110 protein-coding genes, 1 tRNA gene, 2 pseudogenes and 2 riboswitches are annotated in these 109,301 nt (G+C 65.6%); of the genes and pseudogenes, 75 read left to right on the top strand and 38 right to left on the bottom strand.

All coding sequences use genetic code 11. The features are described from left to right. On the top strand, nt 1–246 hold a 246-nt coding region (locus tag KMAL_RS17430; RefSeq protein ID WP_219811421.1), incomplete at its 5' end, for a hypothetical protein. Between the two features lie 260 nt (nt 247–506). On the opposite strand, the gene KMAL_RS04070 is transcribed toward KMAL_RS17430, so the two are convergent. The 6 genes from KMAL_RS04070 to KMAL_RS04045 all read right to left on the bottom strand — a co-directional run bounded on the left by KMAL_RS04070 (nt 507) and on the right by KMAL_RS04045 (nt 5,035). Then, on the bottom strand, nt 507–1,133 hold the full coding sequence (locus KMAL_RS04070; RefSeq protein ID WP_110094484.1) for a hypothetical protein: 627 nt from the start codon (nt 1,131–1,133) through the stop codon (nt 507–509). A gap of 535 nt (nt 1,134–1,668) precedes the next feature. Then, nucleotides 1,669–2,349: a hypothetical protein gene (locus tag KMAL_RS04065; RefSeq protein ID WP_146044153.1), complete on the bottom strand. Its 681-nt coding sequence runs from the start codon at nt 2,347–2,349 to the stop codon at nt 1,669–1,671. 176 nt (nt 2,350–2,525) lie between these two features. Continuing rightward, nucleotides 2,526–3,017, bottom strand: a complete 492-nt coding sequence (locus tag KMAL_RS04060) for a hypothetical protein (RefSeq protein ID WP_110094482.1) — start codon at nt 3,015–3,017, stop codon at nt 2,526–2,528. A gap of 324 nt (nt 3,018–3,341) precedes the next feature. Next, nucleotides 3,342–3,842, bottom strand: coding sequence for a hypothetical protein (locus tag KMAL_RS04055; protein WP_146044152.1), 501 nt, complete (start codon nt 3,840–3,842; stop codon nt 3,342–3,344). A gap of 12 nt (nt 3,843–3,854) precedes the next feature. Next, complete coding sequence (locus KMAL_RS04050) at nt 3,855–4,688, bottom strand: DUF1376 domain-containing protein (RefSeq protein WP_110094480.1); 834 nt, start codon at nt 4,686–4,688, stop codon at nt 3,855–3,857. Then, nucleotides 4,685–5,035, bottom strand: coding sequence for a helix-turn-helix domain-containing protein (locus KMAL_RS04045; protein WP_239019928.1), 351 nt, complete (start codon nt 5,033–5,035; stop codon nt 4,685–4,687). The genes KMAL_RS04050 and KMAL_RS04045 overlap by 4 nt, the downstream gene beginning before the upstream one ends. A 556-nt stretch (nt 5,036–5,591) precedes the next feature. On the opposite strand from KMAL_RS04045, the gene KMAL_RS04040 reads away from it, so the two are divergent. Then, a complete protein-coding gene (locus KMAL_RS04040; RefSeq protein ID WP_110094478.1) occupies nt 5,592–5,903 on the top strand; it encodes a hypothetical protein in 312 nt (103 codons plus the stop codon). A 78-nt stretch (nt 5,904–5,981) separates the two neighbouring features. Here the strand turns inward: KMAL_RS04040 and KMAL_RS04035 are convergent, their stop codons facing one another. Further along, the gene (locus KMAL_RS04035; protein WP_110094477.1) at nt 5,982–6,551 is read right to left on the bottom strand and encodes a TetR/AcrR family transcriptional regulator; all 570 of its coding nucleotides are present in this window, start codon (nt 6,549–6,551) and stop codon (nt 5,982–5,984) included. Nucleotides 6,552–7,017: 466 nt separating this feature from the next. Here KMAL_RS04035 and KMAL_RS04030 point away from each other — a divergent pair, with 466 nt between their 5' ends. From KMAL_RS04030 to KMAL_RS17770, 33 genes are all read left to right on the top strand, one after another. After that, nucleotides 7,018–7,230: a hypothetical protein gene (locus KMAL_RS04030; RefSeq protein WP_146044151.1), complete on the top strand. Its 213-nt coding sequence runs from the start codon at nt 7,018–7,020 to the stop codon at nt 7,228–7,230. Nucleotides 7,231–7,432: 202 nt separating this feature from the next. Continuing rightward, the gene (locus KMAL_RS17160) at nt 7,433–7,708 is read left to right on the top strand and encodes a hypothetical protein (RefSeq protein ID WP_167400112.1); all 276 of its coding nucleotides are present in this window, start codon (nt 7,433–7,435) and stop codon (nt 7,706–7,708) included. After that, nucleotides 7,705–8,919, top strand: coding sequence for a PBSX family phage terminase large subunit (locus KMAL_RS04020; protein WP_167400111.1), 1,215 nt, complete (start codon nt 7,705–7,707; stop codon nt 8,917–8,919). The genes KMAL_RS17160 and KMAL_RS04020 overlap by 4 nt, the downstream gene beginning before the upstream one ends. Nucleotides 8,920–9,364: 445 nt before the next feature. Next, a complete protein-coding gene (locus KMAL_RS04015) occupies nt 9,365–10,783 on the top strand; it encodes a phage portal protein (protein WP_110094473.1) in 1,419 nt (472 codons plus the stop codon). Continuing rightward, nucleotides 10,780–11,841 (top strand): DUF2213 domain-containing protein, encoded by a 1,062-nt coding sequence (locus tag KMAL_RS17155; protein WP_180999736.1) that lies wholly within the window; start codon nt 10,780–10,782, stop codon nt 11,839–11,841. The genes KMAL_RS04015 and KMAL_RS17155 overlap by 4 nt, the downstream gene beginning before the upstream one ends. A gap of 390 nt (nt 11,842–12,231) precedes the next feature. Beyond that, the gene (locus KMAL_RS04005; protein WP_110094472.1) at nt 12,232–12,972 is read left to right on the top strand and encodes a structural cement protein Gp24; all 741 of its coding nucleotides are present in this window, start codon (nt 12,232–12,234) and stop codon (nt 12,970–12,972) included. Beyond that, nucleotides 12,972–14,030 (top strand): DUF2184 domain-containing protein, encoded by a 1,059-nt coding sequence (locus tag KMAL_RS04000; protein WP_110094471.1) that lies wholly within the window; start codon nt 12,972–12,974, stop codon nt 14,028–14,030. The genes KMAL_RS04005 and KMAL_RS04000 overlap by 1 nt, the downstream gene beginning before the upstream one ends. A gap of 5 nt (nt 14,031–14,035) precedes the next feature. Continuing rightward, on the top strand, nt 14,036–14,467 hold the full coding sequence (locus KMAL_RS17150; protein WP_110913567.1) for a hypothetical protein: 432 nt from the start codon (nt 14,036–14,038) through the stop codon (nt 14,465–14,467). An 8-nt stretch (nt 14,468–14,475) separates the two neighbouring features. Next, on the top strand, nt 14,476–14,877 hold the full coding sequence (locus KMAL_RS03995) for a DUF4054 domain-containing protein (protein ID WP_167400110.1): 402 nt from the start codon (nt 14,476–14,478) through the stop codon (nt 14,875–14,877). A 421-nt stretch (nt 14,878–15,298) separates the two neighbouring features. Then, nucleotides 15,299–15,664 (top strand): hypothetical protein, encoded by a 366-nt coding sequence (locus KMAL_RS03990; protein WP_110094469.1) that lies wholly within the window; start codon nt 15,299–15,301, stop codon nt 15,662–15,664. After that, entirely contained in the window at nt 15,631–16,167 is a 537-nt protein-coding gene (locus tag KMAL_RS03985; protein ID WP_146044150.1) for a phage neck terminator protein, read from the top strand. The genes KMAL_RS03990 and KMAL_RS03985 overlap by 34 nt, the downstream gene beginning before the upstream one ends. Nucleotides 16,168–16,170: 3 nt before the next feature. Then, entirely contained in the window at nt 16,171–17,559 is a 1,389-nt protein-coding gene (locus tag KMAL_RS03980; protein ID WP_110094467.1) for a DUF3383 domain-containing protein, read from the top strand. Between the two features lie 3 nt (nt 17,560–17,562). Continuing rightward, a complete protein-coding gene (locus KMAL_RS03975; RefSeq protein ID WP_110094466.1) occupies nt 17,563–18,000 on the top strand; it encodes a phage tail fiber protein in 438 nt (145 codons plus the stop codon). Continuing rightward, nucleotides 18,000–18,491, top strand: a complete 492-nt coding sequence (locus KMAL_RS03970) for a hypothetical protein (RefSeq protein WP_239019927.1) — start codon at nt 18,000–18,002, stop codon at nt 18,489–18,491. Before KMAL_RS03975 ends, KMAL_RS03970 begins: the two co-directional genes overlap by 1 nt. A gap of 117 nt (nt 18,492–18,608) precedes the next feature. Next, nucleotides 18,609–19,976 (top strand): hypothetical protein, encoded by a 1,368-nt coding sequence (locus KMAL_RS03965; protein ID WP_110094465.1) that lies wholly within the window; start codon nt 18,609–18,611, stop codon nt 19,974–19,976. 81 nt (nt 19,977–20,057) lie between these two features. Then, nucleotides 20,058–20,345 (top strand): hypothetical protein, encoded by a 288-nt coding sequence (locus KMAL_RS03960; protein ID WP_110094464.1) that lies wholly within the window; start codon nt 20,058–20,060, stop codon nt 20,343–20,345. A gap of 144 nt (nt 20,346–20,489) precedes the next feature. After that, nucleotides 20,490–21,221, top strand: coding sequence for a hypothetical protein (locus KMAL_RS17145; protein ID WP_110094463.1), 732 nt, complete (start codon nt 20,490–20,492; stop codon nt 21,219–21,221). 114 nt (nt 21,222–21,335) lie between these two features. Continuing rightward, nucleotides 21,336–21,647, top strand: a complete 312-nt coding sequence (locus KMAL_RS03950; RefSeq protein WP_110094462.1) for a phage baseplate plug family protein — start codon at nt 21,336–21,338, stop codon at nt 21,645–21,647. 4 nt (nt 21,648–21,651) lie between these two features. Next, a complete protein-coding gene (locus KMAL_RS03945) occupies nt 21,652–22,566 on the top strand; it encodes a baseplate hub protein (RefSeq protein ID WP_146044148.1) in 915 nt (304 codons plus the stop codon). A gap of 5 nt (nt 22,567–22,571) precedes the next feature. Then, nucleotides 22,572–23,219, top strand: a complete 648-nt coding sequence (locus KMAL_RS03940) for a Gp138 family membrane-puncturing spike protein (RefSeq protein ID WP_167400109.1) — start codon at nt 22,572–22,574, stop codon at nt 23,217–23,219. Then, nucleotides 23,137–23,514: a hypothetical protein gene (locus KMAL_RS17140; RefSeq protein WP_167400101.1), complete on the top strand. Its 378-nt coding sequence runs from the start codon at nt 23,137–23,139 to the stop codon at nt 23,512–23,514. Before KMAL_RS03940 ends, KMAL_RS17140 begins: the two co-directional genes overlap by 83 nt. A gap of 10 nt (nt 23,515–23,524) precedes the next feature. Next, the gene (locus tag KMAL_RS03930; RefSeq protein WP_110094459.1) at nt 23,525–23,878 is read left to right on the top strand and encodes a hypothetical protein; all 354 of its coding nucleotides are present in this window, start codon (nt 23,525–23,527) and stop codon (nt 23,876–23,878) included. Further along, entirely contained in the window at nt 23,865–25,082 is a 1,218-nt protein-coding gene (locus KMAL_RS03925; protein ID WP_239019926.1) for a baseplate J/gp47 family protein, read from the top strand. The genes KMAL_RS03930 and KMAL_RS03925 overlap by 14 nt, the downstream gene beginning before the upstream one ends. A gap of 1 nt (nt 25,083) precedes the next feature. After that, on the top strand, nt 25,084–25,656 hold the full coding sequence (locus KMAL_RS03920) for a DUF2612 domain-containing protein (RefSeq protein ID WP_110094457.1): 573 nt from the start codon (nt 25,084–25,086) through the stop codon (nt 25,654–25,656). Then, on the top strand, nt 25,653–27,131 hold the full coding sequence (locus KMAL_RS03915) for a hypothetical protein (protein ID WP_110094456.1): 1,479 nt from the start codon (nt 25,653–25,655) through the stop codon (nt 27,129–27,131). Before KMAL_RS03920 ends, KMAL_RS03915 begins: the two co-directional genes overlap by 4 nt. Continuing rightward, nucleotides 27,128–27,553, top strand: coding sequence for a hypothetical protein (locus KMAL_RS03910; protein ID WP_146044147.1), 426 nt, complete (start codon nt 27,128–27,130; stop codon nt 27,551–27,553). The genes KMAL_RS03915 and KMAL_RS03910 overlap by 4 nt, the downstream gene beginning before the upstream one ends. Before the next feature lie 15 nt (nt 27,554–27,568). Further along, nucleotides 27,569–27,853 carry a hypothetical protein gene (locus KMAL_RS03905; protein WP_110094454.1) on the top strand — a complete coding sequence of 95 codons (285 nt, stop codon included), beginning with the start codon at nt 27,569–27,571 and terminating at the stop codon, nt 27,851–27,853. Beyond that, complete coding sequence (locus KMAL_RS03900) at nt 27,850–28,263, top strand: structural protein (RefSeq protein ID WP_110094453.1); 414 nt, start codon at nt 27,850–27,852, stop codon at nt 28,261–28,263. Before KMAL_RS03905 ends, KMAL_RS03900 begins: the two co-directional genes overlap by 4 nt. A gap of 66 nt (nt 28,264–28,329) precedes the next feature. Beyond that, nucleotides 28,330–28,800 carry a hypothetical protein gene (locus KMAL_RS03895; RefSeq protein WP_110094452.1) on the top strand — a complete coding sequence of 157 codons (471 nt, stop codon included), beginning with the start codon at nt 28,330–28,332 and terminating at the stop codon, nt 28,798–28,800. 20 nt (nt 28,801–28,820) lie between these two features. Continuing rightward, complete coding sequence (locus KMAL_RS03890) at nt 28,821–29,159, top strand: hypothetical protein (protein ID WP_110094451.1); 339 nt, start codon at nt 28,821–28,823, stop codon at nt 29,157–29,159. Between the two features lie 48 nt (nt 29,160–29,207). Continuing rightward, entirely contained in the window at nt 29,208–29,615 is a 408-nt protein-coding gene (locus KMAL_RS03885) for a hypothetical protein (RefSeq protein WP_110094450.1), read from the top strand. Nucleotides 29,616–29,619: 4 nt separating this feature from the next. Continuing rightward, nucleotides 29,620–29,820, top strand: coding sequence for a hypothetical protein (locus KMAL_RS03880; RefSeq protein WP_110094449.1), 201 nt, complete (start codon nt 29,620–29,622; stop codon nt 29,818–29,820). Further along, entirely contained in the window at nt 29,817–29,951 is a 135-nt protein-coding gene (locus KMAL_RS17770) for a hypothetical protein (RefSeq protein ID WP_275399314.1), read from the top strand. Before KMAL_RS03880 ends, KMAL_RS17770 begins: the two co-directional genes overlap by 4 nt. 82 nt (nt 29,952–30,033) lie before the next feature. On the opposite strand, the gene KMAL_RS03875 is transcribed toward KMAL_RS17770, so the two are convergent. The 6 genes from KMAL_RS03875 to ssuD all read right to left on the bottom strand — a co-directional run bounded on the left by KMAL_RS03875 (nt 30,034) and on the right by ssuD (nt 34,388). Then, a complete protein-coding gene (locus KMAL_RS03875; protein WP_110094448.1) occupies nt 30,034–30,240 on the bottom strand; it encodes a TOBE domain-containing protein in 207 nt (68 codons plus the stop codon). Nucleotides 30,241–30,324: 84 nt separating this feature from the next. Then, nucleotides 30,325–30,657 (bottom strand): hypothetical protein, encoded by a 333-nt coding sequence (locus KMAL_RS03870; RefSeq protein ID WP_110094447.1) that lies wholly within the window; start codon nt 30,655–30,657, stop codon nt 30,325–30,327. Between the two features lie 39 nt (nt 30,658–30,696). Beyond that, nucleotides 30,697–31,065 (bottom strand): hypothetical protein, encoded by a 369-nt coding sequence (locus KMAL_RS03865; RefSeq protein WP_110094446.1) that lies wholly within the window; start codon nt 31,063–31,065, stop codon nt 30,697–30,699. Between the two features lie 326 nt (nt 31,066–31,391). Further along, complete coding sequence (locus tag KMAL_RS03860) at nt 31,392–32,360, bottom strand: homoserine O-succinyltransferase (RefSeq protein WP_110094445.1); 969 nt, start codon at nt 32,358–32,360, stop codon at nt 31,392–31,394. Between the two features lie 46 nt (nt 32,361–32,406). Next, a riboswitch (SAM-I-IV-variant riboswitch) is annotated at nt 32,407–32,515 on the bottom strand. Between the two features lie 28 nt (nt 32,516–32,543). Beyond that, nucleotides 32,544–33,077 carry a flavin reductase gene (locus KMAL_RS03855; protein WP_110094444.1) on the bottom strand — a complete coding sequence of 178 codons (534 nt, stop codon included), beginning with the start codon at nt 33,075–33,077 and terminating at the stop codon, nt 32,544–32,546. Nucleotides 33,078–33,212: 135 nt separating this feature from the next. Further along, entirely contained in the window at nt 33,213–34,388 is a 1,176-nt protein-coding gene (gene ssuD, locus KMAL_RS03850; protein WP_180999735.1) for an FMNH2-dependent alkanesulfonate monooxygenase, read from the bottom strand. 453 nt (nt 34,389–34,841) lie between these two features. Here ssuD and mtnK point away from each other — a divergent pair, with 453 nt between their 5' ends. Together mtnK and KMAL_RS17135 are read left to right on the top strand one after the other, a co-directional pair. Continuing rightward, a complete protein-coding gene (gene mtnK, locus KMAL_RS03845; protein WP_110094442.1) occupies nt 34,842–36,104 on the top strand; it encodes an S-methyl-5-thioribose kinase in 1,263 nt (420 codons plus the stop codon). Then, nucleotides 36,101–36,256 (top strand): hypothetical protein, encoded by a 156-nt coding sequence (locus KMAL_RS17135; protein ID WP_167400108.1) that lies wholly within the window; start codon nt 36,101–36,103, stop codon nt 36,254–36,256. Before mtnK ends, KMAL_RS17135 begins: the two co-directional genes overlap by 4 nt. 162 nt (nt 36,257–36,418) lie before the next feature. Here the strand turns inward: KMAL_RS17135 and KMAL_RS03840 are convergent, their stop codons facing one another. From KMAL_RS03840 to KMAL_RS03815, 6 genes are all read right to left on the bottom strand, one after another. Next, the gene (locus KMAL_RS03840) at nt 36,419–36,874 is read right to left on the bottom strand and encodes an RrF2 family transcriptional regulator (RefSeq protein WP_110094441.1); all 456 of its coding nucleotides are present in this window, start codon (nt 36,872–36,874) and stop codon (nt 36,419–36,421) included. A 60-nt stretch (nt 36,875–36,934) separates the two neighbouring features. Next, a complete protein-coding gene (locus KMAL_RS03835) occupies nt 36,935–37,627 on the bottom strand; it encodes an RBBP9/YdeN family alpha/beta hydrolase (protein ID WP_239019925.1) in 693 nt (230 codons plus the stop codon). A gap of 21 nt (nt 37,628–37,648) precedes the next feature. Next, complete coding sequence (locus KMAL_RS03830; protein WP_146044146.1) at nt 37,649–38,128, bottom strand: thioredoxin domain-containing protein; 480 nt, start codon at nt 38,126–38,128, stop codon at nt 37,649–37,651. 470 nt (nt 38,129–38,598) lie between these two features. After that, nucleotides 38,599–39,141, bottom strand: a complete 543-nt coding sequence (sodC, locus tag KMAL_RS03825; RefSeq protein ID WP_110094490.1) for a superoxide dismutase[Cu-Zn] — start codon at nt 39,139–39,141, stop codon at nt 38,599–38,601. A gap of 219 nt (nt 39,142–39,360) precedes the next feature. Then, a complete protein-coding gene (locus KMAL_RS03820; protein ID WP_110094439.1) occupies nt 39,361–40,860 on the bottom strand; it encodes a hypothetical protein in 1,500 nt (499 codons plus the stop codon). Further along, nucleotides 40,857–41,741, bottom strand: a complete 885-nt coding sequence (locus KMAL_RS03815) for a hypothetical protein (RefSeq protein ID WP_146044145.1) — start codon at nt 41,739–41,741, stop codon at nt 40,857–40,859. Before KMAL_RS03815 ends, KMAL_RS03820 begins: the two co-directional genes overlap by 4 nt. Nucleotides 41,742–41,929: 188 nt before the next feature. Here KMAL_RS03815 and KMAL_RS03810 point away from each other — a divergent pair, with 188 nt between their 5' ends. The 7 genes and pseudogenes from KMAL_RS03810 to KMAL_RS17510 form a co-directional block, all read left to right on the top strand. Beyond that, on the top strand, nt 41,930–49,060 hold the full coding sequence (locus tag KMAL_RS03810) for an SEL1-like repeat protein (RefSeq protein ID WP_110094437.1): 7,131 nt from the start codon (nt 41,930–41,932) through the stop codon (nt 49,058–49,060). Between the two features lie 77 nt (nt 49,061–49,137). Beyond that, the gene (locus KMAL_RS03805) at nt 49,138–52,143 is read left to right on the top strand and encodes an FtsK/SpoIIIE domain-containing protein (RefSeq protein ID WP_110094436.1); all 3,006 of its coding nucleotides are present in this window, start codon (nt 49,138–49,140) and stop codon (nt 52,141–52,143) included. Nucleotides 52,144–52,217: 74 nt separating this feature from the next. Next, entirely contained in the window at nt 52,218–52,499 is a 282-nt protein-coding gene (locus KMAL_RS03800; protein WP_110094435.1) for a hypothetical protein, read from the top strand. Continuing rightward, a complete protein-coding gene (locus tag KMAL_RS03795) occupies nt 52,496–52,777 on the top strand; it encodes a WXG100 family type VII secretion target (protein WP_110094434.1) in 282 nt (93 codons plus the stop codon). Before KMAL_RS03800 ends, KMAL_RS03795 begins: the two co-directional genes overlap by 4 nt. A gap of 8 nt (nt 52,778–52,785) precedes the next feature. Continuing rightward, entirely contained in the window at nt 52,786–53,784 is a 999-nt protein-coding gene (locus KMAL_RS03790) for a hypothetical protein (RefSeq protein ID WP_110094433.1), read from the top strand. Nucleotides 53,785–53,802: 18 nt separating this feature from the next. Beyond that, nucleotides 53,803–54,261, top strand: coding sequence for a hypothetical protein (locus KMAL_RS03785; protein ID WP_110094432.1), 459 nt, complete (start codon nt 53,803–53,805; stop codon nt 54,259–54,261). Nucleotides 54,262–54,381: 120 nt separating this feature from the next. After that, nucleotides 54,382–54,498 (top strand): annotated as a pseudogene (locus KMAL_RS17510) (IS5/IS1182 family transposase); the annotation flags it as partial. Between the two features lie 120 nt (nt 54,499–54,618). On the opposite strand, the gene KMAL_RS03780 reads toward KMAL_RS17510, so the two are convergent. From KMAL_RS03780 to KMAL_RS03720, 13 genes are all read right to left on the bottom strand, one after another. Further along, the gene (locus KMAL_RS03780; protein WP_110094431.1) at nt 54,619–57,018 is read right to left on the bottom strand and encodes a TonB-dependent receptor; all 2,400 of its coding nucleotides are present in this window, start codon (nt 57,016–57,018) and stop codon (nt 54,619–54,621) included. An 80-nt stretch (nt 57,019–57,098) separates the two neighbouring features. After that, the gene (locus KMAL_RS03775; protein WP_110094489.1) at nt 57,099–58,574 is read right to left on the bottom strand and encodes an aldehyde dehydrogenase family protein; all 1,476 of its coding nucleotides are present in this window, start codon (nt 58,572–58,574) and stop codon (nt 57,099–57,101) included. Between the two features lie 17 nt (nt 58,575–58,591). Beyond that, nucleotides 58,592–59,359 (bottom strand): sugar isomerase domain-containing protein, encoded by a 768-nt coding sequence (locus KMAL_RS03770; protein ID WP_110094430.1) that lies wholly within the window; start codon nt 59,357–59,359, stop codon nt 58,592–58,594. Beyond that, on the bottom strand, nt 59,359–60,132 hold the full coding sequence (locus tag KMAL_RS03765) for a nucleoside phosphorylase (RefSeq protein ID WP_110094429.1): 774 nt from the start codon (nt 60,130–60,132) through the stop codon (nt 59,359–59,361). The genes KMAL_RS03770 and KMAL_RS03765 overlap by 1 nt, the downstream gene beginning before the upstream one ends. Beyond that, complete coding sequence (locus KMAL_RS03760; RefSeq protein WP_110094428.1) at nt 60,125–61,015, bottom strand: carbohydrate kinase family protein; 891 nt, start codon at nt 61,013–61,015, stop codon at nt 60,125–60,127. Before KMAL_RS03760 ends, KMAL_RS03765 begins: the two co-directional genes overlap by 8 nt. Next, complete coding sequence (locus KMAL_RS03755; RefSeq protein ID WP_110094427.1) at nt 61,012–61,572, bottom strand: cysteine hydrolase family protein; 561 nt, start codon at nt 61,570–61,572, stop codon at nt 61,012–61,014. Before KMAL_RS03755 ends, KMAL_RS03760 begins: the two co-directional genes overlap by 4 nt. After that, nucleotides 61,569–62,441, bottom strand: coding sequence for an ABC transporter permease subunit (locus KMAL_RS03750; RefSeq protein WP_110094426.1), 873 nt, complete (start codon nt 62,439–62,441; stop codon nt 61,569–61,571). Before KMAL_RS03750 ends, KMAL_RS03755 begins: the two co-directional genes overlap by 4 nt. Next, nucleotides 62,438–63,505 (bottom strand): ABC transporter permease, encoded by a 1,068-nt coding sequence (locus KMAL_RS03745; protein WP_110094425.1) that lies wholly within the window; start codon nt 63,503–63,505, stop codon nt 62,438–62,440. Before KMAL_RS03745 ends, KMAL_RS03750 begins: the two co-directional genes overlap by 4 nt. Continuing rightward, complete coding sequence (locus KMAL_RS03740; protein WP_110094424.1) at nt 63,505–64,977, bottom strand: ABC transporter ATP-binding protein; 1,473 nt, start codon at nt 64,975–64,977, stop codon at nt 63,505–63,507. The genes KMAL_RS03745 and KMAL_RS03740 overlap by 1 nt, the downstream gene beginning before the upstream one ends. Beyond that, entirely contained in the window at nt 64,974–66,035 is a 1,062-nt protein-coding gene (locus KMAL_RS03735; RefSeq protein ID WP_110094423.1) for a BMP family lipoprotein, read from the bottom strand. Before KMAL_RS03735 ends, KMAL_RS03740 begins: the two co-directional genes overlap by 4 nt. Continuing rightward, on the bottom strand, nt 65,929–66,771 hold the full coding sequence (locus KMAL_RS03730) for a GntR family transcriptional regulator (protein WP_110094422.1): 843 nt from the start codon (nt 66,769–66,771) through the stop codon (nt 65,929–65,931). Before KMAL_RS03730 ends, KMAL_RS03735 begins: the two co-directional genes overlap by 107 nt. Before the next feature lie 219 nt (nt 66,772–66,990). Further along, nucleotides 66,991–68,163 (bottom strand): Na+/H+ antiporter NhaA, encoded by a 1,173-nt coding sequence (nhaA, locus tag KMAL_RS03725; RefSeq protein ID WP_110094421.1) that lies wholly within the window; start codon nt 68,161–68,163, stop codon nt 66,991–66,993. Nucleotides 68,164–68,366: 203 nt separating this feature from the next. Further along, the gene (locus tag KMAL_RS03720; protein ID WP_167400106.1) at nt 68,367–69,740 is read right to left on the bottom strand and encodes an NAD-dependent succinate-semialdehyde dehydrogenase; all 1,374 of its coding nucleotides are present in this window, start codon (nt 69,738–69,740) and stop codon (nt 68,367–68,369) included. A gap of 721 nt (nt 69,741–70,461) precedes the next feature. Between KMAL_RS03720 and KMAL_RS03715 the strand changes: the two genes are divergently transcribed. From KMAL_RS03715 to KMAL_RS17895, 11 genes are all read left to right on the top strand, one after another. Then, entirely contained in the window at nt 70,462–72,501 is a 2,040-nt protein-coding gene (locus KMAL_RS03715; RefSeq protein WP_167400105.1) for an AAA family ATPase, read from the top strand. Nucleotides 72,502–72,933: 432 nt separating this feature from the next. Then, nucleotides 72,934–73,566 (top strand): hypothetical protein, encoded by a 633-nt coding sequence (locus tag KMAL_RS03710; RefSeq protein ID WP_146044144.1) that lies wholly within the window; start codon nt 72,934–72,936, stop codon nt 73,564–73,566. Continuing rightward, complete coding sequence (locus KMAL_RS03705) at nt 73,559–75,343, top strand: phage terminase large subunit family protein (RefSeq protein WP_110094417.1); 1,785 nt, start codon at nt 73,559–73,561, stop codon at nt 75,341–75,343. The genes KMAL_RS03710 and KMAL_RS03705 overlap by 8 nt, the downstream gene beginning before the upstream one ends. A gap of 149 nt (nt 75,344–75,492) precedes the next feature. After that, complete coding sequence (locus KMAL_RS03700) at nt 75,493–75,975, top strand: hypothetical protein (RefSeq protein WP_146044143.1); 483 nt, start codon at nt 75,493–75,495, stop codon at nt 75,973–75,975. A 1-nt stretch (nt 75,976) separates the two neighbouring features. Next, nucleotides 75,977–77,395, top strand: coding sequence for a phage portal protein (locus tag KMAL_RS03695; RefSeq protein ID WP_110094415.1), 1,419 nt, complete (start codon nt 75,977–75,979; stop codon nt 77,393–77,395). A 4-nt stretch (nt 77,396–77,399) separates the two neighbouring features. Then, on the top strand, nt 77,400–77,591 hold the full coding sequence (locus KMAL_RS03690; protein ID WP_110094414.1) for a hypothetical protein: 192 nt from the start codon (nt 77,400–77,402) through the stop codon (nt 77,589–77,591). After that, nucleotides 77,588–79,348: a prohead protease/major capsid protein fusion protein gene (locus tag KMAL_RS03685; RefSeq protein WP_110094413.1), complete on the top strand. Its 1,761-nt coding sequence runs from the start codon at nt 77,588–77,590 to the stop codon at nt 79,346–79,348. Before KMAL_RS03690 ends, KMAL_RS03685 begins: the two co-directional genes overlap by 4 nt. A gap of 4 nt (nt 79,349–79,352) precedes the next feature. Continuing rightward, nucleotides 79,353–79,583, top strand: a complete 231-nt coding sequence (locus tag KMAL_RS03680) for a hypothetical protein (RefSeq protein ID WP_110094412.1) — start codon at nt 79,353–79,355, stop codon at nt 79,581–79,583. Between the two features lie 3 nt (nt 79,584–79,586). Further along, nucleotides 79,587–79,907 carry a DUF2190 family protein gene (locus tag KMAL_RS03675; protein ID WP_110094411.1) on the top strand — a complete coding sequence of 107 codons (321 nt, stop codon included), beginning with the start codon at nt 79,587–79,589 and terminating at the stop codon, nt 79,905–79,907. A 59-nt stretch (nt 79,908–79,966) separates the two neighbouring features. Then, nucleotides 79,967–80,326, top strand: coding sequence for a hypothetical protein (locus KMAL_RS03670; protein ID WP_110094410.1), 360 nt, complete (start codon nt 79,967–79,969; stop codon nt 80,324–80,326). A gap of 58 nt (nt 80,327–80,384) precedes the next feature. Beyond that, the gene (locus tag KMAL_RS17895) at nt 80,385–80,771 is read left to right on the top strand and encodes a helix-turn-helix domain-containing protein (RefSeq protein WP_110094409.1); all 387 of its coding nucleotides are present in this window, start codon (nt 80,385–80,387) and stop codon (nt 80,769–80,771) included. Nucleotides 80,772–80,827: 56 nt separating this feature from the next. On the opposite strand, the gene KMAL_RS17130 is transcribed toward KMAL_RS17895, so the two are convergent. Next, nucleotides 80,828–80,968: a hypothetical protein gene (locus KMAL_RS17130; protein WP_167400104.1), complete on the bottom strand. Its 141-nt coding sequence runs from the start codon at nt 80,966–80,968 to the stop codon at nt 80,828–80,830. Here KMAL_RS17130 and KMAL_RS17890 point away from each other — a divergent pair. Next, nucleotides 80,912–81,589 (top strand): annotated as a pseudogene (locus KMAL_RS17890) (tyrosine-type recombinase/integrase); the annotation flags it as partial. The gene KMAL_RS17130 and the pseudogene KMAL_RS17890 overlap by 57 nt on opposite strands. 185 nt (nt 81,590–81,774) lie before the next feature. Here the strand turns inward: KMAL_RS17890 and KMAL_RS03655 are convergent. After that, nucleotides 81,775–81,849 (bottom strand) — tRNA-Gly (locus tag KMAL_RS03655). A gap of 222 nt (nt 81,850–82,071) precedes the next feature. On the opposite strand from KMAL_RS03655, the gene KMAL_RS03650 reads away from it, so the two are divergent. The 3 genes from KMAL_RS03650 to KMAL_RS03640 are packed head-to-tail and all read left to right on the top strand — an operon-like array spanning nt 82,072 to nt 84,043. Next, on the top strand, nt 82,072–83,052 hold the full coding sequence (locus KMAL_RS03650) for a tetratricopeptide repeat protein (protein WP_110094408.1): 981 nt from the start codon (nt 82,072–82,074) through the stop codon (nt 83,050–83,052). Next, nucleotides 83,049–83,816, top strand: a complete 768-nt coding sequence (locus tag KMAL_RS03645) for an LON peptidase substrate-binding domain-containing protein (RefSeq protein WP_110094407.1) — start codon at nt 83,049–83,051, stop codon at nt 83,814–83,816. The genes KMAL_RS03650 and KMAL_RS03645 overlap by 4 nt, the downstream gene beginning before the upstream one ends. A 32-nt stretch (nt 83,817–83,848) precedes the next feature. Continuing rightward, a complete protein-coding gene (locus tag KMAL_RS03640; protein ID WP_110094406.1) occupies nt 83,849–84,043 on the top strand; it encodes a Trm112 family protein in 195 nt (64 codons plus the stop codon). Nucleotides 84,044–84,344: 301 nt separating this feature from the next. On the opposite strand, the gene panC is transcribed toward KMAL_RS03640, so the two are convergent. Then, on the bottom strand, nt 84,345–85,205 hold the full coding sequence (panC, locus tag KMAL_RS03635) for a pantoate--beta-alanine ligase (protein ID WP_239019924.1): 861 nt from the start codon (nt 85,203–85,205) through the stop codon (nt 84,345–84,347). Between the two features lie 177 nt (nt 85,206–85,382). On the opposite strand from panC, the gene KMAL_RS17125 reads away from it, so the two are divergent. From KMAL_RS17125 to KMAL_RS03615, 5 genes are all read left to right on the top strand, one after another. Beyond that, entirely contained in the window at nt 85,383–85,532 is a 150-nt protein-coding gene (locus KMAL_RS17125; RefSeq protein WP_167400103.1) for a hypothetical protein, read from the top strand. Nucleotides 85,533–85,699: 167 nt separating this feature from the next. After that, nucleotides 85,700–87,109, top strand: a complete 1,410-nt coding sequence (cysG, locus tag KMAL_RS03630) for a siroheme synthase CysG (protein ID WP_110094405.1) — start codon at nt 85,700–85,702, stop codon at nt 87,107–87,109. 296 nt (nt 87,110–87,405) lie between these two features. Next, nucleotides 87,406–87,939, top strand: a complete 534-nt coding sequence (locus tag KMAL_RS03625; protein ID WP_146044142.1) for a hypothetical protein — start codon at nt 87,406–87,408, stop codon at nt 87,937–87,939. Nucleotides 87,940–88,264: 325 nt separating this feature from the next. Beyond that, nucleotides 88,265–90,640, top strand: coding sequence for a TonB-dependent receptor (locus tag KMAL_RS03620; RefSeq protein ID WP_167400102.1), 2,376 nt, complete (start codon nt 88,265–88,267; stop codon nt 90,638–90,640). A 4-nt stretch (nt 90,641–90,644) separates the two neighbouring features. Continuing rightward, nucleotides 90,645–91,454 carry an NUDIX hydrolase gene (locus KMAL_RS03615; protein WP_110094402.1) on the top strand — a complete coding sequence of 270 codons (810 nt, stop codon included), beginning with the start codon at nt 90,645–90,647 and terminating at the stop codon, nt 91,452–91,454. Between the two features lie 428 nt (nt 91,455–91,882). Here the strand turns inward: KMAL_RS03615 and KMAL_RS03610 are convergent, their stop codons facing one another. Beyond that, a complete protein-coding gene (locus KMAL_RS03610; RefSeq protein WP_110094401.1) occupies nt 91,883–92,713 on the bottom strand; it encodes an aldo/keto reductase in 831 nt (276 codons plus the stop codon). A gap of 186 nt (nt 92,714–92,899) precedes the next feature. Here KMAL_RS03610 and KMAL_RS03605 point away from each other — a divergent pair, with 186 nt between their 5' ends. From KMAL_RS03605 to KMAL_RS03570, 7 genes are all read left to right on the top strand, one after another. Further along, nucleotides 92,900–93,967 carry a dipeptidase gene (locus tag KMAL_RS03605; protein WP_110094400.1) on the top strand — a complete coding sequence of 356 codons (1,068 nt, stop codon included), beginning with the start codon at nt 92,900–92,902 and terminating at the stop codon, nt 93,965–93,967. An 82-nt stretch (nt 93,968–94,049) separates the two neighbouring features. Continuing rightward, nucleotides 94,050–95,342, top strand: coding sequence for an adenosylhomocysteinase (ahcY, locus tag KMAL_RS03600; protein WP_110094399.1), 1,293 nt, complete (start codon nt 94,050–94,052; stop codon nt 95,340–95,342). Nucleotides 95,343–95,421: 79 nt separating this feature from the next. Further along, on the top strand, nt 95,422–95,832 hold the full coding sequence (locus KMAL_RS03595; RefSeq protein WP_110094398.1) for a DUF3597 domain-containing protein: 411 nt from the start codon (nt 95,422–95,424) through the stop codon (nt 95,830–95,832). 215 nt (nt 95,833–96,047) lie between these two features. Then, nucleotides 96,048–97,106, top strand: coding sequence for a CorA family divalent cation transporter (locus KMAL_RS03590; RefSeq protein WP_110094487.1), 1,059 nt, complete (start codon nt 96,048–96,050; stop codon nt 97,104–97,106). A gap of 144 nt (nt 97,107–97,250) precedes the next feature. After that, a complete protein-coding gene (locus KMAL_RS03585) occupies nt 97,251–98,372 on the top strand; it encodes a lytic transglycosylase domain-containing protein (RefSeq protein ID WP_110094397.1) in 1,122 nt (373 codons plus the stop codon). Nucleotides 98,373–98,410: 38 nt separating this feature from the next. Further along, nucleotides 98,411–99,004, top strand: coding sequence for a peroxiredoxin (locus tag KMAL_RS03580; RefSeq protein WP_110094396.1), 594 nt, complete (start codon nt 98,411–98,413; stop codon nt 99,002–99,004). A 159-nt stretch (nt 99,005–99,163) separates the two neighbouring features. Next, nucleotides 99,164–99,318, top strand: a riboswitch (adenosylcobalamin (AdoCbl) riboswitch). A 44-nt stretch (nt 99,319–99,362) separates the two neighbouring features. Beyond that, complete coding sequence (locus tag KMAL_RS03570) at nt 99,363–100,082, top strand: CbtA family protein (RefSeq protein ID WP_110094394.1); 720 nt, start codon at nt 99,363–99,365, stop codon at nt 100,080–100,082. 132 nt (nt 100,083–100,214) lie between these two features. Here KMAL_RS03570 and KMAL_RS03565 read toward each other — a convergent pair whose 3' ends face one another. After that, nucleotides 100,215–101,489 carry an ABC transporter substrate-binding protein gene (locus KMAL_RS03565; protein WP_110094393.1) on the bottom strand — a complete coding sequence of 425 codons (1,275 nt, stop codon included), beginning with the start codon at nt 101,487–101,489 and terminating at the stop codon, nt 100,215–100,217. A 420-nt stretch (nt 101,490–101,909) separates the two neighbouring features. Between KMAL_RS03565 and KMAL_RS03560 the strand changes: the two genes are divergently transcribed. The 4 genes from KMAL_RS03560 to KMAL_RS03545 all read left to right on the top strand — a co-directional run bounded on the left by KMAL_RS03560 (nt 101,910) and on the right by KMAL_RS03545 (nt 107,887). Further along, entirely contained in the window at nt 101,910–103,019 is a 1,110-nt protein-coding gene (locus KMAL_RS03560) for a lysophospholipid acyltransferase family protein (protein WP_110094392.1), read from the top strand. 273 nt (nt 103,020–103,292) lie between these two features. After that, nucleotides 103,293–105,596, top strand: coding sequence for an EAL domain-containing protein (locus tag KMAL_RS03555; RefSeq protein WP_408887885.1), 2,304 nt, complete (start codon nt 103,293–103,295; stop codon nt 105,594–105,596). Between the two features lie 105 nt (nt 105,597–105,701). Next, entirely contained in the window at nt 105,702–107,420 is a 1,719-nt protein-coding gene (locus KMAL_RS03550; protein ID WP_110094390.1) for a putative bifunctional diguanylate cyclase/phosphodiesterase, read from the top strand. 2 nt (nt 107,421–107,422) lie between these two features. Beyond that, nucleotides 107,423–107,887: a hypothetical protein gene (locus KMAL_RS03545; RefSeq protein ID WP_110094389.1), complete on the top strand. Its 465-nt coding sequence runs from the start codon at nt 107,423–107,425 to the stop codon at nt 107,885–107,887. 120 nt (nt 107,888–108,007) lie between these two features. Here the strand turns inward: KMAL_RS03545 and KMAL_RS03540 are convergent. Beyond that, nucleotides 108,008–109,301, bottom strand: a 1,294-nt coding sequence (locus KMAL_RS03540) for a chloride channel protein (RefSeq protein ID WP_239019923.1), incomplete at its 5' end; no start/stop codon positions are given.

Here is a 109,301-nt window from a genome sequence, read left to right as displayed (position 1 = left end):
AGCGAGAGACAACTCCCAATCTGCTCAAAACGCAGACTGGACGCCATCGCAAAAACCGTCAATCAAATCGCCAAAACCCAGAAATTACCGGCCAAGCACATCAATCAAGGGTTCTTCGATCCCTCCACGGGCGACAGTGCGGCTGCTGACACTATTTCCTGCACCGGAGACATACGTATCCGACCATTTCTGGTTACTGCCAACCTTGCCATGCACGCCCTCGATCCAGATCTTTGTGCCGCGTGAAAGCGTAATATCGACCATCTCTTGTCCAATTCCGGCTGATTGCTGTAATCATATTATTATAGAATGTTTCATATTGTGCGAATACCCTTCCCGGAAAAAAATGTGCACTCCGCACATATTTTGTGGCGTGGCGCGTCACGCAGGTATTTCAGGGGGACAACGGCAGTAAATTGCCGCCCGGGTGTTGCATGCGCCGACTGCCTCAGGGGCGTTGCCCCTGAAACCCAACCAAAGGATATTCCCCTTTGGAAACCATGACCTTACTGAAACAGATCGGGGTTGCGGCTTTTCCATGTCATGATGGCCAGTTCCATTTCCGCGCAGCTTTCGCGCGACTGGAAGTCCACGTTTTCTTCCTCCAGATGCTGGTTGAATCCGTGGCAGAAGATGGTTTCCGCGATGCGGCGCATCCCCTCGACATCCCCGTCCTCTCGCGTAACGCGCGCCAGGGCGTTGCGGACTGTCAGGGCCCCGGCTTCGGCCGCCCTGTCATAGACGCTTGGCGGGGGCCTGGTGGCCTTGCCGGTCGCGATCTCATCCGCGAGCGCACGCAGCATGTCCATGCTCGACGTCATCAATTCTGTCGTGGGGGTGCCTGTCGCCGGACCGTTCATGCGTGCCTGCCGTTCGCCGGCATCGGCGGGAACGTGGGGTGTCGGCTGGTGGATTTCATGCGGGCCGGGCCGTTCATCCTGGCGCGGCGCGGGCTCCTGGCTTTGCGCGGCATCGGCCTGTATCTGCGTCCGGAGTATCCTTCTTGCCACGTAAGTAAACCGCACGGCACAGATGAGAGCCGTGATGAGCAGCAGGCTGCCTGTTACATGGCTGCCCGTGCTGATCAGGTAGAGTGAATAGAGGCCGATCAGCACGCTGAAGATGAATAACATGGTGTAGGCTCGTACTTCCGATGCGCCATGGGTCCGGAACAGGGGCGTTTTACCAGACCGGTCCGCAAGAAAATTCTGGCTGTTCCTGCCTGTGCCATTCACAAACAGAAAAGTAATTGCCGTTCCTGTTCTTGGAAATGTTACCCCACAACACCGTGTCGGTCTACCCTGCGCGAGGGGCAGGGTTCGGGGAGGCGCAAGGCGGGCGGGGCGCAGGCTGTCTGCTGTAATCGCGACAGTAACGGGATGGTTCGCACGCCGCGAAAATCCCTGCCCGTGTCCTCAGGGGCCTTGCCCCCGAGCCCCCCACCAAAGGGTATTACCCTTTGGAAACCATGATTTTTAAAACAGACCCGGATGGGTCATGCGTCGGTGGCCCGGCATTCAGGGGCGAAAGCGGATGATGGGGCGCCGCGTTTTTGCGCCCCATGGCAGGTTCCGGCACGATGGTGGCGGATCGTTGTTGGCGGGACCGGTCACGCTATGCCTTCGTTGCATAAGTATTCAGCAGCGCGATGGCCGCATCGTTACGGCGTTAGCTGACATCGCGCATGAAAGCAGGGTTCGCCAGGGCGGAGCGACTGACGGTCGCCAGTTCGGTTCGGAGCTGCTGTAGCAATCGCTTCTTGGTCTTGTTAAACTTGATCGCGGTGACGATCAACGCAAGGATGACCAAAGGAACAAGCATGATGATTACAGTCCCCACTACATGCCCCGCGAACGAATGGGGGGCGCCATCACTATTGTTCATCGAAAGCAGTATGAGCACCGTAATCGTAATCACCAGCATAAGGATCAGAAACCGGAATTTTTTGCGGTAGGCGGATATTTCAGGCTCTGCAAAGGCCTGGAACAGCGGCGTATTGGCGCTCCCCAGCCTGCCGGTAAAGGACGTGTCCCTGCCGGTGGTATAATTGCGGAACAGGATGTAATTTCCGCTGGAAATGTTCTGGAGGTTCCCCCAGACCATGGTGACTTCCTGACTTTCGCGGACTGCAAGTGGTTCCTTGATGATTTCCTGGCGTCCACCCGCGGTGGTGACCCAGAATTCACCGGCATCCTCTACGGTGCTGTTGACCGATAGTTGGTGATTGTTATTGTCCGAGGTGGACGAGGCCGAGACATGGGTTTCCGACCATTTCTTGACATCCGATACCGTGCCATGGACACCATAGAGCCACATAGGTGTTCCGTGTGAAAGAGTAATATTGATCATATCCTGCGTCGTTCCAGCTTGTTGCTGTAAATATAATTAACATAGATGTATCATATCATTATATAATGTTTCATATCGCTGGAAACCCATGGCGGGGAAAAAATATGCGGTTGAGCCATCTTTAATATGCCGCGTTGCCGGAGCCTGTATTCAGGTGTCCCGTTATCTGGCGGTTGTCATTGATGCGCGGCCCTGCGCCAGAACGTGTCCAGCGCACTCAGCCCCGCACGCAGCGTGCGCGTGCGCAGGCCGACCGGTTCGTCCATGCCGCATGTGGCGATGACGGCGCGGCGTTGCGGCGCACTCAGGCACGACAGGGCATCGTTCAGTTCCAGCACCGCCCACGTCACCGGGTCATGCCCGCCTGCCGGGCCACGCGCGGCCCCCGTGGTGGGGCGATAGGACTGTGTCAATGGCGTCTGCCGCGCCGCGCGTGCCCACAGGGCGCGAAAGCGCAGGCCCGCCCGATACTGCGCGGGATCGATGGCGCTGTTGGTGCGGTGGAACAATCGGTCGAGCATGCACTCGCACCGCACCCGGCGCACCGCCTGCGCCGGGGTGCGCGGCGTGGTGACGACCATGTCCGACACGACCTCCCGCGCCCGTGCGGCCGGGCCGGGTGCGCCCATGTCGGTACGTGGGGAGGCAGGGGAATGAAGGCGGGGCATGTGGGATACTCCTGAAAAGACATTATGGCACAAGGATGTTGAGGAAGTGGTGGTATGAAACACCCGGGCTCCGCCCGGACCCGGCAGGGATCGCGATCCCTGCACCCTGATTCACTAAAAGTCCTGGTTTCCAAAGGGTAATACCCTTTGGTGGGGGTTCGGGGGCAAAGCCCCTGAGGAGCAGTCGTCGCATGTAACACCCTGGCGCTGCCCGGACCCGGCAGGGAGCGTGCTCCCTGCACCCTGATTCGTTAAAAGTCATGGTTTCCAAAGGGCAATGCCCTTTGGTGGGGGTTCGGGGGCAAAGCCCCTGAGGCACGGTCCTCACCCCCTTTCCCGCAATGCCAGCAACCGCCGCAGCTGATGCTGCTCCGCACGGATGCGTTGTGCCGTCGGGTACAGCACGGCGTGCAGTTCGCCGGGCGCGGGCCAGCGTGCGCCGGCGGGGTATCCGTTGCGGGGCGGCTGTCGGCACCAGGCCATGCGGGTGGCGGGCGTCCATGCGCCAAGGGGGATGTCGGCGCAGACCTCGGCAATGGCGGCGGCCTGTCCCACGACCTGCGCGGGCGGGGGCGGGTTGCTGACCAGCGGGGCGAGCTTCTTCAGCCACGCGGCAATGACCACCGGCGGGGCGGGGCGCGCGGCGATGTCGGCATGGGCCATCTGCGTGCGCAGGGCGTGCAGGCGCGCGGGCGTCAGGTCGCGCGGCAGGATGGCCATGCCCGCGCGCGCCGCCGCCAGCAGTCCGCCGACATCGCCCGTCGCCGGACGCCACGTGCACCCGTCGGGCACGGTGGCGGGGGCGTGGATGTGCGGGCCGGTCATGTCGTGCATCGTTCAGACCCCCCGCAGGTTCGGGATCACGTCCCACGCCGCAAGGTGCGTGGCGCGCGCCGTGCCATCGCCGTCGGTGCGCTGGTGCAGGGAGGCCCGCACCCACGCCACCGGGTACGCCGGGCGCAATGCCAGCGCATCGTGCAGCACCCCATCAAGCAGCACCGCATCATCCCCCGCCATCTTCAGCCATTGTCCCACCAGTGCGCGCGCCTGCCGCGTGCCGCGCCCGGTCAGGTCGCCCGTGCGTGCGATCATCCCCGCCACGTCCCGCGCGCCGGATGCCGGCGGACGCGCCGCGTGGCGCGCGGCGGTGGGGTGACTCTCGCTCTCACTGTTGCTGTCCACGCCGGGTGAAACGCGTTTCGCGGGCATGTCCGCCGCCGTATCGGCGCGCGCATCACGCCAGCGGCGCAGGCGTTCGGCATCGTCATTGCGGCGGCGCTGCGCCCGGAGGCGGCCGACATGGGCGCGCACGGCCTCACGCGAGAGTAACGGATGGTACAGACGCCCGTCCGAACAGGCGACAAACCCGTCCAGCGCCCGCGCGCGCACCCGCCGCCACGCCCGCACGTCACGCCCGAAATCCGCCAGCGTCGCCAGCGCGCGATCGTCCATCGGCAGGCTGCCCGCCGGGACCTGGTTCCATGCCGCCCACCACAGCCGCAGCGCCGCGCGGAACTCCGCATCGGTGCAGTGGGTATACATCCGCCCGCAGAACAGCCGGTGCCCGAACAGGGGCATGAAGTCATACCCGCGCAGGTCGCATTCCGGCGGCGACAGCGGCGCGGGCGCATCGGCGCACGGGCCGGGGGGATGGTCGGGATGGCCGCTCATCCAAACATCGTCCGGCACGCCGGGCACAGGCGCAGGAAACGCCCGTCCGCAATGAACGGCGCGTCACAGTTCAGGCAGGTGCGCCGTACCTCGTCCGCGCGCAGGGTCGCATGCCCCGCCGCACGGTGCAGGCGCAGGTGCCGCAGCCGGGTCTCCATCGTCTTGACGTTCAGCTTCAGCCGCCGCGCCGTCTCCCGGTTGCTCAGGCCGCTCGCCCGCAGGCGCGCGACTTCCGGGTCCAGCCGCGACCAGTCAATGCGCGGCGGACGCGTGCGACGGACCACGCCCGGACGCACTGCCGCAGGCCGGGTGTGGGGGGCCGGACCTTCATCCGGCTTTGTGTGCATGTTTTTCATACAAACGGATGTGCGATAAATGTGTACGAAATGCAAGCGAAATTTTCGCACATGGGCGGGCGACAGTCTCAGGGGCTTTGCCCCCGAACCCCCACCAAAGGGCATTGCCCTTTGGAAACCGGGACTTTTAAACGAATCAGGGTGCAGGGAGCGCGCTCCCTGCCGGGTCCGGGCAGCGCCCGGGTGGTGCGTACGGCGACAGTCTCAGGGGCTTTGCCCCCGAACCCCCACCAAAGGGCATTGCCCTTTGGAAACCGGGACTTCTGAACGAATCAGGGTGCAGGGAGCGCGCTCCCTGCCGGGTCCGGGCAGCGCCCGGATGGTGCGTGCGGCGACAGTCTCAGGGGCGTTGCCCCCGAACCCCCACCAAAGGGTATTACCCTTTGGAAACCGGGACTTCTGAACGAATCAGGGTGCAGGGATCGAGATCCCTGCCGGGTCCGGGCAGCGCCCGGATGGTGCGTGCGGCGATGGCCTTTCACCTTGCGCCTTTGTGCATAAAAGTCGCACAATAAGGCTGCATGACAGACAGGCGGGAGGAGCGGCCATGCGGTGGGATGCGGCGATATGTGCGGATTATCCGGACTGGGCGGTGCGGTATGAGGCGCAGTTGAAGGCGCGTCTGGCGCGTCTGGGGCAGATCCGGGCGGAGCTTTCGGCCACCCGGTTCGAGGGTACGTATGACGGCGCGGACCTTCTGGGCTATCTGGAGGATGAGTGCGACACCCTGCGACTGGCGCTGGCGCGGGTGGAGGACGAGGTGGCGCAGCGCGCGCACGCGGCGGCGCAGGACCGTGCCGCCGATGCGGCCGACGCCGCGCGCGACCTGCGCCTGTGTGAAGGGGAGGCTCCCCCGTGATTCAGGCGGTACTGAGCCGTTATCCACAGGATTGTGCGTGAATCCTTCCCCAGAATCTGTGGAAAAGGGTGCCTGCCCCTATTGCGGCAGGGCGGCGCGCAGCGTGTGCTGCGCACGGTCCATCATGCGGCCGAACAGGCGCGGCGTGTCCAGCCCCTGCGCCAGCATCAGCGCGCCATGGATGGCGGCGATGGTGTCTTCGGCCAGGTAGGTCGCCTGCCCCCCGGTCACGCCCGCGCGGCGCAGCATGTTGCGCAGGGCGACAACCCAGCGGCGGAAGAACACCTCGATGCGGCGGGCGAACAGCGCGCGGGTCGCGGCCTCCTGCGTGAAGGCGGCGAACAGGCTGCCGCGCCGCCCCGCGCGATACCACTGCGTCACGGCGGCGAACATGCGTGCGACGGCCTCGTGCGGGGGGGCGGTGTCAAGCACCTCGAACACGTTGGCGCCGAACCAGCCCTCCACCTGCGCCAGGACCTGTTCGGCCATGTCCTGCTTCCCGCCGGGGAAGAAGTGGTACAGGCTTCCCTTGCCCTTGCCGGTGGCCTGGGTGATCTGCGACAGCGACGTGCCGGCATATCCGTGGGTGCGGAACAGTTCCCCAATCCGGGCAACGGTTTCGGCATGATCGGGAAGGGGGCTGCTCATGGGTGTCCTTGTCCGTTCTGGCGTCAGTCTCGCGCATGCAGGTTACAATAAGTGCAGCCCCAACGGAACGGACCCCCACTGCGTTGCACCTGTGCGCCACGTGACGGGCAGCGGGCGGAAGGCTTGACATTTGTGTTGCAAAACATAAACAGCGGGAAATAGGATAATTTCTGTTTGAAATTGAGTATTGGATCATAAAAATGCGCATTCATGATACATCTATGAAGAAAAGAAACGAAATCTGCGGCATTTTTATGCGGGCCGGCCTTTCGGGGATGGTATATGGTCAATGTTCATATTTGAAATGACACATATATGATGCCTCCATTATGGGGGTGGGGAGATTGCGGTCACGAATATTCGACCGGGACCCGGCGGGATGGCCGGATTATTTTCATGCGTTAACCTTTATTTATCCATATGGATGCAATTCATTTTTCAGGCGAGTGCGGGAGATATGCTGGTCATGAAGCATCATCATTTCCATGTCTGTGGCGGCCAGATCTGGACCCCGCTGTTCCGGGGCAGGGAAAAGCGGATCGTGCTGGAATGCAGCATCGGGCGGGTCGGGTTCGTGACCGACACGCAGCAGCCCGCGGACGGCATCATTTACGAGACGGTCAGTGATTTTCAGAAATGGGTCATGATCCACGAAGCCGCCGCGATCCAGTGGGATTGAGCAGGGCGGCCTGCGGCATGTTTTTTTCTTGAGGGATGTCAGGTTTCGCGACATAGTGCGCTTACTCGGTCAGGGGTGCGCCCCGGGGCCGTGACAGCCCGCGCAGCCCCCGGAAGTTGCAGCGATGCCGCCCGTTTTTCAAAAAGACGGGCCATTGCCCGGCCTGCGCCCTTTCATGAAAAAATGATGACGGAGGCCCCCCATGCCCGATCCCGGCGCGGGTGCGTCCCCGCAGCAGTCGCTTGAGGCGGTGCTGCGGACCCATCGTGACGTGGTGGTGGCGGCGCTGCTTGACCTTGCATGCCACGCGTCGAGCGAGGCGACACGCCTTGCCGCGCTGAAGGAGATGCTGGACCGGGGGTGGGGCAAGGCCGCCGCCCCTGCCGCCGACACGCCCCCCGCGCCGGTTGCGCCGACGCTGCTGATCGCGCCCGCGCTGCTGCGGCCGGATGTGGCGCAGGGGCAGGGGCGGGAATGACGGTGGTGCGTGTCGAAATCCCGCCCGCCTGCGCCGGCATCCTGCGTCCCGCGCGGTACAAGATCCTGTATGGCGGGCGCGGCAGCGGCAAGAGCTGGACGGTGGCGCGGGTGATCGTGGCCATGGCCGCCGCCCGCCCGATGCGCATCCTGTGCTGCCGGGAATATCACAGCTCCATGGCCGATTCGGTGCGGCGGCTGCTGTCGGACCAGGTCGCGGCACTTGGGCTGGGGCCGTGGTTCCGCATCCGTGAAAACCTTATGACAACGACGTGCGGTTCGGAAATCCTGTTCCGTGGGCTGGGCCGCAATGTGGAGGCGATCAAGTCAACGGAGAAGGTGGACCTGTGCTGGGTGGAGGAAGCCCAGACGCTCAGCCGCGCCAGCCTCGACATCCTTCTGCCGACCATCCGCGCGCCGGGGTCGGAAATCTGGTTCACCTATAACCCGGAGCGCGAGGACGCGCCGATGCACCAGATGATGTGTGCCCTGCGCGACGATCCGGACGCGATCGTGCGCCGGGTGGGGTGGCGCGACAACCCGTGGTTTCCCGCCGAACTGGACGCGGAGCGCCGCCGCATGCTGCGCCACGACCCCGATGCCTATGACCATGTGTGGGAGGGCGAGTGCCGCACCCGCAGCGACGCGGTGGTGTTTGGCGGCCATGTGGAGGTCGCGGCGTTTACGACCCCGCCGGATGCGCGGCTGTATTTTGGCGTGGACTGGGGCTTTGCGCGGGACCCGACGGTGATGGTGCGCTGTTTCATTGCCGACGACATCTTGCATGTTGACCACGAGGTGTTTGCCACGGGGGTGGAGATGGACGCGCTTGCCACCCTGTTCGACCGGGTGCCGGGATCGCGCGACTGGCCCGTGCGTGCCGATGCGTCCCGGCCGGAGACGATCAGCTACCTCGCCACGCGCTTTGGCTTTCGCATCACGGCGGCGGCGAAATGGCCCGGATCGGTGCAGGACGGCATCGCCCGCCTGCGTGCCTTCCGCCGCATCCGCGTTCATCCGCGGTGCGAGAATATCGCCCGGGAACTGCGGATGTATTCGTGGCGCGTGGACCGCCTGACGGGGGACGTGCTGCCGGTGCTGGCCGATGGGTGGGACCACGGGATCGACGCGTTGCGTTATGCGTTGGACGGCGTGATCCGCAACCGTCGGCGCATGCCCGCCTTTACGGCGGCGGCGTTGCGGGGGATCTGAACAGCGTCCCTCAGGGGCGTTGCCCCCGAACCCCCACCAAAGGGCATTGCCCTTTGAAAACCATGACGTTTTAGCGAATCAGGGTGCAGGGATCGTGATCCCTGCCGGGTCCGGAGCAAGCCGCCCGGGTGTTGCGGGTGGCGATGTCCTCAGGGGCTTTGCCCCCGAACCCCCACCAAAGGGCATTGCCCTTTGGAAACCATGACTTTTAAACGAATCAGGGTGCAGGGATCGTGATCCCTGCCGGGTCCGGGCAGAGCCCGGGTGTTGCGGGTGGCGATGTCCTCAGGGGCTTTGCCCCCGAACCCCCACCAAAGGGTATTACCCTTTGGAAACCATGACGTTTTAGCGAATCAGGGTGCAGGGATCGCGATCCCTGCCGGGTCCGGGCAGAGCCCGGATGGTGCACACGTCGACTGCCTCCACACGTTCAGGAAAAAACACGATGAAACACTGGTTCCACCGCGCGCCCACGCCGCCCCGCGTGCGGCGTGAACCGCGTGTCGTGCCGCGTGCGGACGCGATGCCGCGCTTTGGCCGGGCGGCGTCTGCCGTGCTGCCCGATGCGCGGGACGGGCTGCGGCCCTATGTCCCGCCGCCGGGGGTGCGCGGGGCGGGGGCGCTGGCGATGGACCGGGCGCTGTCGGGGGTGCATGACTGGGCCGGGGATGGCCTGGGCGATGGCGGGGGCGCGTTTGGCGATGCGCTGGGCTTTATCGGCTATCCCCTGCTGGCGCAGATGATGCAGCGTGCGGAGTTCCGCAAGCCGGTCGAGGTCATCGCGCGTGAGGCCACGCGCGAATGGATCCGCATCACCACGCCCGAAACCGACGCGCCGGACGATGCGCTGCTGTCGCGTATGACGCAGTTGCGTGCCGAGATGCGCCGCCTGCGCGTGCGTGAGGTGCTGCGCCGGCAGGTGATCCACGCGCTGGGCTTTGGCCTTGGGCATGTGTGGCCCGACATGGGCCAGCCGTTAAGCAGCGCGGGACAGGGCACGCCGCTGGTGATCGGGCCGAACGGCATCGCCCGTGGCGCGATCAGGCGTTTTCTGAATGTGGAGCCACTGTGGACCACGCCCGACAGCTATAACGCCGACATGCCGCTGCGGCCCGATTACTTTCGCCCGCGCGCGTGGTGGGTGCAGGGGACGCTGGTGGACGCCAGCCGCCTGTTTTCGATGGTGCCGTTCGAGGTCTCGGACATTTTCAAGCCCGCCTTCAATTTCGGCGGTCCCAGCCTGACGCAGATGCTGCGCACCTATGTCCACAACTTCCTGCGCACGCGCCAGTCCGTGTCCGACCTGGTCAGCAACTTTGCGACCAAGGTGCTGAAAACCGACATGGCCGGCGCGATGGGTGACGGGGACGACGGTCCCGCGCAGGTTGATACCGACAGCCTGACGGGCCGGGTGGAGGCGATGAATGCGTACCAGTCGAACCACGGCACCTTCGTCATCGACCGCACGCACGAGGATTTCGCCATCGTCGCCACCCCGCTTTCGGGGCTGAGCGAATTGCAGGCCCAGTCGCAGGAGTTCATGGCGTCCATCCCCGGCATCCCGCTGGTCAAGCTGTTCGGGATCCAGCCGGCCGGGCTGAATGCGTCGTCGGATGGGGAAATCCGGGTTTTCTATGACGAGATCACGGCATTTCAGGAGGCCCACATCGCCCCGGTGCTGGAGCGGATGTTCCGCATGGTGCAGCTGCACCTGTGGGGGGAGGTCGATCCCCGGCTGGATTTCGCGTTCGTGCCGCTGTGGCAGATGGACGATGCGCAGCGCGCGGACATCGACCATGCCCGTGCGCGCATCGACGCCCTGCGCGCGGCGGCGGGCGTCGCCCCGATGAAAGGACATTCATGACCGATATGCTGGCCCATGACCGGATCGGTTCGGTCCGTGTCACGGACGAGGACGGGAGGCTGTATGTCGCGCGGACCCATATTTCAAAGGCAGGCGTCAACACCTACCGGGGGTCGGAAATCCCCGGACATGCGGCGCTGGGGCTGCGGGCGGACGCTCTGTACCGACTGTTGCGCGCGCCCGACGAACTGGCGCGCGCGGCCCCGACGTTCAACGCCATCCCCGTGCTGGCGGACCATGCGCATGTGTCGGCGGACAACCCGCGCCGCGACATCACCGTGGGGGCGACCGGCACCGACTGCGCCTTTGCCGATCCGTATCTGGACAACGCGCTGGCGATCTGGGACGCGGCCGCCATCGCGATGGTGCGCGATGGCGGGCGGCGCGAACTGTCCTGCGCCTACCGCTATGACGCGGACATGACGCCGGGGCGGTGGCGGGGGCAGCCCTATGACGGGGTGATGCGCAACATTCGCGGCAACCATGTCGCCCTTGTCCCCGCCGGACGCGCGGGGCCGGACGTGCTGGTGGCCGATTCCGCACTACAGGAGAACATGATGGCACCCTTACCCGAACCCGATGCGACCTTCACGGTGCAGGTCATCGGCCACGCCCTGCGCACCGGGGCGCTGACGCCCGACACCGCGCCCGATGCGCTGTCGGCGGCGCTGCTGGCCGCGCGCGCGGAACTTGACGCAACACCCGCCAGTCCGCCCGACGCCCCGCCGGAAATGGCGTCCGACGCCGCCGTGCGCGACGCCGTGGCCCGCGCGCTGGAGGCCGAGCGCACCCGCCTTGGCGCGGTGGAGGACGCACGCCGCGCCGTCCGCCCGCTGGTGGGCGAGGTGATCGGCATGGACAGCGCGGATGCCATCTACCGCTATGCCCTGGGGCAGGTCGGGCATGACGCGGCGGGCGTGCATGCGTCGGCCCTGCGCCCGATGATCGATGTGGTGATCGGGACACGGCAGGCCGCCCCCGGCGCCGCGCTGGCTGCCGACGCCGCGCCGGATTTCAATGCCCGTTTCGGCGTAACCCGCGCGCCGCGCGTGCTGTAGGCGGCTTCCCACGCCCTGATCCGTTAAAAGTCATGGTTTCCAAAGGGCAATGCCCTTTGGTGGGGGTTCGGGGGCAACGCCCCTGAGGCAGTCGGTGCACGCAACACCCGGGCTCTGCCCGGACCCGGCAGGGATCACGATCCCTGCACCCTGATTCATTAAAAGTCATGGTTTCCAAAGGGCAATGCCCTTTGGTGGGGGGTCGGGGGCAAAGCCCCCGAGGCAGTCGGCGCATGCAATACCCGGGCTCTGCCCGGACCCGGCAGGGAGCGCGCTCCCTGCACCCTGATCTGATTAAAAGTCATGGTTTCCAAAGGGTAATACCCTTTGGTGGGGGGTCGGGGGCAACGCCCCTGAGGCGGTTTTACTGAACAAACATGGAGGCTGTACATGCCTTTTCCCAATACGGTCAATTACAACTGGCCCGTATCCTTTCCGGGTGCGTGGGCGTCTGAAAACCCGCGCCGGTCGGTGCTGGCGTGGGCGAATGGCCTGCGGGCGGGTGCGGGCGGCGTTGCTGTCGCGGCGTTTGCGTGGGTGCAGGCGGACGGGGCGTCGGTGCTGAACACGCCGCCGTCCGATGCGACGGCGACGGCCACGGCGGACGCCAGTGTCGCGGCCGGTGCGGTGTCGGCCATTGCGGTCACGTCCGGCGGCGCGGGCTATGAATCTGTCCCGACCGTTACACTGTCGGGCGGGGGCGGCAGCGGGGCGCAGGCCACGGCCACGATCAGCAACGGCGTGGTGACGGGCATTACGGTCACGGCCCCCGGCACGGGCTACACCACCGCGCCGACGGTCACGATCGCGGCCCCGGTGGCGACGCCCGCCGCACCTGACGGGTTTGTCGTGCGTGAACAGCAGGGGCTGATGACGCAGTACCTGCAGGAAGCGACGATGACCATCCCGCAGGGCTTCATGGTCACGCTGGCGGATGGGGGCGACGTGTTCTGCGCCTGCGCCGGTGACGCCGCGCGGGGGGACGTGGTCTGTGCCTCCACCACGGATGGGACGATTACCGCCACGGCCCCTGGTGCTGACGTGCCCGAAGGCTACGTCGCGACCGGCTGGCGCGTTGCCCTGCCTGCCACAACCGGCGGCCTGATCGCCATTACGAAAGCGGCTTCCTGATGAACGCATCCCTGTTTCGCAACGACGCGCCGGTGCTGGCGCGGCAGTATGGCATCCACCTTGACGGCGTGCGGGAGTATTTTCCCGAAGGCGGCCTCGCCATGGACGCCGATGGCGCGGTGACGGCGGCCAATTCCGGCATCCCGGCCATCTTCACCACCTATACCGACCCGGTGGTGATCCGCGCGCTGATCGCGCCGACCCGCGCGGCCCAGATCTATGGCGAGGTGCGCAAGGGCGACTGGGTCACCGACACGGCGATGTTCCCGGTGGTCGAACTGTCGGGGCGCACGGCGGCGTATGGCGATTACAGCGCGGACGGCGAGGTGGACGCCAACGCCAACTGGATCAGCCGCCAGTCCTTCCATTACCAGACCTGGACCCGCTGGGGCGAGCGCGAGGTCGCGCGCATGGGGGCGGCGCGCATCGACCTGGTGAACCAGCGCAACCTTGCGTCGATCTCCGTGCTGGGGAAACAGCAGAACCTGACCTACCTGTTCGGGGTGGCGGGGCTGGAATGTTACGGCGCGCTCAATGACCCGCAGCTTCCCGCCGCGATCCAGCCGCTGCCGAAGGTTTCGGCCAACGGCACGGCGACGGGGGCTGCCGACTGGCTGGCGATGTCCGACCCGTTGCAGTGCTTTGACGACGTGCTGCGGCTGTATGCGCAGTTGGTCACCCAGATGGGCGGCAACCTGACGCTGGAGACGCCGATGACGCTGGTCCTGCCGACCGAGCGGCAGCAGTGCCTTCTCTATGCCAACCAGTACAACGTGAAGCTGCGCGAACTGCTGTCCGAAAGCCTGCCGAACCTGCGCATCGAAACCCTGCCCGAAGCCGGGACCGCGCTGGGCGGTGGCATGGTGGCCAGCACGATGATGCAGCTTTTCGTCAACGAGGTCGAGGGACAGGCCAGCGTGTCCACCGGCTTTACGGAGAAGATGCGCGCGCACGCGGTGGAGCGTCACTCCACCTCCGTGCGGCAGAAGAAATCGCAGGGCACGTGGGGGACGCTGTGGTTCTACCCGCAGGCCTGCGCCACCATGACGGGGATCTGACGGATATGGCGACAGCGAACACAACGGTCACGGTCCTGTGCCGCATGCCCTCCGGGCTGGTGCTGGACCTGTATGATGATGCGATGCTGGCCGCGCGCGCGGGGGAGATGCGGCGCGGGCATGGCGCGATGGCGCCCCCGGTGCCGCGTGCGTCGGTGCGGCTGGCGGGTGCGCGGCGTGACCCGCGTTACCACCCGCGCGACAACCGCCTGCTGGGCATGGCGGGCCGGACGGAGGTGCCGGCCGAGTTCTGGACCGCATGGTGTGCGCAGAACCCGGACTTTGCCCCGTTGCGCAACGGCCTGATCGCGGCGGAACGCACGGCGGATCGCGCAACATCGTGGCTGCGGGAACATGGCGGCACGCGCACGGGGCTGGAGCCGCTGGACCCCGATGCGCTGCCGGTGGTGGGCGTGACCCGTCGCGACGCGGCATGAGTGGCGGCGTGGCGTTCGATTACGCAACATGGGCGCAGCGTTTCCCGCTGCTGGCGGCGCAGGTGGGCGCCACGCAGGCCGCCGCATATTATGCGCAGGCCACGCTGATCCTCTCGCCGCGTGCCCGCACCGCGCAGGATATGGCGCGGCGGGCGGTGCTGCTGAACCTGCTGGTGGCGCATGTCGCGCAGCTGGAATTGCAGGTGGCGCAGGGCAACGGCCTTGTCGGGCGGGTCAGTGACGCCACACAGGGCAGCATCACCGTGCGCACCCAGATGGAGGGGCAGGGCGCTTCCGCCGCGTGGTTCAACCAGACCTCCTACGGGGCGCAGTTCTGGGCCATGTCGCGCCGCCTGCGCCTGGCGCGCTATGTGCCCGGATGGCCGCAGCGGGCCGCCGTGTGGCCGTGAGTATGAGGGCGACACCCGGGCTCTGCCCGGACCCGGCAGGGAGCATGCTCCCTGCACCCTGATCTGATTAAAAGTCATGGTTTCCAAAGGGCAATGCCCTTTGGTGGGGGTTCGGGGGCGAAGCCCCTGAGGCAGTCGGCGCATGCGACATCCGGGCTCTGCCCGGACCCGGCAGGGAGCGCGCTCCCTGCACCCTGATCTGATTAAAAGTTCTGGTTTCCAAAGGGTAATACCCTTTGGTGGGGGTTCGGGGGCGAAGCCCCTGAGGCAGTCGGCGCATGCGACACCCGGGCTCTGCCCGGACCCGGCAGGGAGCGCGCTCCCTGCACCCTGATTCATTAAAAATCGTGGTTTCTAAAGGGCAATGCCCTTTGGTGGGGGTTCGGGGGCAACGCCCCTGAGGGAACAAGGACCAACCGACATGAACCTCTTTGGTGCGGCCTGCGGGGCGGTGGGTGCGGTGGGGCCGGGTGTTCCGGCCATGCTGAAGCTGTCCACCGGCAGCGCGGGCAATGCGGACTTCACCCGCACCGCGCAATATCGCGAGGTCCCGGCGACGATCTGGGTGCAGGCGCTGTCGTCGGACGAGTTGCAGCATGTGGGCGACCTGAGCCAGCAGGGCGCGCTGCGGGTCGTGTATGTCGCGGGCGTTGTCGGCGGCATGGACCGCGCGGCGGGCACGGGCGGGGACGTGGTGAATTTTGACGGCGCGGACTGGCTGGTGGTGCGCCAGATGGAACAGTGGGGGACGGCATGGTCGAAGCTGATGGTGCGCCGCCAGACGTGACCGAGGGCACGGTGCTGGCGGCGCTGGGGCAATGGCTGTGCGCCACCCTTTCGCTGTCGGCGGACGCGGTGATGGTGGGGCAGGTCAACCGCGTGGCCCCGCCGTGCGGCACGTTCGCCATCATGACGGTGGCGGGGCGTGGGCGGATTGCCACCAACCGCACGACCTATGGCGCGGGATGCCGCACCGTGTGGATGCAGCAGCGCATCGACGTGCGCGTGGACCTGCATGGCGCGGGGGCAGGCGATGGTGCTGGGCGTGTGGCGCTGCTGTTTCGTGACCCGGCCTGCGCGGACTTCCTGGCGGGGTTCGGGAGCATCGCGCCCCTGCATGCCGACCCGCCGGTGCAGCGCGATTTCGTGTCCGACGCCGCGCAGTACGAGGACACATGGCAGGTCACGCTGTCATTGCAGGTCAATTCCACAGCGACCTTCGCGCAGGAGTTCGCGGACACACTCAATGTCGGGATTTTCGAGACCGACGCAACCTTTCCACCGGAGTAAGATATGGCCGGCATTCCTGTTTCTTCCATCGTCCGGGTCACGCCCGGCGTCCTTGCGGCGGGGGGCGGTGTCGCGTTCCTCAACGGGCTGGTGCTGTCGCGCAATGCGGGGCTGCCCGCATCCGGCGTCACCGTGTTCACCTCTGCCGCCGATGTCGCGGCGATGTGTGGCGAGGACAGCGTCGAATACGACATGGCGCAGGTCTATTTCACGGGCTACGCCAACGCGGCGCAGACACCCTCCACCCTGCTGATGGCCGCGTGCCCCGCCTTTGCCGATGCCACGCAGGCCACGGCCACCGCCACGCTGTCGGCGGGGGCGGTGCAGTCCATCGCGATTGCCGATGGCGGCAGCGGGTATGCCACCGCCCCCACCGTCACCCTGTCGGGCGGCGGCGGCACCGGGGCGACCGCCACCGCGACGGTAACCGATGGTGTGGTCACCGCGATTGCGGTCAGCGCGGGCGGCAGCGGATACAGTTCTGTCCCGACCGTTACACTTTCCGCCCCCGCCGCGGGCACCACGCCGGGGACGGTGATGGATGCGCTGGTGGCGGGCAATGCGGACTGGACCGGCTTTACCACGTCGTTCGAGCCGTCGCTTGCGGACAAGCAGGCGTTCGCACAATGGACGGCGGCGCAGGGCTCGCGCTTCTGGTACGTGCCGTGGGATACCGACCCGCAGGCGGCGGTGCCCGGCACGACCGAAGCCTTTGGTGCGTGGGTTGCAGCCCAGGGCATCGCGGGCGTCACCCCCATCTATGCCGACCCGATGGTCGCCGCCCTTGCGCTGGGGTGGATGGCGGCGCTGGACTTTTCCGCCACATCGGGGCGCACGACGCTGAAATTCCGGCAGAACGGCCTGATCACCCCCACGGTGGCGACCGCGACGCTGGCGACCACGCTGGCCGCCAATGGCTACAGCTATTACGGCAGCTATGCCGGGTCGGGGACGGATTTCCAGTTCCTGTCCGATGGCGCGGTGTCGGGGCCGTTCGCGTGGGCCGACAGCTATATCGGGCAGGTGTGGCTCAATGGTGCGTTCCAGTTGGCACTTGCGAACCTTCTGCTCAATACCGGGCAGATCCCGTACAATGCCGATGGCGACGTGCTGATTGCCGCAAGCGTGCAGGACACGATCAACCAGGCGCTGGCGTTCGGGCTGATCCGCGCGGGCGTGGCCCTGACGGCGGCGCAGCAGCAGCAGGTCAACAACGCGGCGGGACGCACCATTGCCGACACGCTGGCGACGCGGGGATGGTATTTCCTGCCCGGTGCCTCCACCGCCGCCGCCACCGTGCGCGCATCGCGGGCCTCGCCCCCGTGCCAGTTCTGGTACACCGATGGCGGGTCGGTCCAGTCCATCAGCCTGTCTTCGCTGGAGGTGCAGTAATCCATGAGCGACTATAACATTTCCGACGCCAACTCGGTCTTTACCATCACCGTCAGCAGCCTGTTCAACGCGCCGGTCACGCTGTCGAACTACAGCGCCGACCGCGCGTTCGAGGCCGAGCAGCGCGAACTGGTGGAAACGCAGATGTCGGTCGATGGCTACCTCTCCGCCGGGTGGGTGCCGCAGCCGGTGCGCCAGTCCGTCTCGCTCGCCGCGAGTTCGGACAGCTGCCTCGTCTTTGAATCCATCGTCACGGCGCAGGATGTCGCGCGCACGATCTATCGCATCGGGGGCGAGATCCAGCTGCCGTCCGTGGGGCGGCGCTATACGCTGCTGCGCGGGGTGCTGCGCGCGGCCAGCGCCCTGCCCAATGCGGGGCGGGTGCTCGATGCGCGGCGGTTCGACATCCTGTGGGAGCGGGTCCTGCCCGCAGCGCTGTAATGGCGCTGAAATCCATCGAATATACCGTGGCGGAGGAAGGCGAGGACCAAGGCAAGGTCTTCGTCATCACCCGCATGAGCGCATTCGACGCCGACCGCTGGGGCCGCCATGTGCTGCATGCGGCCCTTGCCGGTGGCTATCGCGCGCCCGATGGCGACGACGCGGCGGAGGGGATGGCCAGCATTGCCGAAGCAGGCATCCGCATCTTCGGCATGATGGCGCCCGAGGCCGCGGACCGGCTGCTGGACCGCCTGATGCAGTGCGTGCGCATCATCCGCGACCCCGCCCATCCCACCCCGCAGCCGGTGATCCCCGCCGACATACAGGAGGTCGGGACCGTGGGCCTGTTGCAGATGGAGGCGATGCGGCTGCACACGGATTTTTTTTCCGGCGCAAGCGTGTTCATCTTCCTCCCCGTCGCCCAACTCCTGCAGGCGGTGGGCGAAGACGCGCGGAGTGCGCCAACGTCTCGCGCGCCATCGCCTGCGTGATCGCATCGCGCCTGGCGCGCCTGCATGAACTGCAGGACGTGTATGACACCGAAGACCTGTACGACCTGCTGGAAATCGCGGCGGTCAGCACCCACAACAGCAGCGTGGATCAGTGATATGGCACCTGTCACCAACTCCCCCGCCACGGGGGCCGGGACTGGACGCGCGGATGGTGCCCGTGGCCTGTCACGCGCCATGCGGCAGGTGCGCCAGTTCGAACGCCAGGCCCCGGGGTTCGTGCGCACGATTGCCGCCCGGCGCAGGGCGGCGATGGCGTTGTTCGATGGTGCGCGGCCATCGCCGGGCGCCGCGCGCGCTGCCGCCGCCGCCAGCCGGCGCGCAGGGGCGGCGAAAGTGCTGCTCCCCGGCCACGGGGCGGCGGCGGCCCGGTTGCGCGGGCGGGTGCGGCGCCTGCGCGGCGCGATGTACGACGCGATGTACCCTGTGGAGGGTGCGGCGGGCAGGCGCGGGGATGAGGCGCGCGGTCCTGCCGGGCCGCCTGGTGCAGCACAGGGGGATGACGTCTGCAGGGAACCGCCGGCCCTGACCCCGGTGCAGCGCCGGGCCGCTGATGCAGGGGGCAGGCGCGGGCACGATGCACGTGGGCCGACCGGGCCGCGCAGTGCCGTGCGGGGGGATGAGGCCCGCAGGGAACCACCAGCCCTGACCCCGGTGCAGCATCAGGCTGTCACGGGTGGGGCTGTTGCTTCGGGTGGCGCGGTGCCGCCCATGCAGGCCGGGATGCAGCGGGCACCGCAGGATGGCGCACCCATGGCCCCCGTCCCGCAGGGTGCGCCTGCGCCCGCAGACGACACCGAACGCACGGTTTTGGGGGCGGACCCACGCCCGCCGGATCGAAAACTTCGTGATAAGGAAACCAGTTTGCGCGAAATGCGGACCATCCGGGTTTCCGGGGAAATGGGCTTTCTGCCACTGGTCGCGGTCGGGGCCGCCGGGAGTGGGGGGCAGGGACATGGGTTTGATGAAGTGCATCGCGGCGATGCGGGCCGTGCTTTCGGTGTCGGGCAATGGCAAGCACCGCGCGCGCAGGCGATGATGCAGGGACCGGGCATTGGCGTACGCGCCGCAAGAATTGCCGATCAGGTCAGGGCATATGGCCTTGGGATACCGTCTGGTCCTGATGCCGGCGCCCGAAAGGCGGGACGGCGGCTCCTGTCAGGTTTTCGTCCGCCCGGTCAGGCATCCGCCCCCCTGCACGGATCTGACCCGCGCCCAGAAGACCGGGAAGAAGCGGAAGGACGCCAGCGTGGCGACTGGAAACGTGGTGACTGGGCGGATGTCGTCAGTCGGCAACTGGACATGGCGAATACTGTTCCAGGTGCGATGGCAGGCCATAAAACAGAAGTGCATGTCGGTGATATCATCGTGCATGCGAATACCCATGACGGGAACAGGATTGCAACACAGATACATAACCAGTTGCGCCAGTCGCTTCCGGCGCTGACGAACACCGGTCAGCGGTGAATTCATCTGCATCAATGACATGTTTCAAAAGTGTCATAACCTGCTGCATGATATGATGCAGGTACGGAAACCAAGGATGACATGATGAAGCAGACATTGGTGGTGCTGGCCCTGTTGATGGGGGCGGCGGTTTGTGGTTCTGCGCATGCGGGGCGGCCGCGTCTGTCCGATCAGGCGCTGATGGCGAAGGAAGAGAACCTGAATGACCAATGCCGGGGCGGCCTCGGCACTTCACGGGCGACCATGGCGGCCTGTGATCGGCGTGATGCGGTTCTGGGCGTTCTGGAAAAGCGCAACATCTGCTGGGGACCGCGTGACGTCATTGAGGCTGAAATGCACTGGGTCAGATGCAAACCCCTCAAGCCGTAAGAGATTATTTGAAAAAATTAAGTCAGATAACCTGGTGGAATAATAAAGGTTTTTGGTGAAGCTTTTTCCAAAAAGCTTCGAAAGACGCCGCCGTCCTGAAAAAAGACGGCACATGAACGAACCATCATCCCGCAGGAGAGGCCCATGACCATCATCCCCGTCTCCATGCCCGCAACGTGGAACCTGCCGTCGATGCAGGGCGTGCCCTCCGTGCTGGGGAATGTCGCCGACGATGCGCAGGCCATGGGCTCGGTCACGCTGGGCACCATGCTCGATGACTACCAGATCAGCAGTGCGGCCAGCCTGTGGGGTATCTTTGACGCCACCGGCGCGCAGGTGCTGGGTGCGGCGCATGTGCGCGCGGTGGAGTTCGAAAGCGCGCATGCCATTTCCGACGCCCCGCAGGAAGACGGCGCTTTTGTTTCGTACAACAAGGTCGCCGCCCCCCGCCGTTTCATGCTGGAGATGCTGTGCGACGGGTCGCAGGGGGGCAGCGGCGGCCTCGACAGCCTTGTGGCGCAGTATTCGCCCATTGCTGCGTGGGGCAACATGACGGGCGATGGCGCGCGGATGGTGCGGGCGTCGTTCCTCGCGACCCTTGCGGCGATGGAGGACGACACCGCGACCTATGCCGTGCATACGCCGGAATATTCGCTGGCGTCGGTCAATGTGGTCGGCCACCGTTACCGGCGCGAGACACGCGGCGGTGTGACGCTGCTGGTGGTGCAGGTCATGCTGGTGGAGGTGCGGTGCACCGCGACCCGGTCCTATGCCACCACCGCGACGGCGGCGGGACAGGTGATGCAGTCCGGCGGCACGGTGCAGGCCACCGATGCGGACACGACGCAGGCCGCCGCGCTGTCCGAAGTCCTGTAGTAAAAGTTTCCGGGTGCCGGATTTTTTCAAAAAGGCGGCGTCTTTCGAAGCTTTTTGGAAAAAGCTTCACCAAAAACTTTTATTCCTTAAATCCTTTTCCAAAAGGTACAGTAAATGGCGACCCCACAGGTCATTCCCCTGTCCGCCATCGCGGCGCAGTCGGTCAATGTCGTCGTCTCCCGACAGGTGCTGCGCCTTGATGTCAGGCAGCGTTCCACCGGGCTGTTCATGGATGTGTGGTGCAATGGCACGCAGGTCCTGTGCGGCGTGCTGTGCCGCGACCGGACGTGGATCGTGCGCGATGGCCATTTCGGCCTGCCCGGCGACCTTGCGTTCCTCGACCTCGAGGGGACAACCGACCCGTCATATGAGGGACTGGGCGCGCGCTATGTCCTGACCTATGCGGAGGGGCAGGATGCAGCCTGATTTCATGCAAAGGGCGCTGGACGTGACCTTCACCGTGGCGTCGGGCGGGTTTGGCGCGGGCGGGGCGGATACGCTGACGCTGTCGGGCCTGCGCTGCCATGCCGAGGTAACGCATGCGGGCATGCCAAGCGGCAGCACGCTGTTGCTGCGGATCGGGGGGATGGACCTGCCGATGATGAACCGCCTGTCGGTGCTGTCGGCCATGCCGGTCGCCACCGCGCCGCAGCAGCAGATGCAGGCCTGCGGCAACACGGTCACGCTGCAGGCCACCCATGGCGATACCATGGTCGCGGTGTTTCGCGGCGTGGTGGTCGACGCCTTCACCGATTTCGCCACCGCCCCCGACGTGGCGTTTGTCGTCACCGCCAGTTCGATTGCCGGGTTGCAGGTGCTACCCCTGCCGCCCGGTGGCTATGCCGGGGCGGTGTCGGTGGAAACGGTGCTGTCGGACATTGCCGCGCAATGCGGGCTGCGCCTGGTGGCGCACAACCTTGGCGGGGTGATGATCCATGACCATTACGGATGGGGCTGCGCGCGTGACCGGATCGAACGCATCCGCCATGCCGCGGGCATCGTCATCAACATACAGGATGGTACACTGACCGCATGGGGCCGCGACCTCGCCACCGATGGGGATGCGGGCACGCCGCCGCTCATCAGCGCGGGGACCGGGCTGTTGGGCTATCCCGCCTATAACCAGGACGGGGTATCGTTTCGCACGCTGTTCCGGCCGGACATCGCCTATCTTTCGCCCGTGCGGGTGCGCTCCGGCGTTGCGGCGGGGGGACTGTCCATGGCATCGGATGGGGTGTGGACGCCGTACCGGATCACGCACCACCTGCAGAGCGAGGTGCCAGAGGGCGCATGGTTCACCGATGTCGCGGCCCTGCGCACCGGCAGCCCCGCCGTGGGAGGATGATGGAAATGGCAGGACAGGACACGACTTTTCCGGGGTTCCAGACGCGGCAGGATGGCGGGTCGGACTATGGCTCCATCGAGGCGGTGGGCCGCCGCCTGCTGGCGATGATGGGGGCGGATACGCCGGTGCGCGTCGTTGCCGTCAATGGCACGGGTCTGAACCCGGTCGGCTTTGTCGATGTGCAGCCGCTGGTGCACATGCAGGACGCGCTGGGCCAGGCGATGCCGCACGGCGTCATCCGCAACGTGCCCTATGTCCGCATGCAGGGCGGCACAAGCGCCGTCATCTGCGACCCCTGCGTGGGCGATATCGGGGCCATCATCATCTGCGGCCGCGACATCAGCGCCGCCAAGGCCAGCAGGGCCCCCGCCGCCCCCGGCAGCTTCCGCATCCATGACATGGCGGACGCGATCTATGTCGCCCCGATCCTCAACGCTGCGCCAAGCGAGTATGTCTGGCTGACCGGCAACGGGATCAGGCTGAAGACCGCCGGCACGTTCGAGGTGGACGCCGCCAGCATGAAGGTCAGTTGCGACATCACGTCGAGTGGCACCATCACCGGACAGGCCGATGTCGTCGCCGCCGGGATTTCCGGCAAAAGCCATACTCATCCAGTCAGCGCCGCACCGGGCAAGACAGGAACGCCGGAGTAAGGGCCTTCTTTTTCTGGAGAAAAAGAAGCAGAAAGACTTCTATCCATTTGTGTCCGCAGAACGCGCACGCGCATTTTCCCCTTATGTAATCAGAAGTTTTTTGGTTCTTTTTTCAAAAAAGAACGCCTTTGCCGCGAATGGGACTGTCCCTTCTTTTTCTGGAGAAAAAGAAGCAAAAAGACTTCTGTCCATTTGTGTCCGCAGAACGCGCACGCGCATTTTCCCTTTATGTAATCAGAAGTTTTTTGGTTCTTTTTTTTCAAAAAAGAACGCCTTTGCCCATGCCCCAACATGAAAGGCACATCATGACCTCGCTTCTTCTGGACCGCACGACGTGGGACCTGTGTGTCACGGCGTCGCGTGACATTGCGGTGGCGTCCGCGCCGTACTGCGTGCTGCAGGACGTGGCGACGGCGGTGCGGACGTTCGTGGGGGAATGCTGGTACGACACGGCGAAGGGGATTGCCTATTTCAACCTCGTGCTGGGGGTGGGGCAGTCGCCCGCGGCCTTTCGCGCGCAGGTGGAGGCCACGGCGCGCGCGGTGTCCGGGGTGGCCGATGCGCGGTGCGTGCTGACGGCCATCGGCGCGGACCGGGTGCTGTCGGGCGCCATCCTTGTCACCCTGACCACGGGAGGAACCGCAAGTGTCAGTTTCTAGCACCACGTCCGTGCCGTCCGCCACGCTGGGCGCCACCGGCTTTGTCGCGCCCGCCGAAAGCGACATCCTGACCGGGGTGATGGCCGATATCAGCGCCGCGTTCGGCGGCAGCCTCAATACCGACCTGTCCACGCCGCAGGGGCAGTTGGCCAGCAGCCTGAGTGCCATCATCGGTGACTGCAACGATGCGTTCGCAGCCCTTGCGAACGGGGTGGACCCGGCGTTCGCGTCGGGACGGATGCAGGATGCGATCGCACGGATCTACTTCATCTCCCGCAAGGCGGCGACGGCGACCGTGGTGTCGTGCGTGTGCGCGGGTGCTGCGGGGACGGTCGTCCCGGCCGGCACGCTGGTGCAGGACAGCGCGGGATACCATTATGCCGCGACCTCGGCCGGGACGATCCCCGCGACGGGCACGCTGGTGATGGAGTTCGCCTGCACCACCACGGGGCCGGTGTCGTGTCCGGCGGGTGCGATCTCGGTCTACCAGGCGGTGGCGGGACTGGTGTCGGTCACGAACACGGCGGCAGGCGTGACGGGCACGGACCTTGAGGGCCGCGCCGCGTTCGAGGCACGGCGTGCCGCCACCGTGGCGGGGAATTCCATCGGCTCCAACGCCGCCATCCTTGCGAACATCCTGTCGGTTTCGGGGGTGACGGATGCGTATGTGACGGACAATCCCACGTCCGCCACCGTCACCACGGGCGGCGTCGCGATTGCCGCGCACAGCGTCTATGCCAGCGTGGTGGGGGGCGATGCGTCGGCCATTGCACTGGCGATCTTGCACAAAAAGCCGCCGGGATGTGGCTATACCGGCGGCACCACGGTCACGGTGTCGGACCCGAACGCGGCCTATACCACCGCGCCGTCCTATGCCGTGTCGTTCGATTACGCGACGCCCACGCCCATTTTCATTGCCGTGTCGATCGCCAGTTCGGCGGGCGTGCCGTCGGATGCGCTGACGCAGATACAGGCGGCGGTGGCCGCCGCGTTCGACGGCACGGATGGCGGGACGCGCGCGCGCATCGCAAGCAGGCTGTATGCCAGCCGGTTCTATGCCGGGATCGCGGCACTGGGCACATGGGCGCAGATCGTGGAAATCACGATCGGCACGGCCGCCACGCCCACCGGCTTTACGGTGCAGATGGACATCAGCCAGGCCCCCACGCTCGACCCCGCCAACATCACGCTGGCGCTGGTGTGACATGGATAACGTGCAACGGACGATCCTCAGCCAGTATGCCAGCAGCCCCACGATCTGCACCCTGATCGACGCATGGAACCAGTGCATCGACCCGACGGCCAGCATCGACAGCTTTTATGACCTGGTCTGGAACGTGCAGACGGCGCAGGGCCATGGCCTTGACGTGTGGGGCCGCATTGTCGGCATCAGCCGGGTGCTTACGATCACCGAAGACCTGTTCTGGGGTTTTGGGGAGGCCGGCAACACGTCCGCCGCCCCCTTCGGGCAGGGGCCGTTCTATAACGGGTCCGTCTCCACCGCCAATTACGCGCTGGCGGACGATGCGTTCCGCACCCTGATCTATGCCAAGGCCATGGCGAACATCACCGATGGCTCGGTCCTCAGCCTGAACGCCATCCTGATGACGCTGTTTGCCGGGCGCGGCAATGCGTGGGTGGCCGATGGCGGCGACATGACCATGACCTACAGTTTCGATTTCCAGTTGACCCCGGTGGAGATTTCCATTGTCGAGGCGTCGGGCGTGCTGCCCCGCCCCGCCGGTGTCTCTGTCGCCTACCGTATGGAGGTTTCGTGAAACAGGGTTCCTTTCCGGCAAAGTTCGCGCTTCCCTTCGCCTCTGGCGCGGGGGCGGCCTATATCCGCGCGATCCCGCAGGCGTCGCAGGTCGGGGTGACGGCGGGGGCCGCGTCCCTGGCGGACGGCTTCCCGCCGGTGACGTTCGACCCGGTCTCCGCCGGGGGGACGCCGCCATCGGGGGCGGACATGAACGGCATCCTCAACTGGGTGACGTCCGTGCTGCAGGCGTACCAGTCGGGATATCTGGGCGCGTGGGACAGCACGTTTGCAACCGCGATCGGCGGATACCCGATGAACGCCATCGTGTCGGGGGTGGCGGCGGGCACGTATTACGTCTCCACCACCGATGACAACATGACTACGCCGGGGGCCGCGGGGGCGGCGTGGCAGTCGCTGTTTGCCGGACTGCAGGTGGCGCTTGGCTTCACCCCGGTGCAGCAGGGGGGCGGCACGCAGCAGGGGGGCAATAAAATATACCTCGGCTGGGGGCAGGGGACGTATGCCGGCCGTCTGGCGTATCAGGTGGATGGCACGGACAAGGGGCCGCTTGCCAACCATTCGGACGTGACGGACGAGGTCACACGCGCCACAACGGCCGAGAACACGCTTTCCGCCTTCCTTGTCGGGGAGATTTCCCGCGCCCAACAGGCGGAAGGCGTGCTGTCCAATTCCCTGACAGGGGAAATTGCCCGCGCCGAGGCTGCTGAAGCCAGATTGGTTTCCGGTGTTGGCGACCCGACGCAGAGCGACGCGCAGGTTACGGTGCTGGCCTATCGCCCCTCCTGGGGGACGGCCTTTATCAGCTATGACGGCGGCATCCTGATCTTCGCCAGCCAGCCACAGTTGCAGGCGACCAATGCGAACCTTGCGGCGGAATCCACGGCCCGCGCCAACGAGGTCGCGGCCCTGACGGCCAATTTCGCGAATTACGTGCCGCTGACGGGGAATGTCACGATCGGGGGGGCAATCGATTTCTCCGGCACGGTCGGCTTCAACTACAACGTCCCGAATGGCGGCTGGACCAAGTATTACTATGGCGGCGGCAATGCCTACAGCTTCGCATTGCAGGAAGACGGGAACGCCGTTTTCTACGACGCCAGCGGCAATGCCATGTTTTCCGTGGGCGGGTCGCCCGGCGCCATTGACCTCCAGCTGCCGGTTTCGGGGAACGTGCGTTCCGGCACCGTGTCTGGTGGCACGTTCTCGGTCATCAATGGCGTGATGCGGCTGGCGTTCACGGTCAACACCACGACCGCAACACCCACGATCACGTTCCCCATTGCGTTCGCATCCGCGCCTTCGGTCGTCGCGATGCTGGCAAACACCAACACGACAGGCGGTGTCAGCGCATGGTGCAACCTGCACAGCGCCCCGACAGCGACAGGCGTCACGCTGTTCACCCGCTCGGCGGCGGGTGGGGTCGATTATGACGCCTATGGCCTGGTCCAGGTCATCGCGGAAGGACCGGTATGATGAACACGGAATGGAAAACCACACACCCGGCCCGGTATTACGCGGCGTATGACCGCACCGCCGCGCAGCCGACGCCGGTGACCGGGTGGTACGATGCCGCCTTCTACAGGGACATATCGCACCTTCCACCCGCCGAAGTCCTGCTCCCCCTGACGCCGGAAGAATGGGCGTCGCGCAAGGCGGTCGGACATGGCGTGCGCGGCGGAAAACTGGTGGAACACACGCAGGCGCGGGCCGCCCCGCTTTCCGACAGGGCGGCGCAGGCGCTGCGGCTTGCGCGGCAGGTCGTGTGGGACGAATACGGATCGCTGGGGATCGCCCCGCCGCCGCAGTGGGTGGATTACCAGAAAACGCTCAGGGCCATTGCCGATGGCGCGGATGCGACAGGCCCTGGCCTGCCGCCCGCGCCCGCCATTGCATAACCGCAGGAACCCGAAATGACCGATACCACCACCACGGCCCCCACGATGCAGAACTATATCCTGTATCGCACCAAGGCGCTGATGTTGCAGCCGCCCTACAGCTACCTTGCGGGTGAGACGCCCGTCATCCCGGCCGCCACCGTCGCCGGGGCGGTGGGCACGGTCGTGTCCACATGGTCGATGACCGGCATGGACGGCCTGACCCCGCCGGACGGGTTTGCCTATGCGCTGGATGCGGCGAAATCCTACCCGGTCGGCAGCATCTACACGCCGCCCGCAACCACGGCCACAACGGCATGAGCGTCCTTCCACGTGGCATCCGCAACAACAATCCGGGCAACCTCGATTACGTGGGGCAGGCGGGCGCGCATCTGGAAACCGGCGTGGCCGACCCACGCTTTGCCGCGTTCCCGACCATGGCGGATGGCATCCGGGCGCTGCGCGACCAGTTGATCCGCTACGGTGCGCGGGGACTGACCACGGTTTCGTCCATCGTGTGCGTCTATGCGCCCGCGTGTGAGAACGCGACGGGCGCGTATATTTCGATCCTGTGCCAGCGGATGGGCGTTGGCCCCGACACCGTGCTGGACCTGCGCGACACGGCCACGATGGCACGCCTGATCTGCGGGATTTCCGTGGTGGAGAACGGGCCGGGGCACCTGACGATGGCGCAGATCGAACAGGCGCTGGGGACCGCCCCCGCCGCGTAATCACACCGCACAATCCGCGCCTGTCCCGCCGCCCGATGAGGCGGTTTTTTATTGCCTGGAACACAGATGACCGAAGACCTGACGCCCGACGTGCAGGGCATCCTCGACGACCATGGGGAGCGTATCGGCTCCCTCGAACGCTGGCGCGATGGCGTGGACGGGAAGCTGGACGACATCCGTCACGAACTTGGCGCCGTGCGGGCCGAGGGGAAGGAGCGTTCCGCCGTCTCCGCCGCCGCGATGGAGCGGCAGTCGCGCGACATACAGGACCTGACCCGCCAGTTGGCCGAACATACCGGCGCGCAGAAGGAGCGTAACCGGCTGGAGCAGGCGAAGCTGACGAAGGCGCGCATTGCCGAAAGCCGGTGGAAGAAGCGCGCGGCCATCTGCGGGCTGGTCTTTGCCGTGTTCGGCGCGGTGGGCGGCACCCTGCTGTCGAGCCAGACATGGGACGACTTCTTCTTCGCCAATGTCCCGTTCCTGCACCGCCATCATGGAATCGCCGCCGCGCCACCGCCCGCGCAGAACATCGGCTGACATCATATCGAGGACCGACGATGGACCCTTCAACGATCCTTTCCGATCTGCTGCCCTTCATTCCCGCGCCCTATGTCGGCGCGGTGGTGGACTGGGTGACCTTCCTCATCGCGACATCCGCGCTGGTCATGCGCTACTGGCGGCCGCCCGCCGCCGGGTCGCGCGCGGCGGCGGTGTGGATGGTCGTCTCCGCCATGGCGCAGGCGCGCGGGTGGAACGCGCCCGCGTACCAGCCGGACCGCAAGGCGCTGATGGTGCCAAAAGACACGCCCCGCGCCGCCGCCGCCGCGACGCTGGGCCTGCATCCCGACGCCACGCGGCCCAACGCGCCGCATGCCGGCAACACCCCCGCATCCTGACCGACCACGAACCGCCCATTTGAGGCGGTTTTTTACTGGAGCCATCCCATGACCAAACGCGTAACCCCCGCCCGGTGCGCCGCCCTGTCCGTGCTGTGTGGCCTTGCCGCCTGCGCCAGCAGCGGGCAGGGCAAGCTGAAACAGTCGGTCTATGACATCGACAGCGCCTATCACGTCATGGCCGAACCGATGCCCGACGTGATGGCGGGCAAGTTGCCGGGCGTCACCCTGACGGACGCGGAAAAGACGCTGGTGAAGTCCGCCAGCCAGAGCGTGTTCAACGAGATCACGTCGCTTGAGACCTCGATCGAGGGCGGGAAGTCGATCACCGCCACCGCCGTTTCCGCGCTGGAAACCGACTTTGCCTCGCTCGAGGCCTGCTGGACCGGCGTGAAGGCGGGGCAGCAGCCCTCGGCCTGCGCCGGCCTTGCCACCACCATCACCACGGGGAACTGACATCATGGATGCAACCGAAATCAGCGCGATCGCCAGCGCGGCGGGCGCGGTCCTCGCCCTGATCGAGAAATACGGCCCCGAGGCATGGGCCACCATCAAGGAAGCGGTGGAAACCAGCAAAAGCACGACCGGCCCGAGTGTCGCGGAGATCGAGGCGATCTATGCCAGATGCAAGGCCGACAACGCCGCGATTCAGGCGTCGTGAGCATCTTCGTCGCGGGCCTGCTCGCCGGGTTTGCGGGCGGCTTCATCTCGGCTGGGGCCGGGGTGGGGCTGTTCGTGTGGCGCAGGCGGCGGCGGGCGATGGCGGTGCGCATGGCGCTGGGGGCGGGGTAGATGTTCTTTTTTTGGAAAAAAGAACCAGAAAACTGCCGTTCATGAAAGGAAGTCCCCACCCGCGATGGGGTGGGGGAGGGGATCAGACGCCCACCATGACGTCGGAGGCCTTGATGATGGCGGTTGCGGGTTCCCCGACCTTCAGCTTCAGCTCGGCCACGGCTTCGTTGGTGATGGAGGCGGTGATGATCGTGCCGCCGCCGATGTCGATGCCGACATGTGACGTGGTCGCGCCCTTGGTGATCTGGGTGATGGTCCCGGCGATCTGGTTGCGTGCGCTGATTTTCATGATGTCCTCGGCTCCGGTAACGATATCGTCTGGTGATATCCGGCCCCTGTGTAATCACGAAATGCGGCGCATGGCAAACCGGCGTCATTCCCCCCGCAGGCGGCGCAACAGGGTGTTGAGGCGGCCTTCGTGTGGTTTCGATTCGTCCACGGGGCGGCCATCCGCGTCATCCATGGGATAGCGCGGAAGGTCCGGGCACGCCCGGCACAGCGCAAGCCACAGGCGGGCCAGCTGCTGGCGCCTGTCCTGGCATGACCGGGCCAGCGCCTGCACATGGCGCATCTGCGCCACCGCCGCCGGGTCCCGCAGGCGCACGCGCGGGCGCAGCCCCTCCGCCATGGCGACGATGGCGGCGGAACTCCTGTCGATCTGCGCCAGCACCTCGCCATAGGCGTCGATGATCCGTTGCGTGTCCATGTCCGTTTGTTCCCCCCTGTTGCGGCATGTCCCGGCGGGTCAGTCGGGCGGCGGCTGTGCGGGGTCGCGCTGCACGTTGGGGGCGTTCATGCCGGGGGGGATGTATTCCTCGCTGGTGGGGGATTTCCCGTGCGACAGGCGCGACTGCCGCGCCTTGTCCCCCAATGCCTTGTGGTCCTGCAGGTACGGGGCGTTGTTGTAGTCGGAGGCAGGCTTGCGCTGCACCCGTTCGGAATGGTTCTGGATGGAGGACTGGCCGCTGCGGTCGGTTGCCGCCTTGTCCGGCATGTCCTGCGTCGGGCTGGTGGGCATCGCGCCGCCGGGCGCGGGTTGCGCCAGCGCGCCCGTCGCGGGGACGGCGCATGACAGCGCCAGCGCCAGCGTGATGATGTGGGTCGGTCGGGTCATGGTGAGGAACTCCCTTGTCCGAAGACCGGACACCCGCATGCCATGGGGCACGGCAGGCTGTTCGACACGAACGCGGGATGCCATGCGCAGTTGCGCCGGCTGCCTCAGGGGCTTTGCCCCCGAGACCCCCACCAAAGGGCATTGCCCTTTGGGAACCACGACTTTTAAACGAATCAGGGTGCAGGGAGCGCGCTCCCTGCCGGGTCCGGAGCAAGCCGCCCGGATGCTGCGAGTGACGATGTCCTCAGGGGCTTTGCCCCCGAACCCCCACCAAAGGGTATTACCCTTTGGAAACCATGACTTTTGACGGATCAGGGGGCGTGTGTTTATGCGGGCCCTGCGGCGATGGCTTCGCGCACGCGCGGGCTTCCGGCGTGGGGGCGGCCGATGCGGGTGATGTCGAACGGCGTGGTCTGGTAAATGCGGTTGATCCAGTTCCCCGCCAGCAGGTGCGCATGGCTGCGCCAGCGGTTGATCGGCGCGCGGGTCGGGTCGTCATCGGGGAAGTAGTTGTAGGGCACGCCGATGTCCATCCCGGCCTCGATATCGCGGAAATATTCATCGGCCAGCGACGTGGAATCATATTCCAGGTGGTTGAACATGTGCAGCGAATGGTGCGACGGGTCATCCAGCAGGCACAGCCCCGTCTGCGCGCTTTCCGCAAGGACGGTCATGCCGCTGTGGGCGGGGATGTCCTCGCGCCGCACCTCCGTCCAGCGGGAGACGGGGACGCACACGTCGTCGGAAAACCCGACCAGGTAGGGCGAGGCCGGGACCAGCACGCGATGTTCGTACACCCCGAACGCCTTCTGCCCCAGGCAGTGCTTTGGCATGCCATGGAAATGGTGCACCGCCGCCTGCGCCGCCCAGCAGATGTTGAGACATCGGTGCACGTTCGTCTGCGTCCAGTCGAACACGCGGCGCAGTTCGTCCCAGTAGGTGACATCGGAAAATGACAGCCGCTCCACCGGGGCGCCGGTGATGATGAACCCGTCAAAGCGTTCGGAGCGCACGTCTTCCCACGCGCGGTAGAACGAGGTCATGTGGTCGGCGGAGGTATGGCGCGGGATATGGCCGCTGATGCGCACCAGCGTCAGTTCGACCTGCAGCGGCGTCGCCCCGATCAGGCGGGCAATCTGGGTTTCGGTGCAGATCTTGTTGGGCATCAGGTTCAGAAGCCCGATCCGCAGGGGGCGCACATCCTGGCGGATGGCGTCGGCCTCGCCCATGACCATGACGCCTTCGCGTTCCAGCGTGGCGCGGGCGGGAAGGTCGTCGGGAATCCTGATTGGCATTTACGTTCGTGCTCCAACTACGTCTTGTCGGGCCGAACGCTTGTGGCTTGATCCGTTTGGTTGCCGGGTCCGGCCACATCCTTCCTTGCGGAAGCGCCACCTTGCCCGGAACGGCAGGTTGGCGTTGGGCGTCGCCCCAACTCCTGATGCTGGCGACCCTTCTATGCCTGCCCGCGCGTCATTTCAAGCCCGAAAAGCATCCTCCCCATCCTGTGAAGCCCGGCCATAGCCACGCCTGAACCACAGCAGCGCGGGCGGGGCGGCCTGCGCCGCGTGCGTGATGGAGAGGACATGGGCGAACACCACCGCATGCGTGCCGACATCGCGGACATCGCTGATGCGGCAGTCAAGGCTGGCAAGTGCCCCCTCCAGCAGCGGCGCGCCGGTCGGCCCGCGCCGCCATGTGGCCCCGGCAAAGCGTTCGGCCATCGTGAGGCTGCGGCTGGCGAAGCGGTCCGACAGGGCGGACTGCCCCGCATGCAGCACGTTGATCGCCAGCACCCCGTGGCGCACGATGTGCGGATGCGCGCTGGTGGTGCGGTTGATGCACACCAGCACGGTCGGCGGCGCGTCGGACACGCTGCACACGGCCGAGGCGGTAAAGCCATGCGCCCCGCCCGGCCCATCGGTGGTGACGATGCTGATGGCGCTGGCGAGTGCCGCCATGCCGTCGCGAAAGGCGGCGGCGGACACCACGGGGTCGAGGAGTACGGTCATGATGGCTTCTCAGGATCATAAGATGAAATGGATTGAGTGATAAAAGTTTTTGGTGAAGCTTTTTCCAAAAAGCTTCGAAAGACGCCGCCTTTTTGAAAAAAAGGCGGCACCCAAAAACTTTTGATACATAGGCCTTCAGGCTGCGTTGGGCGGGCGGTGGTCGTTGGCGATCGTCTCCCCAAACGGGCCCATGTTGTGGCCTGCCGCCCCGGCGCGCAGAGGGTGTGACAGCGGCAGCAGCGGCAGCACGCGTTCGCCGAACTGGTAGGCTTCCTCCACATGCGGATAGCCGGAGAAGATGAACGTATCGATGCCCAGGCGCCGGTATTCGTCGATGCGTTCGGCCACCGTCGCCGCATCCCCGACCAGCGCCGTGCCCGCGCCGCCGCGCACCAGCCCCACGCCCGCCCACAGGTTGGGGCTGATCTCCAATTTGTCGCGTCGCCCGCCATGCAGGGCGCGCATGCGCGACTGCCCCACGGAATCCATCCGCGCAAACACCGACTGCGCCTTGGCCACCGTCGCATCGTCAAGGTGGCTGATCAGGCGCTCGGCGTCGGCCCATGCCTCGGCCGTGGTTTCGCGCACGATGACATGCAGGCGGATGCCGAACGACACCTCCCGCCCGCGTGCGCGCGCCAGCGCACGGATGTGCGCGATCTTTTCCGCTACCTGCGCGGGCGGTTCGCCCCATGTCAGGTACTTGTCCACCGATTTCGCGGCGACATGGGACGCGGCCTCCGACGATCCACCGAAATAGACCGGCGGCCCGTCCTTCTGGAACGCGGGGAACAGCAGGTGGCCGTCGCGCACCTGGATATGTTTCCCCTCATACGTCACATGTTCCCCCCGCAGCAGCGCGCGGTAGATGTCGAGGAATTCGTCCGTGATCTCGTACCGCGTGGCGTGGTCGGCAAACAGCCCGTCTCCCGCGTTTTCCGCGGGGTCGCCGCCGGTGACGATGTTGATCAGCAGCCGCCCCTGCGAAAACCGGTCCAGCGTCGCGGTCATGCGGGCCGCCAGCGTGGGCGACAGCAGCCCCGGCCGCAGCGCGATCAGGAACCGCAGCCGCCGTGTCAGCGGCGCGAGGGCGGAGGCCGTGACCCAGCTGTCCTCGCAACTGCGGCCGGTGGGGATCAGCACCCCGTAATAGCCCAGCGTGTCCGCCGCCTGCGCCACCTGCTGCAGGTAGGGCAGGTCCACCGCGCGCCCGCCCTTCTGCGTGCCGAGGTAGCGGGTGTCGCCATGCGTGGGCAGGAACCACAGGGCGTTGATCTTTTCAGGGATGGTGTAGGTGTCCGACATGGTCATGATGCCTTGGCAAAAGGGGTGGCAGGGTCGCTGCGGTCGTGCCGTTGCGTGTCCCGCGCGATGCGGGGGCGTGGATATTAACGATCATGAGTGCGTATTATTACATTAATGACATTATCAACGGTACAATATGAGTCAATAAAATATTGTGCGTGTATTTTTTGTGTTATCGTCGATTCCGGGTCGGGGATGCGCGAAATTACGCCATGCCCCTGCGTGAAAAGCCCGCGTGACACACGCCGCAAGGGAACGGGGATTTTTGTCCATCATGTTGATATGTAATGAGTTATATCGTGGAGTCCGGGCCGCGCCACATCCCGCCATGATTAACGATGCAGGATCGTGCATTTCATGCCGCCCCGCATGGGGCCGCTCCCTTGCAATCGGCGCGCGGTCGCGTCATCCCGGTTGGTGTGGCCCGTCACGGCGGCCACAGCAGGACGGAGACCCCCGATGAACGTGCATGCCCCCCCGAAGACCCCCCGTTACCGCACGCTGGACATGCCCGGCATCCTTGCGTTCCTGTCCGGCCTGCCCGATATCGCGCAACGGCTTGGCGCGACGGTGGCGCAGTGGACGATCCGCGAGGTCAGCGACGGCAACCTCAACAACGTGTTCGTGGTCGATGGCCCGCGCGGCGGCGTGTGCGTGAAGCAGTCGCTGCCGCATGTGCGCGTGGACCCGTCATGGAAGATGCCGCTGGACCGCACGTTTTTCGAGGCCGCGTACCTGCGTGACATCCATCCCCTCGTGCCCGGGCTTACGACGCGTTGCCTGCATTTCGACCCGGACCTGTTCGTGCTGGTGGTCGAAAGCCTGGCGGGGCATGCGGTGTACCGTACGGCCCTGATGTCGGGCGTGGACTGGCCGCGCGTGGTGCCCGACATCGCCACCTTTGTCGCGCGGGCAACCTTTGGCACCTCGGTCCTGTCCGAACCGTTCGAGTGCGTGTTCGACCGGCAGGCGGTCTATGCCCGCAACCAGACATTGCGGCGCATCACGCTGGACCTTGTGCTTGATGACCCGTACCACGACCATCCGCGCAACCACTGGGACGATGCGCGCCTTGATGACGTGGTGGGGCGGATCCGCGCCTCGCACGGGGTGCGGCGGGCGGTGGACGGGTTGCGCCTGCGCTTCCTGACCTGCCCGCAGGCGCTGCTGCATGGGGACCTGCATACGGGCTCCATCATGGCGACAGCCACCGATACGCGCGTCATCGACGGGGAATTCGCGATCTATGGCCCCATCGGCTTCGATTGCGGGATGTTCATCGGCAACCTCGTGCTGCGCCGCTTTGCCGACCTCGCGCCCGATGCGGGGCGGCGCTGTGTTGCGGACATACAGCGTTTCTGGGACACGTTCGCGGCCGAATTCACCCGGCTGTGGGCGGCGGCACATCCCACGCCCTCCGCCCCGTCGGGGCCGTGCGCGTTCTTTGTCCCCGATGAAGGCGACGCCTCGCCGGGGCGCGCCGCGTTCCTGCGCGCGGTGTTCGGTGACATGGTGGGATACTGCGCCATGGAAATCATCCGCCGCATCATCGGTTATGCCCACACGGCGGATTTCGATGTCATCCCCACGCACGATACCCGCACTGCACGCCGCCGCGCGGCGCTGGCCTTTGCCTGTGGGCTGCTGGATGCCCATGGGACGCAGGGTGACGTGGAGGCCGCCTTTGGTGCGTTGGCGCGGGAAGATGTGAAGGGGGTTTGAAGCTTTTTGAAAAAAGCTTCACCAAAAACTTTGATCAGTTAAGGGCTCGCGTTCTGCCGGGGGGGATGGAGGCTCCTGCCGTGCGGGCGGGGGTGTTTTTCGGATGGAAGTTTTTGGGTGCCGGCTTTTTTCAAAAAGGCGGCGTTCTTTGAAGCTTTTTGAAAAAAGCTTCACCAAAAACTTTGATCAGTTAAGGGCTCGCGTCCTGCCGGGGGGATGGAGGCTCCTGCCGTGCGGGCGGGGGTGTTTTTCGGATGGAAGTTTTTGGGTGCCGGCTTTTTTCAAAAAGGCGGCGTCCTGCGCCCGACCTTCATTCAGATGGAAAAACCTGCCACCTGTGCCACCGGGCGTTCGGGCCGGGGCAGGCCGTGGCTTTCGGCCTGCCGCACCAGTTCGTCGAGCGTGACCTTGCGGTATTCGCGTTCCAGCATCCCTTCCATCTGGTTCAGGAACGGCCGGATGACGGTATTGAACAGTGGCCCGTTGCGCCGTTCCATGCGGTCATGGCGTGTCACGATGGCCTGGTGGATGTCCGACAGCAGGATTTCGCGCGCCGGGTGGCCCAGCCGGTATCCCCCGTGCGGCCCCCGTACCCCCGCCAGCAGGCCAGAGCGTGACAGCACCTGCAGCAGCGGTTCGATCCCGCGTCGCGCCATGCCCGACCGGCGCGCGATTTCGGTGGCGCTGACGGTATTGCCGTGCATGCCATGGAACGCGATGTCCAGCATGATGAAGATTGCCGTGACCGTGCGGTCGCGAAGGCCCTGCATGTCGTATGTCCCGTGGTTATGCCCGCGTCACGACAGGCCGCGCCACGATGCGGCGTGGTGTCATGGCGCGGTGCGCGTGGAAGGGAGGGTTTCAAGGAATTCCGCCATCCACCGCAGGCCCTGCTCCCAGGCCCCCACGGCGGAGGCATTGCCCAGATGGCCATGCGCCCCCGCCACCAGCAGGCGCGCGCCCCATCCGGCGGCAAGGTCGCGGGCGCGGGACGCGGACAGCCATTCGTCATCGCTGCTGGCGACCACGCGCGCGCCAAAGGGCAGCGGCGCCAGCGCGGCAGGCGCGAAATGGTGCAGCAGGCCCGGCACCTGTCGCGCACGCGGGCCATGCAGGTCCGCCGGCGCGACAAGGAACGCCCCGGCCACGGGGATGCGCGCCTGCTGCATGGCCCAGCGCGCAACCAGTATGGAGCCAAGGCTGTGCGCGGCGAACACCACCGGGCGGCGGCAGTGCGCCAGCGTGCGCTCCAGCCCCTGCACCCATGTGTCATAGGTCGGATGGTCCCAGTCCACCTGCCGCACCCGCCGCGACGGCAGCAGCGCATGCCAGCGCGACTGCCAGTGCCGTGGCCCGGAATCATGCAGTCCCGGCACGATCACCAGGTCATGGGGCGACAGCAGGTCGCGCACCCGCCGCACCAGCATGGCCGTGTCGTCGGGCGTGGGGGAAAGCGCCTGCCCCGCCATTGTCGGGGCGGGCAGGGGGGCGGTGCCGGACCGCAGGGATGTGTTGAAGGTCATCTTACGCCTCGCACCGTGCGTTCAGGCCGCGGCCATGCGGGTTGGGGGTGTCGCGCGATCCGCTCCGAACAGGTCCAGCATCCGCACCACATCGCCAAAATCCCTGTTGCCACCGGGCGGGTAGGACAGCGTGGCGCGGATCGTCATGTCGGGCGCGATGAGGAACACCACATGTTCGTCCACCGGTGCGGCGGGAACATCCTCGAACTGCGCGCCGGAATACAGCGCGCGTATCGCGGCGGCGTCGCGCGCGTCGCACACCGTCGCCCATGCGCACGGCAGTCCCGGCGTGATGGGATGCACATCGTCATGATGGGGCAGGGGCGGCAGGGAAAGCACCTTTACCGAACGGTCCAGCGCCGCGATGCTGCCGGGGTGAAAGTCGTGCGGATGCGTCAGCAGCACGCCCCACGCCCCCGCCAGCCAGTCATGGAAACACAGCCGCCCCAATGTGGTCCGCGCCGTGAAACCGGGTGCCGCGTGTCCTGAAAATAACGCCATCGCCTTATTCCCTCCCGGCAGGACTGTCTGCCTTGAAGGGATAAAAACACACGAATGATGGGGAGTCAACAAAACCACAACGTAAATCGTCTTTTCTGGACGCATTAACAACGGTTGCATGTGTGTTTTGTTGGATGTGGTTTTACGTATCGGAAGCGTGGTTTGCGCGACCACCCGCAGGGGCTTTGCCCCCGCACCCCCACCAAAGGTCGCGGACCTTTGGAAACCGTTATTTTTAAACGAATCAGGGTGCAGGGAGCAGGCTCCCTGCCGGGCCCGGGCAGAGCCCGGAGATCACATGCGCCACTGGCGTCGGGCGGGGGCAACCATCCGCAGGGGCTTTGCCCCCGCACCCCCACCAAAGGTCGTGGACCTTTGGAAACCGTTACTTTTAAACGAATCAGGGTGCAGGGAGTGCGCTCCCTGCCGGGTCCGGGCAGAGCCCGGATGTTTCGTGCTCGCGCGGGGGGTTATTTGATCACGGCGCACGCCACGCGATCGCCCGCGCCGCCGATGGGCTGGCTGCGGTAATCATCGGGGTTGGCGTGGATGACAAGCGAGGAGCCATCGGCGTCGAGCAGTCCGGGGTGCCCGTCCGTTCCGTTGAGCGTGACGAGTGTGGAATACAGTTCCACGGTGGCGCTGCCGTCCGGCCCGACGAAGATGTTGGGCAGGTCGCCCGCGTCATTGGCGTTGGCGTTCAGCAGGCCATGCACGACCGGGGTCGTGGCGTGGACATGCGCGCCCGCGCTGGTGAATTTCGGTGCGCCGCAACTGCCTTTCTCATGGAAATGCACGCCGTGCCATCCGGGGATCAGCCCCTGCGCCGTAATGCGCAGGATCACGCCATGGGGGGCGGCGGTGACCTGCACGTTGCCACGCGCCGTCCCGTCCGTGCCCATCAGGGTGCCGGAGGCCGTATCGGCGGCATGGGCGCGGGCAGGCAGGGCGGAGGTGCCAAGCGCGGCGATGCCGCAGGCCAGCACGGCAATCTGTCGAAGGCGTGGGGACATGGAATTTCCTTTTTCGTTGTTGCGGTCATGCGGGGGACCGTCCCGGCCATGCGGGGGCACGGCGGGCATGGCGCTGCATCCCTGTCGGTCCGTGCACTGTCGCGCCATGGGCATGGCGGGGAAAGCCAATCCTTCGTGACCACGCCATGCGGGCCAACGAAAAACGGCACCGCCCGCAATGCAGGCGATGCCGTCTGTGGCGTGGGGAGGGCCCGTCCGTCAGGGCGACGGCGGGGCCGCATCCTTCGCGTTGCTGTCCTGCGCCGTGGTGTCCTGTGTTGTGGTGTCCTGTGTCGCGGTGTCCCGCAGGGCGGGGGCCGGGGCGGCCTTTTCCGATGTATCGAGATCCCGCGTGCCAAAGGTCAGGTGCAGCATGCGCCGGTCCGCCTCATTGAAGGGATAGAAACGCGGCTGTGCCTGGATCATCCACCGGACCGAGGTGTTGAGCACATGGCCCATCCCCCAGTGGCTGGCGCTGTTGACCTGTTCCTCCAGCGATGTGAACAGTTTCGAGCGCGTGATCTCATTGGGCGAACGCACCAGGAAGATGATGACGCCCACCAGCAGGCAACTGACGATCCCATGCGCGAGCGCGGTCGGGGTGCGCACGCTGTAGAGCAGGTAGTACGCGCTCTTGTACAGGTGCACCAGCGCGCCCAGCACGGAAAAGACAAGCGCAAGGGCCGGGGCAATCACCGCCTCCATCGCCTCGCGGCCGATCGTGGCGTGTTCCTGCCCGTCGAGGAATGTTTCCGGCTGGTAGTCAAGTTCCGCAATCCGCCGCTCCACCTCCTGCGTGACCATGGGCTCGCGGACCTGCGCTGCGAACTGCTCTGCCGTCATGCTGGCGGAAATGGGGATGTCATCGGGCACCTTCAGCGCCGCGCGCATCGTCGCGACAAACGGCGGCAGGTTGGCGAAGGCGTCGAATTTCAGGCCCGGCGGGATGAAGTCGCGCGTGCCCGTGATCTCGTTGGCCAGGGCGTTTTCATACACCGTGCGCGCATGCCGCGTGCGCCCCGAACGCACGAAGGCGGCCGCCAGGTCTTCATACCGGTTGAACTTCGCGCGGATCTGTTCCGCCGGGCCGACGAACTGTTCGTTGAAGACGTGGCCGTCCGACCCGCCCATGTCCTGGCGGACGGTGCTGGCCATCGCCTCCTTGACCTTCTCCTGCGCCTTTTCGTCGATATTATCGACCGACATGGCCATTAATGGCAGGATCGACAGGAAGGCCTTGCCCTCCGGCGACTGGCGGACCGCGGCGTCAAGTGTGATCTGCTGTGCATCTATCGTGCCGCGGACGATGTCGCGCTTGATATATTGCAGGAACATCGCGTCGCGGCGCTGTTCGCCCGTGGAATGCGCCACGATCCGGTCAAGCAGCATCTTCTCGCCGAAATAGGTCGCGGGCAACAGGAGGGCCGCAGCCCAGAACAGCGTGCTGATGACCGTGCGCGAGGGCTGGTACGTCGCATTCGCATGGCGCAGGATCATGCCCCAGACCGCAAGCGTCAGGGCAAGGCCGGAAATGACGCGGCCATAGAATTCGATCGCGTCAACATCGTGCCGTGTTGCGAAAGTCCCTGTAATATCCAGCAGGCGTGCATTGAACGCCAGTTCGAAGGCCAGGTAGATTACGGTCAGGAAAAGCATGAGCGGGACATACGCGCGTCTGTTGCGCGATTCCCTGTACTGCTCGAAATCAAGGAGTGTCACTGTGTCAGGTCCAGTTTGACAGGCTGCGAGGTATCGGTTTCATCCGCCCGCGGGATACTGGTGGGGATCTTTTCCATGTGCGGGACCGCCATGCTGCGGCGATGATGCGTCACATGGCGTACGGGCGGCGTGTCATGGGCCGGGGCGGCCTGCGTGGCGTCCGGTACGGCATGTGCCGGTCGGTACGCCGCCGGGTTGTCCACCCACTGCTGGCTGAGGGGGGAGAACGGGTCGTCGGGGTTTTCGACCGCAGAGTCATCGGCGCGCGTGACGTGCGTGTACTGCATCCCGTCCTGCCCCGTGGCGGGCATGTCGCGGGCGCTGGATTCCATGAACCTGTGCTGCATGTAAAGGTAGAGCGTGTCGTCCTGCCCCATGCCGCGAAAGGCGATCATGTTGCGGTCCATGTTGCCGACGCCATATTCGGCGCAGGGCGCGGGCAGGCTGTCGATCCGCATGTTATGCCCGTCCCACAGCGAAACCGTCGCGTATCCCGTGGCGCACGCATCGCTGCGCCCGCGCATGACGGCCACGGTTTCGTCCGGCAGGTCAAAGACCTGCACGATATGCGCATCGTGCATCTTCAGCGCGGACGACATGCCTTTTTCCATGACCGTGACGTAATCGTTTCCCTGCGCGTCGGTCTGGAGCGCGATGGTATCGTTCTGGTATAAAAACGTCTCACGCGTGGTGTATGCCCCCTGCGCGTGGGCCGGATGGGCGGGCGCGTGCAGGCCCATGGCCGCGCATGCCGCCGCAAGCATCAGGCCCCGGCCATGGCGCATGTGCGCGACATGGCGGAACATCCGGCCCCGCCTGCGCCCCTCTGGCAAAGGATCGGGCACGCAGGGTGAAGTAATGGGAATTGCGCGGAAGGTCATATTTAATGCGTGTTCCTGTAATCATGACGGAATTGTTGCAGCATGCACGCGCGGGCGCACGTCTTCGCCCGCAGCGGGTCATTTTGTCCGCCGTGTCTACCCGGTCTATTTATTTCAAATATCGTATCGACGTGTAACTTGTCACCCTGCTATAACGCGCTTGGTCAAAAAAAGTGTACGGGGCATATATGTCAGTCGTCGATATTCCACAGCAGGACCCTCAGACAGGCACCGATGATGTCCCGCTGGCGGTCCGGATGACCCAGGTCCGCTCCGCCGCGCTGCTGGGGGTGACCGACCCGACTGACATGCAGGCCTACCGCCTTGCCCGTGGCGCGCGCTGCGCCGCCGCCGTGCGCGATGGCGCGCCCGAAGGCTATGTCGCCCTGGGCGACTGGTATGCGCTGGGTGGCCACGATCCCGCAGCGGACGACACCATGCTGGCGCAGGGGTACGAACAGGCCCTGAAGTATTATGGCGAGGCCGTCGTCGATGATGACGAGGAAAGCACGTCGGTCTTCGACATCGCGCGCCTGTGGGCCCCGCCGCAGGTGGACGGTGCGCTGGCTGCCTATTTCGATGTCGTGCATGTGGGCGTGGACGGGGGACTGTCCGGTATCGTTGAGTCCGTGATGGCCAATCCCCCCACCGCCGACGCGATCGACTGGATGCGGCGCGCGGCGGGGGAGGGCATCGCCGGCGCCGCCGCGTGGCTGGCGGACCTTGGGGGATATGCCGGCCTTGTGCCGCCGGACATGGATGCGCGTGCCTCTGCCCTGCTGCCCGCCGTGCCGCCCCTGCCGGAACTGGACGCCTGGCTGCAACTGGCGATCGGGCACGGCGATACCGCCGCCATCGGCGCGCATGCCCGCCGCCTGCTGGCGGGTCCGGGCGCGACCGAAGCCACCCGGCAGGAAGGACGCATCGCGCTGGCGCAGGCCGCCGATGGGGGCGACGTGCTGTCGATGCTGCTTGTCGCGGCGGACATGCTGGCCGGGCGCGGGGGCAGTCCGGCCTACGCCGTGCCCCTGCTGGAACGCGCGGTCGCGGCCCCCGGCGGCACGCCGCTCAATCGCGAATGGGCGGCCACCCGCCTGATGGAATGCTGCCGCGATGGCGTGGGCACCGCGCGCGATGCCGCGCGCGCGATGCACTGGCGGCGGGAGGCGGCGCGCCTTGGCGGTGTCGGGGCCATGGCGGCGCTGGGCGCGACCTGCATGGATGCGAACGGGCCGATCCCGCGTGAAGAGGCGCTGGAGTGGCTGCGCAGGGCCGCCGATGCCGGGGATGGCGCCAGCATGGCGCGGCTTGGCTTCTGCTGTGTCGTCGGCCTTGCGGGCGACGTGGCGCAGGGCGTGGCCCTGCTGGAGAAGGCGGCGCAGGCCGGCAGCGTCCTTGCGATGGTGACGCTGGGCAACCTGTATGCGTCGGCGGATGCCGCCCTTGGCGCCGTGCGTGGCGAAAGCCCGCTTGCGGTGGATATGGCGAAGGCGGACCAGTATTACCGCATGGCGGCGGAACACGGCGATGTCGGCGCGATGGTGCGCCACGCCCGCTGCCTGCGCGATGGCGCGGGTGTTGCGCAGGACACCGCCGAGGCCCTGCGCTGGTATGAAAAGGCCGCGGCGGCGGGCGACCTCGACGGCATGCTCGGCGCGGGGCAGATGTACTGCGACCCGAAATCGGGCGTGGCGGACCGGGCGAAGGGGATCGACCTGCTGCGGCAGGTGGCGTGGGGCACCGATGCTAACGCCCGCGTGGCGGCGTGTGAGCTGATCGGGCTTCATGTGCACGATGCCGACCCGGCCGAACTGTACCGGTGGGAAGACCGGGCGATCGAACTGGGGGACATTCAGGTCGCGCTCGACGCGGCGCAGCGGATCCTTGACACGCCCGCGGCCGGTGCGGCGCAGCGCGCGCGCGGCATGGCCCTGCTGGAGCAGGTCACGGCAAAAGGCAGCGGCGCAACCGATGCGCAGCGCGGCATGGCGCTGAACCTGCAGGTCAAATATGACGAACAGGGCGGCAGCGCCGATCCCGCGCAGGAAGCCGCCCGCCGCGTGAGCGCGGCCGAACTGGGCAATGTCGATGCCATCTTCTGGCTGGGGGAGGCGTATTTCATCCGCGACAGGGCCGTCCCGCAGGCGGAGGCGCTGGAGTGGCTGCGTAAATCCGCCGACCTGAAGAACCCCGTCAGCATGGCCAACCTCGGCTTCTGCGAGGTCATCGGCATGGCCGGGAAGGTGTCGCGCGACATCCGCACGGGGCTGATGCTGCTGGACGAGGCGGCGAAGCTGGATTCGGGCTATGCGATGCGGCTGCTGGGCGACCTGCATGCCACGAAGCGGGTCGCGCTTGGCGCCGTGCGTGGCGACAGCCCCCCGGCAGTGGACATGGACAAGGCCGCCGCCGCCTATGCCATGGGCGCGGCAAAGGGCGACGTGATCGCGATGGTGCGCCATGCCGACTGCCTGCGCGATGGCATGGGATGCGAACGTGACGTGCCCGCCGCCCTGCAATGGTATGAAAAGGCCGCGGCCAAGGGCAACCTTGACGGCATGCTGGGCGCGGGGCGGATCTGTTGCGACCCGTCGTCGGGTGCGGCGGACCGCGCCAGGGGCATCGCGCTGTTCATGCAGGTCGCGCAGGGCGGGGGGGCGAACGCGCTGCCGGCCACGCATGAACTGATGGAACTGTATCGCGCGTCCAGCAACCCGGCCGAACTGCAGTTCTGGCAAGACCGGGCGATCGAACTTGGCGACCTGCAGGTCGCCTTTGACGTGGCGCGGCAGATCATCGACGCCCTGGCCGTCGCCCCGGCCCCCGACGCCGCGCGCCGCGCACGTGCGCAGGCGTTGCTGAAGAAGGTCGCGGCGGACGGAAGTGGCGCGGACGATGCGCTGCGTGGCGCGGCGTTCAACCTGCTGGCGCGATGCGCGGACAACGCGGCCGGTGGCACGATCGCTGACGATGACGAGGATCCGCACAGCGTCGAGGCCGGTGTCGAGGCGGGCCTTGCCCTGCGCGTGCGCGCCGCCGGACTGGGCGATCCCGATGCCCTGCGGTGGCTGGGCGAACGCTATTTCAAGAAAGACAGCAGCCTCCCGCCGGCGGAGGCGCTGGAGTGGCTGAAGAAAGGCGCCGACGCGCAGGTCCCCGACTGCATGGGCCGCCTGGGGGTCTGCTATATCCTTGGCGTGGGTGGGGCGGTTGTCGTCGACGTGGCCAGGGGAACGGGCCTGCTGAACACGGCGGCGACCAAGTTCAACCATGTCCCCGCCATGGTGACGCTGGCCGATCTGTATGCGTCCGATGGTGAATTCTCATGTGGGACCGTCAGTGGGCACAGCCCGCTTGCGGTGAAGATGGACAAGGCGGCCGAACTGTATGCCCGCGCGGCGGGGCAGGACAATGTGCCGCCGCGCGAAGCCTGGGTCCGGATGTTCGCGATGGCGCGCTATGCCGACTGCCTGGCCGAAGGCGCGGGCGTCGCGCAGAACCGCGATGCCGCCCTGCAATGGTATGAAAAGGCCGCCAACGGGGGCGAGGTCCTTGGCATGCTGGGCGTGGCACGGCTGTGTGGGGATGAGGCACGGTCGCTGGAATTCTACAACCGGGCCGCGGCCAAGGGGAATGCCGAAGGCGAACTGGGCGCGGGGCAGCTTTACTGCGTCGAAGGGGCATCCCCTGCCGACCGCAGCCGCGGAATCGCGCTGCTGCAGAAGGTCGCCCTGGGCGACAGCAGTTTCGCGCTGCAGGCCTCGCGTGCCCTGATGCGGGTCCATGCGCGCGATCCCGACCCGACCGAACGGTACCGGTGGCAAGACCGCGCCTTCGCGCTGGGCGACGTGGACACCGGCGTGGCGGTCGCGCGCAACCTCCTTGGGAAACGGGCTCCTTCCGCCACCATGCGCGCGCGCGCGATGTCGCTGCTGAAGAAGGTCGTGGCAAAGGACAGTGGGGCCAACAATGCACAGCGTGGCGCGGCGCTGGATCTGCTGGCCTCGTCGGCGTTAGGCTTGTACGGGGACAGCGATTGCGACTATGGCGCCGGGATCGATTACTTGCGCGCCGGGGCGGAACTTGGCAACGGGGATTGCGCCCGCAAGATGGGCGTCCTGTATGCGTTTCCAAGCTATGGCCTTCCGGCGGACGAGGCGCTGTCGTGGCTGATGAAAGGGGCCGAAAAGAAGGACTCCTCCCTCATGACCGTACTGGGCTGGTGCTACCTGGTCGGCCCGCGCCGGGACCTCAAGGTCGACCTGAGGAAAGGGGAGCGGCTGCTCAATGAGGCATGCCAGCTTGGCGACGATGATGCGATGCTGGTGCTTGGCGAGCTTTATGAGAAAAAGACAGTCACCTTCGAGGAACTGGAGGGCCAAAGCCCGTTTGCCACCGACCTGAAGGCCGCGGCCGAATACTATCTCATGGCGGCGCAGAAGGGCTCTGGCGAGGGCATGTTCAATTACGGCTGCTTCCTTGAGGAAGGCAAAGGGGTTGAGGTCAGCCTCTCCGGGGCCCTGGACTGGTACGGGAAGGCGGGGGCCGCGGGCAACGTCGACGGCATGATGGCCGCCGCCCGGCTGAGCCCGGACAAGGCGGATGCGCTGAAATGGTATGAAAAGGCGGGGGCCGCGGGCGACGTCGACGGCATGATGAATGCCGCCCGGCTGAGCCCGGACAAGGCGGATGCGCTGAAATGGTATGAAAAGGCGGGGACCGCGGGCAATGTGGAGGCCATGCTGCACGCCGCCCGGCTGAGCCCCGACTTCGCCGCCAGCGCCGCCTGGTATGAAAAGGCGGGAAACAGGCGGAATATGCAGGGCATGTTCGGCGCGGGGATGACGTATGCCGCCATGCTGCCGCCCGATCCCGCCACCCGCGACAAGGCGAAGAAGTGGCTGATGCGCGTCGCGCAGAGCACGGACGCGCTGGCGCTGAAGGCCGTGCAGAAGCTGATCGAACTCTGCCGCCACGACTCCGACACGAACGACCTGCGCAGGTGGGAGAACCGGGCGGTCGAGCTTGGGAACTTCTCGTATGCGTATCAGGCGGCGAAGCAGATCCTTGATGGCGACAGCCCCGCCCCGGCCGAGGCCGCGCGCGCGGTGGCGCTGCTGAAGCAGGCGACGGCAGAGCGAAGTTCCCTCGACCCGGTCGAGCGGCGCGCGGCCTTTGTCCTGCTGGTCCGGTGTTTCGAACAGGGGATCGGGGGGCCGAAGGATGATGCGGCGGCCCTTGCCGCATGTCGGGAGGCAGCCGGACTGGGCGATTGCGCCGCGCAGAAGAAGCTGGGGCTGCAGGTTTTCGAGAATACGTCGGACGTCAGCCTTGCAGAGGCGATCCGCTGGCTCAAGCTGGCTGCCGCCTCCGGGGATGACCCTAAGGTCATGAGCTACCTTGGCATGTGCTGCGTCATTGGCGTGAAGGACGTGCTGAAGCCCGAGGTGGACGAAGGGCTGCGCCTGCTGGAGCAGGCGGTCAAACTGGGCTCCGTGGATGCAATGAACACGCTGGGCTGCCTGTATAGCTGGCGCTCCATCAGACGGGGGCGCGTGGAGGGGAAAATTCCGTTCGCGCCGGATCCGCGCAAGGCGGCCCATTTCGATGCCATGGCGGCGCGGGGGGGGAACCGGCAGTCGATGGTGCGCTATGCCGACAGCCTGCGCGATGGCAACGGTGTGGCGCACGATACCCCCGAGGCCCTGGAGTGGTACCTGAAGGCGGTCGAAATGGGCAGCGTCGAGGCCATGATCGCGGCTGGCTGCCTGTATGTGCAGGAAACGGACCCCACGGTGCGCGAGCGTGCCGTCGCACTGTTTACGCAGGCGGCGGAGGCGAAGGTTCCGGACAGCGCGCGGGCGATGTATGAACTGGGCAAATTCCGTGTGGGCAGGCAGGAATGGCCCGACGCGATTTCATGGCTGGAAAAGGCCGTGGAACTGGGAAATGCCGATGCCATGGGGTTGCTGGCGTCGCTTGCGCTGAGCAATGTCGTGCCCGGCGCGCCCGACAAGACCCGTGCGATCGACCTGCTCCGGCAGGGGGTGGCCAAGGGGAGCGTGAACGCAAAGCGTCTGTACGGCAAGCTGATGATTGACGGGAAGTTCTGCCCCCTTGATGTCGATGGCGGTGTGGCGATGCTCACCGAACCCGGCGTGGCGGATCATCCGGATGTGCAAATCCTGCTTGGCGACACCGAACGGAACCGCAAGAACTATGTCAAGGCCAGCAAATGGTATGGCGACGTCCTGACGCCGACGGGTGAGGGGAAGTACGATGCCCGGGCCGTGCTGGGACTGATGCTGTGCTGGATGAATGACCCTGCCGTCGGCGACGTACCGTTCAACCGGTGCGTCGGTTACATGCAGGATCCGGAGCGCGCCGAACGCTGCATCAACACGAAAGAGTTGTTGACGCCTCTGGCGTTCGTGGGGGATTTCTTCCGCGCTGCGGCAGGGCGGACATATGATGGCAACCCTGCCGCCACGGACATGGTCAAGGCCTACTACCTGCAGGCGGCACAGTATTACGAACGTGCCATTGCCGCCGGGGAAGATCCCCAGTTGCGGGTGTACCTGCGCGCGTATCTCGGCGCCGGTTCGCTGGCGGAGGGGCGTTACCGCCGGATTGCGCTCGAGCAGTACGAGCAGTTGGCGGAGAAGGGCGATCATGGGTCGATGCTGATCCTGTCGTACGTCTATTCCGCCCATACCGAAAACCCGTGCGCCGACCCGGACAGGATGTTCAAATGGACCAGGCGTGCCGCGGACAGCGGTAGTGAATGGGCGCTGTTGCGTCTGGCCTACTGCCATGCCCTTGGCATCGGTGTTTCGCAAAGCGAGACCACGGCCCTGAAGATTTTCGAACAGTTGGCGAAAAAGAAGGTCGGCTGGGGCCTGTTCGGCGAAGGGATGTACTACCTCTACCAGCACCGCGCTCTCTTTTTCCGTAACGAGAAGCACGGTTTTGACCTGCTGAAGGCCGCCACGAAAGCGCTTCCCGACATGAACAGGTATGTCCCGTTCCTCAACGGACTGATGAGCGAGGACGTGGACACTGTCGCTTTCAGGAAAACGATCCCCGATCTGGGCCAGAGCATCAGAGCGCTGCCGGTGAAGCTGGATGTCGTGAACCCGGACACGAATGTTCCCCTCGTCCTCCCTATCCTCAGGGGCAAGGCTGTGGACCAGATGCGGCTTGCGCATATCCTGCCGTGCACCAGCGCATGGATGGCGCAGCACATGGGCAAGGACAAGGAGACCTGCTTCTGCCGTATCCTGATGCCTTCGGTGAAGGTGCTGGAGACCATTTCATGATGCATGCCATCCCAAGGCGCGTGCATGCCGCGCGATCATCGCACCCGTATTCCCGGCAGCAAAGGATCTGAAGAACCATGAAGTCCATTGAAGACCTCCTGAGCATGGTTCCCACGCCTGCCGCAACACCCGAACCCGCGCCCGAACCCACGCCCGAAGCGGCCCCCGAGGTCGCGCCGCCGCCGAGGTCCGCCCCCCCCGGCAGCAGGCCGCCGCACGCGCTGCTGCGCGCCATCGCGGTGGAAGGGCAGGAGGCATGCAACGCGGCGTGGCGGGCGGAACATGACCGGCTGGTGGCGCAGGGCGGCGGCACGGACAGCGCGCCGTCGGTCGCGCTGTGCGCGCACATCGTCGGTGACGCGGGCGCAACCGTGCGCGAGGCGATGTTCGCGCCGGATCATTTCCACCTCAACGCGTCCTTCACTGCCGATGACTGCGCGGGGCTGCGGGCCGAATGGGCGCCGCAATGGCTGCGCTGGCGCCGCAGTGGCAGGCCCGCGGGCCTGACGCGCAACGGCGATGACGGTTTCCTGCTGCGCTGGGGCAGGGAACGTGGCCCGTCGGGCGCCATTGCGTACCTGCCGCTGATCGCGGGGCAGAAATCGTGGCTGATCCTGTCCGATGACAGCACGAAGGACATGGCCCATGAACTGGTGCGCGTGCTGGTGCTGCGCCTTGCGTGCATGATGACCGATGACGTGCGCTTCAGCCTGCTTGACCCGGTGGGGCTTGGCCGTGCGTTCGCGCAGCAGACATACCTGCCGTCATGCCGCCCGGTCGATTCCGCGCAGCCGGCCAATGCGCTGGCGACGATCTGCAACGACCTGGTGGATGCGACGCGCACGATGCTGCAGGGGCGTCCCGACTTCCATTCCTGGACCCGCGAGGAGCAGAAGCTTGCGGGGGGATACGAGGTGGTCTGCGCGCTGGACGTGGGCGACCCGAAATATGACGCCCTGTCCGCGAAGCTGCGCGAGATCGCCCTCAACGGCCCGCCGGTGGGGCGCTACCTTGTCGCGCATGTCAATGTCACGCCGCCTGCGCACCAGTTCGGCGCGCGCGGCGACGGCGTCGAGAAGCTGCCGCAGGGGTTCGATGACGTCCGCAAGGGCGCGCATGTCATCGACCTGCGCACCCTTGCGGCGGGGGCCGCGACGGGGGCCGGCATCGCGGTGGACCGCCTGCCGCCCGCGCCGCTGCATACGCGGATCCTGCAATCGCTGGCCCGCCCGGTGAAGGGCAGCAGTTTCGCCGTGATCCCGCCCGTGAGCAAATGGTGGACCCACAGGGCGGTGCATTTCATCCAGACCCCCCTGACGAACACGCCCGACGGCCCGAGCGTCCTGTTCGGGGAGGAACCCGATGGCCTGTGCCGCATCGTCACGGCGGGCGTGCTGGCGGGGCAGACCGGCAGCGGCAAGTCGAAGATGCTCGAAGTGCTGATCTTTGGCCTTGCGATGCGCTATTCCCCCGATGAACTGCAGTTCTACCTCGTGGACCTCAAGGACGGGACGGAGTTCAACATCTACCGGCAGATGCCGCACACGGCGGTCATCGCGACCAGCACGGCGCTGCCGTATGTCGGCTCGCTGCTGGAGAACCTCGATGCGGAGATGACCCGGCGCAACATCAAGCTGTTCCGTGACAATGACGACGGGCACGGGCAGTTCAAGAACATCACCGCCTATCACAATGCGGGCCAGCCCCGTGGCCCCGCGCCGCGCCTCCTGATCGTGATCGACGAATACCAGGTCATGTTCCGCAACGCCGACCAGGCGCCGAAGATTTCCAAGGTGATCCAGAACCTGGTCGCCAAGGGGCGTTCGGCGGGCATCCACATCCTGCTGTCATCGCAGAGCATGAAGGCGCCCGGCATGACGCAGGGCCGGAACATCTTCAGCAACATCGCGCTGCGCATGTCGATGAAACTGTCGGGGGATGCGATCGAGGGGCTGGAGGAATTCAACCGCGAGGGCAAGGCCCTGCTGCGCAGCATGGTCCGTGAACGCGGTGACATCCTGGTCAACAGCGACGGCGGCAAGGATGGCAACGTCGTCGGGCATGTGGACCTGCTCGATGGCCGGAGCGATGCGGAGATCAACGCCCCCGGCGCATCGCAGGACGACAATGCGCGGCTGGCGCCGCTGTTTGCGAAATTCGACGAACTGGCCCGCCGCCGGACCGACGCGCAGAAGGCGCACTGGCCGCGGCTGGAGGTGATCGACGGGCTGACGCTGCCGACGCTGTCGGGCAACTTCCTGCTGCAGCGCATGCAGGCCACGGGCGCGCCGCTCGACGCTGCGGCGCTCGAGGCGCTGGCCGCGCAGCGGCCGGAGGAGAAGGGCCTTTTCCCCGTCCGGCTCGATGCGCAGATCCATCCCGTGCCGCTGCTGCTGGGACGCGACACCTCCCTGCATGGGCAGGCCAGCGCGGTGCTGTGGCGCGGGGATGGGGAAAACCTGCTGTCGGTGGTCAAGGACAGCGACCTGCAGGGCAAGCTGCTGGCCGGGATCATCGTCTCGCTCGCCTCGCTGGCGCCTTCGGTGGTGGGATCGGTGCGCATCCTCAATACCGCGCTGTATGCCGATACCTTCCGTGGGGTGATCGACGCTGCCATCGCCCTGACCGGGCGGCCGATGCCCGCGCACTGGGTGGTGTCGGAAAATGCCGCCGACGCAAAGGACTTCCTGGAGGCCCGCGCCCCGGACGGCAGCGCCGACGTGCTGCTGCTGATCGGTCCCGACCAGGCGCCGGACCTGCGGGTCCCGGACACGCTGGCCGCGCGCAGCGCGGGCAACGCGCTGTCGAAGCGGCTGGGCAAGGGGCCGGAGACGGGGCAGCACACGATCATGCTGTGCAATACGATGGCGGAGGTGGGCAAGGTGTTCCAGGCGCGGGCGAACGCGCTTGGGGAGACGTTCCACTGGATCGTGTTCGACATCCTGACGCGTGAGCTTGCGCGCGGGGTGGGGGTCAGCACCCCGACCAGCCGCAGCCGCGACGACGCGGAAGAAAACGTGACGACGGTAAACCTGATGGGGCCGTCGCAGGAAAGGTCGCTGGTGACCCTGTTCGGGGAATGAGCGCGGACTGATGGCGGCACGCAGGACACCTGCGCCGGGAATCGTGGACCATACTTTGCTTGGGAGAGCGGACGATGTCATCGCTTGATGAGACATTCGAACAGATGCAGCAGTTCAACAGGAGCCTGGAGGAGTTCAGCGACGTACTGTCCAGTACGCTCGTGGAGCTGACACGCTTCCATGACGAGGCGATGGCCGCATGGGACAATGACCAGAGTTCGATGCGCTACAATGCCTCGTGGCAGGAACTGAGCGAGGCGCTGAACCTGTGGAGCACGCAGGACGCGCCCGCCTATCGTGAGTTCATCGCGGAGAAGCTTGCGATCCTTGAGGAATACATGGAGGCCGGACAATGATCGACACGACAGCCCTGATTGGCGTTCTCAACGATTACGACGCGGCGCTGCTGCGCAGCCGTGAGGCCATCCAGGCGGCCTTCGAGCAGCTGGAGCAGAGCTGGACCATGTTCGCCACCGTCTATTCCGGGCAGGCGGCGGAGCAGTTCGCCGACATGTTCAACGCCAGCGTCCTGAAGATGCGTGAATGTAACGAGGCGATGGACGCGATCCAGAAGGCGCTGCAGGTCCGTATCGAAGTGCTCACGCGCCTTGACACGGCGGGCGCCGGGATCTGATTCCTGCCATGGACATGATCGAACCGGCTGCCGTGGTCGGCCTGATGGAGGAGACGAAAGACCGTCATTACGACCCGCAGCGCGCGCTGGTCGATGCCGTGGCGGTCTTTGGCACCGTGCAGGCCCTGCTGATGGAGGAGGCGTCGGACGCCATCGCGCGCGCGCAGGCCACGGGCGAGGCCCTGCATGAGGCGATGCAGCGCGTGCAGTACTGGCGCAGCGAACTGGACGCCGTCCATGCGGCGGCGCAGTCCGCCCACAGCGCCGCCAGCAGTCGAGAGGCGCGCGCCAGGCAGGTGGAATGCGAGGCCAATAGCGTGCTGCACCACTGGGAAGGCCAACTGAGCATGGCCATCATCGAGCGCACCAACGCGCAGGCCGCTGTCTCCGCCGCATCGGGGCGGTTGATGATGGCGCAGAACCGGGCGGGGAGCGCCCAGTCCGCGCTGTCGAGCGCGCAGTCCGCTCTGGCGAGTTGTGAGGCGGATGTCAGCTATGATAACCAGGGACACATCGTCTATCCCAACTGCGCGTCCTATGCCAATGCGGTATATGCCGCGCAATCCCAACTGGAACATGCCCAGACCGAGGTGTTCGGCGCCGAATGCGCACTGAACGGCGCGCATCAGGCGCTGGGCCATGCGCAGGCGCGTGAAAACATCTGCACCGACTGCCGCAATCGGGGGATTCACGCGGTCTCTATTGCGGGGCATGCCGTCCGTGTCGGGCGCCAGGCCGTGGCGAGCGCGAATGACGTCATACGCACCGCCAGGGACATCTATCCCCTGGTGCAGGAAATGGACCGCCTGCTTGACGTGATGCGCGAACATGCCGATGCCTGCGCCCGTCAGGCCCAGGTCGGGCGCAATCATGTCGATATCGGCACGGAGCAGTTCCACAGCATCCGCGCCCGCGCCGGGGACAATGCGCACGACGCGACGCGCGCGGATGACCGCCTGATGGACAAGGCGGCGCTGATGCAGAAATTTGACACCCGAACCCTGTAAGGTCGAGGAGGCCCGACGATGTTCAGCATCGACCGCGATAACGTAACGCCGACCTCCAGCCTGGAGGTCCTTCACGGCCATGCGCGTGACGCGCACGAACGCCTTGAGGAACTGCACGAGATGTTGCTGTCGTGGCGCAATGAGGTCGAATCCCTTGCCGCCCTGTGGCTTGACGCGGCGGGGCGTTCGGTCATGGAACGGAACATCAGGCCCACCACGGAGGCGCGCGAGGCGATCGGGACGGACCTGACGGACCTTGCCACAGAGAATGACATGGCAGGCACCGCCCTGATGGAAGCATGGGCGCAGTCCTGTTACGCCGGGCGCACCATGGACAGTATCGACCATACCGGCAGCACGCTGATGGCGCGCCTGCCGGATGTGCATATGGAAATCTCCCGCGCGGAATCCTACGGCCGCGAATGTGACGCGCAGGCGACGCATGCCGCCGCCCAGACCCCGCCGTACGTCTGTTAAGCGGGAGGATCATGCCGCGCGTACTCCCGTTTGATCGGTGATGTTTCCTTTCCGTTTCTGGAACGGGGGGAGTGCGCATGCGACGCTATGGCCAGGGCGATGGCTGGTGGGAGCGGATAAAAAAAGGGCGCGGATCAGGCCATCGGCCGATCCCGTGGCGGACTGACCACCAGAATCCATGCCATTGTCGATGAAGTCGATCCCGATCCCCTCCCTGCGCTGGCGCACGCGCCAGGTGGGGGGCAGGGAAGGGCGGTGGACATGGTATGCGTGGTGGCGCTGTGTTATGACGTCCCGATCACGGGGCCCCGGTGTGGGGCCGGTCCCCGTGACGCTTCCGGACGGTCAGGACATGTTTCAGAAGGCGGTCTGGAAGCTCCCCATCATCGCAAAGCCCGCACCGACGAAATACGAAGCGGAGGAGCCGGAGATCTGGGTCCCGCGCATGCCGGTATAGCTCTTGGCGTTCAGGGCGGCGCCCGCGATGCCCGACAGGTATTTCGTGTTGCCGATATTGATGAAGTTCAGGCGGAATTCAGGCGCCTTCGCCACCCACACCTTCTTCAGCCGCACACCCAGCGCAAGGTCGCCGGTGATGTAGCTTGGCATCTTCTCGTCATCCATGAAGGTCGAATACTGGCTGCCGACATATTTCATGTTCCCGTTGGCAAAGAACATCCCGTCGTCATAGGACAGCCCGACGGCGGCCTGCCACTGCGGGCTGCGGATGGCGGTCTTGCCCGCGGTATGCAGGTAGTCCCCGCCCACGGCGATGTTGCTGTCGGTCGTGGCGTGCAGGTACTCGACCGAGGCATAGGGGCTGAAATGATGGTACGGTTTCGTGCCGATTTCCGCGTCAAAGCCGCGCGACGTCTGCCCGCCCGCATTGATGTACGAACTGACCAGCGCGCCATTTTCGGGGATGATGGTCGAAATCTGCCGGTTGGTGAAGTTGTAGTTGAAGAACGTGACCGACGCGACGATGTCCTTTTGATACCGGTATCCGATTTCCTCCTGGATCGAATATTCATCCTTCAGCTTCGTGTTCGGGATGCTGGTGATCGCGCCGGTGGTGATGCTGTAGTTGTTGAACAGGTTGGAGGTCGAGGGCGGGCGGAAATTGCCGCTGGCGGAGACGAAGATCTGGTGGTACGGGCTCGGCCGGTAGCTCAGCGAGAACTGCGGCAGCGGCTGTGACGTGTTTTCCCCCACATGCGACTGCGGCCCCGGCAGGTAGTTGTCGCCCTTGCGCGAGATCATCATCTCGCGGAAGCCCGCGCTGATCTGCAGCCGGTCATGGTCGAGCGAGACCTTGTCCCCGACATAGATGCCGTTGATCTGCGTGCCGGTGAAGTTGTTGCCCGCCAGCAGCAGTTGCCCGTCGGGGTAGGTGATGCTGTAGCCGCCCATGGCGTTGCGGGCCTCCCCGCGTGAATTCAGCGCGGCGAAGGGCATCTGCACGGCGTTGCTCTGGTAATCATACCAGTATCCCAGCGTGATCTTGTGTCGTCCGATGTCGTAATGCAGCGCGCTGTTGATGCCATAGGTGTATTCCTGTTCCAGGTACTGCCCCAGCGCGTTGACCTGGTTGTTGATCGCCCCCGGCAGGTTGAGGCTTTCGGGATGGTACTGCGTGCCGATGTAATTCCCCGTCTCGTTCACCATGGTGCCGCCGGGGTAATAGCCGCTGCCCCAGTAGAAATACGGCGTGCTGGTGAAATGCAGGTGGTCCGTCAGCGCCAGCCTGATCGGCGCGCTGATCATGAAATCGTTCCACCCGCCGATATAGTTCTTCCAGTAATTCGTCTTGCCCGGCGTATAGCTGCCGGCATAGTTGGCCGAATAATGCAGCGCGTTCCATTGCGACATGGTCGGTTCCATGTAATAGGCGACATCGCGGCTGTTATACGACCCGAACAGGGATATGCTGTTGTCGCCCCATTCCTTCTGCAGCTTGAAATCCACATGGCGGCGGTGGTTCCACCCCGGCCCGTGGGAGTTCTGGCTGCTCGCGGCGGAGAAGGAGACGAACGCCTTGACCCCGGTATGGCCAAGCTCCCCGGTATCGAGGCGGATGAACTCGCGGTTGGTGGTATAGGTGCCATAGGCGGCGTCGGTGAAGATGCCGAACTTGTTCGACGGGTTGCGGATGCCCACCGTCATCACGCCCCCGGCGGAGGTATAGACCGGGTCCGTCAGGCCGGGCGCGCCCTGTGCCACGGAAATCGAACTCATGTTTTCGGAATCCGCCCATTCGGACGCATCCTGGATGTAGATGCCACTGTCATTGAGGGGGATGCCCTCCATCACGTAACCGATCTCATCCTGTCCCAACCCGCGGATCGACAGCGTGGACTGGTCCGACAGGCCGATCGGGTCCGACCCGCCCACATTCGCGCCCGGCAGCATCTTGATCAGTTGCAGCGCGCTGGTGCCGGGGGTCTGTTTCTGGATGTAGTTGGCCGAAACGGTGCTGACCGAACGCGGGGCGGTCTCCCTGCGGATCAGGCCCGCGCCAACGCCCGCGCCGGTGACGCCGTTGGTGGCGGCCGCGTTGGACGTGACGTTGATGTTCTCCATGACCTGCGGTGGCTGCTGCGTGGCTTTTTTCGTGGCCGTGCCGCCGCCCGTGGGCTTGGCCTTGTTGGCGTGCAGGCGCGGGTCGGGCGTGGGCGAATTGGGGCGATCCTGCGCCAGGACGGTATCAAGGGGCAGGAAGGCAAAGAGAGAGACAAACAGCAGATACTTCGAACGCATGACTTGGTCCCCTTGCGTGAGATGTTAAAACATTACGATAACGCAACAAAAAGAGCGCGTTAAAGGCGCACGTCCCCCGCCTATCCGGGCGGGAGGGCAGGCGGGCGGACCCGCATGCGGATGTGTCGGCTCTCGCGGTACAGCGCCAGCCCCTCGGGGCCGAGTTCGCGCCCGTGCCCGCTCATCTTCCAGCCGCCAAAGGGGGCCTGGAGTTCGCTGACGTCATTGACATTGATGCCGATGCCCCCGGCCTCGATATGATCGGCCAGGCCCCATGCCCGCTCCAGGTCGCGGCTGTAGACATAGGCCGCCAGGCCAAAGGGCAGGGCATTGGCCAGCGACAGCGCCTGCGCATCGGTGTCGAACGCATGGATGGCCGCGACCGGGCCGAACGTCTCGTGCGTCATCGCCAGCGCGTCGGCCGGCACGTCCGTCAGGACGGCGGGACTGTAATAGAACCCGCCTTCGGGCACGCCGTCATGCAGCGCATGCCCCCCGCACAGCAGCCTTGCCCCCCGGTCCACGGCGTCGCGCACATGCAGGTCCGCGCGTTCGCGCACGCTGTCGTTCATCACCGGGCCATAGGTGACGCCGGGTTCGATGCCCGGCCCCGGACGGATGGCCGACGTGATGGCCACCAGCGCCTCGACAAAGCGGTCCTGCACGCTGCGCGCGACCAGGATGCGGTTCACCGCGATGCAGATCTGCCCCATGTTGGAAAAACTGCGCCGTGCGGCGGCGGCGGCCGCGTCCTCGATATCCGCGTCGTCAAGCACCACGAACGGGCACTGCCCGCCCAGTTCCAGCGCCACGCGCTTTAGGTTGCCTGCCGCCGCGCGCATGATCGCCTGCCCCGCCGGGACCGACGCGGTGGCGGAAATCAGGCTGATGCCCGGATGCGCCGACAGCGCGGCCCCCACATCCGGCCCGTCGCCCGGAATGTCGTTGAGCACCCCCGCCGGCAGCCCCGCCTCGGTCAGGCAGTCGATGACGGCGGCGATGGCGAACGGGGTTTCGGGGGGCGGCTTGACCACCATGGTGCATCCGGCGGCTAGCGCCGGGGCGATTTTCCATGCATACAGGTCCACGGGATAGTTCCATGGGACAATGGCCGCAACCACGCCCACCGGACCGGAGGAGACGATGCTGCGGATGTCGGGCCGCACCGACGGGCGCAGCGTGCCGCCCATGCGCCGCCCTTCCTCCGCGTAATAGCGCAGGACCTCGGCGCCAAACAGGATCTCCTTGCGCGAATCGGGAACCGGCTTGCCCTGTTCGCGCGTCAGGGCGGTGGCGATGTGGTCGACGCGCTGTTCGATCAGGTCTGCCGCGCGCCGCATGATGGCCGCGCGCGCATCGGGCATGGCGCGTGACCATGCGGGAAAGGCCGCGTGCGCCGCAGCCACCGCGTGTTCCACGTCCACGCCATCGGCAATGGCCGTCCGGCCGATCGCCTGTCCCGTCGCCGGGTCGATGACCGGTCGGTACGTACCGCCCTGCGGCGCGACCCATTGCCCGCCGATGAACAGGGGGCGTGTGTTGTCGGTGATGTCCATGATGATGCCCGTCCTGTTCAGCGTGCGCGCAGGCGACGCCACATATCGGCGTAATTTTCGTCGTTGTGGCGGTTCGCGGCTTCCTTGTGTTCCGTGTTCGGGTTGATCATGACGCGCGGGGTGATCCCCTGCGCCACGAGTTCCTGCGCCGTGGCGGACACGATGGCATGCGCGATCGCGATGGTGATGGAGGTCGAACTGGCCCCCACCGGCGCCTCCAGCCCCGCGATCTTCAGGCTGGCGTCGGCCTTTGGCACGCCGGTGTCGATCACCACGTCCGCGACCTCGAACAGGCGCTGCCCGCTGGAATGGCGCGACGCGGTGGTGGAGGAATGCGGCAGCGACGTCACCGCGATGACCTTCATGCCCAGCGCCTTCGCCTGCAGCGCCATGTCGAGGATGACGGCATTGATGCCCGAATGTGAAAACAGGATCAGCGTGTCTTCCGCATCGAGGTGATGCGCCGACAGGATCGCCTTGCCATAGCCTTCCACCGCATGGATGAAGCGGTACTGCCGCGCGCCCTGGTCGCCCAGCACATGGTGGAAGGAGATCATGCTGCTTTCGACGATGGGGCGGAAACCCGCCACCGTGCCGGTGCGCGGGAACGTCTCGATCGCGGGCAGGGCGCCATGGCCGGTGCCGAAGGTGAAGACCAGCTTGTCGCGCGCGATGCTGCGCGCGCACAGCTTCGCCGCCGCGCGGATGTTCTCGGCCTGCGTGTCGCGCACACGGCCCAGGCGCGCGATCAGGACGTCGAAATATTCCTCGATGATATCGGTCATTATCGTGTTTCCTTGAGCGTGGGATGGCACAGCGCGTTGATCGCCGCCTCGAACAGGTCATGTTCCGCCGCAGCCATGCGCCCGGCGTCGAGCTTCTCCTGGCTGACGGGATCGACGGTCGCGACGCACAGGCTGGAGGTGCGCGCGCCCAGCATCCGCCCCGCCACCAGCAGGGCGGAGGTTTCCATGTCGGCCGCGATCAGGCCAAAGCGCGCGATATCGTCAAGCAGCTCCTCGCGCACGCGGCTGCGCGATCCCGGCAGGGCGAACATCTGGGAATAGAACCCGTCATAGCTGGCGAACACGCCGGTATGGTGGCGGCGCGTGGACTGCGCGTGCAGGGTATCGGTGATGGCGGCATTGAGCGTCGTGTCCGACACCGCCGGGTATCCGGGCGGGGCATAGCTGTCGGACGTGCCCTCGCGCCGCAGCGCGGCTTCGGCCAGCACGAAATCGCCCAGCTGCACCGCGCCGGCGGCCATGGCGGTGCCGATGCGCACGAAGGTATGCACCCCCAGCGCACGCAGTTCCTCCAGCACGACGGCGGCGATGGGCGCGCCCATGCCGAATGCGGTGGCGGTGATGCGCGTGCCCGCCCGCGTGCCGGTGATGGTCTGCAGCCCCCGGTTGACCGGCACGCGGTGCACGTCGTCAAGGTGGGTGGCAATGCGCTCCACGCGCGCGGGATCGCCGATCAGGATCGCGACATCGCCCACGTCACGCGGGGTCGCGCCGATATACCACGCGCTTTTTTCTGGAATGTTCTCAGCCATTGAACGGTTCGTCCCTGCTTTCTTTCTGTCGTGATCTCAGTAATGCGAATGCGGCGCCGATCCCCGCGTCCAGCGCGCCCGGCGGGTCGTGCGGGTGCGCCAGCAGGTGCGCCAGCATCCCCCCCGCCAGCGTGTCGCCCGCCCCGCACGGGTCATCCACCCGCAGGGCCGCGACCGGCGGGCGCGCGGTGCGCCCGTCCGCCGTTTCCAGCACGGCCCCGCGCGGGCCATGGGTTTCCACCAGCATGCGGCCCGCACGCGGGGCCGCCGCCGCCAGCGCGTCGCGCACCAGCGGGCCTTCGGTTTCGGAAAAGAAGATGATGTCCGCCCGTCCCGCCACCGCGCGCAGCAGGTCATCGGGCAGGGCGCGGACATCGTGCTTGGCCACCCACGCCACGCGCGCCGTGTCCGCGCACAGCGCCAGTGCGGCGCGCGTGGCCTGCGCCGGCGCCACCGTCAGGCACACGCACCGCGCCGTGGCGATCAGGTCCGCCTGCGCCGGGGTCACGATGGGCGCGCGCGCATCATGTTCCAGCGCGTCATACAGGCACATGCATTCGCCCGTGGGGTCGTACACCATCATCGTCAGCGGCGTGCGCCCGCCCGCAATGACCGCAAGCCCGCGGTCATCCGCGCCACAGCGCGCCACCGCCGCGCGATAGGCCGTGCCGTCCGCGTCATCGCCGATCCAGCTGACGGGCGCGGGGTGGGGCACGCCGGCGGCGGCCATGGCGCGGGCGACGAAATACGGCGCGCCCCCCGGACGCCCCCACGCGGCCGCGTCGCGGCGCGTGACGTGCGTCGTGCGGCCCAGCGCGGGCGGCCCCTCCAGCGCCAGCACATGGTCCATGCTGGCATAGCCAAGGATCGCAACGCCGCTCATGACAGGGCCATGACCCCGTCCTCAAGCGGGACGACCCTGCCGAAATAGCGTTCGATATCCTCCAGCGACGCCTCGGCCAGGTGGGGGCGGTTGGAATTGGTCGCCTCGCGCACGACAATCGGTTCGAACCCGTTGGCGAACGCGTCCTGCACCGTCGCGCGGATGCAGCAGTTGGTCTTCACCCCCACGATGACCAGCCGCCCGATCCCCTGTTCATGCAGCATCAGCGCCATGTCGGTGGCGAAGAACGCGCTGTAGCGGCGCTTGGCCACCACGGGCTCGCCCGGCAGGGGTTCAAAGCCCGCGACGAAGCCGCAGGCGTCCGACCCCTCGATATGGTGGACCGGCAGCTTCCCCCACTCGAAATCATGCAGGTCGGGGCGGTGGCGCTCCACCGCGTGGACCACCAGCGTGCCCGACGCGCGCGCCGCCGCCAGCAGGGTCGCGATCGGCGCGAGCACCTGCCCCGCCGCGGGGTAGCAGTTGGGTTCTTCGGGATCGAAGAACGAATTGATGACATCGACCAGCACCAGCGCTGTCCGGGATCGGGACGTCATGACGCGAAACCTCCATTCATGCGGCGTGCGCGGACCTGCTGCAGGCACATCAGGACCAGCACCGCGACATAGGGAAAAGCCTGGGCGATGGAGACCGGCAGCCCGATCACCTGCGCATCGGTCGCCAGATGCGCGGCCACGCCCAGCACAAGGCAGACAAGGGCGGTGGGCCACGGATGGTCACGCCCCACGTAAAAGGCCGCCAGCGCCACGTATCCCCGCCCGGCGGAGATGTCGTCGCTGAAGGCGCCGACGATGCCCAGCGAAAGGTCCGCCCCGCCAAGCCCGCACAGCGCGCCGGCCACGGCCATGCCGGCAAACAGCATCCGGCGTGCGGAAATGCCCACCGCGCGCGCCATGGCCGGGGCCGCGCCCGCCGCGCGCAGGTGCAGGCCCAGCCAGTGGTGGCGGAAGAACCAGTCCATCGCGAACACGCACCCCCATGCCGCGAAGGCGAGGATGTCGAGGTGCAGCGGCACGGGCAGCGGCAGCGGGGCGAGGCGGGCTGCCGGGGCCACCATCAGCAGGCCCGACACGCCGAACGCGGCCTTGACCACCAGGCGGCAGAAGGCATGCGACAGCAGGTTGAAGCCAAGGCCGGTGACGATGGGATTGGTGCGCAGCACGGACACCACCGCCGCCATCAGGCATGCGCCGGCACTTCCCGCCGCCGCCGCCAGCACCAGCCCGGCCATGGCCGACCCCGTGGCCCGCGCCACGACCGCCGCCACCAGCGCGCCCAGCAGGATGAACGCATCCAGCCCCACGTTCACCAGCCCCGCGCGGCGGCTGAACGCCCCGCCCAGCGCGGCCAGCAGCAGCGGCGTCGTCTGTGACAGGCAGTCACCGATGAAGGTCGGCACGCTCATCGTCCCGTCCCCCCATGGCGCCGCCACCGGGCGGAGGCGAAGATGATCAGCGTCGCCTCCAGCAGTTGGGTGACTTCTTCCGGCACGGCGGAAATCAGCTGGATGCCGATGCCCGACACCACCAGCAGCCCCAGCAGCGCCGCCGCCGCGATGATGCCCGGCGCGCGGTTCGCCCCAAGGATCGCGACCGTCAGGCCAAGGAAGCCGTATTCCGCCGAAAACCCCGCGACATAGCGGTGGACATTGCCCAGCGTGTGCAGCCCGCCCGCCAGCCCGCCCACCGCCCCGCTGAGCAGCATGGCCGACACCAGCACGCGCCGCACGTCGAACCCGCAGGCGGTGGCGAAGCGGCGGTTCATGCCGACGATGCGCGTGGCGTATCCCAGCACCGTATGGCGGCACCACAGCCCGTAGCCCACCGCCACCACCAGCGCGACGGCAAAGGAAAGGTTCAGCCCGTGCGCGACGATGTCGGGCATGTGGCTGGCCTGCGGGATCATGGCGGTGGCGGAATTGGCCGCGCCGGGCGCGAGGAAGAAATATTCCACCAGCCACGCCGCAAGGTCGAGGGCGACGAAATTGAGCATCAGCGTCGCGACGACATCATCCAGCCCCAGCCCCACCACCAGTGCCGCCGACAGCGCCATCCACGCCGCCCCGGCCGCGATGCCGCCACAGGCGGGCACGGCAACGGCCAGCACATGCGGCAGCCCCGCGCAGGACGGCGCGATCACCGCCGCCGCCAGACCGCCCAGTACAAAACATCCCTCCACCCCGGTGTTGAAGATGCCGCTGCGAAAGGAAATGGCCGTGGCGACCCCCGTCAGGACCAGCGGCGTGGTGGCGTTGAGCGTCTGCGCCAGCGCCGCCATGTCGCCCATGCCCGCACGCACGATCAGCGCGCCCACCATGAACGGGTTGAACCCGCACAGTGCGAGGACGCATCCCGCGCACACCAGCGCGCCCACCACCGGGAAGGCATGCGGCGCAAGGCGGGCGCCAAGGCCACGCAGCAGGTCGCGGCGGGGCGTGTGCGGCAATGCCGCCTGCGGGTGGACCTCCATCACGCGTGCCCCCCGATGCCGCCATCCGTGACCACCGCCCCCAGCGCCAGAAGGCGGGTGGACAGGGTGCGCAGTTCGTCCTCTTCCTCCGACACCAGCAGCACGGCCCCGCCGGCGGCCGCGAATTCCACGATCCGGTGGTGGATGACGTCGATCCCCTCCAGGTCCACGCCGCGCGTCGGCTGCGCCACCAGCAGCACGCAGGGCCGCGCGTCGAGTTCGCGCGCCATGGCCACGCGCTGCTGGTTGCCACCCGACAGCCGCCCCGACGCCAGCAGGTCGGTCGCGCGGCGCACGCCAAAACGGTCCAGCAGCGCGCGCGTATGCCCCGTGATCGCCGCATCGCGTCGCAGGCCCCATGCGGCAAACGGCATGGCGTCGTGCCGCCCGGCGACCACGTTGTCACGCAGGCTGGCGTCAAGGCACAGGCTCTCGCCCGCGCGTTCGGCGCTGAGGTAGCCGATGCCCGCGCGACGCCGCGCCCGTGTCGAAAGCCGCTCCACCGCGCGGCCACGCAGCGCGATCTGCCCGCCATCGCACGGGCACAGGCCCGCGACACAGCGCAGCACCTCGTCTTGTCCCGCGCCCGGCACGCCGCCAAGGCCAAGGATCTCCCCCGCATGCAGGTCGAACGACAGGCCGTCCACCCGCCGCGTCCCACGCCGGTCGCGCAGCGACAGGTCACGCACCGACAGCACGACCTCCCCACGCTGCGCCCCCGGCACACGCGCGGGCACGGGGGGCCTGCCCGTCATGTGGCGGACAAGGGCGTCGTGGCTCATGTCCGCGCGCTCCAGCGTCGCGACATGGCGGCCATCGCGCAGGATGCTGGCGCGGTCGGCCACGGCCATCACCTCGTCCAGCTTGTGGCTGATGAAGATCAGGGTCCGTCCCTCGTCACGCAGGCGGCGCATCAGGCGCAGCAGCCCCGCAATCTGTTCGCGCGGCAGCACGGCGCTGGGTTCGTCAAGGATCAGGACATCGGCCCCGCGATACAGCACGCGCAGGATTTCCACCCCCTGGCGGACATGCAGCGGCGCGTGCGCGGTGGGCATGGACCAGTCCACCTCCATCCCCGCCATCGCCGCCAGGGCCTCGGCCTCGTGCAGGGCGCGGGCGCGGTCCACCCGGCCAAGGCGCGCGCGTGGTTCATGGCCCAGGATCAGGTTGTCGAGCAGGGAAAGTTCGGGGATGGTGCTGAATTCCTGGTGCACCATGCCGATGCCGCGCGCGATGGCGTCATGCGCGCCCGACAGGCTGACGGGTGCGCCATCGAGCAGGATCTGGCCGCCATCGGGGCGTTCCAGCCCCTGGAGCATGCGCATCAGCGTGCTTTTCCCGGCACCGTTGCCGCCAAGGAAGGCATGGACCGAACCGCGCGCGATGGCGATGGAAATGTCATCATTGGCGACATGGCTGCCAAAGGCGCGGGTGATGCCGCAAAAGGCGATGCGTGGCGGGGGTGTACTCATCGCATGAACTCCGGGTATCCTTCGGTCGCGACGTTCCACACCTTCACCAGGCCCGCGATGATGTCGCGGCGCGCGGCCTCCACCGCCGCAAGGGCGGAGGGCGGGACCAGCGCGCGGGTGTATGCCATGGGCGACAGGCCCACACCCCCTTCGGACAATCCCATGTGCAGGACAGGAAGGTTCGCGATTGCGCCGTCATGGTAGGTCTGGATGATACGTTCGATCGCGACATCGGTATGCTTGAGCATACTGGTCAGTACATGGCCCGGCGCCAGCGCGTCCTCGTCCTGGTCCACGCCGATGGCGTACAGGCCGCTGTCCTGCGCCGCGTGGATCACGCCCACGCTGGTCACGCCCGCCACGGCATAGATGATGCCCACGCCGCCATTGTACATCACGTCGGCCATCTGCAGGCCCTTGGCCGGGTCGTTGAAGCTGTCGGCATAGGCGACGCGCACCGCGATGTCCGGGGCCACGCTGCGCGCGCCCTGGATGAACCCGGCAATGAACTTGTCGATCCCGACCGAACGCGTGCCCCCGATCACGCCCAGCGCACGGTGCGCGCGCAGGCCCGGCGCATGGCCGTCGCGCATCACCTGCGCGGCCAGCACGCCGGCAAGGTAGGAGCCCTCGTGCTCCTCGAACATGATGGAGGTGATGTTCGCGCCCGTCACGACCTGGTTGAGGATGACGAAATGGCAGCGCGGGAACAGCGGCGCCACATCCTGCATGACCGGGCCGTGCGAATATTCGAGGTCCACCACCAGGCCCGCGCCCGACGTGGCGGCCTGTTGCAGGATGTCCGCGCCTTCGGCCACGACGGAGGCCGTCTCCACCACCCGGCCCGGCAGGTTGTTCAGGCGCAGGCCGCGCCGGAATCCCGCAACGCCAAGGTCGTTATAGGACTGGTCCCCCAGGCCGCCCTGGCCAACGACCAGGACCGCCGGGGCGTCATTCGCGCCGGCGGCGTGCGCGCCTGCGCCGTGGTGGGGGATCGCCGTGGCCAAGGTCAAGGCCAGGGCCGCCAGTACCGGGCGGCGTGTGTACCGTTCCGTCATCGGACAGACCTATCGCAGGGTCCCGGGCCGTGGCCCGGACCAATTTCGTTTCGTAATAATAACGACGCGCGTCATAGACCGCCTCGACCATGTCGAGGACGCGTCCCTCGGCGTCAAATGACTGTCGGTAGACCACGATCACCACGCTGTCGGGTGACAGGGCCAGGATCGTGCATTCATCGGGTGTCGCCATGCGGGCGTTCAGCCGTTCCGTGGCGCTGGCGACGGGGCAGCCGCGTTCCGCAAGGAAGCGGTAGAATGAAAAATCCGTGCGCGCGCATATATCTTTCGTAAGGCCGGTGCGTTCGACCACATCCTGCGGCACGACGGAATTGTGGCGCGCCACCGGCGTGCCATCGACACAGCGCAGGCGGTCCATGACGACGGCCTCGCCCTCCACCTCGAACGGGGGGGTGGCCTTTCCGGGCCACTGCTCGAACGACAGGAGTTCGTGCGAGGCGACGCGGCCCGCGGCCCCCACCGCTTCGGTAAAGCTCATGAGTATGCCGGGCTGTTTGCGAAGCGGCGTGCTGGCGACGAACGTGCCTGCCCCCTGCCTGCGCACCACCAGCCCTTCGGCCACCAGTTCCTCCACCGCCTTGGCGACGGTGAAGCGGCTGACGCCCCAGCTTGCGGCCAGCGCGGTTTCGCTGGTCAGCCGTTCGCTGGGCTTGCACGCGGCCACTTCCTCCCTGAGGCGGTTTGCGATCTGCCGGTAGAGCGGAAGCGTCGTCATGAAGTGTCCCGTCAACTTGTTCTGTTGTCCAGTCAACTATGCTGATTCCGGAATCCGTATGCAACATATTTCTTTGCGCATACGTACCGAATTTTTCCCGGTGAACCGCCATCCGTGGCGGGGTGGGGGCATGGCGGCGGCCCCGTGGCGACGGTATCCGGCCCGCGTTATGTGTCGGTTCAGTGACTTAGGCGGCGCGCAGGCCCCACGCGCGCGGTGTCAGCGTGGCGCGGGGGCAAGGCGCAGCCACAGCCACCCGGCAAGGGCCGAGATGGCGGACCCGGCAAGGATGCCTGCCTTTGTCGCGGCCAGCAGGCCGGGGGCGGGAAAGGCCAGCCCGGCGATGAACAGGCTGATGGTGAACCCGATCCCGCACAGCAGCGACAGCCCGCACAGCATCCGTGGCGTGGCGCCATCCGGCAGGGGCGCGACCTTCAGCCCCGCACACAGCATGGTCGTGCCGAACACGCCCACCGGCTTTCCGATGACCAGCCCCGCCATGATCCCCAGCGGCACGGGCGCAAGCAGTGCGGACGGCGGCGGAAGGGCCACCCCCATGTTCAGGAACCCGAACAGCGGCAGCACCCCCCATGTCACGACGGGCGACAGGGCGCGGGCCACCGTCCCGGCGGGTGTGGCCCGCGCGGCGTGCGGTGTCGCGGGCAGGCACAGCCCGCACGCCACCCCCGCCAGCGTCGGGTGCAGTCCCGACGCCAGCAGCGCCCCCCACAGCAGCACGCCGCCACCGGCGTAGCACCACAGGGTCCGCACCCCCGCGCGGTTCGCCCCCAGCATCAGCGCCGTCAGCACGCCCGCCGCCGCCAGCGCGGGCCAGCAGGGCGGCGCGCCATAGAACAGGGCGATCACGACAATGCCCAGCAGGTCATCGAAAATGGCCAGCGCCATCAGCCATGCCCGCGCCGCCGGTGCGACGCGCGTGCCCAGCGCAAGGATGACCGGCAGGGTGAAGGCGGCATCGGTCGCCACGGGAATGGCCCATCCGCGCGTGGCGTCGGGATGCGCCCATGTGAGCGCAAGGTAGGTCAGGGCGGGCACGGCCATGCCCCCCACGGCCCCCAGCAGCGGCAGGGCGATGCGGCGTGCGGATGACAGGTGGCCTGACGCCATGTCGTTGCGGATTTCAAGGATGACCAGCAGGAAGAACAGCGTCATCAGCCCGTCGGACACCCATGCGGCCAAGTCCGCCGGCGCCCGCGCGGCCGCGAAGGGCAGCCGCAGCGGCAGTGTCACCAGCGCCGCATACCCGTCCGCCCACGGCGAATTCGCCAGACCCAGCCCCAGCAGCGACGCCAGCAGCAGGGCCAGCGCGCCCCCGGCGGCGGAGGCCAGGAAACGGCGGAGCGGGTGCACGGGGGTGGGGGAAAGGGCCATGCCCGTTCATTGGAACAGGCACGCAGCGCAGGCAAGCCAAAGCTGCGCCACGCGAAGACATCCGGTAATCCGGGGTGAAGCCTGTTCAGAAAAGCTTCGGCATTGCCAGGCCTGTAAGAAATCCGGCACTGCCGGCCACCCTTGCGGGTGGCATGGGAAAGACCGCCCCCGTCATGCGACAGGGGCGGGCTGTACCGGATGGGTCAGGGGGTGTGGACCAGTTTGCGGTTCAGGAATTCCTCGATGCCGAATTCCGAAAGTTCGCGACCGTAGCCGGAGTTCTTGATCCCGCCAAAGGGCAGGTCGGGGGCCGAGCCGGTAATGTTGTTGATGAACACCATGCCCGTGTCGATCCGCGCCGCGACGCGACGGCCACGTTCCACGTCGCTGGTCTGGATGGACCCGCCCAGCCCATAGGGCGAATCATTGGCCATGGCGATGGCTTCGTCATCGCTGCCGACGGAATAGATGATGGCGACGGGGCCAAAGATCTCCTCATAGAAAATGGGGTTGTCCTTCGTGACGCTGGTCAGGATCGCGGCCTTCATGAAAAAGCCTTCGCGGTCGATCCTTTTGCCGCCCGCAACCAGCGTCGCACCGTGGGACACGGCCTTTTCCACCTGTGACACGGCCCGTTCCATGGCGGCCTGGCTGCTCATCGGGCCGTGGGTGACGCCCTGTTCCAGCGGGTCGCCATACTGGAACCCCTCCACCGCCGCCTTCAGGCGCGACGTGAATTCCTCCACCAGCGACTTGTGGACGATCATCCGCTTGGCGGCGGTGCAGACCTGCCCGTTGTTGGACATGCGCCCGCGCACCGCCATGGGCACCGCCTTGTCCAGGTCGGCATCGTCAAGCACGATGAACGCGTCGGAACCGCCCAGTTCCATCGTGCTTTTCTTCAGCGCGCGCCCGGCCTGCGACGCCACGGCGCTGCCGGCGCGTTCGCTGCCGGTCAGGGCGACGCCGCGCACCTCGGGGCGTTCAATCAGCTTTTCGGACTGGTCATTGGTAATGAACAGGTTGGTATAGGCCCCTTCGGGCAGGCCCGCTTCGCGGAACAGCTCCTCGAACGCCACGGCGCACTGCGGCACGCTTGGCGCGTGCTTGACCATGACGACATTGCCCGCCATCAGGTTCGGCGCCGCGACGCGGGCCAGCTGGTAGTAGGGGAAGTTCCACGGCTCCACGCAGTAGATGATGCCCAGCGGTTCGCTGGTGACGGTCGCGTGGCCCTGCGACACCGGCAGTTCGCGCGGTGCGAGGAAGGTTTCCGCCTTCTGCGCGTAATAGGTCAGGATATCGGCCGAAAGCGCGATTTCCCCGATGGCTTCCGGCAGGACCTTGCCCATTTCGATGGAAATCAGGCGGGCATGCTTTTCCTTGTCGCGGCGCAGGATGTCCGCGGCCTTGAGCATGGCGGCCTTGCGCTGCGCGATGGTGCGGCGGCGCCAGTCATTTTCCCAGAACTGGTGGGCGGTCGCCAGCTTCGCCAGCATCGTCTTGTCGTCATGAAGGTCAAAGACCTTTTCCGTCTTTCCGGTCGCCGGATTGATCGTGCGATAGGGACTGGTCATTGTCGTCATGTCCTTTGTGGTTGCTGCGCTGACCGTCGCTTGTAAACGGACGAAGATTTGCATTCTCTGAACGCGCGAACGGGTTGTCAGGGCAGGGAAGTGCTCTGGACAGGGGCGACCTGTCCGGGAACGCTCTCCCTATCGTGACTATATCCGTCCGTAGCGTGTCAATGCGCGCTGGGGACAGGGCAGGAGTACGCCCGTGCGAACTGTCGGCGCCCATATGCCGACATTCGGGGCGGGGCGGGCAATGTTGGGGGCGGGTCGGATGCCCCGTCATCACGAATGTTTGAACACCATGGGGCCGCCGGCGACGGCGCGGGGGCCGCAGGCGGCATGCCGCGTTCCCCACGGGATGGCAGGTCACGCGCACGGGCGGGCACGTACACTGCTGCCCCGATCATGTCGCATCATCCCGCAGGCCCATTGCGCGGGGCAGGGGGGAAATGTTCCGGTGTGGTGGTGTTCTGGGGGGCAGAAACGACGAAAGCCACCTTGCGGTGGCTTTCTCGTATCCGACTGACTTTCCTTGGAAAATCTGGAGCGGGCGAAGGGATTCGAACCCTCGACCCCAACCTTGGCAAGACCAAAGATAATTAACTGAATCAATAGGTTATGCCGTCTAGCATCGCCATTCACTGACACGCCCTATCAAGGGTTTAGACGATGTTACGTGTTAGAAGCGTGTTAGCTTGCAAAGTGTACCATGCGGAGGTGCATCATGACAAATGATGTTCCTCACCTCCGGGTAGTGTACGACTCCGAGTTCGATGACATTCTCGGGCCAGTGTCTCCGCGTGTATGTGTGACCACATATCGGGATGTGTACAAACCGGCGCTGTACGATACGCAAGAAATGAGCCTGTCCGAACTGGCAGACATGGTTCGTCAGCCTGTTGGGGAGGCAAAAGATAATCTACCTCTTATCAAGCTGGCCCGGGTAAACGGGAAGCGTGGGAACGACAGCATCCTGTCTGTTTCTGGCGTCGAAGTCGATTACGACGCGGGCGAGATCACCCCGCAGGAAGCCCGGAAACGGCTTAACGATGCGGGAATTGCGGCGCTGGTTTACACCACGCCGACTCACACGCCGGGTCATCCCAAGTGGCGTATCCTTGCTCCATTATCACAGGAACATGACCCCAAAGAGCGCGAAAGGTTCGCCGCTCGCATCATCGGCCTGTTTGATGGGAAGTTCGATCCGGCGTCGTACGTGCTTGGACAGTCATACTTCATAGGGCAGACCACCTCCGGCAATCCGGTCGAGACGTTCCAGACGGAAGGTCAGTGCATCGACGAAGCGCATGACCTCGACCGTACTGCCAGATGGAAGGATGATCGCCAGCATGTCGATAACGCCACACCTGCGCCCGGCGATAAGGCGACAGAGGCCGACCTGCTGCGGGATATCTTTACGGGCGAGAATTACCACGCCAGCATGGTGCGGCTCGGCGGCATATGGGCGAAGGCAGGAATTGGCTACGTTGATGCAATCAAACAGCTCGAACGGGTGTTCGGTGATATCCCTGCCGATCAGCGGGATCAGCGGTGGCATGACCGGCGTAAGACGATCGAAACATCTCTTATATATGCGTACGGTCGCGATGCAGCGAAAGAACATCACACCGCTGACGATTTGTTCGACGATGATGACGTATCAGACCAGATAGAGGCCGCACCGGCATCGGGTCATGGACGCCTGACGATCCTGACGCCGGGCCAGTGCCAGAACCTTCCCCCGAAACCTTATGTCGTCAAAGGTTTGCTGGCTGCGGGTGATGTGGCCTGTATCTTTGGCGCACCGGGCGCAGGTAAATCCATGATTGCCCCGTACCTTGGGTACATGATCGCACAGGGGAAGGAAGCGTTTGGATCGCGTACGAAAGCTGGCACAGTCATGTATGTCGCTGCCGAGGACGAACATGGCATGCGCAGTCGTGTCACGGCGCTCATGGAACAGCACGGGACGACAGACGACTTTCTTCTGATCGGTGGGGTTTCAAATCTTGGGTACAGTGTCGATTCCCGTACCGGCAAGGTCGATAAATCCGACGACCTGACTCGCCTCAAGGAACTGGTGAGAGAGCGCAAACCGTCGATAGTGTTTATCGACACGCTGGCGATGGCGTTTCCCGACATTACGGAAAACGACAGCGAATCTATGGTGAAAGTCGTCCGTGTCGCTCGGTACCTAGCTAAATCCGGCTGTGCCGTTGTCTTGATTCATCACGATACGAAAGCCGACAACGGAACACCGCGCGGTCATTCCGTGCTGAATGGCGCGCTGGACATGGCGCTTCATGTAAAAGCGAAGGATCAGAATGGCGTTATTAACGGCAAACTGACGAAGAACCGCAACGGTACATGTGACCGCCAGATCGCCTTTAAGATCGCGGCACATGAAATCGGAACTGACGAAGACGGGGATCAGATCACGGCAGGTTATTGCGAACCGTGTAGCAATCGGGATGGCGCTACACCGTTGCGTTTGAGTCCGCAGCTTTCAACGGCGCGTGACATCCTGATCGAAATGGAACGCGAAGCGCCCGATAAACCCATACGGTTTTCAGACTGGAAGCGGCGTTGCACCGAAAGTGCCGGTTTTTGTGCGTCAAATGACGCTGCGGCTTTGCGTCAAGCCCTGAACCGCACCGTCACACATCTGTCACGGCTCAATCTGATAATCGCCGATAAAGCGAAAGACACGGTTCGTACTGCGGGACAGGAAAGCATACAATTCGGCGATGAGGACGTGATGTGAGCAACATGACGCGCCTCGAAAGCGTGACAAGACAGTCTTGTCACACGGCAATCGTAACGACTTTCGACAGGTCGTTTGTGACAGGCGTGACAAGGCGTGACAAAGCCGTCTTGTCACACTGTTTTCCGAATAGGAAATGGCTGTTTTCCGCTGTTTTTTGGCATGTTTGTTGTGAACGTGCAGCGAGTGTGACAAGGCGTGACAAACATCCGGGCATTGCGGCGTGGAGCGTGACAGACGTGACAGACCCCTTAGGGGCTGTCCGTCACGTCACACTCGCTGCCATTGAGACAGAAGATAAGAAAGCCGACGCCGCATTGCCGAAATCGAGGCAACGGCGGATTGCCCGAAGGCCGGATAGGTTCTCCCCCCAGTGCCGTCGGGCGGGGGGCGCGGAGCCGCTGTGGTCACCTGTTTTTAGGATTTATGAAAATGCGTGAATCGCAATTCGCCGAAAAAATGCAAAAAATCGGCAGAAAACAGCCAAAAATGGCCCATCCGTTCGACGAGTTCGATGATATTTTGGGAAGTCCCAGCGCGGGAACGGTCAAAAAAGCCGTTTCAAAGCCGCTCAATGGGAAGGAAACCGGGGAATCGCTGGTCTCGGCTTCGACTTTGGCGGATTGGTTCGGCGTTGTCGAGAGGACAGTTGACCAGTTGGGCCGTTCTGGCGTGCTGCGCCGGGAACTGCTGCCCGGCCACAAGCGGACGCATTACTATCCCCTGAAATCGTCGGTCCAGCGTTACGCCGAACGCCTGCGCCAGCAGGTGAAGGGCAAAGAACCTGAAAAGAACGCGGCATTGATCGCGGCGCGGACGCGGAAAACCGAAGCCGATGCCATGAAAGCCGAGACGGCCAACGCCATCCAGCGCGGCACGCTGGTCGAACGCGCGGCCGTCGTGCGGGAATGGGCGACCCATCTGGCGAACATTCGGGCCGCTGTCATGCAGGTACCTGGCCGCATTGCGATGGAATTGCCGGGCCTGTCCGCCAGCGACAAGGAAGTCATCGACCGCGCGATCCGCGACGCGCTCAAACAGGCCGGGGGCGAAGCTGATGCTTAACCAGATCGAAAACACGGCCGCGCTTGCTGCCATCTGGGCCGAGGCGCGCAAAGCGTTGCTGCCGCCACCGCGCATCCCGTTGTCCGAATGGGCCGAGGCAAACATTTGCCTGCCGGATACCGCTGCCCAGTCTGGGCCGCTGCGTCTGTGGCCGTTTCAGCGCCAGATGGCCGACAGCATTGGCGACCCGACTGTCGAGCGCGTGACCATCGTCAAGCCGGTGCGCGCGGGCTTCACGATGCTTCTGGCGTCGTCCGTGGCGTCGTACATCGCCAACGATCCCGCGCCGATCCTGTTGGTCCAGCCGACGCAGGATGACTGCCGCGACTTCGTGGTGTCCGACCTCGAACCGCTGATCGACGCCAGCCCGGTCGTGCGCGGCATGATGACCGACGACAGCGATGGCCCAGACCGCGACACGCTGTTGTCGCGCCGTTGGCCCGGCGGTTCGCTCAAGGTCGTGGCAGCGCGTTCGCCGCGGTCATTGCGTCGCCATACGGTGCGCGTCCTGCTGCTGGACGAGGTGGACGGGTACGAAGCGACGCAGGAAGGCGACCCGATCAAGCTGGCCGAGCGCCGCACGCTGTCCTTCTCCCCACGCAAGATCGTCATGGGCAGCACGCCCGTATGGGAAACCGGCCCGGTTCTGACCTCGTATGTGAACAGCGATCAGCGCGTCTATGAGGTTCCGTGCCCCGATTGCGGCCATTTCCATGAGATCAAGTGGGCCGACATCCAATGGCCCGAAGGACAGCCCGAAAAGGCCGCCTACGTTTGCCCTGCATGCGGTTCGGTCGTGGATGAAGCCCACAAGGCGCAGATGGTCGCAAAAGGCCGCTGGCGGGCAACCGCGCCCCATGTGCAGGATCATCATGGCTACAGGTTCAACGCGCTGGTGTCGCTGCTGGCGAATTGCGCGTGGGGCACGCTGGCGCGTGAGTTCGTGCAGGCAAAAGGCCGGCCGGACCTGTTGCAGACGTTCGTAAACACCATTCTGGCCGAGCCGTGGCGGGATTCCGAGTTCGACGTTGACGAAAGCACGTTGCAGCAGCGCGCGGAACCGTTCGCCCTGGACTCAATGCCTGCGGACGTTCTGACCATGACCGTCGGCGTGGACGTGCAGGGATATGGCCTTGATATGCTGTTCGTCGGGTTCGATGCGGGGCGGCATACAGCCTACGTCCTTGGGCAGATGGTCATATACGGCGACCCGAACACAAGCGACCCGTGGGGAGAGCTGTCCGACGTTCTGGGCCGTCGCTGGAAGCATCCAGCAGGCGGCACGATTGGCGTGGATGCCTGCGCCATCGACAGCAGCGACGGGAACACCATGCAGGCCGTCTATTCGTTCTGCAAAGGCAAGGCGTTCCGCAGGATCGTGCCGATCAAGGGCATGGCAGGGCGTCGATTGCCCATCGAGCAGAGCAAGTCCGGCGGCGGAAGGCTGTTCATCGTCGGCGTGGACGGCCTGAAACAGCAGATTGCCACGCGACTGGCGAAAGGAACGTCGATCCGCTTTTCCGACACGTTGGGCGCGCGCTTTTACGAGGAAATCGTCAGCGAACGCCTCGAAACCAAGTATCAGCGCGGCCGCCCGATCCGCCAGTGGGTCCGCATCATGGGCCGTCGGTCGGAATCCCTCGACTGCATGGTCTATGCGCTGGCCGCGCGCCAGCTTGTGCAGGTCGATGACACGACGCGCCGCGCGGAACTGTCGAGCATACAGCCGCCGAAACCGGCACCCATCCAAGCGAAATCGAAATGGCTTTCTAAGTAAAACCTGTCGAGACTGAAAAACATTCAAAGCTAAAAATAAGTCAATACCAAGTAAAACAAAGTATTTCAGGTCATTTATTCCTTGCAAGACTCCGTCGGAAGAAATTAAGCCGGAGTCATTCTTTCACTATAGCAAGGGGATGACCTGTCATGACTCCGCTGACTGGATTGCAGCCGCCGACCGGACTGGCCTTTATTTATCAGAAGGCTGTCGGATATGATGAATCTGACCTTTCTTCCGCCGCATCCCTGCGGAAAAAGTATCGCAATTTCATCATTTATCTGGCGGACACCCGCAGGATCAAACTGCTGTCCGTCAAGGGCGGCATCTTGGCGGGCATCTGCCTGCACATGCACATGGTCGGCGTGCCGATGAAGACCATCGACACGGCCATCCCGCTGCTGGACGAACACGCTGACGTCCTGATGCACATTGGCAGCAACCAGTACGACAAGCGCGCGCTGACCATGCACATCCGCAATTATTCGCTGTTTGGCGATATCGTGGCATCGGTTTCGCTGACGCACGGCACGGAAACGCTCAGCCCGTGCAAGCTGGACGAACTGCCCGCCATTTCCGAACAGTCGATCCGCCTCGACGGGCTGGTCGGCGTCTTCCTGCGGAGCGCGTGACATGGCCGCTCCGTTCACCGGGGCGATGCGGCAGCTAAAAGCGGCGTTTCGGCGCGCTTTTGCTGGTGCCCATCATCATGGCGGCACGTTCGAGGGCGCGACAGGCGGGCCACGCGCGCCAAAGTCACTGAATGGGCCGATCAACCCCGAGGTGATGCGGTCGCTGCATATCCTTCGCGGTCGGTCGCGCGCTGCCGCCTTCGACAACCCGTGGTGCAAGAACGGCGTAGGTGGATGGGTGGCGGAACTTGTCGGCGACGGCATCACCGCGTCGCCGACCGTTCTGGATGCCGCCAGTCGCAAGGCAATCCTCGCCTACTGGGCAGCATGGTGCCAGTCTTGCGACGCGGATGGACGCACGAACTGGATAGGGATTCAGGAAAGCGTTGTCCGGGCGCTGGCCGTGGATGGTGAGGCGTTTCTTCAGGTCATTCGTGACGAAAACGGCCTGAAATTGCGCCTTATCCCCGCCGAACAGGTTTACGAAAGATTAACGGCAAACCTGCCAGACGGCGGTTACATCGTGCAGGGCATCGAGTTCGCCCCTGACGGGACGCGGCGCGCTTATCACATCCTGCCCATCGTCCCGACGGCCCTTTATGCGACGTACATGGAGCCGGTTCGCGTTCCCGCGTCCGACATCATCCATGTGGTGCATCCCCTCGCTGCTGGGCAGGTTCGTGGCCTTCCTTGGCTGTCGGCCGCGCTGATCCCGGCGAATGAGGTGGACCAGCTTGTCGATGCCCTGACGGTCAACGCCAAGGTGGCTTCGATGCTGGCCGGTTTCCTTGTCGATCAGTCCGGCAATGGCGAACCCATTGCGGGCAACCAGATCGGCGACGTTCTGGAGTCCGGCCTTGAACCCGGCACGCTGACACGCCTGCCGCCCGGTTACGATGTCCGGTTCAGCACGCCCCAGCAGGCGACCAGTGGCATCGAGACGGTGAAGCTGTCGCTGCAAGCGGTCGCGGCCGCGCTGGAAATGCCCGTGTTTATCGTCACGGGCGACCTGTCGGGCGCGAATTATTCCAGCCTTCGGGCCGGACTGATGCCGTTCCGACGCACCGCCTCACAGCGCCACAATGCCGTGCTTGTCCCGCAGTTCCTCACGCCGGTTTGGCGTGAGGTCATCACGTTCGGCGTGCTGTCGGGCGCGCTGGACCTGCCGGGTTTCGAGACCGATCCCGCGTACCTGGCCGTCCGTTGGCTGGCACCCAAGCCATTTCAGGTTGACCCGCTCAAAAGCGTGCAGGCCGACACGGCCGAAATCGCTGCGGGCCTGAAATCGCGCAGGCAGGCCGTGGCCGAGCGTGGCCGCGACGTGTCCGACCTCGACGCTGAAATCGCGCACGACAACGCCGAGGCGGCCGCTCTGGGATTGTCCTTCACAGATCCCGCAACCCCCACACAGGAGTCCTGAAATCATGGACAAACCCAAGCACATGGGCAGTCCCAAGATTGTCCGCCGTGCCATGACCACCAGCGACTTTCCCGAACTGCTGGCGGCATCGACCCGTCGTGCCCGGTACGGCGACAGGTTCGAGTTGAGCCATAGGGCCATCGAAACCGATGACCTGTCGGCGCTGATGACCGAGGCGAAAGGGCGCGGCGAATGACGGGCCTGACGTTCCGCGCGCAGGCGGCTTCGTACGACCCCAAGGATCGCACGTTCGAGGCGGTCGCCAGCACGTTCGCCGACGTCAACCGTCGCACGGCCACCGGGACCGTCGTGGAACGCCTCGACCCGAACGGCATGGACACGACCCATCTGGTCGGCGCGCCATTGTTGAACGGTCATCGTTCCGGTTCGGCGACCGATGTCATCGGCCATGTGACAGCCTTTCGCATGGAAGACGGCAAGCTGGTCGTCTCGTGCCGCCTTGTGGACAGCCCGGACGTCGATCCCATCGCCGCCCGGCTTGAAGGTCGGGCCATTCGCGACGTGTCGATCGGGTTCCGCATCGACCAGTCCGTCCGCAGCACCGATCCGAAAACCCGTTCGACCATCGTCACGGCGACCAAATGGGCGCCGTTCGAGGTCTCACTTGTGCCCATCGGCGCGGATGCCGGGGCAAAAATCAGGAGCGAAAATCCGATGCCGGATAACATCATCGAACAGCAGCCGCAGGGCGACGACATCGTGCAGACCCGCGCGGCCATCCGCCAGATTGCCCGCACGGCGGGCCTGTCCGCAGAATGGGCCGATGCCCAGATCGACAGCGGCGCGGACATCGTGGCAGCACGCGCGGCGGCTTTCGAGGGCATGACCGCACGGCAGACCCCTGCCATCCGCGTCACCCGCGCCGAACCGACGGACGCCATGCAGCGCACGCGCGGCGTGGAGGATGCCCTTTTCTTCCGCATGGCTGGCGGCGCGCCGTCCGAGGCGGCACGGCCTTATGTGGGCCTGACACTGGCGGACATGGCGCGCGATGCGCTGGAAGCCGCTGGCGTATCCACGCGCGGAATGGGCAGCCCCGAACTGGTCCGCCGTGCCATGACCATCAGCGACCTGCCTGCCCTGCTGGAGTCCTCGACCCGTCGTGTCCTGATGGCAGGATATGACCTGGCCCGCAGTCCGATCGCCACGACGCTGACGCGCCAGACCACGCGGCCGGACTTCCGCGAAACCGATACCGTGAAGCGTGGCGACATGTCGCCGCTCGATAAGGTGTCGGAATCCGGGGAACTGAAGGCCAAGACCGTCGCCGAGGCGACCGAGACGTACACCCTCGGCACCTACGGGAACACGTTCGCCCTGTCGCATCGGGCTGTTCTCAACGATGACCTGTCGGCGCTGACGGACTGGTCGCAGATCGCGTCCCGTGCGGCCGCCACGACCGAGGCAAACCTTATCGTGGCCGCGCTGCTGTCCAATGGGAAGATGAACGAGGACGGCAAGCCGCTGTTCGACAAGTCGCGCAACGCGGCCGGGACTGGCGCGGCGCTGTCCGTTGCCACGCTGGGCTCTGGTCGCCAGACCATGCGCAGCTTCAAGGCGCTGGACGGCGTGACGCTGATTAACAGCGCGCCGAAGTACCTGCTGGTTGGTCCCGCGATGGAAACCATCGCCGAACAGTTCCTTGCGGGCATCTATGCGACCACGCCCGACGACGTGAACCCGTGGGGTGGTACCGGCAAGCTGTCGCTGCTGGTCGAACCGCGCATCACGGACAGTCGCTGGTATCTGTTCGCTGATCCGGCCGCCGTGCCGGTTCTGGAAGCGGCCACCATCGCCAGCGAACCGGGTCCGCAGATCAGCACCCGTCTGGGCTGGAACACGCTGGGCACCGAGTTCCGCGTTTACCTGCACCTTGGCGCGGGCGCGGTGGACTGGCGCGGCGCTTACATGAACCCGGGCGCGAGCGCGTAAGCCAATGGCGGACAGTGACACGGCAGCGGTCCTGTCCGCCCTTCTGCGGACCCGTGACGACCTTATCGCGCAGATGAGCGCGCCCCAGTCCATCACGGACCAGAACGGCGAACAGGTCCAGTCCCGCACCTTCAACCAGATTCAGGCGGCTTTATTCACGATCAATAGTGAAATCGCCCGCCTCACACGGCCGAAACCGAACACGATCCGGTTTCGCACAAGCAAAGGGCTTTGAGTCATGCGTAACTTCATCCAGCCGGGCCGCATCATCACCATTCCCGCGCCTGTCGATACGGCGTCGAGCGACCTTGTGGTCATCGGCAGTCTGGTCGGCGTGGCCTGCGGTGACGCTGCCGCCGGTTCCGACCTCGACATCGAGCGCAACGCTGTGTTCGGCCTGCCCAAGAATGGGACGGACACGTTCGCGGTCGGTGACTCCTGCTACTTCGACGCCACGAACAAGCTGGTCACGTCCACGGCGACGGGAAACACGCTGGTCGGGACGGTCGTGCAGGACGCGGCCGCGACCGATGCCGTCGTCAGCGTCCTTATTCGCTGATCGCGGCAACGCCCGGCCCATCCTTGGGGCCGGGCAACCCTCAAACGTGGGACAGCTCAATGTATGACATGCTGACAAACCCGGATTTTCTGGCCTGCCTCGAACTGGGCCGGACAATGACCGATAAGATGATCGACGATGGCGCGGACCCATTCCTTGCGGGCAGGACCGGCGCAAACACGACCATCGGCGCGTGGGAAATAACCGAAGCCGCTGGCATCAAGTTCATGCTCACATGCGCGATCCTGACCAACAAGAAAACGGGCGAACTGCTGCGCCATCCAACACACGGGACGGTCACGTTCTATGCCCGGGAAAGCGTTCCGGCCGAAGCACTGGCGCGGATGGAATGTGAGGTCATTGGCGGGAAAGTCGTCTGGTTTCTTCTGCCAGAAAAAGAAAAAGCCGCTAGGCGCTGATCCAGCTACCTAACGGCTTTTTCTCCGATGGAGATAATGACTGCTTCCAAAAGGTATTATGATGGATGCCTATATAGAAAACAATCCTTATAAACAATCGCACTTTAAGAAATCGGAATCCTTCAGAACGCTTTTGACTGAACAGGGGATCGCGGCCCGACTAGGGGTATCTGTCACCACCGTTGCCCGTTACCGTAAGAAGGGCGAAATTGGCTACACAATGGTTGGTCGCCGGATTCGATATACTCCCCAACACCTCGAAGATTATTTAGTTAGGAACGAGATTACACCATGCGCCGCACCACTGAACCGACAGGTAAGTACTTCCTCGGCAAACGCCGAGGGTCGGACAACTGGTGCGCGTGCTGGTATGATAGCGTCACGAGACAGACAAAGCGCGCATCGCTCGGCACTAGCGATCCTCGGGAAGCCGAAATCGCGTTAGCGCGCTTCGTTGCAGAACATGCCACCGGCCAGATGCAGACCGCACGGGATGTTCCGTTAGCGGAGGTCGTGACCCGCTACTACCTCCGGCAGGGTCAGCACGTTCGCAGCCAGGGCGAGAATAAGATCGTCCTGCGTCTCATGCTCGATGTCCTGCCGGAGGGGATCACCGTTGGCGAATTGAACCTCGACCAGCAAAAACAGGCTGTCCGCAAGTTACAGGACAAGGGGTACGCTGCGGGATATATCAAGCGGATATTCACCATCACAAAGGCGGCGGTGAACTGGGCATGGAACAATGGCGAACTCGATCGTCCCATGCCATTCCTGCGTCTGCCAGACGGTGAGCCGCGCGAACGCGTGGCGACGGTCGAGGAAATGGCTCGGTTCTTCAGTGCCGAAATGCCCGACCACCTCCGCATGTTCTTTGTCCTGCTGATCGCTACGGCATCACGACCTGAAGCAATCTTGCAGCTAACCCGGGAACAGTGTGACCTTGAACGCGGTTTTATCGACCTGAATCCGCCGGGACGGGAACGGACAAAGAAGCGCAGGCCGCGTCTGCCAGTGGCCGACTTTGTGCGTCCGTGGATTGAATCCGTCCCGACTGGCCCGCTGGTGGCATGGCACGGGAAGCCGGTGCAGAAGATCAATAAACCGTGGAGGATCGCCCGCGCTCTTGCTGGGTTGCCGGATGACATCACGCCTTACACGATCCGGCATACGATCACGACGGAGTTGTTCGCGCGGGGAGTGCCGCCGGGGGAGATTTCATGCTTCACCGGGCACGACCTGCCCAATTTCAGGACGACAGGACGCTACGTTCATGTCATGCCTGACTACCTCGGCAATGCCTGCAAGGCTGTTGACGAGATAGCAAACGCCATCAGCCGGGCGGCAACCCGGGTGATGGTAACTAAAACTGTGCGTGTTAGTAGCGTGCTAGACGAACCGATGATGGCTGGTGGCTCATCATCTAACCGACTGATTCTCTTTGAGAACCTTGGAGCGGGCGAAGGGATTCGAACCCTCGACCCCAACCTTGGCAAGGTTGTGCTCTACCCCTGAGCTACGCCCGCGCTCCGTGTCGGTGAAGCGGTGTTTACGGAATAAGCGTCTGGGGCGCAAGGGGGAAAATGCAGGTGGGGATGTTTTTTTTCATCTGCCCGTCCGGAGGTTGCGCGATGCCGTGGGAATGACAATCTATCGAGATGAAACATCGGCCGTCCGCGCCCTTTCGGGGGCGGGCGGTGGCGAAGACACAGGCCCACAGACACAAGCCAAGGCAGGATCAAGTTTCCATGGACTATATCATTGGTCAGTCCCCGTCCCCCAACGCGCGTCCCGGCGCTTCCGCCGCCGCGCCGGGTGGTGCGGCGCCGTCCGCCGGGGCGGCCGTGATTTCGGATGGCAACCAGAACACCTTCATGCGCGACGTGGTCGACGCCAGCCGCAGCGTGCCGGTGCTGGTCGATTTCTGGGCCGCGTGGTGCTGGCCGTGCAAGAAGCTGACCCCTGTCCTTGAAAAGGTGGTGACATCGGCCGGCGGGCGCGTGCGGCTGGTGAAGATCGACGTGGACGCCAACCAGGCGCTGGCGCAGCAGTTGGGCAAGATCGGCCTGCCGCTGCAGTCGATCCCGCTGGTCGCGGCGTTCTGGCAGGGGCAGATCCTCGACCTGTTCCAGGGCGCGCAGCCCGAGAGCGAGGTCCGCCGCTTTGTCGAAGGCGTGCTCAAGGCGGCGGGCGGCGCGCTGCCGGCGGCCGACCTGATCGCCCTTGCGCGCAAGGAACTTGACGAAGGCCGGGCGGAGGCCGCGGCGAGCGCCTATTCCCAGGTGCTGGAGATCGAGCCGGAAAACCCCACCGCATGGGGCGGGCTGGTGCGCGCGCTGATCGTCATGGGCGATGAGGAAGGGGCCGCCGACGCCCTGCGCGACGTGCCCGCCGCGATTGCCGAGCATGCGGAGATCAAGGGCGCGCGCGCGGCGCTCGACCTCAAGCGCGAAGGGCGCAAGGCGGCGGAGGAGGCCGAAAGCCTGCGCGCGCGCCTTGCCGCCAACCCGAAGGATTACGCCGCGCGTTTCGAACTGTCCGCCGCCCTGAACGCGGCCGGGCAGAAGGCGGAGGCCGCGGATGAGCTGCTGACGATCATGAAGGAAGACCGCGCGTGGAACGATGACGCCGCGCGCCTGCAGCTGATCCGCCTGTTCGAGGCATGGGGCCATGACGACCCCGCGACGGTGGCGGCGCGCAGGCGCATGTCCTCGCTGCTGTTTTCATGACGTCACGCCACGACCGGATGGGGTATGTCGTCGGGCATGATGACGACATACCGCGTCGCATCCCGCTGATCCAGGACATGACGCTGGCGGATTTCCCGGCGGAAATCGGGCTGTTCCCGCTGGACGAGGTCATGCTGCTGCCGCATGGGAAGCTGCCGCTCAACGTGTTCGAGCCACGCTATGTCGCGCTGGTGGAGGACGCGATGCGCGGGGAGCGGATGATCGGCATGATCCAGCCGCGCGACTGGCCCGGCATGGAGTCGGTCGCGGGCGTGTCCGGCAGTGACGTGGCCGACGGGAGCGAAGACCCGCCGGAACTGTATTCCATCGGCTGTGTCGGGCGGATCACGTCGATGACCGAACGCGCCGATGGCACGTACGGCATCACGCTGACGGGGCTGGCGCGCTTTCGCCTGCTGCGGGAGGCCGGGGTGCGGCGCGGCTATCGCGTGGCGCGCATCGACGTGTCGGGCTTTGCCGCCGACGTGACCGACCCGGACGAGGACGTGGCCTATGACCGTGAACGCCTGCTGGAGTCGCTGCGCCGTTTCTGCGCGCGGCAGGGGCTGAATACGCAGTGGGATGCGCTGTATGAAATGGATGATGCGACGCTTCTGGTGACGCTGCCGATGATCTGCCCGTTCGCGAAGGCGGAAAAACAGGCGCTGCTGGAATCCGCAACGCTGGCGGAGCGCGCCCATACGCTGCGCACGCTGCTGGACATGGCTGGACATGAGCCGGACGAGGGTGCATCCCCGTCCTGATCCATCATGATTTACGCAGGAGGCCGCCCCTCATGACCGAAAAACCCACGTTTCCCCCGCTCGATCCCCGCCTGCTGTCGGTGCTGGTGTGCCCGGTGACCAAGGGGCCGCTGATCTATGACCGCGAGGCCGGTGAACTCATCAGCAAGGGCGCGGGCCTTGCCTTCCCGATTCGCGATGGCATTCCCATCATGCTCCCCGACGAAGCGCGTCGCCTGACGGACTGACCTTTCGCCGGGGGAGGCCGTTGGCGCATGGGACACCCGGGCGCTGCCCGGACCCGGCAGGGATCGCGATCCCTGCACCCTGATTCGTTTAAAAGCCATGGTTTCCAAAGGGTAATACCCTTTGGTGGGGGTTCGGGGGCAAAGCCCCTGAGACTGTCGCCGCATGAGACACCCGGGCGCTGCCCGGACCCGGCAGGGATCACGATCCCTGCACCCTGATTCGTTTAAAAGTCATGGTTTCCAAAGGGCAATGCCCTTTGGTGGGGGTTCGGGGGCAAAGCCCCTGAGGGACGCCCCGGACCTACACCCCCACGTCCACCCCATCAATCAGCCGCACGGACTCCAGCCATGCCGCCGCCAGCAGGCGTGCGGGCGCGGTGGGGGTGGTGGTGACGGGGGCGAGGTCGCGCGCATCGCGCAATTCGAGGTAATCCACCGACGTGAACCCTGCGGCAATCAGCGCGTCGCGGGCCTGTTGCAGGGCGGTGTCGAGGTCGTCGCCCGCCGCAATGCGTTCGGCGCACTGCGTCAGCACCTGCGGCAGGATGCGCGCGCGGGCGCGCCCTTCGGCCGAGAGACGGCGGTTGCGTGATGACATCGCAAGGCCATCGTCTTCGCGCCGGGTGGGGCAGGTGACGATCTCCACCGGCAGGTTCAGGTCCGTGACCATGCGGCGCACGACATGCACCTGCTGGAAATCCTTTTCGCCAAAGAACGCGCAATCCGCCAGTGCCTGCATCAGCAGCTTGCACACCACGGTGGCCACGCCGTCGAAATGGCCGGGGCGCGCGCCACCGCACAGCCCTTCGGACACGCCGCGCACACGAATGGTGGTGGCGAAGCCGGGGGGATACATCTCGGCGGCACTCGGCGCATACAGCACATCGACGCCCGCGCCGCGCAGCAGGGCGGCGTCCGCGTCCAGCGTCCGGGGATAGGCGGCAAGGTCGGCGGCGTCGTCGAACTGTATCGGATTGACGAAGATGCTGACGACCACGCGGTCACACGCCGCGCGCGCGGCCCGCACCAGCGACAGGTGCCCGTCATGCAGGGCGCCCATGGTCGGCACCATCGCCACGCGCAACCCGTCGCGTTTCCATTGCATGACCTGCGCGCGCAGGTCGTGGACGGTGTGGGCTGTGGTCATGTGCGCGGTGGTCATGGCGGCCTGGTCCTGTGTCCGGCGGTGGTTGGGCGGGATGGCCACGGGTATGGCGTGGCCCCCGTGGATGGGTTATCCGTGCACGGCGCGCAATATGCAAACGCCACCTGCATGATGGGTCGTGACCGGCGGTTCGCTTTTCTGTTATGTTGCCGCCGTGTCCAGCAGGAGGCTTACTTGACCCGCATTGTCCATATCCTTGGCCTGTTTGCCTTCGTGCTTGCGCTTGGCGCGTGTTCCCACGTCACGCCGGGCAAGGTGGACAATCGCGCCGACTGGCAGCGCTGGGGCTATGCCGAGGGGCTGAAGAAAGCCAACCCCTACTGATCCCGCGCGTCATGGCGGGCGGATGGGGGCGGGCCGCCGTGGCCTGAACCCCGTGCGGTGTCCCGGCACGTTCCCGCCCGTCGTGTTTTCCCATCGCGCGCATGGCCCGGCCCGTGCGTGCCCTTTCGTGTCTGTTGGAGCCACCGGTCCATGCCGGTGAATGGTGCATGACCCTTTCTTCTTCTGATCCCGCATGGTTTCCGCTGGCGCTGCGGCTTGATGACGCGCCGGTGCTGGTCGTGGGCGGGGGCGAGGTCGCGGTGAACAAGGTGCGGCTGCTGCTGGCGCACCGGGCGCGCATTTCGGTCATCGCGACGCGGCTGGTCGCGGACATGCGCCGCTGGTGCGACGGGGGCGCGTTGACCCATATCGCGGCGGAGGCATCGGACGACGCCGTGCGCGCCGCCATCCCCGGCTGCCGCCTGGTCTATGTCGCGACCGATGACCGCACGCTCAACCGCCGCATCGCCGCCATCGCACGCGACCTCAACGTGCCGGTCTGCGCCGTGGACGATCCGCAGCCCTCCACCTTCATCACGCCGGCGCAGGTGCATCGCGGGCTGGTGCGCATCGCCATTTCCACCGGCGGCGCGGCCCCGGTGCTGGCGCGGCGCCTGCGTGAACAGATCGAGGCGGCAATTCCCGACGGCACCGGCGCGCTGGCCGATTTCATGCAGGCCGAGCGCGAGCGCGTCGGCGCGGCATGCCCCGATATCGTGCGCCGCCGCCGCGTGTGGGAGGCGTTCCTGGATGGTGCCGGCGCGCAGGCCGCCCGCAGCGGCGACATGGATCGCGCGCGCCACGTGCTCGACACGCTGCTGGCGGGGGACGCGCCGGGGGGCGAGGTCTGGCTGGTCGGTGCGGGGCCGGGGGACCCGGACCTGCTGACGCTGCGCGCACTGCACATGATGCAGAATGCGGATTGCGTGCTGTATGACCAACTGCTCTCCCCCGACCTGCTGGACCGCGTGCGCCGCGATGCGGAACTGGTGTTCGTGGGCAAGCAGCGCAACCGCCACACCATGCCGCAGGAGGAGATCAACGCCGAACTGGTCCGTCGCGCGCGCGCGGGCCAGCGCGTGCTGCGCCTGAAGGGGGGCGACCCGTTCGTGTTCGGGCGCGGCGGGGAGGAGATCGAGGCGCTGCTTCAATCGCGCATCCCCTTCCAGGTCGTGCCGGGGATCACGGCGGCCAACGGGTGCGCGGCCTATGCCGGGATACCGCTGACGCATCGCGACTGCGCGCAGGCGTGCATGTTCGTCACCGGCCATGCCCGCGCCGATGGGGTGCTGGACCTGCCATGGGCCAACATGGCCCGGCCGGGGCAGACGATCGTCATCTATATGGGGGTTTCGGCCCTGCCGGTGCTGTGCGCGGAACTGGCGCGTCACGGACTGCCTGCCGACTGGCCCGCCGCCATTGTCGAACGCGGCACCCGCCCGGACCAGCGCGTCCTGACCGGCACGCTGTCCACCCTGCCGGACCTTGCGCGGGACAACGGGGTCGAAAGCCCGGCGCTGATCATCGTGGGGCAGGTGGTCGAACACCGCGTGGTGTCGCCTGCGGCGGTTTCATAAAAAACGAATGGGATAAAAGTTTTCGGGTGCCGGCTTTTTTCAAAAAGGCGGCGTTCCTTGAAGCTTTTTGTAAAAAGCTTCACCAAAAACTTTTTGACGATGGGGGACCTGTTTCGTGGGTGGGGACGTGGCAACCATGGCGCGTCCCTGTCGTTCGTCAGGGTATGTTCGCACGACCTCTCACGGCGAAGTGAGGGGGAATGGGATTTTTGTGTTGAAAATGATAATCATTATCATCTAAGGTCACGAACATGATGAACCCCTGAGGAGCCGGACATCGCGTGTCCGGAAATGCCATGTCCAGTTATGCGACCGTTCTGTCCGATCTTCCCTGTGGCGAACGACTGGCGGTATGGACCGTCCGCCGCCTTGTCGGGCCAGTGCATCCGATGGCGTCCTGTGCCGGGGGGGCGGACTTGCCGGTTTCCGCGCGTTCTTCGGCGCTGGGCCTGTTCCTGCCGTGCAATCGCCGCGAATTCGCCGATGTGGCGCAGGCTTTCCACAATGCGCTGGCCTGGATGGCACGCCAGCGCCTGCCGCTGCCCGATATCGCGATGGCCGGGGTGATGCATGTGACCGATGTCGAACGCCGCCTGCTGGCCGCGACGGCGGCGGCGCAGGCAGGGCACGATGACGAAGCCCGCATCGCCCTGCGCGACGTGTCCAGCCATGACGGGGTGGTGGCGCGCCTGATGCCCGCCATCACGCTGCTGGGCGCGTGCCTTGCCGGGGCGGGATACTGGCTGGGCGCACGTGTGGCGCGACCGGTGCTGCATTGCGGGCCGCATTACGTCACGGCGGCGGCGGTGTCCGCACCAGGCCACGCCTGAAGGCTGGAAATAAAGGGGTTCCGGCAGGGGGGTTTTGAAAAACCTTCGCAGCACGGCCCCTTTTGGGGAAGGCGGGGCGGTATCCGGAAACCTTTTCATGAACCGGGTGCTGCTGCCGTGCAGGTCCAGTGGATGACGATTACCAGTGGAGGCATGGTAAAACGTAACATTGTCATCCGAACTTCATTAAACGTTCACAAACAGCAGGTTTGAAAAAAACTATGTTCCCGCGCAGCAAGGAAATTGCTGTGAGGTGACATTGATGTTTGCCAGTATATCAGCCGCATTCTTACGATATGTTCCCCGTCGCGCCAGCAGGGTACATGTGCTGTTTCTGCTGGCTGTTGCTGCAAGCACCAGTGCCCACGCGGCCCCCGTGGCCCCCGATACGACGCACGGGGCGGCGGGTGCGGCAAAAAAGAAGGCGGTGCCTGCCCGGAGCACGGCAAAACCCGCATCCGGCCCCGCGCAGAAGAACGAATACATCCACGTCAACGCCAGTCGTGCGACGCCCGATGGCGTGACGCTCAATGCGCCGGGCGGCGGCCGCATGTCGGTGGAGACGGAGGCCCGGTCCCAGACGACGCTGACGCGCGATTACATCGCCAAGCAGTCGCCCACGGCCAACCTCAACACATTGATCGCGATGGTGCCGGGCGTGGTCCTCGGGGCGAAGGACCCGATGGGGATCGAAAGCGACCACATGAACATGCGTGGCCTTGACGGGTCGGAAGTCGGGTATGTGTTCGAGGGAATCCCGGCGGCCAATCCCACCACGTATGTCACGCATACGCAGATGCTGGTCGATTCCGAAAACATCGGTTCCATCAGGGTGATTCAGGGATCGTCCAGCATCGATTCCCCCGTGTACTGGGCCGCCGGCGGCGAGATCAACGCCAGGATGATCGACCCGTCGCACCAGATGCACGGATATGTCTCCACGTCGGGTGGCACGTACGGATCGAACAAGGAATTCGCCCGGTTCGAGACCGGCGACATCGGCAATACCGGCCTGCGCGGGATGGCGTCGTTTTCCTATACCCGCAGCAATAACTGGTTCGGCGGCGGCGGGGTCTATCGCTACCATGTGGATTCGAAACTGACCAAGGACTGGTCGATTGGCAATACATCGCTGATTTTCGGCTATACCCGCGAAAATCAGGCCAGCTATCCCACGGTGACGATGGCGAGCTGGAATGCGTGGCAGAAGACCGGGAAAAGCCCCGGATATAACAAGGATTATTACTTCGGGAATACGAACTGGTACAAGCTCCACCTCGAAGACGAAAACGAAATCCATGTCATGCTGCCGTCGGACCTGCGCCTGTCCGACAGCCTGCGCCTGCAGGTGCGCCCCTATTACATCCATCGCACCGGCCCCACGATCGGCAGTTCCATGGTTCCCGTCAGTGGCGGATACATGGGGAGCGAGCAGTATGGAAACCTCGGCCTGCCCTATGCACAGAAAGGCAGCGCGACCGCCATCGCCTACAACAACTGGCAGGAGGACACCGCCGGGCTGAGTTCCGAAATCTCGTGGACGACAAAGCATAATACGCTGTCGTTTGGCGACTGGTACCAATATACGGATTACGGCGTCCTCAACGACTATGGCGTGGTCAATAACGCAGGCGATGCGGTCGGGGGCTACAACCCGGTGCGCCTGCCGTCGGGGCGCGTGCTGGCGACGGAGGACATGAGCTACATACAGCAGGTCAATACGCTGTATATTGCCGATACGTTCAGGGCATTCAACAACCGCCTGGTCATCAACGCGGCGTTCAAGGCGTCGATGGTCGGTCGCTCCGTCACCAACGACATCCCCGGCACGCAGTACAGCAACAACAAGAACTATTTCGAGCCCCTGCCGCAGGTTTCGCTGACCTATTTCATCACGCCGCATAACCAGGTCTATATCAACGGCACGACGTCGTACCGCATGCCCGCGTCGGCCAATGCCTATATCGACAGCTACAAGCTGACATCGCCCAATCCCACGACGACGATCGGCAACCTGAAGCCGGAATATGACATCAGCGAGGAAGTCGGTTACCGGCACACGGGACTTTTCAATTTCTCCCTTGCGCTGTTCAACATGAACCTGACGAACCATCAGGTCAGTTCGTCCGAATACCTGCCGGGTGACAATTACCTGACCAGCGTGCCGCTCAATGTCGGGGGGGAGACGATCCGGGGCGTGCAGGTCGAATTCGGCATGAAGCCGTGGCATCATTTCAGCCCCTACCTGTCGGGGCAGTTCCTGCACGCCACCACCGACAACAATTTCAACGCGGGCACCGATTACCTGCCCACGGCGGGAAAGACCGCGATTGCAGCCCCCAAATTCTCAGGCTCCATCGGGTTGCAGTATGATAACGGGCATTATTTCGGCAATGCCAACATCCTTTATGTGGACAGGCAGTATTCGGCGCTGATGGATAATGCCGCCATGCCGTCCTACATCACCGCCAACCTGACGCTGGGCTATCGCTTCCACAGCTTCTCGCGCTTCCGCTCGCCCCAGATCCAGGTCAACATCATGAATGTGGGCGACAACCACTACCTGTCCGCGGTGTCCGGCTATGGCGGCACGGCGAAGGCGATGAAGGGCATGAACGGAAATGCCGTCAGTGCCTCGACACCCAGCTACTTTGCCGGGGCGCCGTTTGCGGTCGTGGCCAGTGTTTCAACAGGGTTCTGAGACGATGTTTACATTCATCCTGCGCCTGTCGACAATTTTCCTCGCCCTTCTGGTCATGGCGGAGGTGGCGTGGGCCGACGATGACGCGCCCGCCGCCACGGTCCTGACACGCATGGAGGCGGAGGAGGCGCACCAGGGCGTCACCAACGACGCAAAACATGTCTATGCCGTTTCCAACAGCACGATTGGCAAATACGATCGTGCCAGCGGGAAAAGGGTGGCCGCATGGTCGGGCGACCCGCAGGTGTTCATCCATATCAACAGTTGCGAAATGGTGTCGGGGCAGATGGCCTGCGCCATGTCGAACTTCCCCAACGTGCCGATGGACAGTTCGGTCGAATGGTTCGATCCCGCCACGATGCGGCATGTGCGCAGCCACAGCTTTGGCCCCGGCCATGGGTCGCTGACATGGATCGACTGGCATGACGGGTTCTGGTGGGCGTGCTTTGCCAATTACACCGCAACGGGGGGCGAGGCCGGACGCGGCACGCAATCGACGGTCCTGGTGAAATATTCAGCGGATTTCGTGGAACGCGAATCGTGGCTGTTCCCGCGCGACGTGCTGGACCGCTTCGGGGATTTCAGCGCATCCGGCGGACGGTGGGGGCGTGACGGGATGCTGTATGTCACGGGCCATACGCGCCCGGAGATGTATGTGCTGCGCCTGCCCGATGCGGGTGGGCGACTGGTGCATGTCCGCACGATCACCCTGCCCACGGGCGGGCAGGCCTTCGACTGGGATGCCACGCGCCCCAATACCGTCTGGACCATCAGCCGTGACAAGGCGGAACTGGTGCAAAGCCGCCTGCCCTGAGGGCGACGCACTCGGCGCGCGCAAGACCCGGGCGCTGCCCGGACCCGGCAGGGAGCGCGCTCCCTGCACCCTGATTCGTTAAAAGTCATGGTTTCCAAAGGGTAATACCCTTTGGTGGGGTTTCAGGGGCAACGCCCCTGAGACTGTCGCCGCACGGAATACCCGGCCGGCTTGCTCCGGACTCGGCAGGGAGCGTGCTCCCTGCACCCTGATTCGTTAAAAGTCATGGTTTCCAAAGGGTAATACCCTTTGGTGGGGTTTCAGGGGCAACGCCCCTGAGACTGTCGCCGCACGGAATGCCCGGCCGGCTTGCTCCGGCCCCGGCAGGGATCGCGATCCCTGCACCCTGATCCGTTTAAAAGTCATGGTTTCCAAGGGGCAATGCCCTTTGGCGGGGTGCAGGGGCAGAGCCCCTGCGGCATCAGGCTTTACTCCTCGGTACAGGTGGCCGGATCGGCGCCGGTGCGGTGGTTGCCGTCGATCGTGGCGAGGTCGTTCATGTCGGTTTCGGACAGTTCGAAATCGAAGATCTCGATATTGGCCTTCATGCGGGCGGGATGCGCGCTCTTGGGCAGGGGGACGGCGCCCATCTGCACCACCCAGCGCAGCAGCACCTGCGCCGGGGTGCGGTTGTGGCGCTGCGCCACGCGGCCGACGACCGGGTTTTCCAGCACGCTGCCACGGCCCAGCGGGCTCCATGCCTCGGTCAGGATGCCGAGCTTCTTATGCACTTCCAGTGCTTCCCTCTGCGCGAAATCGGCGTGCATCTCGATCTGGTTGACGGCGGGGGTGACGCCGGTGGCGTCGATGATGCGCGTCAGGTGTTCGGGCAGGAAGTTCGACACCCCGATGGAGCGCACGCGCCCGTCCTTCTGCAACTGCACCAGCGCCTTCCAGCTTTCGACATACAGGTCCTTCATAGGCAGGGGCCAGTGGATGAGGTAGAGGTCGATATAGCTCATCTTCAGGCGTTGCAGGCTGGCGTCGAAGGCACGCATCGTGCTGTCATACCCCTGGTCGCGGCCGCGCAGCTTCGTGGTGACGAAGATGTCGGTGCGCCCCACGTCGAAGCTGAGCAGCCCGGTGCCCACGCCCGATTCGTTGCCATAGTTGGCGGCGGTGTCGAACAGGCGGTATCCGCAGGACAGCGCCTCGCGCACGGCGGTTTCGGCCTGCGGGTTGTCGAGCGGGTAGGTGCCATAGCCGATCGCGGGGATCTTGTAGCCATCGTTCAGGGAAAGCAGGGGAATGTTCTGCATGTCGGTTCCTTCGCCTCGCAAAGTGTTCCGGCCTGCGGGGCATGCCAAGGGGCGCGCCGCCGCGTGGAGCGACCGGAGGGATGGAGTAGCCTGTCCCCAGCCTAACGCCCTGAAGGTGGATCGGTTTAATGCCCGGTTTTCAGGACAGCCCTGCGTATGCTTCATTGTGTCAAAAGGATAGCTGCCATGAACCAGACACCCAACGATCCCACTCCCGACGCGGTGCAGGCGTTGCACCGTTCGATCCTGACCCTCGATACCCATGTGGACATCCCGTGGCCCGACCGGGGCGATTTCGCCACGGGCGCGGACTCGCGCTGCTCCGACCTGCCGAAGATGCGCGAAGGCGGCATGGGGGCGGCGTGCCTTGTGGCCTATGTGGGGCAGGGCGCGGTCAGTGACACGGGACATGCCGCCGCCTCGGCCAAGGCCCTGGCGATGCTCGAGGTCATCAACAGCGCGCGCGACCTGCCGGGCGTGCGGGTGTGCGACAGCGCGGATGCGCTGCTGGCCGCGCATGCGGCGGGCGACATCGCGATCATCCCGGCGGTCGAAAACGGCTATACCATCGGGCAGGACATCGGCCTGCTGGCGCGCTTTCGCGCCCATGGCGTGCGCTACATGACGCTGACGCACAACGGGCATAACGCGCTTGCGGACTCCGCGCGGCCGATGGCCCACCTTGGCGACGAGGCGGAGCCGCATGGCGGGCTGTCGGCGCTGGGGCGCGCGGCGGTGGCGGAAATGAACCGCCTTGGCATGCTCGTCGATGTGTCGCACACGTCGCGCAGGACGATGATGCAGGCGGTCGAACTGTCGCGCGCGCCGGTGTTAGCCAGCCATTCATGCGTGCGTGCCCTGTGCGACCACCCGCGCAACCTCGATGACGGGCAACTCGATGCGCTCAGGGCGTGCGGCGGGGTGATCCACATCACCGCCATGGACGCGTTCCTGTGCCCGCGCGACGTGCGCCAGACCCACCGCGTGGGCGTGGCCGACTTCGTGGACCATATCGACTACGCGGTGAAGCGCATCGGCATCGCGCATGTCGGCATCTCCTCCGACTTTGACGGCGGCGGCGGGATCGAGGGATGGGCCAACGCTGCGCAGGCGCCCAACCTGACGGCGGAACTGATGCGCCGTGGCTATGACCGTGCGCAGATCGCGGCCCTGTGGGGGGGCAATTTCGTGCGCATCCTGCGCCAGGCCGAGGAAGTGGCGGCAGCGATGCCCGCCGCGCAGGGCGCATCCTGACCCGCACCCCCCGCCGCGCTCTGGATTTGCGGGGGACAACGGGGTATACCCGCAACCGTCAAACATCATATCAGGACAGGTCATGACGACAGATTACAAGGTCAAGGACATCTCCCTCGCGGATTGGGGACGCAAGGAAATCGCCATCGCCGAAGGGGAAATGCCCGGCCTGATGGCCCTGCGCGAGGAATACGGCAAGTCCAAGCCGCTCAAGGGCGCGCGCATCGCGGGCTGCCTGCACATGACCATCCAGACCGCCGTCCTGATCGAGACGCTGACGGCGCTGGGGGCCACCGTGCGCTGGTCGTCGTGCAACATCTTCTCCACGCAGGACCAGGCCGCCGCCGCCATCGCCGCGACGGGCGTGCCCGTGTTCGCGTGGAAGGGCCTGACGGAAGACGAGTTCTGGTGGTGCATCGAACAGACCATCAAGGGCCCCGATGGCTGGACGCCGAACATGATCCTCGACGATGGCGGGGACCTGACGACGCTGATGCACGAGAAGTATCCCGAGATGCTCAATGACGTGCGTGGCGTCTCCGAAGAGACCACGACCGGCGTGCACCGCCTGTGGGACATGGCCAAGAAGGGCCTGCTGAAGGTCCCGGCCATCAACGTCAACGACAGCGTCACGAAGTCGAAGTTCGACAACCTGTATGGCTGCCGCGAAAGCCTGGTGGACGCGATCCGTCGCGGCACCGACGTCATGATGGCGGGCAAGGTCGCGGTGGTTGCGGGCTATGGCGACGTGGGCAAGGGGTCCGCCGCGTCCCTGCGCAACGCGGGCTGCCGCGTGCTGGTGACCGAGGTCGATCCCATCTGCGCCCTGCAGGCCGCGATGGAAGGCTATGAGGTCGTGACGATGGAAGAGGCCGCACCGCGCGGCGACATCTTCGTCACCGCCACCGGCAACGAGGACGTCATCACCATCGACCACATGCGCGAGATGAAGAACCGCGCCATCGTGTGCAACATCGGGCATTTCGATTCCGAAATCCAGATCAACGCGCTGCGCAACTTCAAGTGGGAAAACATCAAGCCGCAGGTCGATGAGGTCATCTTCTCCGACGGCAAGCGCCTGATCGTCCTGTCCGAAGGTCGTCTCGTGAACCTTGGCAACGCCACGGGCCACCCGTCCTTCGTCATGTCCGCGTCGTTCACCAACCAGACGCTGGCGCAGATCGACCTGTGGACCGCACCCGAAGGCAAGTACGAAAACAAGGTCTACACCCTGCCCAAGCACCTTGATGAAAAGGTGGCCTTCCTGCACCTCGCCAAGGTCGGCGCGAAGCTGTCGAAGCTGTCGCCCAAGCAGGCCGACTATATCGGCGTGCCCGTCGCCGGGCCGTTCAAGAATGATCTGTATCGTTACTGAGCACGTTCGCGTCTGCTATAACATATCTGAGAGGCCCGGCATCCCTGCCGGGCACATCCGGAATTAAGGGTACGATTTCATGAGCATTTTTGGCACGATCATGTCCAAGATCTTCGGGTATTCCGAAGCCAAGGCCGCAACCCCCGCTGCTGGTGCCGCGCCTGCGGCCGCCGCGACGCCCGCCGCCGCTGCCGCAACGCCTGCAGCCGCCGCCCCGGCAGCGCCTGCCGCGCCGGTTGACGTCAACGCGGTCCTGAGCGCCATGGCCGCGAAGAACCCCGAAAAGCTGAACTGGCAGACCTCCATCGTCGATCTGCTCAAGCTGCTGGGCCTCGACAGCTCCTTTGCCGCGCGCAAGGAACTGGCGGCGGAACTGCACTACACCGGCGACACCAACGATTCCGCCGCGATGAACATCTGGCTGCAGGCCCAGGTGCTCAAGAAGCTGGCGGAAAATGGCGGCAAGGTCTCTCCCGACCTGATGAAGTAATTTTCACGCCCGACTTCCGGGGCGGAACCGGGCGGCCATCGCTGGGCCGCCGGGTTCCGCCCTTTTTGCGTACCCCTTTTGCGTATTTCATGGCAGGGCGCGGCGCGGCGCGTGCCGTTGCGCTGCCGCCTGTTGCGCCCCTGTTCTGTTGCGCCACTGTGGCCATCGTGCAAGATGGGGCAACGTCCGCCCATGGCCTTCCGGATGCAGTGCCCATGTCCGACATGCTTTCCCCCGCCGTCCCGCACGCCCCCACGCCGGAGCCCGCCTCCGCCCCGTTTCCGGAGGCGGACGGCCTGGTCTGGGCGATTGCGTGCCGTCCCGGCCACAAGCCGGAGAAGCTGGACGCCGAAGGGGTCGCCCGCGCGCTGGCGGGGGACCCGCCGCCGGTTCCCGATACGTGGGTGTGGCTGCATTACGATATCGTCCACACCGCCACGCGCGCGCGCATGCAGGCGATTCCCTGCCTGCCGGAGGAGGCGCGCGCGGCGTTGGGCAATATCGACCGTGGCACCCGGCTGGAGGTGGAGGGCGACATCGTCTATGGCGCGCTGCCGGGCTTTGACGACAGCATGTCCGAGGATGACAAGAACCTGTCGGCGTGGCGTTTCGCGGTGCTGCCGGACCTGCTGATCACCACGCGCCGCCAGCCGGTGCCCGCCCTTGGGCTGGTCTATCGCTACATGCAGCGTGGCGAGCCGTTCACCTCCCCGGCGGAGGTGGTGGACCGCACGCTTCTGGAATTCGCGGACACGGTGCGGCGCAACATCGCGCTGCTGGACGATCACCTCGACCGGGCGGAGGACCTGCTGCTGACGCTGGACCAGCATACCGATTTCGGGCGCATCAGCGGCCTGATCGGGCGGGTGCGGCGGCGTTCGACCGAACTGCGGCGCGTCATCTCCCCCGTGGACCGCATGTTCCGCAGCGAGGACCTCGAACTGCCCGAATGGGCGGAGGACGACCTGCGCGACCGTTCGCAGCGCCAGATCCATGCGGCCCTCGATGACCTGCTGGCGCTGCAGGACCGCGCGCGCTCCCTGCAGGACGAACTGGCGTCGGGGCAGGCGGAGGAGACGAACCGGCGGCTGTATACGGTGTCCATCGTGACGACGCTGATGCTGCCCGCGACGTTCGTCACCGGGTTCTTCGGCATGAATACCGGCGGCATGTTCCTGGCCGAAGGGCGCGCCGGCACGATCGAGGCCGGGTGCATCTGCTTCCTGTTCATGGTCATCACGTGGCTGCTGCTCAAGCTGATGAAGCTGCTGTAGGGCGCAGGCCCCGCCATGCAGCGCGGGGCGGACGGCGTTGCATCGGTCGCATGGGGTGGTGTAACAAGGACGCGCCCGCCATTTCATCGCGATGGTGGACACCCCCGGCATGCCCGGACCATCGCAACAGGATCACAGCGGCCCATGTCCCCTTCGCTTCTTGCGGAAAACCCTGTTTCGTCCTTTTCGCGGTCATGTTCGCGGGCAGGGCGGTGGCTTTCGCTGGTGCTGCTGGTCGCGCTGGCCGCCTGCGCGGGCCAGCCGCACGAGGCCCGGATGTCGGAGGCGCAGATGATGCAGGAGGCCGACAGCTACCGCGCCCGCGCGCGCCAGAACTATACCCCGCCCGGGCCGCCGGAGGACCCGTGGGGGCCATACATTACCGAGGCGGCGAAGCGTTTCGACGTGCCCGACCTGTGGATCCGCGCGGTGATGCAGCGCGAATCCGGCGGGCAGCTGTTCCATAACGGGCAGTTCGTGACCTCGCAGCCCGGGGCGATGGGGCTGATGCAGTTGATGCCCCCCACCTATGACGAGATGCGCAAACGCTACGACCTTGGGCCAGATGCGTACGAACCGCATGACAACATCATCGCGGGCACGGCCTACCTGCGGCAGATGTATGACATCTATGGCTCGCCGGGGTTCCTTGCGGCCTATAACAGCGGGCCGGGGCGGCTGGATGATTTCATCGACCGCAGCCACACCCTCCCGCGTGAGACGCGCGAGTATGTGGCCTATATCGGCCCGCGCATTGCCGGGGTATCGCCGGTCAACCGTTCGCAGGCCGACCTGATGATCGAGGCAAGGGCACAGGCGCGCGCGCAGGCCCGCGTGCAGGGCGTTGGCGGGTACGGGCGCGGGCACGGGCGGCAGGTGATTGGCGCGGACCAGCCACTTCAGGTGGCCGAGGCCCCCTCGGCCGAGAGCGCGGCCGTCCGCGCGGCATGGAGTGCGCGTGAAAAGGCGGGGCAGTTGCCAATGACGGCGGTGGGCGCGCATCCCACCATCGTGATGGACGCCGCCAACTGGGCGGTGCAGGTCGGCGCATACGGATCGCGCGGCCAGGCGTTGCTGGCACTGCAGCGCGCGCGTACCAGCGCGGTGCTGCGTGGCGCGCGCGAACAGGTCGATTCGGTAACGGCGGGGCGGGCGCATGTCTATCGCGCGCGCCTGCTGGGCCTGTCGCATGCCAGCGCATTGCAGGCATGCCAGAAGCTGGGCAGCCATGGCTGCCAGGTCATGGGGCCGATGTCCGGTTCATGACGGTGCGCGGTGGCACGATCCATGACGGGATGAAGTGAATGAAATATTTCTACAGGCGTCCGCGCTGGTCGTGGATGGGAATCATCATGCCGCTGGTGGCGGTCATGGCCTTTGCCGGGATCGTCGCATGGTCCAGCGCGCGCGCCGCCCTGCCCGCGGGCAGCAATGCGCCGATGTTCGTCGCCCCCGCCAGCCAGGCGGGAAAGGAGTTCAGCTTCCACCTTGCCGATGCGCTGCGCAACGGGCCGGTGGTGGTGTATTTCTATCCCGCCGCCTTCACCCGTGGCTGCACCATAGAGGCGCATGAGTTCGCCGAGGCGATGGACAGCTACCACGAACTGGGCGCCAGCGTGATCGGGGTGTCGATGGACGACATCAAGACGCTCGACAGGTTTTCCGTCAGCGAATGCCATGGCCGCTTCCCCGTTGCGTCCGACCCGTCGGGGACGATCGCGCGGCTGTATGATTCGCGCATGCCGGTGGTCCATTACGCCAGTCGCACGTCCTATGTCATCGCCCCCGATGGCAAGGTCATCTTCACCTACAGCGCCATGTCACCGGACGAACATGTCCGCCGCACGCTCGACGCCATCAGGGCGTGGCGCGCGGGACAGCCCGTGCCCGGCAAATAACAGACTGAAAACGAACAAAAGTTTTTGGTGAAGCTTTTTCCAAAAAGCTTCAAGGACGTCGCCTTTCTCGATCAAAAGGCGACACCCAAAAACTTTCTGACGATTTTCAGCCAGTCCCCGTTCCCGCCGTCCCGCCCGCATTGACTCGGCCGGTGCGCCCTGCGATGAAACCGGGCGTTGCCTGCGAAGGAAGCCGGTGGAAATCCGGTGCGGTCGCGCCACTGTAAACGCTGCATGACAGCGCCAAGCCAGACCCTTTGCAGGCTGTTCCTTTCATCCATCCACCGGGGACGCGGTTTCCCTGCAGGAGTCATGATATGTCCATTTCCCTTCTTTCCCCCATCCGGGTGCGGTCCTGATGGCCGGGCGCGTGCTGCTGCGCGGGATGCTTGCGGGGGTTCTCGCGGCGTTCCTTGCCTTCGGTTTTGCCCGCGTCTTCGCGGAACCGCTGGTTGATCGCGCCATCGGCATCGAGGCCGCGCACGACGCGGCGGCGGGCGAACCGCCAGAGGAGGAGCTGGTCAGCCGCAGGGTGCAGTCCACCCTTGGCCTGCTGACGGCGGCCCTCATGTATGGCGCGGCCTATGGCGGGGTGTTCGCGCTGGCCTTTGCGGTGGCCCATGGGCGCGTGGGGCAGGTGTCGCCGCGCATGCTCGCGCTGCTGCTGGCGGGGGCGGGGTTCGTGGCCGTCGTGCTGGTGCCGGACCTGAAATATCCCGCCAATCCCCCTGCCGTCGGCCATGCGGAGACGATCGGCATGCGGACTGCGGCCTATTTCGAAATGGTGGTCTTTTCGCTGTGCGCGATGATCCTGTCGGTGCTGGCGGGGCGGGCGCTGCTGGCGCGCGTGGGGGTATGGTCGGCGTGGCTGTGCGGTGGCGCGGTGTTCATCGTGCTGGTGACGGTGCTGCAACTGACGCTGCCTGACATCAGCGAGGTCCCGGCCGACTTTCCCGCAGCCCTGCTGTGGCGCTTCCGCGAGGCGGCCCTGGGCATGCAGCTTGTGCTGTGGGGGACGCTCGGCCTTGCGTTCGGTGCGCTGGTGGAGCGCATGCCCGAACTGCGGGGGCGGGCGTAAGTCTGTTTTTTCGCGAAACAGGTAGGTGAAGAATAAAAGTTTCTGGGTGTCGCCTTTTTTTAAAGGCGACACCTTCTGAAGCTTTTGGAAAAAGCTTCACCAGAAACTTCTTTTACTTTTCAACCGGTTGTCTTACGGGGCCTGCATCACGCTGGTCCACATGGCCTGCAGCTTCTGGTTCATGTCGGCCGAAAGCTGCGGCAGCATGCGGGTCGCCGCGATCTGTGCGGGCTGCTCGTCCCAATGCAGGGCGGCCCTGATCGTGGGGTCCAGCGGCGTGCGCATGTCCGCGGGCATCCCCCAGTAGCACGAGGACGTGGCAAGGTGCGCCTGCGCCTGTGGCGTGCGCAGGTATTTCGCAAAGCGCAGCGCCATGTCCCGGCGTTGCGAGGAAGACAGGATCGACACCGCCTGCTGCCAGCGCAGCGCGCCCTGATGCGGGATCAGGTAGGTCAGGGTCGGATGCGCGGACAGGACCGGTGCAGGGGCGGGTGCTGCAACGGGCGCGGGCGTGGCGGCCGTGGCGCTGGCGCCCGCGCTGGCCGCGTCGGGCTGCGTGGCCGGGTGCGCGCCGGGCGGCAGGGGCGGGGCGTCGTCACTGTCGTCATCGCCGTCGCTGTCCGGGCTGCCTGCCGGGGCGGGCTGGCCCTTCTGCACCGCGCCGTCATGGCCGATGCCCGCCGTGGTCCATGCGCCACCGCCGACAACGATGTCCACCTGCCCATCGGCCAGCGCCTGCTGCACCGTGGCCATGTCGCCCACGACGGCGGCGTTCGCCTTCAGCGCCACAAGCTTCGCCTGCAGCGCCGGCAGGTCCGCGTCCGACAGGCTGGCGGGGTCCCTGCCCAGCGCCAGCGCAAGGTAGGACAGCACCGGCAGCCACGAATCATAGATCGCGACCCGGCCCTGGTACTGCGGCTTCCAGATCTCGTTGATGTCCGACAGCGCCTGCGCCGATACCTTCGCCTGGTCGAAGGCGATGGCGAAATACCCGAACTTCTCCGGCACGGCATACAGGTGGCCGTCGAACGACCCCGCCTGCGGGTCTGCCACGGCGGCGGGGATGCCGGTGGTGGGGAAATCCGCCGGGTCCAGCGCCATCAGCATGCCGTTGCGCGCCATGGGCATCAGTTCCGCCTCGTCCGTCGCGACAAGGTCCCAGTCCCCGGGCTGGGCCTGCCGGATGATCGACATCACGGACTCCACGGTGTCGATGTCGCGGAAATGCACCTGCACGGCGTTTTCCTTCTCGAACGGGCGCAGCAGTTCGGGGTCCTCATGGTCGCAGCTTGTCAGGATGTTGAGCACATCGTCGCGCGCATGGGCCGTGGGGCAGGCAAGGGGTGTCGTGGCAAGCAGAACAGCCGTGGCGGCGGATAACAGGCCGTAACCGGACCATCCGGACATCAGGGGCACTCCTTGGGCTGGAAAGGCAGGGCAAGAGGGAGAGCACGCGCGCCCCCGGAAGAGGCCCCGCGACAGGATCGGGGCGTGCCGACGATGGCCGCGGCCGCGACGGATGCTCGCGAAACCGTGTCCTTACATACCTGCATAATGCCGCAGGGGGAGGATGCGACAAAAAAATATTTTATGGAACCGTGTCCGGGCCAGCTTTATCGTTACGCAAAGTATCGCCCCCCGTCGCGCAGGCCCCGGCGGGGCGGGGCGTACTTGACGCGCCCGAAGGCGGCGGCTACGTCCGGACACAGGGCCGGCGCGCACCCGCAACGCGGTGCAGGCCGCGCGGGTCGGTCCTGCCACAGTAGCGCCCCATCGTGATCGCGACGCCTGTCGGCGCGGTCTGTCCCACCTGTCTATGGATAGGGCATGATTGCCGATTTCATTCAGCGCCGCATCCTGCGACGTCGCGAAACCCCCGCCACACCCCCGCCACCGCCGCGCGCCGCGCGCGAACGTCGCGCCATCGCCCCGGTCACGTCGCGCGACATCGCCGACATCGCGGCGCTGCGCATCCATGCGTCGGGGCCGTGGCGTGAACGCGCGCGCACCCTGCGCGGCATCGGCCGCCTTGCCGCCATCACGGTCTGGGTGCCGCTGTCGGTCGGGTTCGAGGCGGTGCTGCTGCTGGTGCCCGGCACGGCGAAGATCCGCTGGACGCGCTTCGTCTGGGGGGGGCTGTGCTTCCTGCTGTCGCTGAATATCCGCGTCATCGGGCGCAGGGCCGGGTCGGTTGGCGGCGCACGGGCGCGCGCGCGCGGCGAACGGCCGGTGATCTATGTCTCCAACCATTCCTCGTGGCTGGACGTGCCGGTGCTGGGCACGGTGCTGCCGTCGAATTTCGTCGCCAAGGGCGATATCGAGAAATGGCCCATCATGGGCCTCGTCTCGCGCATTGGCCGGACCATCTTCGTCAGCCGCCAGCGCAGCACCACCGGGCGCGAACGCGACGAGATGATGGATCGCCTGATCGGGGGCGACAACCTCGTGCTGTTCCCCGAGGGCACATCGTCCGACGGGTCGCGCGTGCTGCCGTTCATGTCGGCCTTCTTCGCCATTGCAAAGCTGCCCCGCGTCCCGCGCGGGCGTGAAGACACGCCCGAGGCCCAGGCCATGCGCCAGCACCCGCCGGGGATGACGCCGCTGATCCAGCCGGTTTCCGTCGTGTATGACCGGCTGGAGGGGCTGCCGGTCAACCGCGCGCGCCGCCCGGTCTTCGCCTGGTATGGCGACATGGAGCTTGGCCCCCATGTGTGGCAGCTGGTGAAATGGCGCTCCATGCGGGCGACCGTCATGCTGCATCCCGCCCTCGACCCCGATGATTTCCCCAGCCGCAAGGCGCTGGCGCAGGCCGCGTGGCGCGCCGTGTCGCAGGGCGCGGCGGAATTGCGGCAGAACGCGCCACAGGACCCCGATGCCTGCGAATATGCCTGCCGGCCCCTTGGCGGACTGCTGCCGCAGGACTTCCGCAGGCCGTGAATGCAGCGGACGCATGCCGCCTTAGTGTAAAATAATACCCCGCAAATATTGTAAACATCGTAAACATTGAGGCATATCATGTGCCGTCATCCGCGCAGCGGATATCGTGTGGCATGATGTGGGTCCGCTCATGCCTGCTGCATGACGGAAATGTCGGTCTGGAAAACAGTCCCCCGGGGCTGTGCGGGCAGGGGGAAATCCCGCCCGGCCGTGCGAGATGATGTGAAACCTGAAACGTGTGGGGCGACCCGCACGGGCGAGCTGGAGAGCGTGGTGAGTCAGCCCAAGATTAACGCCGAGATCCTGTTGCCTGCCATGGAACAGGCGATCGACCCCATCGTCATCATCGATGAGCACAACAGCGTCATTTTCTTCAATCCCGCGGCCGAGCGCATGTGGGGCCTGCCACGCAAGGACGTGCTGGGCCGCAATGTCAGCTGCCTCGTGCCGCTCGATTACCGCAAGGACCATGACAGCTTCATCGCGCATAACCGCAGGACCGGGATCAACAAGATCGTCGGCACCTCGCGGGAGGTGGAGTTCACCCGCGCGGATGGCGAATATGTCTGCGGCGAGCTTTCGATCTCCAAGGTGCAGCTGCCGGGCACGGACAAGATCTACTACATCGCGGTGATGAAGGACGCGACGGAGGAAAGCCAGAGGCGCAAGATCCTCATCCTCCAGAACGACGTGCTCCAGGCGCTGGCGGCGGACCTGCTGATCCAGGACGTGGCCGACCTGCTGTGCCGCCGTGTGGACAGCTTCGTGCCCAATTCGGTCGCGTGCCTGATCCTGATCGACGCGGACAACCGGCTGCAGATCCTCTCGGCCCCCGGCCTGCCCAAGCGCTATTTCAGCGCGCTCGAGGGGCTGAAGCTCGAACCGGCCGACATCTCCCGCCTGCAGCGCGAGCCGTCGTACAGCAACCACATCCTGTGGCACAATTACCAGTCGATCGCGAAGTCGCTGGGGCTGGAACACTGCCGTTCCGCGCCGATCCGCACGCATAACAGCCAGATATCGGGCCTGTTCGCGCTGTATTCGCGCGACCCCCATGCGCCGCAGAGCTGGCCGGAGCGGATCGTCGATGCGTGCATCCCGTTCTGCGCCCTTGCGGTGGAACAGAACGCGACGCGCCAGCATATCTCGCAGCTGTCGAACTTCGATTCCCTGACCGGGCTGCTCAACCGCTCCTCGCTGCACAAGATCATCGACGAACTGATCATGCGCGAGGGCGACAGCCGCTTCTACCTGTTCATGATCGACATCGACCGCTTCCGCGACATCAACGACGCGCTGGGCCATGTCTATGCCGACCAGTTCCTGGTCGAGATCGGGCAGCGCATCCGTGACCTTGTGCAGGGTGATTACATCATCAGCCGCTCCGGCGGGGATGAATACATCGTCATCGTGCCTGACTGCACGCAGGAAAAGGCCGTCAAGTTCGCCGAACTGCTGATCACCACCATCGCCAAGCCGATGCAGGTGGGGGAAAACACGCTCAGCATCTCGTGCAGCATCGGGATCAGCAGCTTCCCCGACAACGGCCCCGACAGCGAATCCCTGCTCAGCAACGCCGACTCCGCCATGCGCCAGGCCAAGGCCGACGGGCGCGGCGTCTACCGCTTTGCCGGGCAGGAAAAGAACCAGGTGGCGCAGGACCGTCTGGTGCTTGGCTCCGCGCTGCGCGACTCGCTGGCGAAGGGGATGCTCAACCTGCATTACCAGCCGCAGGTCGAGGCGGCGAGCGGCGGGCTGTACGGGGTGGAGGCGCTGTCGCGCTGGCACCATCCGCACCTTGGCAACATCTTCCCCTCGCGCTTCATCGCGGTGGCGGAGGAAACCGGCCAGATCGAGGCCATCGGCCGCTGGTCCCTGCACGAGGCCTGCCGCCAGATGCGCCACTGGGACGATGCGGACGTGCATGTCCCCACGGTTGCGGTGAACCTGTCGGCGGTGCATTTCCGCAACCGCGCGCTGCCGGAATACATCTCCAACCTGCTGCGGCAGTTCAACCTGACGCCCGACCGCCTGACGGTGGAAATCACCGAAAGCGTCATGATGGACAGCAGCAGCGACACGATCGACGTGCTGCATGCCATCCGCGACATGGGCTGCGGGCTGTCGATGGACGATTTCGGCACGGGCTATTCCTCGCTGTCGCGCCTGACGCGCCTGCCGCTGAGCGAGATCAAGATCGACCGCAGCTTCATCAACGATTTCGAACATGATACCAACGCGCAGGCCGTGACCATGGCGGTCATCGGCATCGGCTCGCGCCTTGGCATGACGGTCGTGACCGAGGGCGTGGAGACCGAGCAGCAGCGCCTCCTGCTGGAGGAGCTCAGGTGCGACGTGATGCAGGGCTACCTGTTCGCCAAGCCGCTGCCGGCGCATGAGCTGGAGAAATGGTACCGCGCGGGCAAGGCGCGGGGCACCTTCGTCCCGCCGATCGCGGACCGTCCCGGCGCGCTGGAGATGCAGAAGGCCGCGCAGGAAGCCGCGGCAGCCAAGGCCAAGGCCGCACCTTCGGCCGCCGTTACCGGGGCACCGGCCGGGGACAAGGGCGCGAAATGATGTCACGGACCGCCGTGCTGTCGCGGCAGGCGGCGGTCTCATGTTTTATGACTGACGATTACTGTCTGAATCTTTTGATCCCCCGTTTTCAGGTCTGAGGGAAAAATGTCATTGCAACACGATGATCGGCTGCGCGCCCTTACTCACCAGGATGCGGATTTCTGGGCCGATCTGGTTGATGATGTCCTGATTGTCGCCATTACCGACCGTGATGGCGTGATTACCTATGTCAACGACAAGTTCTGCAAGGTCAGCAAATACTCCGCGAAGGAACTGCTGGGATCGACGCACCGCATCCTCAATTCCGGCTATCACGATGCGGCCTTTTTCCAGGACATGTACCGCACCATCCAGTCGGGGCAGCCGTGGCGGGGCAATATCTGCAACCGGGCGAAGGACGGCACGATCTACTGGGTTGCGACGACCATCATCCCCAAATGCGGCCCGACGGGCGAGGTGGAGGGCTATGTCGCCAGCCGCTTCGAGATCACCGAACTGATGAAGACGAAGGAGCGGCTGTCGGAACTGGCGGAAACCGATACGCTGACGGCGCTGCTCAACCGTGGCGGGTTCAACACCGCGCTGTCCGCCGCCCTTGGCCTGTCGAGCAAGGAGCCGCCGGAATCGCGTGCGCTGGTGATGTTCGACCTCGACGGGTTCAAGCAGATCAATGACATCCACGGCCACCATGCGGGCGATATCGTCCTGCGTGTCGTCGCCTCGCGCCTTGTGGAACTGACGGACCCCGATGACCCGATCAGCCGCCTTGGCGGGGACGAATTCGCCATTGTCCTGAACAAGACCCTGCGCAGCGTGCCGCTGGAAAAATACATGGACCGGCTGCAGGCGGCGCTTGAGCGCCCGATCGACATCGAGACGGTGACCGTCAGCATTTCGGGCAGCATCGGCGCCGTCTTCCTCGATGCGCGCGAAAGCGTCGAGGACATGCAGAAGAACGCCGACATGGCGCTGTATGCGGCCAAGCGCGCGGGCGGCAAGCAGGCGCAGATGTTCACCTCCGCCCTGCGTCGCCGCGCGCAGGTGCGCAGCCAGATCCTGATCGAGGCGCGCAGCGGGGTGAAGAATGGCCAGTTCGAGGTCTATTACCAGCCGATCCTGAACTGCCACACCCGCCAGCTTGACCAGATCGAGGCGCTTTTGCGCTGGCACCATCCCGAACGCGGCCTGCTGGCGGCGGAGGATTTTGCCGACGTGTTCACTGACTCCACGCTGACGCAGGCGATGGGGCCGTCGATGATCGCGTCGTTCCAGCGCGACGTGGCCTTGTGGAACAGCACCGGCCAGCCCGCGCGCCAGCTTGCGATCAACATGTCGCGCATGGACCTTGGCCGTGCGGAATACCGCGAGGAGCTGGAACAGTCGCTGCGTGAATTCGGCCTGTTGCCCGCCAATTTCGTGCTGGAGGTGACCGAGCCGATGCTGCAGGGCCGCCGTGCGGAGCAGAGCATGCACAACATCCGCGAGCTTGGCGCCGCGGGCTTCCAGATCGCGATGGACAATTTCGGCAAGGGCGAGACGATGCTGCGCCACCTGCGCGACCTGCCGTTCACGCAGTTGAAGATCGACCAGTCGCTTGTCACGGGCATCGTGGACAACCAGGGCGACCGCGAGGTGCTCGCCAGCCTGATCGGGCTGGGGCAGGTATACGGGCTGGAGGTGACGGTCGAGGGCGTGGAGACACGCGCGCAGTTCGACATCGTCCATGCGATGAAGCCCGACCGGGTGCAGGGGTTCTTCATCTCCCCCGCGCTGTCGTCGCAGGCGCTGCTGAAGCTGCCGTCACGCTTTGAAATCGCGGCGTGACCATGGCGCAGGGTGATGTGCCCACGGGGGCGGTGCAACTCGACCCGTCCGTCCCGCGCGCGGATGTCGCGGGGTGGGCCAATACGCGGCGCATCATGCATGTGCGCCATGATGGTGATGACGCGGTTCTGCCTGCCTTTGTCCCCACGGCGGGCTGGGCGCGCCTGCTGGAGCGGTACTGCACTGGCGACGGGCCGGTGGATGGTCCGGGTGGCCGCCTGTCGCCCACGCGGGTGATGCTGGGTCTGGACCGTGCGATCGGCCGCCTGATGGAGGCCGCCGCGGGCGAGGATGCGCGCGCGGGCCGTGCGCTGGGGGCAGGGTATGCGGTGGAGTCCGACCTGTTCGACCCTGCGGGCGGCGTGGTGCACCTGCGCCTCGTGGTGGACCGTGAGACCGGGGTGGCCTGCGTGATCGCGGGGATGCCGGAGGATCTGGCGTCGCTGGATCTGCCGCCGCTGGCCTGAAGGGAAGTATCTTCTTTTTCTGAAGAAAAAGAAGCAAAAAGACTTTTAATACTTTAATAATTAAAAGTTTTTGGTGAAGCTTTTTTCAAAAAGCTTCGAAAGACGCCGCCCATCGGAAAACTAAGACCGCGCCGACACGCTCCCCGGTGCCGCAGGCCGTGTCAGCGGCCCCGGCAGGTGGGTCAGGCGCGCGCACCCGCGTGCGACAGCCACGCACAGCGCCATGGCAAGGCACATCGGGAACCACATGTCGTGCCCGACGCGGGTGAATTCGATCCCCAGCGCCAGCGCCGTCATGGGCATGGCCATGAACGTGCCGAGGAAGGCCACCCCGCCGACCAGGGCCGCCGCATCGGCGGGCACGGCGGGGGCGGCGAGGTTCCATCCCGCGACCAGTATGCTGGAGAGCAGCGCGCCCATCGTCAGGCTTGGCGTCAGCAGGCCGCCCGCAGCACCCGCCCGCAGCGCGCCCATGACGACAAGGATCTTCAGCACCAGCAGTTCCGCGCCCAGCGTCGCGCCCACGCGCCCTGCCACCGCAAGCTGCATCGGCCCGCGCCCGTTGCCCGGAAGCTGCGGGAACAGGCAGGCCAGCAGGCCGATGGCCGTAAAGACCGCAAGGCACCATGCAATCCGCGCCGCCCCCGACGCCGCGCGGTTCTGCGCCTGTGTGCTGAGGGTCTTGACCACATGGGCGCACACGCCGATGACCGGCGCGGCACAGATGGCCCACATCATGAGGGCGGGCGTCAGCGCCATCGGGCCGATCTCGTACTGCTGCACGTTGCCAAGGGCGATCCATGGCACCATGGCGGCAATGCCGCAGGCGCCCAGCGCCGCCATTGCCGCGCGCGGGGAAAATGCCTTGAGCAGCACTTCGAGAATGAACAGCGTGCCCGCCAGCGGCACGTTATAGACCGCAGCCAGCCCCGCCCCCGCGCCACAGGCGATGATGATGCGCGCATCCCCCGGCGCAAGGCCCAGCACCCGCCCCCGGCGGGAGGCCAGCAGCGCGCCGAATTCGCGCGGCGCGACCTCCCGCCCCAGCGGGGAGCCAAGGGCGACGGTCGCGATCTGCAGCAGCACATGGATGGTGGTGGACAGCGCGGGCATGGGCTTGCCCGGCGCATCGCCACGCCCCACGGCGGCGGTGACGCTGACCAGTGGCCGCCCCGCGCGCTGCAGCCCCCACCACCCGAACCCCGCGACAACCCCGCAGGTGAACAGCGCGGCCACGCGCCGCCATGGGGGCGCGGCGCTGACGCCCGCAAGGAAGTTGTGCGGCCCGCCCGCCTGCCCGTAGCCATAGGCGACATGCTGGATCGCATGCAGCGCCAGTGCCAGCGCCATGCCGCCCAGCCCCGACAGGACCCCGGTCGCGATGACCGCAAGGACCATGCGCGCGCCGGGCATC

The sequence above is a fragment of the Novacetimonas maltaceti genome (assembly GCF_002906255.1).
GTDB lineage: Bacteria > Pseudomonadota > Alphaproteobacteria > Acetobacterales > Acetobacteraceae > Novacetimonas > Novacetimonas maltaceti.
This window is presented reverse-complemented; position numbering and strand designations above follow the sequence as displayed.

What these genes read in the sequence shown, in the direction of transcription:
- KMAL_RS03865 (WP_110094446.1), bottom strand. Translation starts at nt 31,065, where the DNA reads ATGACCCGACCGACCCACATCATCACGCTGGCGCTGGCGCTGTCATGC.
- KMAL_RS03910 (WP_146044147.1), top strand. Translation starts at nt 27,128, where the DNA reads ATGATGAACACGGAATGGAAAACCACACACCCGGCCCGGTATTACGCG.
- KMAL_RS03895 (WP_110094452.1), top strand. Translation starts at nt 28,330, where the DNA reads ATGACCGAAGACCTGACGCCCGACGTGCAGGGCATCCTCGACGACCAT.
- KMAL_RS03770 (WP_110094430.1), bottom strand. Translation starts at nt 59,359, where the DNA reads ATGACCGATATCATCGAGGAATATTTCGACGTCCTGATCGCGCGCCTG.
- KMAL_RS03670 (WP_110094410.1), top strand. Translation starts at nt 79,967, where the DNA reads ATGTATGACATGCTGACAAACCCGGATTTTCTGGCCTGCCTCGAACTG.
- KMAL_RS04060 (WP_110094482.1), bottom strand. Translation starts at nt 3,017, where the DNA reads ATGCCCCGCCTTCATTCCCCTGCCTCCCCACGTACCGACATGGGCGCA.
- KMAL_RS04045 (WP_239019928.1), bottom strand. Translation starts at nt 5,035, where the DNA reads ATGCACACAAAGCCGGATGAAGGTCCGGCCCCCCACACCCGGCCTGCG.
- KMAL_RS03870 (WP_110094447.1), bottom strand. Translation starts at nt 30,657, where the DNA reads ATGGACACGCAACGGATCATCGACGCCTATGGCGAGGTGCTGGCGCAG.
- KMAL_RS03645 (WP_110094407.1), top strand. Translation starts at nt 83,049, where the DNA reads ATGACGTCACGCCACGACCGGATGGGGTATGTCGTCGGGCATGATGAC.
- KMAL_RS03700 (WP_146044143.1), top strand. Translation starts at nt 75,493, where the DNA reads ATGACTCCGCTGACTGGATTGCAGCCGCCGACCGGACTGGCCTTTATT.
- KMAL_RS04040 (WP_110094478.1), top strand. Translation starts at nt 5,592, where the DNA reads ATGCGGTGGGATGCGGCGATATGTGCGGATTATCCGGACTGGGCGGTG.
- KMAL_RS04005 (WP_110094472.1), top strand. Translation starts at nt 12,232, where the DNA reads ATGCCTTTTCCCAATACGGTCAATTACAACTGGCCCGTATCCTTTCCG.
- KMAL_RS03830 (WP_146044146.1), bottom strand. Translation starts at nt 38,128, where the DNA reads ATGGCGTTATTTTCAGGACACGCGGCACCCGGTTTCACGGCGCGGACC.
- KMAL_RS03800 (WP_110094435.1), top strand. Translation starts at nt 52,218, where the DNA reads ATGTCATCGCTTGATGAGACATTCGAACAGATGCAGCAGTTCAACAGG.
- KMAL_RS03640 (WP_110094406.1), top strand. Translation starts at nt 83,849, where the DNA reads ATGACCGAAAAACCCACGTTTCCCCCGCTCGATCCCCGCCTGCTGTCG.
- KMAL_RS03905 (WP_110094454.1), top strand. Translation starts at nt 27,569, where the DNA reads ATGACCGATACCACCACCACGGCCCCCACGATGCAGAACTATATCCTG.
- KMAL_RS04050 (WP_110094480.1), bottom strand. Translation starts at nt 4,688, where the DNA reads ATGAGCGGCCATCCCGACCATCCCCCCGGCCCGTGCGCCGATGCGCCC.
- KMAL_RS03775 (WP_110094489.1), bottom strand. Translation starts at nt 58,574, where the DNA reads ATGGACATCACCGACAACACACGCCCCCTGTTCATCGGCGGGCAATGG.
- KMAL_RS03615 (WP_110094402.1), top strand. Translation starts at nt 90,645, where the DNA reads ATGTTTACATTCATCCTGCGCCTGTCGACAATTTTCCTCGCCCTTCTG.
- KMAL_RS03965 (WP_110094465.1), top strand. Translation starts at nt 18,609, where the DNA reads ATGGCACCTGTCACCAACTCCCCCGCCACGGGGGCCGGGACTGGACGC.
- KMAL_RS04065 (WP_146044153.1), bottom strand. Translation starts at nt 2,349, where the DNA reads ATGATCAATATTACTCTTTCACACGGAACACCTATGTGGCTCTATGGT.
- KMAL_RS03795 (WP_110094434.1), top strand. Translation starts at nt 52,496, where the DNA reads ATGATCGACACGACAGCCCTGATTGGCGTTCTCAACGATTACGACGCG.
- KMAL_RS03970 (WP_239019927.1), top strand. Translation starts at nt 18,000, where the DNA reads ATGGCGCTGAAATCCATCGAATATACCGTGGCGGAGGAAGGCGAGGAC.
- KMAL_RS03890 (WP_110094451.1), top strand. Translation starts at nt 28,821, where the DNA reads ATGGACCCTTCAACGATCCTTTCCGATCTGCTGCCCTTCATTCCCGCG.
- KMAL_RS03860 (WP_110094445.1), bottom strand. Translation starts at nt 32,360, where the DNA reads ATGCCAATCAGGATTCCCGACGACCTTCCCGCCCGCGCCACGCTGGAA.
- KMAL_RS03975 (WP_110094466.1), top strand. Translation starts at nt 17,563, where the DNA reads ATGAGCGACTATAACATTTCCGACGCCAACTCGGTCTTTACCATCACC.
- KMAL_RS03740 (WP_110094424.1), bottom strand. Translation starts at nt 64,977, where the DNA reads ATGAGTACACCCCCGCCACGCATCGCCTTTTGCGGCATCACCCGCGCC.
- ahcY (WP_110094399.1), top strand. Translation starts at nt 94,050, where the DNA reads ATGACGACAGATTACAAGGTCAAGGACATCTCCCTCGCGGATTGGGGA.
- KMAL_RS03855 (WP_110094444.1), bottom strand. Translation starts at nt 33,077, where the DNA reads ATGACCGTACTCCTCGACCCCGTGGTGTCCGCCGCCGCCTTTCGCGAC.
- KMAL_RS03595 (WP_110094398.1), top strand. Translation starts at nt 95,422, where the DNA reads ATGAGCATTTTTGGCACGATCATGTCCAAGATCTTCGGGTATTCCGAA.
- KMAL_RS03650 (WP_110094408.1), top strand. Translation starts at nt 82,072, where the DNA reads ATGGACTATATCATTGGTCAGTCCCCGTCCCCCAACGCGCGTCCCGGC.
- KMAL_RS04000 (WP_110094471.1), top strand. Translation starts at nt 12,972, where the DNA reads ATGAACGCATCCCTGTTTCGCAACGACGCGCCGGTGCTGGCGCGGCAG.
- KMAL_RS04055 (WP_146044152.1), bottom strand. Translation starts at nt 3,842, where the DNA reads ATGACCGGCCCGCACATCCACGCCCCCGCCACCGTGCCCGACGGGTGC.
- KMAL_RS04015 (WP_110094473.1), top strand. Translation starts at nt 9,365, where the DNA reads ATGAAACACTGGTTCCACCGCGCGCCCACGCCGCCCCGCGTGCGGCGT.
- KMAL_RS03625 (WP_146044142.1), top strand. Translation starts at nt 87,406, where the DNA reads ATGTCCAGTTATGCGACCGTTCTGTCCGATCTTCCCTGTGGCGAACGA.
- KMAL_RS04030 (WP_146044151.1), top strand. Translation starts at nt 7,018, where the DNA reads ATGAAGCATCATCATTTCCATGTCTGTGGCGGCCAGATCTGGACCCCG.
- KMAL_RS03610 (WP_110094401.1), bottom strand. Translation starts at nt 92,713, where the DNA reads ATGCAGAACATTCCCCTGCTTTCCCTGAACGATGGCTACAAGATCCCC.
- KMAL_RS03565 (WP_110094393.1), bottom strand. Translation starts at nt 101,489, where the DNA reads ATGTCCGGATGGTCCGGTTACGGCCTGTTATCCGCCGCCACGGCTGTT.
- KMAL_RS03590 (WP_110094487.1), top strand. Translation starts at nt 96,048, where the DNA reads ATGTCCGACATGCTTTCCCCCGCCGTCCCGCACGCCCCCACGCCGGAG.
- KMAL_RS03730 (WP_110094422.1), bottom strand. Translation starts at nt 66,771, where the DNA reads ATGACGACGCTTCCGCTCTACCGGCAGATCGCAAACCGCCTCAGGGAG.
- KMAL_RS03780 (WP_110094431.1), bottom strand. Translation starts at nt 57,018, where the DNA reads ATGCGTTCGAAGTATCTGCTGTTTGTCTCTCTCTTTGCCTTCCTGCCC.
- KMAL_RS03720 (WP_167400106.1), bottom strand. Translation starts at nt 69,740, where the DNA reads ATGACCAGTCCCTATCGCACGATCAATCCGGCGACCGGAAAGACGGAA.
- KMAL_RS04070 (WP_110094484.1), bottom strand. Translation starts at nt 1,133, where the DNA reads ATGTTATTCATCTTCAGCGTGCTGATCGGCCTCTATTCACTCTACCTG.
- KMAL_RS04035 (WP_110094477.1), bottom strand. Translation starts at nt 6,551, where the DNA reads ATGAGCAGCCCCCTTCCCGATCATGCCGAAACCGTTGCCCGGATTGGG.
- KMAL_RS03545 (WP_110094389.1), top strand. Translation starts at nt 107,423, where the DNA reads ATGGCGCAGGGTGATGTGCCCACGGGGGCGGTGCAACTCGACCCGTCC.
- KMAL_RS03765 (WP_110094429.1), bottom strand. Translation starts at nt 60,132, where the DNA reads ATGGCTGAGAACATTCCAGAAAAAAGCGCGTGGTATATCGGCGCGACC.
- KMAL_RS03985 (WP_146044150.1), top strand. Translation starts at nt 15,631, where the DNA reads ATGGTCGAAGCTGATGGTGCGCCGCCAGACGTGACCGAGGGCACGGTG.
- KMAL_RS03785 (WP_110094432.1), top strand. Translation starts at nt 53,803, where the DNA reads ATGTTCAGCATCGACCGCGATAACGTAACGCCGACCTCCAGCCTGGAG.
- KMAL_RS17140 (WP_167400101.1), top strand. Translation starts at nt 23,137, where the DNA reads ATGTCGTCGCCGCCGGGATTTCCGGCAAAAGCCATACTCATCCAGTCA.
- KMAL_RS03580 (WP_110094396.1), top strand. Translation starts at nt 98,411, where the DNA reads ATGAAATATTTCTACAGGCGTCCGCGCTGGTCGTGGATGGGAATCATC.
- KMAL_RS03755 (WP_110094427.1), bottom strand. Translation starts at nt 61,572, where the DNA reads ATGACGTCCCGATCCCGGACAGCGCTGGTGCTGGTCGATGTCATCAAT.
- KMAL_RS04020 (WP_167400111.1), top strand. Translation starts at nt 7,705, where the DNA reads ATGACGGTGGTGCGTGTCGAAATCCCGCCCGCCTGCGCCGGCATCCTG.
- KMAL_RS03835 (WP_239019925.1), bottom strand. Translation starts at nt 37,627, where the DNA reads ATGACCTTCAACACATCCCTGCGGTCCGGCACCGCCCCCCTGCCCGCC.
- KMAL_RS17160 (WP_167400112.1), top strand. Translation starts at nt 7,433, where the DNA reads ATGCCCGATCCCGGCGCGGGTGCGTCCCCGCAGCAGTCGCTTGAGGCG.
- KMAL_RS03900 (WP_110094453.1), top strand. Translation starts at nt 27,850, where the DNA reads ATGAGCGTCCTTCCACGTGGCATCCGCAACAACAATCCGGGCAACCTC.
- panC (WP_239019924.1), bottom strand. Translation starts at nt 85,205, where the DNA reads ATGACCACCGCGCACATGACCACAGCCCACACCGTCCACGACCTGCGC.
- KMAL_RS03980 (WP_110094467.1), top strand. Translation starts at nt 16,171, where the DNA reads ATGGCCGGCATTCCTGTTTCTTCCATCGTCCGGGTCACGCCCGGCGTC.
- KMAL_RS03920 (WP_110094457.1), top strand. Translation starts at nt 25,084, where the DNA reads ATGGATAACGTGCAACGGACGATCCTCAGCCAGTATGCCAGCAGCCCC.
- KMAL_RS03550 (WP_110094390.1), top strand. Translation starts at nt 105,702, where the DNA reads ATGTCATTGCAACACGATGATCGGCTGCGCGCCCTTACTCACCAGGAT.
- ssuD (WP_180999735.1), bottom strand. Translation starts at nt 34,388, where the DNA reads ATGACCATGTCGGACACCTACACCATCCCTGAAAAGATCAACGCCCTG.
- KMAL_RS03760 (WP_110094428.1), bottom strand. Translation starts at nt 61,015, where the DNA reads ATGAGCGGCGTTGCGATCCTTGGCTATGCCAGCATGGACCATGTGCTG.
- KMAL_RS03735 (WP_110094423.1), bottom strand. Translation starts at nt 66,035, where the DNA reads ATGACGGAACGGTACACACGCCGCCCGGTACTGGCGGCCCTGGCCTTG.
- KMAL_RS03675 (WP_110094411.1), top strand. Translation starts at nt 79,587, where the DNA reads ATGCGTAACTTCATCCAGCCGGGCCGCATCATCACCATTCCCGCGCCT.
- KMAL_RS03605 (WP_110094400.1), top strand. Translation starts at nt 92,900, where the DNA reads ATGAACCAGACACCCAACGATCCCACTCCCGACGCGGTGCAGGCGTTG.
- KMAL_RS03745 (WP_110094425.1), bottom strand. Translation starts at nt 63,505, where the DNA reads ATGGAGGTCCACCCGCAGGCGGCATTGCCGCACACGCCCCGCCGCGAC.
- KMAL_RS03950 (WP_110094462.1), top strand. Translation starts at nt 21,336, where the DNA reads ATGGCGACCCCACAGGTCATTCCCCTGTCCGCCATCGCGGCGCAGTCG.
- KMAL_RS03840 (WP_110094441.1), bottom strand. Translation starts at nt 36,874, where the DNA reads ATGCAGGGCCTTCGCGACCGCACGGTCACGGCAATCTTCATCATGCTG.
- KMAL_RS03685 (WP_110094413.1), top strand. Translation starts at nt 77,588, where the DNA reads ATGACGGGCCTGACGTTCCGCGCGCAGGCGGCTTCGTACGACCCCAAG.
- KMAL_RS03715 (WP_167400105.1), top strand. Translation starts at nt 70,462, where the DNA reads ATGACAAATGATGTTCCTCACCTCCGGGTAGTGTACGACTCCGAGTTC.
- KMAL_RS03875 (WP_110094448.1), bottom strand. Translation starts at nt 30,240, where the DNA reads ATGAAAATCAGCGCACGCAACCAGATCGCCGGGACCATCACCCAGATC.
- KMAL_RS03815 (WP_146044145.1), bottom strand. Translation starts at nt 41,741, where the DNA reads ATGACCTTCCGCGCAATTCCCATTACTTCACCCTGCGTGCCCGATCCT.
- mtnK (WP_110094442.1), top strand. Translation starts at nt 34,842, where the DNA reads ATGAACGTGCATGCCCCCCCGAAGACCCCCCGTTACCGCACGCTGGAC.
- KMAL_RS03790 (WP_110094433.1), top strand. Translation starts at nt 52,786, where the DNA reads ATGGACATGATCGAACCGGCTGCCGTGGTCGGCCTGATGGAGGAGACG.
- KMAL_RS03705 (WP_110094417.1), top strand. Translation starts at nt 73,559, where the DNA reads ATGCTTAACCAGATCGAAAACACGGCCGCGCTTGCTGCCATCTGGGCC.
- KMAL_RS17150 (WP_110913567.1), top strand. Translation starts at nt 14,036, where the DNA reads ATGGCGACAGCGAACACAACGGTCACGGTCCTGTGCCGCATGCCCTCC.
- KMAL_RS03570 (WP_110094394.1), top strand. Translation starts at nt 99,363, where the DNA reads ATGGCCGGGCGCGTGCTGCTGCGCGGGATGCTTGCGGGGGTTCTCGCG.
- KMAL_RS03710 (WP_146044144.1), top strand. Translation starts at nt 72,934, where the DNA reads ATGCGTGAATCGCAATTCGCCGAAAAAATGCAAAAAATCGGCAGAAAA.
- KMAL_RS03940 (WP_167400109.1), top strand. Translation starts at nt 22,572, where the DNA reads ATGGCAGGACAGGACACGACTTTTCCGGGGTTCCAGACGCGGCAGGAT.
- sodC (WP_110094490.1), bottom strand. Translation starts at nt 39,141, where the DNA reads ATGTCCCCACGCCTTCGACAGATTGCCGTGCTGGCCTGCGGCATCGCC.
- KMAL_RS03805 (WP_110094436.1), top strand. Translation starts at nt 49,138, where the DNA reads ATGAAGTCCATTGAAGACCTCCTGAGCATGGTTCCCACGCCTGCCGCA.
- KMAL_RS03960 (WP_110094464.1), top strand. Translation starts at nt 20,058, where the DNA reads ATGATGAAGCAGACATTGGTGGTGCTGGCCCTGTTGATGGGGGCGGCG.
- KMAL_RS17145 (WP_110094463.1), top strand. Translation starts at nt 20,490, where the DNA reads ATGACCATCATCCCCGTCTCCATGCCCGCAACGTGGAACCTGCCGTCG.
- KMAL_RS17895 (WP_110094409.1), top strand. Translation starts at nt 80,385, where the DNA reads ATGATGGATGCCTATATAGAAAACAATCCTTATAAACAATCGCACTTT.
- KMAL_RS03945 (WP_146044148.1), top strand. Translation starts at nt 21,652, where the DNA reads ATGCAAAGGGCGCTGGACGTGACCTTCACCGTGGCGTCGGGCGGGTTT.
- nhaA (WP_110094421.1), bottom strand. Translation starts at nt 68,163, where the DNA reads ATGGCCCTTTCCCCCACCCCCGTGCACCCGCTCCGCCGTTTCCTGGCC.
- cysG (WP_110094405.1), top strand. Translation starts at nt 85,700, where the DNA reads ATGACCCTTTCTTCTTCTGATCCCGCATGGTTTCCGCTGGCGCTGCGG.
- KMAL_RS03885 (WP_110094450.1), top strand. Translation starts at nt 29,208, where the DNA reads ATGACCAAACGCGTAACCCCCGCCCGGTGCGCCGCCCTGTCCGTGCTG.
- KMAL_RS03695 (WP_110094415.1), top strand. Translation starts at nt 75,977, where the DNA reads ATGGCCGCTCCGTTCACCGGGGCGATGCGGCAGCTAAAAGCGGCGTTT.
- KMAL_RS03810 (WP_110094437.1), top strand. Translation starts at nt 41,930, where the DNA reads ATGTCAGTCGTCGATATTCCACAGCAGGACCCTCAGACAGGCACCGAT.
- KMAL_RS17155 (WP_180999736.1), top strand. Translation starts at nt 10,780, where the DNA reads ATGACCGATATGCTGGCCCATGACCGGATCGGTTCGGTCCGTGTCACG.
- KMAL_RS03560 (WP_110094392.1), top strand. Translation starts at nt 101,910, where the DNA reads ATGATTGCCGATTTCATTCAGCGCCGCATCCTGCGACGTCGCGAAACC.
- KMAL_RS03880 (WP_110094449.1), top strand. Translation starts at nt 29,620, where the DNA reads ATGGATGCAACCGAAATCAGCGCGATCGCCAGCGCGGCGGGCGCGGTC.
- KMAL_RS03680 (WP_110094412.1), top strand. Translation starts at nt 79,353, where the DNA reads ATGGCGGACAGTGACACGGCAGCGGTCCTGTCCGCCCTTCTGCGGACC.
- KMAL_RS03930 (WP_110094459.1), top strand. Translation starts at nt 23,525, where the DNA reads ATGACCTCGCTTCTTCTGGACCGCACGACGTGGGACCTGTGTGTCACG.
- KMAL_RS03585 (WP_110094397.1), top strand. Translation starts at nt 97,251, where the DNA reads ATGTCCCCTTCGCTTCTTGCGGAAAACCCTGTTTCGTCCTTTTCGCGG.
- KMAL_RS03750 (WP_110094426.1), bottom strand. Translation starts at nt 62,441, where the DNA reads ATGAGCGTGCCGACCTTCATCGGTGACTGCCTGTCACAGACGACGCCG.
- KMAL_RS03690 (WP_110094414.1), top strand. Translation starts at nt 77,400, where the DNA reads ATGGACAAACCCAAGCACATGGGCAGTCCCAAGATTGTCCGCCGTGCC.
- KMAL_RS03990 (WP_110094469.1), top strand. Translation starts at nt 15,299, where the DNA reads ATGAACCTCTTTGGTGCGGCCTGCGGGGCGGTGGGTGCGGTGGGGCCG.